At 63.7% G+C, this 115,343-nt stretch carries 101 protein-coding genes, 1 pseudogene and 1 riboswitch (2 of these 103 running past the window's edge); of the genes and pseudogenes, 49 read left to right on the top strand and 53 right to left on the bottom strand.

Annotated features, from left to right (window positions below; all coding sequences use genetic code 11):
- Positions 1–884, top strand: the final stretch of a protein-coding gene (locus tag O7B34_RS12200; protein WP_337146296.1) for an ABC transporter permease. The gene continues 1,099 nt to the left of window position 1, outside the view; 884 of the gene's 1,983 nt are visible here — the last part of the coding sequence; the start codon falls outside the window, past its left edge; its stop codon occupies positions 882–884.
- Positions 885–903: 19 nt separating this feature from the next.
- On the opposite strand, the gene O7B34_RS12195 is transcribed toward O7B34_RS12200, so the two are convergent.
- On the bottom strand, positions 904–2,262 hold the full coding sequence (locus O7B34_RS12195; RefSeq protein ID WP_337146295.1) for an NAD(P)/FAD-dependent oxidoreductase: 1,359 nt from the start codon (positions 2,260–2,262) through the stop codon (positions 904–906).
- 258 nt (positions 2,263–2,520) lie between these two features.
- Here O7B34_RS12195 and O7B34_RS12190 point away from each other — a divergent pair, with 258 nt between their 5' ends.
- On the top strand, positions 2,521–3,237 hold the full coding sequence (locus O7B34_RS12190; protein ID WP_140507935.1) for a helix-turn-helix domain-containing protein: 717 nt from the start codon (positions 2,521–2,523) through the stop codon (positions 3,235–3,237).
- A gap of 203 nt (positions 3,238–3,440) precedes the next feature.
- A pseudogene (locus tag O7B34_RS12185) lies at positions 3,441–3,749 on the top strand (endonuclease domain-containing protein); the annotation flags it as partial.
- Positions 3,750–3,897: 148 nt separating this feature from the next.
- Here O7B34_RS12185 and O7B34_RS12180 read toward each other — a convergent pair.
- The 4 genes from O7B34_RS12180 to O7B34_RS12165 form a co-directional block, all read right to left on the bottom strand.
- Positions 3,898–4,938 (bottom strand): heme-dependent oxidative N-demethylase family protein, encoded by a 1,041-nt coding sequence (locus O7B34_RS12180; RefSeq protein WP_337146294.1) that lies wholly within the window; start codon positions 4,936–4,938, stop codon positions 3,898–3,900.
- Positions 4,939–5,029: 91 nt separating this feature from the next.
- The gene (locus O7B34_RS12175) at positions 5,030–5,995 is read right to left on the bottom strand and encodes a PDR/VanB family oxidoreductase (RefSeq protein WP_337146293.1); all 966 of its coding nucleotides are present in this window, start codon (positions 5,993–5,995) and stop codon (positions 5,030–5,032) included.
- The gene (locus tag O7B34_RS12170; protein ID WP_337146292.1) at positions 5,992–6,588 is read right to left on the bottom strand and encodes a dimethylamine monooxygenase subunit DmmA family protein; all 597 of its coding nucleotides are present in this window, start codon (positions 6,586–6,588) and stop codon (positions 5,992–5,994) included. Before O7B34_RS12170 ends, O7B34_RS12175 begins: the two co-directional genes overlap by 4 nt.
- A gap of 38 nt (positions 6,589–6,626) precedes the next feature.
- Complete coding sequence (locus tag O7B34_RS12165; protein WP_337146291.1) at positions 6,627–7,760, bottom strand: aminomethyltransferase family protein; 1,134 nt, start codon at positions 7,758–7,760, stop codon at positions 6,627–6,629.
- A gap of 287 nt (positions 7,761–8,047) precedes the next feature.
- Between O7B34_RS12165 and O7B34_RS12160 the strand changes: the two genes are divergently transcribed.
- From O7B34_RS12160 to O7B34_RS12085, 16 genes are all read left to right on the top strand, one after another.
- Complete coding sequence (locus tag O7B34_RS12160) at positions 8,048–8,335, top strand: hypothetical protein (protein WP_027142262.1); 288 nt, start codon at positions 8,048–8,050, stop codon at positions 8,333–8,335.
- Between the two features lie 12 nt (positions 8,336–8,347).
- Positions 8,348–8,725 carry a hypothetical protein gene (locus O7B34_RS12155; RefSeq protein WP_337146290.1) on the top strand — a complete coding sequence of 126 codons (378 nt, stop codon included), beginning with the start codon at positions 8,348–8,350 and terminating at the stop codon, positions 8,723–8,725.
- Between the two features lie 33 nt (positions 8,726–8,758).
- Positions 8,759–8,920: a hypothetical protein gene (locus tag O7B34_RS12150; protein ID WP_027142261.1), complete on the top strand. Its 162-nt coding sequence runs from the start codon at positions 8,759–8,761 to the stop codon at positions 8,918–8,920.
- Between the two features lie 14 nt (positions 8,921–8,934).
- A complete protein-coding gene (locus O7B34_RS12145) occupies positions 8,935–10,341 on the top strand; it encodes an APC family permease (protein WP_140507951.1) in 1,407 nt (468 codons plus the stop codon).
- Positions 10,342–10,386: 45 nt separating this feature from the next.
- Positions 10,387–11,076 carry a hypothetical protein gene (locus O7B34_RS12140; protein ID WP_337146418.1) on the top strand — a complete coding sequence of 230 codons (690 nt, stop codon included), beginning with the start codon at positions 10,387–10,389 and terminating at the stop codon, positions 11,074–11,076.
- Complete coding sequence (locus tag O7B34_RS12135) at positions 11,073–11,402, top strand: hypothetical protein (protein ID WP_337107839.1); 330 nt, start codon at positions 11,073–11,075, stop codon at positions 11,400–11,402. Before O7B34_RS12140 ends, O7B34_RS12135 begins: the two co-directional genes overlap by 4 nt.
- Positions 11,403–11,486: 84 nt before the next feature.
- A complete protein-coding gene (locus O7B34_RS12130) occupies positions 11,487–12,383 on the top strand; it encodes a class II glutamine amidotransferase (RefSeq protein ID WP_337146289.1) in 897 nt (298 codons plus the stop codon).
- A 4-nt stretch (positions 12,384–12,387) separates the two neighbouring features.
- Positions 12,388–13,110 (top strand): GXGXG domain-containing protein, encoded by a 723-nt coding sequence (locus O7B34_RS12125; protein ID WP_027142256.1) that lies wholly within the window; start codon positions 12,388–12,390, stop codon positions 13,108–13,110.
- Positions 13,111–13,116: 6 nt separating this feature from the next.
- Positions 13,117–14,445 (top strand): FMN-binding glutamate synthase family protein, encoded by a 1,329-nt coding sequence (locus O7B34_RS12120; RefSeq protein ID WP_337146288.1) that lies wholly within the window; start codon positions 13,117–13,119, stop codon positions 14,443–14,445.
- A gap of 32 nt (positions 14,446–14,477) precedes the next feature.
- A complete protein-coding gene (gene glnT, locus O7B34_RS12115) occupies positions 14,478–15,785 on the top strand; it encodes a type III glutamate--ammonia ligase (RefSeq protein ID WP_337146287.1) in 1,308 nt (435 codons plus the stop codon).
- 38 nt (positions 15,786–15,823) lie between these two features.
- Entirely contained in the window at positions 15,824–17,077 is a 1,254-nt protein-coding gene (locus O7B34_RS12110; protein ID WP_337141475.1) for a sarcosine oxidase subunit beta family protein, read from the top strand.
- Positions 17,078–17,091: 14 nt separating this feature from the next.
- Positions 17,092–17,367, top strand: coding sequence for a sarcosine oxidase subunit delta (locus tag O7B34_RS12105; protein WP_027142253.1), 276 nt, complete (start codon positions 17,092–17,094; stop codon positions 17,365–17,367).
- A 226-nt stretch (positions 17,368–17,593) separates the two neighbouring features.
- Positions 17,594–20,575: a sarcosine oxidase subunit alpha gene (locus O7B34_RS12100; protein WP_337146286.1), complete on the top strand. Its 2,982-nt coding sequence runs from the start codon at positions 17,594–17,596 to the stop codon at positions 20,573–20,575.
- A complete protein-coding gene (locus tag O7B34_RS12095) occupies positions 20,568–21,194 on the top strand; it encodes a sarcosine oxidase subunit gamma (protein WP_337146285.1) in 627 nt (208 codons plus the stop codon). The genes O7B34_RS12100 and O7B34_RS12095 overlap by 8 nt, the downstream gene beginning before the upstream one ends.
- 142 nt (positions 21,195–21,336) lie before the next feature.
- Positions 21,337–23,706, top strand: a complete 2,370-nt coding sequence (locus O7B34_RS12090; protein ID WP_337146284.1) for a DUF1989 domain-containing protein — start codon at positions 21,337–21,339, stop codon at positions 23,704–23,706.
- 255 nt (positions 23,707–23,961) lie between these two features.
- On the top strand, positions 23,962–25,671 hold the full coding sequence (locus O7B34_RS12085) for an APC family permease (protein WP_337146283.1): 1,710 nt from the start codon (positions 23,962–23,964) through the stop codon (positions 25,669–25,671).
- A gap of 82 nt (positions 25,672–25,753) precedes the next feature.
- Here O7B34_RS12085 and O7B34_RS12080 read toward each other — a convergent pair whose 3' ends face one another.
- From O7B34_RS12080 to O7B34_RS12065, 4 genes are all read right to left on the bottom strand, one after another.
- Positions 25,754–28,894, bottom strand: coding sequence for an efflux RND transporter permease subunit (locus O7B34_RS12080; protein WP_337146282.1), 3,141 nt, complete (start codon positions 28,892–28,894; stop codon positions 25,754–25,756).
- Positions 28,895–29,152: 258 nt separating this feature from the next.
- A complete protein-coding gene (locus O7B34_RS12075; RefSeq protein WP_027142247.1) occupies positions 29,153–30,295 on the bottom strand; it encodes an efflux RND transporter periplasmic adaptor subunit in 1,143 nt (380 codons plus the stop codon).
- Between the two features lie 54 nt (positions 30,296–30,349).
- Positions 30,350–30,955, bottom strand: coding sequence for a TetR family transcriptional regulator (locus O7B34_RS12070; RefSeq protein ID WP_337146281.1), 606 nt, complete (start codon positions 30,953–30,955; stop codon positions 30,350–30,352).
- A gap of 190 nt (positions 30,956–31,145) precedes the next feature.
- Complete coding sequence (locus O7B34_RS12065; RefSeq protein ID WP_337146280.1) at positions 31,146–32,786, bottom strand: acyl-CoA synthetase; 1,641 nt, start codon at positions 32,784–32,786, stop codon at positions 31,146–31,148.
- 202 nt (positions 32,787–32,988) lie between these two features.
- Here O7B34_RS12065 and O7B34_RS12060 point away from each other — a divergent pair, with 202 nt between their 5' ends.
- The 4 genes from O7B34_RS12060 to O7B34_RS12045 all read left to right on the top strand — a co-directional run bounded on the left by O7B34_RS12060 (position 32,989) and on the right by O7B34_RS12045 (position 36,726).
- Positions 32,989–33,954: a sugar-binding transcriptional regulator gene (locus tag O7B34_RS12060; RefSeq protein WP_140714682.1), complete on the top strand. Its 966-nt coding sequence runs from the start codon at positions 32,989–32,991 to the stop codon at positions 33,952–33,954.
- A gap of 86 nt (positions 33,955–34,040) precedes the next feature.
- Positions 34,041–36,095, top strand: a complete 2,055-nt coding sequence (locus O7B34_RS12055; protein WP_337146279.1) for a bifunctional aldolase/short-chain dehydrogenase — start codon at positions 34,041–34,043, stop codon at positions 36,093–36,095.
- 108 nt (positions 36,096–36,203) lie between these two features.
- Positions 36,204–36,464 carry a ribbon-helix-helix domain-containing protein gene (locus O7B34_RS12050; RefSeq protein WP_337146278.1) on the top strand — a complete coding sequence of 87 codons (261 nt, stop codon included), beginning with the start codon at positions 36,204–36,206 and terminating at the stop codon, positions 36,462–36,464.
- Positions 36,457–36,726, top strand: a complete 270-nt coding sequence (locus O7B34_RS12045) for a type II toxin-antitoxin system RelE/ParE family toxin (protein WP_337146277.1) — start codon at positions 36,457–36,459, stop codon at positions 36,724–36,726. Before O7B34_RS12050 ends, O7B34_RS12045 begins: the two co-directional genes overlap by 8 nt.
- 578 nt (positions 36,727–37,304) lie before the next feature.
- On the opposite strand, the gene O7B34_RS12040 is transcribed toward O7B34_RS12045, so the two are convergent.
- The 4 genes from O7B34_RS12040 to O7B34_RS12025 all read right to left on the bottom strand — a co-directional run bounded on the left by O7B34_RS12040 (position 37,305) and on the right by O7B34_RS12025 (position 41,993).
- Positions 37,305–38,132, bottom strand: a complete 828-nt coding sequence (locus tag O7B34_RS12040) for a toll/interleukin-1 receptor domain-containing protein (protein WP_337146276.1) — start codon at positions 38,130–38,132, stop codon at positions 37,305–37,307.
- 170 nt (positions 38,133–38,302) lie between these two features.
- Positions 38,303–39,355 carry a substrate-binding domain-containing protein gene (locus tag O7B34_RS12035; protein ID WP_140714686.1) on the bottom strand — a complete coding sequence of 351 codons (1,053 nt, stop codon included), beginning with the start codon at positions 39,353–39,355 and terminating at the stop codon, positions 38,303–38,305.
- 49 nt (positions 39,356–39,404) lie between these two features.
- Positions 39,405–40,400: an ABC transporter permease gene (locus O7B34_RS12030; protein ID WP_337146417.1), complete on the bottom strand. Its 996-nt coding sequence runs from the start codon at positions 40,398–40,400 to the stop codon at positions 39,405–39,407.
- Positions 40,401–40,481: 81 nt separating this feature from the next.
- Positions 40,482–41,993, bottom strand: a complete 1,512-nt coding sequence (locus O7B34_RS12025; protein WP_337146416.1) for a sugar ABC transporter ATP-binding protein — start codon at positions 41,991–41,993, stop codon at positions 40,482–40,484.
- A gap of 135 nt (positions 41,994–42,128) precedes the next feature.
- Between O7B34_RS12025 and mtnK the strand changes: the two genes are divergently transcribed.
- Together mtnK and mtnA are read left to right on the top strand one after the other, a co-directional pair.
- Positions 42,129–43,400, top strand: a complete 1,272-nt coding sequence (gene mtnK / locus O7B34_RS12020) for an S-methyl-5-thioribose kinase (RefSeq protein ID WP_337146275.1) — start codon at positions 42,129–42,131, stop codon at positions 43,398–43,400.
- Positions 43,397–44,491 carry an S-methyl-5-thioribose-1-phosphate isomerase gene (gene mtnA / locus O7B34_RS12015; protein WP_337146274.1) on the top strand — a complete coding sequence of 365 codons (1,095 nt, stop codon included), beginning with the start codon at positions 43,397–43,399 and terminating at the stop codon, positions 44,489–44,491. Before mtnK ends, mtnA begins: the two co-directional genes overlap by 4 nt.
- A gap of 117 nt (positions 44,492–44,608) precedes the next feature.
- Here mtnA and O7B34_RS12010 read toward each other — a convergent pair whose 3' ends face one another.
- Entirely contained in the window at positions 44,609–45,148 is a 540-nt protein-coding gene (locus tag O7B34_RS12010; RefSeq protein WP_140714696.1) for an Lrp/AsnC family transcriptional regulator, read from the bottom strand.
- A 48-nt stretch (positions 45,149–45,196) separates the two neighbouring features.
- On the opposite strand from O7B34_RS12010, the gene O7B34_RS12005 reads away from it, so the two are divergent.
- From O7B34_RS12005 to dhaL, 4 genes are all read left to right on the top strand, one after another.
- Positions 45,197–46,372 (top strand): MFS transporter, encoded by a 1,176-nt coding sequence (locus O7B34_RS12005; RefSeq protein WP_337146273.1) that lies wholly within the window; start codon positions 45,197–45,199, stop codon positions 46,370–46,372.
- Between the two features lie 96 nt (positions 46,373–46,468).
- Positions 46,469–46,613: riboswitch (FMN riboswitch) on the top strand.
- Positions 46,614–46,690: 77 nt separating this feature from the next.
- Complete coding sequence (locus O7B34_RS12000; RefSeq protein WP_337146272.1) at positions 46,691–47,164, top strand: 6,7-dimethyl-8-ribityllumazine synthase; 474 nt, start codon at positions 46,691–46,693, stop codon at positions 47,162–47,164.
- A gap of 168 nt (positions 47,165–47,332) precedes the next feature.
- On the top strand, positions 47,333–48,346 hold the full coding sequence (locus tag O7B34_RS11995; protein WP_337146271.1) for a dihydroxyacetone kinase subunit DhaK: 1,014 nt from the start codon (positions 47,333–47,335) through the stop codon (positions 48,344–48,346).
- Positions 48,347–48,355: 9 nt separating this feature from the next.
- Complete coding sequence (gene dhaL / locus O7B34_RS11990) at positions 48,356–48,991, top strand: dihydroxyacetone kinase subunit DhaL (RefSeq protein WP_337146270.1); 636 nt, start codon at positions 48,356–48,358, stop codon at positions 48,989–48,991.
- Here dhaL and derI read toward each other — a convergent pair.
- From derI to O7B34_RS11975, 3 genes are read right to left on the bottom strand one after another with little or no spacing between them, the layout of a single operon-like run.
- The gene (gene derI / locus O7B34_RS11985) at positions 48,988–49,428 is read right to left on the bottom strand and encodes a D-erythrulose-4-phosphate isomerase (protein WP_337146269.1); all 441 of its coding nucleotides are present in this window, start codon (positions 49,426–49,428) and stop codon (positions 48,988–48,990) included. The two genes, dhaL and derI, sit on opposite strands and share 4 nt — an antisense overlap.
- Positions 49,429–49,454: 26 nt before the next feature.
- Entirely contained in the window at positions 49,455–50,213 is a 759-nt protein-coding gene (locus tag O7B34_RS11980) for a triose-phosphate isomerase (RefSeq protein WP_337146268.1), read from the bottom strand.
- Positions 50,214–50,231: 18 nt separating this feature from the next.
- The gene (locus O7B34_RS11975; protein WP_337146267.1) at positions 50,232–51,002 is read right to left on the bottom strand and encodes a DeoR/GlpR family DNA-binding transcription regulator; all 771 of its coding nucleotides are present in this window, start codon (positions 51,000–51,002) and stop codon (positions 50,232–50,234) included.
- A gap of 273 nt (positions 51,003–51,275) precedes the next feature.
- Between O7B34_RS11975 and fba the strand changes: the two genes are divergently transcribed.
- A complete protein-coding gene (gene fba / locus O7B34_RS11970) occupies positions 51,276–52,340 on the top strand; it encodes a class II fructose-bisphosphate aldolase (RefSeq protein WP_027142227.1) in 1,065 nt (354 codons plus the stop codon).
- 54 nt (positions 52,341–52,394) lie between these two features.
- On the opposite strand, the gene O7B34_RS11965 is transcribed toward fba, so the two are convergent.
- The 10 genes from O7B34_RS11965 to O7B34_RS11920 form a co-directional block, all read right to left on the bottom strand.
- Positions 52,395–53,336 carry a sugar phosphate isomerase/epimerase family protein gene (locus O7B34_RS11965; RefSeq protein ID WP_337146266.1) on the bottom strand — a complete coding sequence of 314 codons (942 nt, stop codon included), beginning with the start codon at positions 53,334–53,336 and terminating at the stop codon, positions 52,395–52,397.
- A gap of 48 nt (positions 53,337–53,384) precedes the next feature.
- Positions 53,385–54,902 (bottom strand): glycerol-3-phosphate dehydrogenase, encoded by a 1,518-nt coding sequence (locus O7B34_RS11960; protein ID WP_337146265.1) that lies wholly within the window; start codon positions 54,900–54,902, stop codon positions 53,385–53,387.
- 46 nt (positions 54,903–54,948) lie between these two features.
- Positions 54,949–55,989 carry a 2-hydroxyacid dehydrogenase gene (locus O7B34_RS11955; protein WP_337146264.1) on the bottom strand — a complete coding sequence of 347 codons (1,041 nt, stop codon included), beginning with the start codon at positions 55,987–55,989 and terminating at the stop codon, positions 54,949–54,951.
- Between the two features lie 10 nt (positions 55,990–55,999).
- Entirely contained in the window at positions 56,000–57,553 is a 1,554-nt protein-coding gene (locus tag O7B34_RS11950) for an FGGY-family carbohydrate kinase (protein WP_337146263.1), read from the bottom strand.
- Positions 57,553–58,677, bottom strand: a complete 1,125-nt coding sequence (locus tag O7B34_RS11945) for an ABC transporter ATP-binding protein (protein WP_027142222.1) — start codon at positions 58,675–58,677, stop codon at positions 57,553–57,555. Before O7B34_RS11945 ends, O7B34_RS11950 begins: the two co-directional genes overlap by 1 nt.
- Positions 58,674–59,792 carry an ABC transporter ATP-binding protein gene (locus O7B34_RS11940; protein ID WP_337146262.1) on the bottom strand — a complete coding sequence of 373 codons (1,119 nt, stop codon included), beginning with the start codon at positions 59,790–59,792 and terminating at the stop codon, positions 58,674–58,676. The genes O7B34_RS11945 and O7B34_RS11940 overlap by 4 nt, the downstream gene beginning before the upstream one ends.
- A 2-nt stretch (positions 59,793–59,794) precedes the next feature.
- On the bottom strand, positions 59,795–60,652 hold the full coding sequence (locus O7B34_RS11935) for a carbohydrate ABC transporter permease (RefSeq protein ID WP_027142220.1): 858 nt from the start codon (positions 60,650–60,652) through the stop codon (positions 59,795–59,797).
- A 9-nt stretch (positions 60,653–60,661) separates the two neighbouring features.
- Complete coding sequence (locus tag O7B34_RS11930; RefSeq protein ID WP_140505586.1) at positions 60,662–61,585, bottom strand: carbohydrate ABC transporter permease; 924 nt, start codon at positions 61,583–61,585, stop codon at positions 60,662–60,664.
- Between the two features lie 160 nt (positions 61,586–61,745).
- Entirely contained in the window at positions 61,746–63,191 is a 1,446-nt protein-coding gene (locus tag O7B34_RS11925; RefSeq protein ID WP_027142218.1) for an ABC transporter substrate-binding protein, read from the bottom strand.
- 45 nt (positions 63,192–63,236) lie between these two features.
- Positions 63,237–64,211, bottom strand: a complete 975-nt coding sequence (locus O7B34_RS11920) for a sugar-binding transcriptional regulator (protein ID WP_337146261.1) — start codon at positions 64,209–64,211, stop codon at positions 63,237–63,239.
- Positions 64,212–64,457: 246 nt separating this feature from the next.
- Here O7B34_RS11920 and O7B34_RS11915 point away from each other — a divergent pair, with 246 nt between their 5' ends.
- A complete protein-coding gene (locus O7B34_RS11915) occupies positions 64,458–65,183 on the top strand; it encodes an MgtC/SapB family protein (protein ID WP_337146260.1) in 726 nt (241 codons plus the stop codon).
- A gap of 29 nt (positions 65,184–65,212) precedes the next feature.
- Here the strand turns inward: O7B34_RS11915 and O7B34_RS11910 are convergent, their stop codons facing one another.
- The 8 genes from O7B34_RS11910 to ftsZ form a co-directional block, all read right to left on the bottom strand.
- A complete protein-coding gene (locus tag O7B34_RS11910) occupies positions 65,213–66,505 on the bottom strand; it encodes an amylo-alpha-1,6-glucosidase (protein WP_337146259.1) in 1,293 nt (430 codons plus the stop codon).
- Positions 66,506–66,521: 16 nt separating this feature from the next.
- The gene (locus O7B34_RS11905) at positions 66,522–67,562 is read right to left on the bottom strand and encodes an ABC transporter ATP-binding protein (RefSeq protein WP_337146258.1); all 1,041 of its coding nucleotides are present in this window, start codon (positions 67,560–67,562) and stop codon (positions 66,522–66,524) included.
- Between the two features lie 21 nt (positions 67,563–67,583).
- Positions 67,584–68,429: a carbohydrate ABC transporter permease gene (locus O7B34_RS11900; RefSeq protein WP_337146257.1), complete on the bottom strand. Its 846-nt coding sequence runs from the start codon at positions 68,427–68,429 to the stop codon at positions 67,584–67,586.
- Positions 68,430–68,459: 30 nt separating this feature from the next.
- Positions 68,460–69,305 carry a carbohydrate ABC transporter permease gene (locus tag O7B34_RS11895; RefSeq protein WP_337146256.1) on the bottom strand — a complete coding sequence of 282 codons (846 nt, stop codon included), beginning with the start codon at positions 69,303–69,305 and terminating at the stop codon, positions 68,460–68,462.
- A 136-nt stretch (positions 69,306–69,441) separates the two neighbouring features.
- Positions 69,442–70,710, bottom strand: coding sequence for an ABC transporter substrate-binding protein (locus O7B34_RS11890; RefSeq protein ID WP_337146255.1), 1,269 nt, complete (start codon positions 70,708–70,710; stop codon positions 69,442–69,444).
- Positions 70,711–70,749: 39 nt separating this feature from the next.
- A complete protein-coding gene (locus O7B34_RS11885; protein WP_337146254.1) occupies positions 70,750–71,793 on the bottom strand; it encodes a substrate-binding domain-containing protein in 1,044 nt (347 codons plus the stop codon).
- 160 nt (positions 71,794–71,953) lie between these two features.
- Positions 71,954–72,880, bottom strand: coding sequence for a class I SAM-dependent methyltransferase (locus tag O7B34_RS11880; RefSeq protein ID WP_337146253.1), 927 nt, complete (start codon positions 72,878–72,880; stop codon positions 71,954–71,956).
- 114 nt (positions 72,881–72,994) lie between these two features.
- Positions 72,995–74,032: a cell division protein FtsZ gene (ftsZ, locus tag O7B34_RS11875; RefSeq protein WP_337141431.1), complete on the bottom strand. Its 1,038-nt coding sequence runs from the start codon at positions 74,030–74,032 to the stop codon at positions 72,995–72,997.
- A gap of 440 nt (positions 74,033–74,472) precedes the next feature.
- On the opposite strand from ftsZ, the gene O7B34_RS11870 reads away from it, so the two are divergent.
- The 3 genes from O7B34_RS11870 (at position 74,473) to O7B34_RS11860 (ending at position 79,023) form a co-directional block, all read left to right on the top strand.
- Entirely contained in the window at positions 74,473–76,518 is a 2,046-nt protein-coding gene (locus tag O7B34_RS11870) for a N,N-dimethylformamidase beta subunit family domain-containing protein (RefSeq protein ID WP_337146252.1), read from the top strand.
- A gap of 202 nt (positions 76,519–76,720) precedes the next feature.
- Positions 76,721–77,419 carry a GntR family transcriptional regulator gene (locus O7B34_RS11865; protein WP_337146251.1) on the top strand — a complete coding sequence of 233 codons (699 nt, stop codon included), beginning with the start codon at positions 76,721–76,723 and terminating at the stop codon, positions 77,417–77,419.
- Positions 77,420–77,667: 248 nt separating this feature from the next.
- Positions 77,668–79,023, top strand: coding sequence for a glutamine synthetase family protein (locus tag O7B34_RS11860; protein ID WP_337146250.1), 1,356 nt, complete (start codon positions 77,668–77,670; stop codon positions 79,021–79,023).
- A 6-nt stretch (positions 79,024–79,029) separates the two neighbouring features.
- Here the strand turns inward: O7B34_RS11860 and O7B34_RS11855 are convergent, their stop codons facing one another.
- Positions 79,030–79,890 carry a MurR/RpiR family transcriptional regulator gene (locus tag O7B34_RS11855; protein WP_337146249.1) on the bottom strand — a complete coding sequence of 287 codons (861 nt, stop codon included), beginning with the start codon at positions 79,888–79,890 and terminating at the stop codon, positions 79,030–79,032.
- Positions 79,891–80,044: 154 nt separating this feature from the next.
- Between O7B34_RS11855 and murA the strand changes: the two genes are divergently transcribed.
- The 9 genes from murA to O7B34_RS11810 all read left to right on the top strand — a co-directional run bounded on the left by murA (position 80,045) and on the right by O7B34_RS11810 (position 90,887).
- On the top strand, positions 80,045–81,301 hold the full coding sequence (gene murA, locus O7B34_RS11850) for a UDP-N-acetylglucosamine 1-carboxyvinyltransferase (protein ID WP_337146248.1): 1,257 nt from the start codon (positions 80,045–80,047) through the stop codon (positions 81,299–81,301).
- Positions 81,298–82,179: an N-acetylglucosamine kinase gene (locus O7B34_RS11845; protein ID WP_337146247.1), complete on the top strand. Its 882-nt coding sequence runs from the start codon at positions 81,298–81,300 to the stop codon at positions 82,177–82,179. Before murA ends, O7B34_RS11845 begins: the two co-directional genes overlap by 4 nt.
- A gap of 161 nt (positions 82,180–82,340) precedes the next feature.
- Positions 82,341–83,264: an N-acetylmuramic acid 6-phosphate etherase gene (murQ, locus tag O7B34_RS11840; protein ID WP_337146246.1), complete on the top strand. Its 924-nt coding sequence runs from the start codon at positions 82,341–82,343 to the stop codon at positions 83,262–83,264.
- A 192-nt stretch (positions 83,265–83,456) separates the two neighbouring features.
- The gene (locus O7B34_RS11835) at positions 83,457–84,968 is read left to right on the top strand and encodes an ABC transporter substrate-binding protein (RefSeq protein WP_337146245.1); all 1,512 of its coding nucleotides are present in this window, start codon (positions 83,457–83,459) and stop codon (positions 84,966–84,968) included.
- Positions 84,969–85,005: 37 nt separating this feature from the next.
- Positions 85,006–85,965 (top strand): ABC transporter permease, encoded by a 960-nt coding sequence (locus O7B34_RS11830; protein ID WP_337146244.1) that lies wholly within the window; start codon positions 85,006–85,008, stop codon positions 85,963–85,965.
- Complete coding sequence (locus tag O7B34_RS11825; protein WP_337146243.1) at positions 85,965–86,804, top strand: ABC transporter permease; 840 nt, start codon at positions 85,965–85,967, stop codon at positions 86,802–86,804. The genes O7B34_RS11830 and O7B34_RS11825 overlap by 1 nt, the downstream gene beginning before the upstream one ends.
- Complete coding sequence (locus tag O7B34_RS11820; RefSeq protein WP_337146242.1) at positions 86,801–88,549, top strand: ABC transporter ATP-binding protein; 1,749 nt, start codon at positions 86,801–86,803, stop codon at positions 88,547–88,549. The genes O7B34_RS11825 and O7B34_RS11820 overlap by 4 nt, the downstream gene beginning before the upstream one ends.
- Before the next feature lie 208 nt (positions 88,550–88,757).
- Positions 88,758–89,762, top strand: coding sequence for a serine hydrolase domain-containing protein (locus O7B34_RS11815; protein ID WP_337146241.1), 1,005 nt, complete (start codon positions 88,758–88,760; stop codon positions 89,760–89,762).
- Positions 89,763–89,771: 9 nt separating this feature from the next.
- On the top strand, positions 89,772–90,887 hold the full coding sequence (locus tag O7B34_RS11810) for an anhydro-N-acetylmuramic acid kinase (RefSeq protein WP_337146240.1): 1,116 nt from the start codon (positions 89,772–89,774) through the stop codon (positions 90,885–90,887).
- Here O7B34_RS11810 and O7B34_RS11805 read toward each other — a convergent pair whose 3' ends face one another.
- The 3 genes from O7B34_RS11805 to O7B34_RS11795 are packed head-to-tail and all read right to left on the bottom strand — an operon-like array spanning position 90,888 to position 94,518.
- On the bottom strand, positions 90,888–91,316 hold the full coding sequence (locus tag O7B34_RS11805; RefSeq protein WP_337146239.1) for a GNAT family N-acetyltransferase: 429 nt from the start codon (positions 91,314–91,316) through the stop codon (positions 90,888–90,890).
- Positions 91,313–92,701 (bottom strand): sigma-54-dependent transcriptional regulator, encoded by a 1,389-nt coding sequence (locus tag O7B34_RS11800; protein WP_337146238.1) that lies wholly within the window; start codon positions 92,699–92,701, stop codon positions 91,313–91,315. The genes O7B34_RS11805 and O7B34_RS11800 overlap by 4 nt, the downstream gene beginning before the upstream one ends.
- Positions 92,698–94,518, bottom strand: coding sequence for a sensor histidine kinase (locus tag O7B34_RS11795; protein WP_337146415.1), 1,821 nt, complete (start codon positions 94,516–94,518; stop codon positions 92,698–92,700). Before O7B34_RS11795 ends, O7B34_RS11800 begins: the two co-directional genes overlap by 4 nt.
- Before the next feature lie 305 nt (positions 94,519–94,823).
- On the opposite strand from O7B34_RS11795, the gene O7B34_RS11790 reads away from it, so the two are divergent.
- Complete coding sequence (locus tag O7B34_RS11790; RefSeq protein ID WP_337146237.1) at positions 94,824–96,152, top strand: dicarboxylate/amino acid:cation symporter; 1,329 nt, start codon at positions 94,824–94,826, stop codon at positions 96,150–96,152.
- Between the two features lie 166 nt (positions 96,153–96,318).
- On the opposite strand, the gene O7B34_RS11785 is transcribed toward O7B34_RS11790, so the two are convergent.
- The 12 genes from O7B34_RS11785 to O7B34_RS11730 form a co-directional block, all read right to left on the bottom strand.
- Positions 96,319–97,341 carry an ROK family protein gene (locus O7B34_RS11785; protein ID WP_337146236.1) on the bottom strand — a complete coding sequence of 341 codons (1,023 nt, stop codon included), beginning with the start codon at positions 97,339–97,341 and terminating at the stop codon, positions 96,319–96,321.
- Positions 97,338–98,060 (bottom strand): ribulose-phosphate 3-epimerase, encoded by a 723-nt coding sequence (locus O7B34_RS11780; RefSeq protein ID WP_337146235.1) that lies wholly within the window; start codon positions 98,058–98,060, stop codon positions 97,338–97,340. Before O7B34_RS11780 ends, O7B34_RS11785 begins: the two co-directional genes overlap by 4 nt.
- Positions 98,057–98,887, bottom strand: coding sequence for an alpha/beta fold hydrolase (locus O7B34_RS11775; RefSeq protein ID WP_337146234.1), 831 nt, complete (start codon positions 98,885–98,887; stop codon positions 98,057–98,059). Before O7B34_RS11775 ends, O7B34_RS11780 begins: the two co-directional genes overlap by 4 nt.
- On the bottom strand, positions 98,887–99,705 hold the full coding sequence (locus O7B34_RS11770; RefSeq protein WP_337146233.1) for a sugar phosphate isomerase/epimerase family protein: 819 nt from the start codon (positions 99,703–99,705) through the stop codon (positions 98,887–98,889). Before O7B34_RS11770 ends, O7B34_RS11775 begins: the two co-directional genes overlap by 1 nt.
- Positions 99,705–100,781 carry a Gfo/Idh/MocA family protein gene (locus O7B34_RS11765; RefSeq protein ID WP_337146232.1) on the bottom strand — a complete coding sequence of 359 codons (1,077 nt, stop codon included), beginning with the start codon at positions 100,779–100,781 and terminating at the stop codon, positions 99,705–99,707. Before O7B34_RS11765 ends, O7B34_RS11770 begins: the two co-directional genes overlap by 1 nt.
- Before the next feature lie 4 nt (positions 100,782–100,785).
- Entirely contained in the window at positions 100,786–101,607 is an 822-nt protein-coding gene (locus O7B34_RS11760; RefSeq protein ID WP_337146231.1) for a sugar phosphate isomerase/epimerase family protein, read from the bottom strand.
- 207 nt (positions 101,608–101,814) lie between these two features.
- A complete protein-coding gene (locus O7B34_RS11755) occupies positions 101,815–102,657 on the bottom strand; it encodes a carbohydrate ABC transporter permease (RefSeq protein WP_337146230.1) in 843 nt (280 codons plus the stop codon).
- Positions 102,658–102,663: 6 nt separating this feature from the next.
- Complete coding sequence (locus O7B34_RS11750) at positions 102,664–103,560, bottom strand: carbohydrate ABC transporter permease (RefSeq protein ID WP_337146229.1); 897 nt, start codon at positions 103,558–103,560, stop codon at positions 102,664–102,666.
- Between the two features lie 120 nt (positions 103,561–103,680).
- The gene (locus O7B34_RS11745) at positions 103,681–104,928 is read right to left on the bottom strand and encodes an ABC transporter substrate-binding protein (protein WP_140505644.1); all 1,248 of its coding nucleotides are present in this window, start codon (positions 104,926–104,928) and stop codon (positions 103,681–103,683) included.
- Between the two features lie 111 nt (positions 104,929–105,039).
- A complete protein-coding gene (locus O7B34_RS11740) occupies positions 105,040–106,185 on the bottom strand; it encodes an ABC transporter ATP-binding protein (RefSeq protein WP_337146228.1) in 1,146 nt (381 codons plus the stop codon).
- 80 nt (positions 106,186–106,265) lie between these two features.
- A complete protein-coding gene (locus O7B34_RS11735; protein WP_337146227.1) occupies positions 106,266–107,216 on the bottom strand; it encodes a PfkB family carbohydrate kinase in 951 nt (316 codons plus the stop codon).
- A 3-nt stretch (positions 107,217–107,219) separates the two neighbouring features.
- Positions 107,220–108,020, bottom strand: coding sequence for a class I fructose-bisphosphate aldolase (locus tag O7B34_RS11730; RefSeq protein WP_023756676.1), 801 nt, complete (start codon positions 108,018–108,020; stop codon positions 107,220–107,222).
- 162 nt (positions 108,021–108,182) lie between these two features.
- Between O7B34_RS11730 and O7B34_RS11725 the strand changes: the two genes are divergently transcribed.
- From O7B34_RS11725 to O7B34_RS11715, 3 genes are all read left to right on the top strand, one after another.
- A complete protein-coding gene (locus tag O7B34_RS11725; RefSeq protein ID WP_337141404.1) occupies positions 108,183–108,944 on the top strand; it encodes a DeoR/GlpR family DNA-binding transcription regulator in 762 nt (253 codons plus the stop codon).
- Positions 108,945–109,199: 255 nt separating this feature from the next.
- Complete coding sequence (locus O7B34_RS11720) at positions 109,200–110,348, top strand: Gfo/Idh/MocA family protein (RefSeq protein ID WP_337141403.1); 1,149 nt, start codon at positions 109,200–109,202, stop codon at positions 110,346–110,348.
- A gap of 18 nt (positions 110,349–110,366) precedes the next feature.
- A complete protein-coding gene (locus O7B34_RS11715; protein WP_337146226.1) occupies positions 110,367–111,317 on the top strand; it encodes an alpha/beta hydrolase in 951 nt (316 codons plus the stop codon).
- On the opposite strand, the gene O7B34_RS11710 is transcribed toward O7B34_RS11715, so the two are convergent.
- Positions 111,305–112,339, bottom strand: a complete 1,035-nt coding sequence (locus O7B34_RS11710) for a LacI family DNA-binding transcriptional regulator (protein WP_337146225.1) — start codon at positions 112,337–112,339, stop codon at positions 111,305–111,307. The two genes, O7B34_RS11715 and O7B34_RS11710, sit on opposite strands and share 13 nt — an antisense overlap.
- A 254-nt stretch (positions 112,340–112,593) precedes the next feature.
- Here O7B34_RS11710 and O7B34_RS11705 point away from each other — a divergent pair, with 254 nt between their 5' ends.
- Both O7B34_RS11705 and O7B34_RS11700 read left to right on the top strand, forming a co-directional pair.
- The gene (locus O7B34_RS11705) at positions 112,594–113,547 is read left to right on the top strand and encodes a tagatose kinase (protein ID WP_337146224.1); all 954 of its coding nucleotides are present in this window, start codon (positions 112,594–112,596) and stop codon (positions 113,545–113,547) included.
- Complete coding sequence (locus O7B34_RS11700; protein ID WP_337146223.1) at positions 113,544–114,827, top strand: D-tagatose-bisphosphate aldolase, class II, non-catalytic subunit; 1,284 nt, start codon at positions 113,544–113,546, stop codon at positions 114,825–114,827. The genes O7B34_RS11705 and O7B34_RS11700 overlap by 4 nt, the downstream gene beginning before the upstream one ends.
- Positions 114,828–115,027: 200 nt before the next feature.
- On the opposite strand, the gene O7B34_RS11695 is transcribed toward O7B34_RS11700, so the two are convergent.
- A protein-coding gene (locus O7B34_RS11695) for a sugar isomerase domain-containing protein (RefSeq protein ID WP_140714781.1) crosses the window boundary here: on the bottom strand, positions 115,028–115,343 show its 3' end. The gene runs 476 nt beyond the window's last position; 316 of the gene's 792 nt are visible here — the last part of the coding sequence; its start codon lies beyond the right edge, outside the window; it ends in the stop codon at positions 115,028–115,030.

Here is a 115,343-nt window from a genome sequence, read left to right as displayed (position 1 = left end):
CGCTGCTCGGCCTGTTCGTGCCGGCCTTCGCGGTCGTGCCGAAGGCGATCACCTTCACCACCGCGCCATTGTGGAAAGCCGCTGTGAACTGGGTGACGATCAACTTCTTCGACGTCATCGAAGCGTTTCGGGTGGCGCTGATCCTCAATGTGCTCAATCCAGTGCGCGCCTTCTGCGAAGGGTTTCCGTGGCTGGGCGCGGTGTTCCTGCTCGGCCTTGCCGGCTACCAGCTCTCAGGTTTGCGGCTGGCCGCACTTGTCGCGGCACTCACCGCCTTCTGCGCCATCACAGGCCTTTGGGAAAAGACCATGGCGACGGTCTATCTCTGCGGCATCTCGGCCTTCATCGCCTGCCTGATCGGCATTCCAATCGGGCTGATGGCAGCGCGCAGCGACCGCTTCGAAAAGATCGTCACGCCCGTCATCGACACGCTGCAGGTGCTGCCGTCCTTCTGCTTCATCATTCCGGTGGTGATGCTGTTCCGTGTCGGCGACGTCACCGCGATGATCGCCACGGTTGCCTTCGCCGTGGTGCCGGCAATCCGCTACACCAATCACGGCATCCGGCAGGTGCCGCCGGCGCTGATCGAGGCCGCGAAGGTTTCGGGCTGCACGCCGCGCCAGACTTTCTTTCGGGTGCAACTGCCGCTGGCGCTGCCGGAGATCATGCTCGGCGTCAACCAGACCATCCTGATGGCGCTAGCAATGATCATCATCTGCGCCATGGTCGGCACGCGCGACCTCGGCCAGGAAGTGTTCATCGCATTGTCGAAAGCCGATTCCGGCCGCGGCATCGTCGCGGGCCTGGCCATCGCCTTCATCGGCATCGTCGCCGACCGGCTGTTCAATGCCTGGACGGCGAAGGCGCGGGCAAGGCTCGGATAGTCGGGAAGATGCGCTGCGGCTACTCCGCCGCGACGCCCTTCACCTCGAGGTAGCTCTCCATGGAATCGTCCAGCGCCTGCAGCCAGGGCGTGTGGTGCAGCGGCGCCATGGTGCCGGTCATCAGCGAGCGGTAGGCGTGGTCGCGGAAGCTCATAATGTCTTCGCCCTTGTGGTGCTCCCACTCCATGAACGTCTGGTTGACCGCCTCGACGTCGAAGCCTGGATAGTCGGTCTGGTCCATCAATTCCTTGGTGTAGTCACCCTGGAACCAGATCATCTGCTCGGCGTCCTCAAGCGTTTCCTCGCGGGCGCGCCATTTCGCGCCATGCGCCGCCATCGCCTCCGCCGAGGGCAACTTGATGCGGCCCATGATGACGTCGCGCGCGAACCAGGCCTGCGCGTCGAACATGTTGAAGGTGTAGAACTGGTCCTGCATGCCGATGTACGAAAGCTTCGGGTTCTTCTCCCAGACGACACCCTCATAGAGCGAGTCCGGCCACATGCGGTTGGCGGTCTTGAGCTTGAGATCGTCGGTGAGGAAGGGGAAGGAGTGGAGGTAGCCGGTGCACAGGATGATGGCATCGACATCCTTGGTCGTGCCGTCCTTGAAATGCGCGGTCTTGCCGACGACCTTCTGCAGCAGCGGCACCTCTTTCCAATTCTCGGGCCATTTGAAGCCCATCGGCTTCGACCGGTAGCTGGAGGTGATCGATTTCGCGCCGTATTTGTAGCATTGCGAGCCGATGTCCTCGGCCGAATAGGAACGGCCGATGATCAGGATGTCCTTGCCCTTGAACTCCATCGCGTCGCGGAAATCGTGGCTGTGCAGGATGCGGCCGTTGAAGGTCGAGAAGCCTTCGAAATAGGGCACGTTGGGCACGGAGAAATGCCCCGAAGCGACGACGACATTGTCGAACTCCTCGGAGTAAGTCACGTCATTGGTGCGGTCATGCGCGGTGACCGTGAATTTCTTCGTCTCGTCGGAGAAGGTGACCATGCGCACCGGGCTGTTGAAGCGCACCCATTTGCGCAGGCCCGACTTCTCGACGCGGCCCTTGATGTAATCCCACAGCACGGCGCGCGGCGGATAGGAGCCGATCGGACGGCCGAAATGCTCCTCGAACGTGTAGTCGGCGAATTCCAGGCATTCCTTCGGCCCGTTCGACCAGAGATAACGGTACATCGAGCCGTGGACGGGGTCGCCATGTTCGTCGAGGCCGGTGCGCCACGTGTAGTTCCACAGGCCGCCCCAGTCGGACTGCTTTTCAAAGCAGACGATCTCGGGAATGTCGGCGCCCTTGTCGGCGGCCGACTTGAAGGCCCTGAGCTGGGCCAGACCGGACGGTCCGGCTCCGATAACGGCAACGCGAATGTTCATTCCGGGCCTCCTCTTTTTTGATTTCCCCAGCGAAACAAATTTCACTGGCAGTGACAGTAATTGGCCGCTTGGTGCTGTCAACAGACATCTGCGGGAACGGCATTTGCGCACAGCGGATTCCTGGCGAAAAACCCGCGGCAGCCGCGATGGCTGCACTGCCGTGTGCGACATAAGATGGCTTGCAGTTGCGGTTGCGCTCTGTATCGGCACCTGACATGTTCACCTTGAGTGAAATAAATCCTTACGATTGGGGGCGACATGGCAAAGGCAATTTCGGATACCAAGGCTCCCGCGAGCGCAAAGGCAAAACCGTCACCGAAAGTGTCGGCGGACGGCAGGACCATCCGCGCGCCACTGACGCAAAACCCGCACGCCATTCGCGACACCCGCGAAAAAGTCCTGGAGGTCGCGATCGGCCGCGAGGTGCGGGCCTTCCGCAAGAAGCTCGGCATCACCGTCGCGGATCTCGCGGTCGCCACCGACATTTCGCTGGGCATGCTGTCGAAGATCGAGAATGGCATCACCTCGCCGTCGCTCACCACCTTGCAGGCGCTGTCGCGGGCGCTCGGCGTTCCCGTCACCGCCTTCTTCCGCCGCTTCGAGGAGGAGCGAAGTGCCGTCTTCGTCAAGGCTGGCCAAGGCCTCGATGTCGAGCGCCGGGGCACGCGCGCCGGCCACCAATACAATCTGCTCGGCCATATCGGCTCGAACACCAGCGGCGTCGTCGTCGAACCCTATCTGATCACGCTGACCGAGGATTCCGATGTATTCCCGACGTTCCAGCACGAGGGCATGGAGTTCCTCTACATGCTCGAGGGCGAGGTCGTTTACAGGCACGGCAGCAACCTCTATCCGATGAAGCCCGGCGACAGCCTGTTCTTCGACGCCGACGCACCGCACGGGCCCGAACAATTGACGAAACTGCCGATGCGCTATCTGTCGATTATCTGCTATCCGCAGAATAGTGCGGGTTGAGGTGTGGCCAATCTCCCCTTGGTCTCCTCCTGAGGGAGGTCGGCAGCCTCGCGGCGGCTCCTCTTTGGAGCGTTAGCGATCGGCGAAAGCCGAAGTGACATCCGATCTCCCCCTTTAGGGGGAGATGTCCGGCAGGACAGAGGGGGGCGAACCGCGATGACGCATAATCAGTATCAGCCAACAACCGCGGCAATGCGCGCAGGATGCGCAAGGTGATGACCGATGCCGAACTCAAGCTCTGGAATGAGCTCAGGGCACACAGGCTGATGGGAATGGGGTTTCGGCGCCAGATGCCTATTGCCGGCCATATAGTCGATTTTGCATGCCCGGACAAAAAGCTCATCATCGAGCTTGATGGTTCCCAGCATGGTCAAGCCGAAACGTTGGAATTCGACGCTGCAAGAACCGCCAAGTTCGAAGCGCTGGGCTGGACTGTCCTGCGTTTCTGGAACGACGACGTCATCCGCGATGTCGACAATGTCTGCCAGCATGTCGTGATTGTGGTTGGGTTGGGTTGGGGGGCGCGTCGTGAGTTTCGCGGAAGCGCTGGGGTGGACATGGGGCAAGGCTGGCGCTCGACGGCGCCCCCCTCGCCCTGCCGGGCATCTCCCCCTCTTGGGGGGAGATTGGCTGCGTGGAGAGCAGCGCCATACCAGCAATTCAATCCGGTCCAAACCCTGGGCTCGTCGCACTCCCGTCATCCAGCTTCGACAGCCACTCGACCAGCGTCGACCGATACCGGGTCAGGCCTTTGTAATTGGCCAGTTCCTCGGGCAGATCGCGGATCACGCGGTGCAGGCGCCGTGCCCATTTCGGCTGCGTGACCAGCTCGTCCATCTTGATCAGGTAGCAGCGGATCGGGAAGACGATGCCGTTGGAGCGCGGCAGCCGCCAGAAGCTTTGCAACTCGACCCGCAGATGCACCTTGTCGCCGACATTCTCAGGCGTCACGGTCGTGCGGTCCGGTCCCCATTTGTGATAATTTTCGGGGCTGGTATCGAGGCGCGGATTGATGGTCATCGTCCAGTTCAGGCGCCTGGCCGGTTTGCCCTGCTGGATGTTGGTGAGGAATTTTAGCGCCCTGACGAAAATCCCCTTCTCATGCGCCAGCGGCACCGGCGCGTGCCACTCGAAGAAATTCATGCCGATGTCGAAATCGAGCGACCAGTCGGCCTGAGTGGTGACCATGCCGGCATCCATCCACAGATTGCCATCGCGCTGGTCGAGTATGCAGAAATCGCCCTGGCTCTGGCGGGTGATGTATTCCATCGGCCCGTAAGGCAAGGTCGAGGTGTCGCCGAAGGTGAAGGTGTCATCGATGCCAAGCGGGCGGTTGATCCAGCGCCAGCGGTCGCCATCGCGCGTCAGCGTGAAATGCTCGGGATAGCCCAGCGCCTGCTGCTCCATCAAAAGTTCCAGCAGGTCCCAACCGGCGAGCGTCATGTGCGGCAGCGACTGGCAGCGCAATGGATCCTCGGCCAGCACCAGCGCGCGGTCCTGCATCTCGGCGACATAATGCTCGTCGACGTCGATCAGGTTCTCCAGCACCGAGCCTTTCGGGCCGACGACATGCGGCTCGATGTTGACCGCGTACATGTAGCTGTCTTCGTGGAACGGGAACGGAAACCGCCTGATGTGCTCCGGGCTGTTCTTGAAGGTGAAGTCGTCGCGGAACGTTTCCTTGCGAAAGGTGATGCCCATGTTTTCCTCCTAGAGCGGGATGCCCGCTCTATCTCTTTGTTTTAGCCGCATTTCTGCGACGCCAAGTGTATTAACTTGGCTGCAAAATGCTCTATCGCTCCAGCACCAGCGACCGGCCTTCGAAGCGCGACACGCACGGCATGATCTTCCTGCCCGAACGGTGGTCTTCCTCGCTCAGCCAATGGTCGTTGTGGATGAACTTGCCGTCGCACGAGATGACGTTGGTCTCGCATTGGCCGCAGACGCCGCCACGGCAGAGATAGGGCGGATCGACGCCGGCGGCTTCGATGGCTTCGAGCAGGCTCTGCTGCTCGCCGACGCGGATGGTCTTGCCGCTGACGGCAAGGGTCACGTCGAACGGCAGGCCGGGCTGCGGCGCCGCGAAGTGCTCGTAGTGCACTGTCTCCGGCGGCCAGCCGAGCGCGGCAGCCCGCTCGCGCACCCAGTTGATCATGCCGGCGGGGCCGCAGACATAGAGATGCGTGCCGAGCGGCTGCGAGGACAGCATCCGGTCGAGCTCTATGCGCTCCCCGCGGTCGTCATGATAGAGCCGGGCGCGACGGCCGTAGCGCTCCCGCAGCACGTCGGCATAGGTGCCGAGCGAGGCGGTGCGGCAGGTGTAGTGCAGTTCGAAATTGCCGCCTTCGCCCGCAAGTTGGGCGGTCTGCGCCATGAACGGCGTGATGCCGATGCCGCCGGCCAGCATCAGGTGCTTTTTGGCCCTGAGATCGAGTGAGAACAGATTGACGGGATAGCTGATCACCATCTCCAGGCCCGGCTTGACCGACCTGTGCATGAACAGCGAGCCGCCACGACCGACATCGTCGCGGCGCACCGAGATGGTGTATTCGCGCGTGTCGAGCGGCGAGCCCATCAGCGAATAGGGATTGAGCCTTGTGCGCTCGCCATCGCGCATCTCGACCACGACATGGGCGCCGCCGGAAAAGGTCGGCAACAGCTCACCATCACGCCGGCGAAAATGGAAACGGGTGACCAGGTCATTGACCGGGACGACATCGCTGACGACGACGTCGAGCTTGGTGGTTCCCGTGCTCATCGGAAGATCTCCTCCATGGGAGGAATTTCACTGCGGTCTTCGGCATTGATGCAGACGCCCTGGAATGCGGCGAGGCGCCTTGAATAGTGATCGCGTACCAACAGAAGCAGGCCGCAATGCGAGCAGTTCGCCGGCTGCGTCGTGACATTCTCGGTGATGCCCTTGCAGTGCACGCACTGCATGCGCCGTGCCAGCGAGCCGCGATGCTCGGTCTGCATGGAAGTGTGGTCGATGCCGGCTTCGAGCGCCACCTGCATGGCCTGGCCGATCAGCCCTTCGGTGCCGGCGAGATAGAGGCGCAGACCCATATGCGCGTTGGTCAGCGTCTGCGTCAGACGCGGCAGCAGACTGGCGAAGGACGGCGCGATGTGCAGTTGCGCCGGCTTCAACGCTTCGAGAGCGGCAACGTATTGGCCGTCAGGACCGGGAATGAAGACGATTTCGGCCCCGTCGAAGAACCCGCCCGGAGCCCTGGCGGCCATGTCCGTTATCGCGAGCGCGCCTTCCGCATCCGCTAGGAAAAGATGATGCGTGCCGGGCTGCGGAGACAGGGTCCCGTAAATCGGCCGGCTGATGATGGTCTTGGCTGCCATTCTGTCTTTGTGCCTCGAAACCCCTCGTCGATTATGCCTCAGCCTTTCGCCGTGCGCTTGGTCTTCTTGGGATCGTCGAACGGCAAGGGCTGCGCCGTCGCCTTGATGGAACCGCTCTTGTTACGAATTTCGAGCTTGGTGTCCTTGACCGCGCAGTCGACGTCGAGCCGGGCGATGCCCATCGATTTCTCGACCAGCGGCGAATACATGGCGCAGGTGACCACGCCGACCTTTTTGCCGTCGCGATAGACCGGAGCGCCTTCATCGGCCGGCTCCTTGCCGTCGAGCAGGACGCCGTAGATCTTGAAGCGCTCCTTGCCTTTCAAGCGATAGTGCTCTTCGGCGCCGCGGAACCCGGTCTTGCCGGGGCTGACGGTGAAGTCGAGGCCGAGTTCCCAAAGCGTGTCGCCGGGGCCTTCGTTCTCGAACGGGTATTTCTGCGAATTGTCATAGGGGTAGAACAAGAGGTAGCTCTCGACGCGCAGCATATCGAGGGTGGTGAAGCGGCACGGAATGATGCCGGCGCCCTTGCCCTCGTCGAGGATCCTGTCCCAGATCGTGCCGGCATCCTGGCCACGGCAGAAGATCTCGTAGCCGCGCTCGCCGGTATAGCCGGTGCGCGAGATCATGACGGGGAAGCCGAACACCTGCGTCTGCATGTGATGGAAATAGTTGAGGTCGCGGATGCCGGGCACGTGCTTGGCCAGATAGTCGACCGCCGCCGGCCCCTGCAGCGACAAATCGTGCAGATTGTCGTCGAAGCGCAGCGACACGTCGCGGCCCATCGCCGCCCGCTGCAGTTCCTCGTGGCCGGTGCCCGAGCCGTGCACGACCATCCAGGAATTCGGTCCCGTGCGGTAGAGGATGCAGTCGTCGGTGAACTTTCCCGCCTCGTTCAGCATGCAGGCATAGGCCGACTTGCCGGGATAGATTTTTTCGACGTCACGCGTTGTGGCGAGGTCGATGAGATGCGAGGCGTGCGGCCCTGTGATGTGCACCTTCTTCAGGCCGGAAACATCCATGAGCCCGGCCTTGGTGCGAATGGCGATATATTCCTCATCGGCATCCTTGTCGTAGGTCCAGGCGGTGCCCATACCGCTCCAGTCTTCGAGTTTCGACCCCAGAGCGCGATGGCGATCCGCCAGGGTTGAAAATCTCCAGGATGCCGTCATCCGCTCGTCCTCCGTTCGAAAATCCTGCTGTTCCCTGCTCCTTTGCCCGAGGCCGGAGCTTTGGATGGAATATTGACCGCAAACGCGGGAAGCCTGCAATCCCCTTGAAGCAAATAATTTCATTGTCAGGCAAAATTGTTCACTCGAAACGAGCGGTTAACGCCACGTAAATTGGTCTTGACAAGTCCGAGATTCGGGCGGAACTTATGAAAAAAATTTCACTCTCTTGAAAGAGAGCGGCGGGCGGTGGATTCGGAACCGGACGTCGGCAAAGAAGGGGAAATCCGATGTCAGACCTGCAGCAGCGCATCGAGGCGCTGTACCGCTCCGACTTGCGCGGATCCGCGCTCCTGATCGTCTGCCTATGGGCGACGATACTCTTCGTCCTCTTCATGACGTGGCCATACATTCCGCAGGGCGGCATCAAGGCCGTCGTCGCCATTGCCGCCGCCGCGGTGCTCATCTTCAACACGGCAGCCATCCTGGCGATGGTCAAACACTACAAGGAAGACAAGGAGTTCATCTACGGGCTCGACATCAAGAACGCCGACGCATCCCGCAACCGCAAGTCCTGAGGGGGAGAAACAATGTCCCGCTATACACCGCCGAAGCAGAGCAAGGCCGGGCAAGTTTTCGATATCGCCGTTGTCGTGGTCGCCATCTTCGTGGCGCTGTGGCTCCCGCTGAAGCTTGGTCTTGCGGGTGCCGCGAAATCCATCGATGCGCTCGATGCCAAGACCTGGGAAGCGCTCGGGCAGAATCCGACCATGGCGTCGATCTGGGAAAAGCTCGGCTATACGCCGGAGACCGCTCACGACGTCATCCAGAACCGGTTCCACTACATCATCGACTGGCCGACGCTGATCATCATGGCGGCCGTGCTGATCGGTTATTTCGTGTTCCTGTTCCGGGCATCCGACCGCGAATATCGCGATGTCATCAACGAAAAGTTCGACGACAAATAGAGTTTGACGACGAAGAATTTTGGAGACACGACCATGTGGGTGGCACTCTCTTACGCATGCTGGGGCATCTCGATCGTGCTCGCGCTTTGGATGCTCTACGACTGGTTCAAGGTCGATACGAACTACTCCGAGGACGTTCTGACCTCGTCGCGCGAAGGCGAGCTTGAAGCCGTTTCCGAAAAACACCGGATCTGAGTGGGGATTGATCGATGACGGTCGCGCTTGAAAACACCACCACCACCACAATTCACGGCGACCGGGTATCGCTGCTTCGGGTGCTTGGCCCGGCCCATGTCTGGGCGCTCGGTGTCGGCATCGTTCTGGTCGGCGAGTTCACCGGCTGGAATTTCTCGGCCGACAAGGGCGGCGCGCTGGCGGCCCTGATCGTGTGTTGGGTCGTCGGGCTGCTCTACACCTCGGTGGCCATGATCGATTCCGAGGTGACATCGACGGTGGCCGCCGCCGGCGGCCAATATGCGCAGGCCAAGCACATCGTCGGCCCGCTGATGGCCTTCAACGTCGCGCTGTTCCTGGTTTTTGCCTACACGATGCTGGAAGTGTCCGATGCCATCCTGCTCGGCGACACCATCGTCGCCAAGGCGGGAGTCGAAGGGCTAACCCACAATTCCTTCATCGCCGCCACCATCGTGGTCCTGGCCTGGCTCAACTATCGCGGCGTGCTGATGACGCTCAACGTCAACTTCGTCATAACGGCCATCGCCTATGTCTCGATCGTCGTCCTGTTCTTCTCGGTCAGCCCTTGGACGCAAGGCGCGGTGCTGAAGCTCAACGAACTGGTCACTCCAGGCAACGCGCTGCCCTATGGCTGGATCGGCGTGATCGCCGCCTTCCAGTTCGGCATCTGGTACTATCTCGGCATCGAAGGCACCACGCAGGCGGCCGAGGAAGTGCGCTCGCCGGCACGTTCCCTGCCCTACGGCACCATGGCCGGCATGATCACGCTTCTGATCGCCGCCGCCATGACCTGGTATGTCTGCGCCTCGCTGATGCCTTGGGAATATCTCGGCATCACCTATTATCCGCTCTGGGATGCCGGCAAACTGACCGGCAGCCCGCTGCTGGAGAACCTTCTGTTCATCGCGACGCTGCTCGCCGCGCTGGCCTCCGCCAATGGCTGCATCAACGACGCGGCGCGCGCCTGGTTCTCGCTTGGCCGCGACCGCTATCTGCCGAGCTGGTTTTCGGCGGTGCATCCGAAATACCGCACGCCCTACCGATCGATCCTGTTCCTGCTGCCGATCGCATTGGCCTTCGCCTTCATCGCCGATCTCAACCAGGCGATCACCTTCTCGATCCTGTCGGGCGTGCTGCAATACACTTTCATGAGCATCAACATCATGATGTTCAGGAAAAAGTGGCCGCTGGGCTCGATCCGCCGCGGCTACACGCACCCCTTCCATCCGCTGCCGGCAATCGTCCTGTTCTGCCTGTGCGTGGTGACCTTCTTCGCCATCTTCCTCGGCTTCGGCTCGCAGTTGATCGCCATGGTCGCCTTCTATTTCCTGATCTCGCTGTGGTTCCATTTCTACCGCTACAAATTCGTGCGGCGGGGCGACCAGTTCACCATGCCGTGGCCGAAGCCGCAGGGCTATTGATGGGAGTAGGCCCGCCCAGGATCTGGACGGGCCTTGCACGATAAAATGTCGGAAGTGACATCAGCACTGCTTGCCGGGGCAATTGTCCTGGCTCTCGTCCTTCATTTTGCGTGGCTGGCACGCCGCAGCCGCGACAAGGCTTCGGCAGCGCTCGCCGCTGACGATGCCAGCATTCGCGCCGTCGTCGCGGACGCGGCCAATGTCTCGGACGGCACCGCCGGCGTCATCACCTGGGAAGGATCGTGGAACGGCCAACGCGTCCAGTTGCGCACCATCATCGACACGCTGGCGACGCGGAAACTGCCGGCGCGCTGGCTTAGTGTTTCGATCACCGAGAAGGTCGCGGTGTCAGCCATTTTCGATATGATGATGCGGCCGGGTTCACCGACGACCTTCTCCAATTTCGATCATCTGGACCATACGCTGCCGAAAGCTCCGGGATTTCCAGCCGAAGCGGTGCTGCGGACGGACCGCAGAGGCACGCGTTTCCCGCAAGGCATCATCGCCGGTCATCTTGAAACCTTTGCGGATGACCGCGCCAAGGAGCTGCTGATCACGCCAAACGGATTGCGCATCGTGTGGCTGCTGGCCGAGGCCGAACGGGCACGCTACGGTGTCTTCCGGCAAGCCGCGTTCGGTGACACGCGGATCGATGCGACGCTGATCGAGCGGCTGCTCGTATCTCTCTCGAAGCTGCGGGACGCCATCAACCAAGGTGAACGGCAGGTGGCATGAGCACTTCAAACACATCGCCGGCACCCGTGAGCCCTTATCTCGTCATGGGCGCCGCGATCGTGCTGCCGGCAAGCGGTCATGTCATTCTTGGCGTACCCGTGCGCGGACTGCAGTTCCTTTTCTTCATGGTCATCCTGGCCTGGGTGACCGCCAAGATTTCGCCGCCGGATGCGAGCTTCGTCGGCCGTCATGCGGGCGGCTTTCTGATCTATGCGCTGTCGATCCTCGACGCCTACAAGATCGCCCGCATCCGTACCGCCAAATGGGCTCATAATGCCCGACCGCAGGGCGATGATACGCAGAGTGGCATTGAGCCGCATACGTAATCAGAGGAAAATTTTTTTCATCCCATTGAATTCCAGGATTTCATTCGGTACATCATCTCTAGTCACAAACGTCGGGAGGCTGACATGTGCGGAATCGTTGGACTTTTCCTGAAGGACAAGGCGCTGGAGCCGAAGCTCGGCGCGATGCTGTCGGAGATGCTGGTATCGCTCAGCGATCGCGGCCCTGACAGCGCCGGCATCGCCATCTATGGCGCGACATCAGGCAACGAGGCCAAGATCACCATCCAGTCGCCGAAGCCGGAACGCGATTTCCGCGGCCTGGACGCCGAACTCGCCAAGGCTCTCGGAGCGCCGGTGAGCATTGCGGTGAAATCGACACACGCGGTGGTCAGGACCACGTCCGACAAGGTCGACGCGGCGCGTGAAGCCCTCCAGTCGCTCAGGCCCGACATCCGCATCATGGGCGCCGGCGAAGCGGTGGAGATCTACAAGGAAGTCGGCCTGCCCGAAGCTGTCGTCGATCGCTTCGATATCCGCAAGATGACCGGCACGCATGGCATCGGGCACACCCGCATGGCGACGGAATCGGCGGTGACGACGATGGGCGCGCATCCATTCTCGACGGGTGCCGACCAGTGCCTGGTGCACAATGGTTCTTTGTCCAACCACAACAATGTCCGCCGCGAGCTGGTGCGCGAAGGCATGAAATTCGAGACCGAGAACGATACCGAGGTGGCGGCCGCCTACCTTTCCTCGCAAATGGCGCATGGCAAGAACCTCGGCGAGGCCCTGGAAGGCACCCTCTCCGACCTCGACGGCTTCTTCACCTTCGTCGTCGGCACCAAGAACGGTTTTGGCGTGGTGCGCGATCCGATCGCCTGCAAGCCCGCCGTGATGGCCGAGACCGACCAGTATGTCGCCTTCGGCTCGGAATATCGCGCGCTGACCAAACTGCCCGGCATAGACAATGCGAGGGTCTGGGAACCGGAGCCCGCAACCGTCTATTTCTGGGAGCATTGAGTTCATGCCGGCAACCTCCAAGGCAATGCGCGACAGCCATGCGCGCGTCTTCGACCTCGACGTCCTGTCGCTGCGCGAACTCAACCAGGCGCTGCACAATCTGGCTCCCGGCTCGAACGAGACGGCGTGGGAAGTGCTCAACCCGAAAGGCAGCCATTCGGTCGCCGTCGGCGTCGACCAGCCCGTCAGCATCGATGTGCGCGGCAGCGTCGGCTATTACTGCGGCGGCATGAATTCGGGCAGCACGATCACCGTGCATGGTTCGGCCGGCCCGGGCGTCGGCGAGAACATGATGTCGGGTTCCATCGTCATCAAGGGCGACGCCAGCCAATATGCCGGCGCCACCGGCAAGGGCGGGCTGCTGGTCATCGAGGGCAACGCCTCGTCGCGCTGCGGCATTTCGATGAAGGGCATCGACATCGTCGTGCACGGCAATATCGGCCATATGTCGGCCTTCATGGCGCAGTCCGGCAATCTCGTGGTGCTGGGCGATGCCGGCGACGCGCTGGGCGATTCCATCTACGAGGCGCGGCTCTTCGTACGCGGCAAGGTCGACAGCCTGGGCGCCGACTGCATTGCCAAGGAGTTGCGGCCCGAGCATCTGGAGTTGCTGCAGGGTCTGCTCGATCGCGCCGGCGTGACCGGCGTCAAGCCGTCGGAGTTCAAGCGCTACGGCTCGGCGCGCACGCTCTACAATTTCAATATCGACAACGCCGATGCGTATTGAGGCAGCATGACCTATCGCAACCCGCCGACGACGCCGCGCAAATCCGCGACCTTCGACGACTACACGCTTTCCGAAATCCGCCGTGCCGCGGCGACCGGCATCTACGATATCAGAGGTGCCGGCGCCAAACGCAAGCTGCCGCATTTCGACGATCTGCTGTTCCTCGGCGCCTCGATCTCGCGCTATCCGCTGGAAGGCTACCGTGAGCGCTGCGACACCTCAGTGGTGCTGGGGTCGCGGCATGCGAAGAAGCCAATCGAGCTGAATATCCCGATCACCATCGCCGGCATGAGCTTCGGCTCGCTGTCCGGCCCGGCCAAGGAAGCGCTCGGGCGCGGCGCGACGCTGTCAGGCACATCGACCACGACAGGCGATGGCGGCATGACCGAGGAAGAGCGCGGTCATTCCAAGCAACTGGTCTATCAATACCTGCCGTCGCGCTATGGCATGAACCTGCGCGACCTGCGCCGCGCCGATGCCATCGAAGTCGTCGTCGGCCAGGGCGCCAAGCCCGGCGGCGGCGGCATGCTGCTTGGCCAGAAAATTTCCGATCGTGTCGCCGAGATGCGGACGCTGCCGAAAGGCATCGACCAGCGCTCGGCCTCGCGCCATCCCGACTGGACCGGACCGGACGACCTCGAGATCAAGATCCTCGAACTGCGTGAAATCACCGACTGGGAAAAGCCGATCTACGTCAAGGTCGGTGGCGCCCGCCCCTATTACGACACCGCTCTTGCGGTGAAAGCCGGCGCCGATGTCGTCGTCGTCGACGGCATGCAGGGCGGCACGGCGGCGACGCAGGAGGTGTTCATCGAAAATGTCGGCCAGCCGACGCTTGCCTGTATCAGGCCGGCGGTGCAGGCGCTGCAGGATCTCGGCATGCACCGCAAGGTTCAGCTGATCGTCTCCGGCGGCATCCGCAACGGAGCCGATGTCGCCAAGGCGCTGGCGCTCGGCGTCGACGCGGTGTCGATCGGCACAGCGGCACTCGTGGCGCTCGGCGACAATGATCCCCGCTGGGAGGCGGAGTACAACGAACTCGGCACCACATCAGGCGCCTATGACGACTGGCATGAGGGCAAAGACCCCGCCGGCATCACCACGCAGGACCCGGAACTGATGAAGCGGGTCGACCCCGTGGCCGCCGGGCGCCGGCTGGCGAACTATTTGAAGGTGATGACGCTGGAGGCGCAGACCATCGCCCGCGCCTGCGGCAAGAACAGCCTGCACAATCTCGAACCCGAGGACCTCGTCGCATTGACGATCGAGGCTGCCGCCATGGCCGGCGTGCCGCTGGCCGGCACCAGCTGGATACCGGGAAAGAACGGCTTCTAGAACACATCCAAAGACATAAGCGAGGAACTATAATGGGGAACGATCTCGCCGCATTCGCCAAAGAGAACGGCGTCAAATATTTCATGATTTCCTACACTGACCTGTTCAGTGGCCAGCGTGCCAAGCTGGTGCCGGCGCAGGCGATCGCCGACATGCAGAAGGATGGTGCCGGCTTTGCCGGGTTTGCCACCTGGCTCGATCTGACGCCGGCGCATCCCGACATGCTGGCGGTGCCGGATCCGGACTCGGTGATCCAATTGCCATGGAAACCGGAAGTCGCCTGGGTCGCCGCCAACTGCATCATGGACAACAAGGAGGTCGGCCAGGCGCCGCGCAACACGCTGAAGCGGCTGATCGCCGAGGCAGCCGCCGACGGCATGCATGTCAAGACCGGTGTCGAGGCCGAGTTCTTCCTGATCTCGCCGGACGGCAAGGCGATCTCCGACGAATACGACACGGCTTCGAAGCCTTGCTACGACCAGCAGGCGGTGATGCGCCGTTACGATGTCATCGCCGAGATCTGCGACCACATGCTGGCGCTCGGCTGGGGCGCCTACCAGAACGACCATGAGGACGCCAACGGCCAGTTCGAGATGAACTGGGCCTTCGACGACGCGCTGCCGACCGCCGACAAGCACTCCTTCTTCAAGTTCATGGTCAAGTCGATCGCGGAAAAGCATGGGCTGCGCGCCACCTTCATGCCCAAACCCTTCCAGGGCCTGACCGGCAATGGCTGCCATGCCCATATCTCGGTGTGGGACGAGACCGGCAAGACCAATGTGTTTGCCGACAACTCGATGGAACTCGGTCTTTCCGCCAAGGGCAAGAACTTCCTCGGCGGCATCATGAAGCACGCTTCGGCGCTGGCCGCGATCACCAATCCGACGGTCAATTCCTATAAGCGCATCAACGCGCCGCGCACCATTTCGGGCGCGACCTGGGCGCCGAACACGGTGACCTGGACCGGCAACAACCGCACCCACATGGTGCGCGTGCCGGGGCCGGGCCGCTTCGAGTTGCGCCTGCCCGATGGTGCCGCCAACCCCTATCTTCTGCAGGCGGTCATCATCGCCGCCGGGCTCGACGGCATCCGCTCGAAGGCCGATCCCGGCAAGCGCTACGACATCGACATGTACCAGCTCGGCCATACCGTCACGGATGCGCCGAAACTGCCGCTCAACCTGCTCGACGCGCTGCGCGAGTTCGACCACGACAAATCACTCAAGGCGGCGCTGGGTGAGGAATTTTCGTCGGCATACCTAAAGCTCAAGCACCAGGAATGGAATTCCTATGCTTCGCACTTCACGCAGTGGGAGCGCGACCACACGCTGGATATCTGACCTCCAACGCGTAGGGCGAGCGGCCTTGGAATGATTTTATGAAATACTCGATCTTCTCGCTCGCCCGCGCCGCTCTTTCCGGCCACAAGAACTGGCAACGCACCTGGCGCGACGCTTCGCCGAAGGACCGCTATGACGTGGTGATCATCGGCGGTGGCGGCCATGGGCTGGCCACCGCCTGGTTCCTGGCCAGCGAGTTCGGCATCAAAAATGTCGCGGTGCTGGAAAAGGGCTGGATCGGCTCCGGCAATGCCGGCCGCAACACCACCATCATTCGCTCCAATTACGGCCTGCCCGGCAATACCGGCTTCTACGAATTGTCGATGAAGCTGTGGGAGCGGATGGAGCAGGACCTCAATTACAACGCGATGGTCAGCCAGCGCGGCGTCATCAACCTCTACCATTCCGACGCGCAGCGCGACGCCTATGCGCGGCGCGGCAACACCATGCGCATCAACGGCATCGACGCCGAACTGCTCGACCTGGCGGCGGTCAGGAAGATGATCCCGTTCCTGAATTTCGACAATGCGCGCTTTCCCGTGCAGGGCGGACTGCTGCAACGGCGCGGCGGCACGGCGCGGCACGACGCCGTGGCCTGGGGCTACGCCCATGCTGCCAGCGAACTTGGCGTCGACATCATCCAGAATTGCGAAGTCACCGGCTTTGTCAGGGACGCCAACGGCAAGGTGACCGGCGTCGAGACGTCGCGCGGCAGGATCGGCGCCGGCAAGGTCGGCATGGCGGTAGCCGGCTCTTCGTCGCGGGTCGCTGCAATGGCCGGCCTGCGGCTGCCGATCGAAAGCCATGTGCTGCAGGCCTTCGTCTCGGAGGCGATCAAGCCTCTCATTCCAGGTGTCATGACCTTCGGCGCCGGCCATTTCTATGTCAGCCAGTCCGACAAGGGTGGGCTGGTCTTCGGCGGCGACATCGACGGCTACAACTCCTACGCCCAGCGCGGCAACATGCCTGTCATGGAAGATGTCTGCGAGGGCGGCATGGCGCTGATGCCGATGATCGGCCGCGTGCGCCTGCTGCGCCAATGGGGCGGCATCATGGACATGTCGATGGATGGTTCGCCGATCATCGACAAGACACCGGTCGACGGGCTCTACCTCAACGCCGGCTGGTGCTATGGCGGCTTCAAGGCGACACCTGGCTCAGGCTTTGTCTTCGCCCATCTGCTTGCCCGCGATGAGTCGCATGAGGAGGCCGCCCGCTTCCGTCTCGACCGGTTCCGGTCTGGCGCTGTCATCGACGAAAAGGGCCAGGGCGCCCAACCGAACCTGCACTGAAGGCAGCTGGAACCATGCGCATCACCTGTCCCTTCTGCGGCGAACGCGAACTCGGCGAATTCACCTATCTCGGCGACGCCAAGCCGATGCGGCCGGCACCTGGAGCATCGGAAGATGAGGTCTACGATTACGTCTATCTGCGCGACAACATCGCCGGCGTGATGGACGAGAACTGGTATCACGGCGGCGGTTGCCGGGCCTGGCTGAAAGTCACCCGCAACACGCTGACGCACGAGATTTCGGCGGTCGAACCAGCGGCGGGTGCCGGCGCTAGGCAGGTCGCGAAATGAGGTTTCCTGTCGAACTCGGCGCTGCCCCTCACCTGCCTGCCGGCATCCTCTCCCGGTATAGGGACGGGGAGAGGGGAGCTGCCGTCGCCGGTTTCGCCAATCGCCAGCGTTGCAGGAAGAGAGCCAGCATCGCGGCCAGCCCCCTTCTCCCCGTCACTATACGGGGCGAAGTGCCCGGCAGGGCGATGAGGGGCGGCGTCGACCTTCCGATTGTGAGGCGTGCATCGTGACTTCCTTTCAATCCAATCGCCTCGCCGACGGCGGTCTCGTCGACCGCTCGGCGCCGCTGAATTTCAGTTTCGACGGCAAGAGCTTCTCCGGTTTCAAAGGCGACACGCTTGCCTCGGCATTGGTTGCCAACGGCGTCAAGCTGGTTGGCCGCTCGTTCAAGTATCACCGCCCGCGCGGCATCCTGACCGCTGGGTCGGAAGAGCCCAATGCGCTGGTCGAATTGCGCAGCGGTGCACGGCGCGAGCCGAACACCAAGGCGACGACAGCGGAGCTCTATGAAGGGCTCGACGCCGCCAGCCAGAACCGCTGGCCGTCGCTCGACTTTGACGTGATGTCGGTCAACCAGCTGTTCGCGCCGATCTTCGTTGCCGGCTTCTACTACAAGACCTTCATGTGGCCGGCGAAGTTCTGGGAAGCGATCTACGAACCGGCGATCCGCCGCGCCGCCGGCCTCGGCCGCGCCGCGGGCGCCGCCGATCCCGACCATTACGACAAGGCCTGGGCGCATTGCGACGTGCTGATCGCCGGCTCTGGCCCGACTGGCCTTGCGGCCGCTCTCGCAGCAGGCCGCAGCGGTGCCCGCGTCATCCTGTGCGAAGAGGATTTTGTCCTCGGCGGCCGCCTGCTTGCCGATGGCGGCATGATCGACGGATTACCTGCCGCCGAATGGATTGCGCGCACGCTCAGTGAGCTTGCCGCCATGCCCGATGTCCGCATCATGACGCGCACGACGCTGTTCGGCGTCTATGATGGCGGCACCTACGGCGCGATCGAGCGCGTCAACGACCACCTGCCCTCGCCGCCGGAGCACCAGGTGCGCCAGCGGCTATGGCGGATCGTGGCCAAGCGCTGCGTCGTCGCGGCGGGCGCGCTCGAACGGCCAATCGTCTTTGCCGGCAACGACACGCCGGGCGTGATGATGGCGTCCGCCATGCGCAGCTATATCGCACGTTACGCTGCGGCGCCGGCCAAGCGCATCGCGCTGTTCACCAACAATGAGGATGGTTGGCGCACGGTCGAGACGGCACTCGGCGCCGGGCTGCAAGTAGCCGCCGTGATCGACGCGCGTGCGGAAATCGCGCCCGAGCACCGCTCGCTTGCCAGCAACGGCGGCTTTCCCATCCTGCATGGCACCGTCAGCGGCATCGACGGCGGCAAGAATGGCGTGCGCAAAATTTCCGTCGCGCTCACCGGCGGCGCGCGTGCCGAAGTGGAAGCCGACGGGCTCGCCGTTTCCGGCGGCTGGAACCCGGCGGTCGGGCTCACCTCCTACCATCGCGGCCGGCCGAAATGGCGCGACGACATCGCCGCCTTCGTGCCCGACGGCGCGCCTCCGGGAATGGTCGCGGCTGGTGCCGCCAACGGCGCCTTCGGACTTGGCGCCTGCCTGCGCGAAGGATTCGCGGCGGGCGCGGCGGCGGCACGTGATGCCGGACACGGCAATGGTCCAGGCTCCACGCCGGTGGCCGACGACCAAGCCTTTTCGCTCACGCCGCTGTGGCATGTCGCGGGCAAGGGCAAAGCCTTCGTCGACCAGCAGCATGATGTCACCGCATCGGATATCGAGCTGGCACAGCGCGAAGGTTTTGAATCGGTCGAACACCTGAAGCGCTACACCACACTCGGCATGGCGACCGACCAGGGCAAGACCTCGAACGTCGCCGGCCTCGCCATCATGGCGGCGGTCACTGGCAAATCCATTCCCGAGACCGGCACGACGATCTACCGGCCGCCCTATGTGCCGGTCGCCATCGGCGCCTTCGCCGGCCATCATCGCGACGAGAATTTTCACGCGACGCGGCTGACGCCATCGCATCACTGGGCCGCCGAACAGGGTGCAATCTTCGTCGACACCGGCCTGTGGAAGCGCGCGCAATGGTATCCGCGCGCCGGCGAGAAGGACTGGCTGGAATCGGTGACCCGCGAGGTCAAGGCAGTGCGCTCCGGCGTCGGCTTCTGCGATGTCTCGACGCTTGGCAAGATCGACGTGCATGGCGCCGACGCCGGCGCCTTCCTCGACCGCGTCTACATCAACACCTTCTCCAATCTTGCGGTGGGAAAAGCGCGCTACGGACTGATGCTGCGCGAGGACGGCATCGTCTACGATGACGGCACCACGTCGCGCCTGGCCGAGGACCACTATTTCCTGACCACCACAACCGCCAAGGCCGGACCGGTGATGCAGCATCTCGAATTCTGCCGGCAGGTGCTGTTCCCTGAACTCGATGTCCAGCTGACTTCGGTCTCCGATCAGTGGGCACAATTTTCGATCGCCGGACCCAAAACCCGCGACCTGTTGAAAGAGATCGTCGATCCTTCGGAAGACCTTTCCAACGAAGGCTTCCCCTTCATGGGCGCACGCGAAGTCGCGTTGCGCGGCGGCGTCAGGGCGCGGCTGTTCCGCATCTCCTTCTCCGGCGAAATGGCGTTCGAGATTTCGGTTCCGGCGCGCTACGGCGAGGCGATGGCCCGCAATCTGATGATCGCGGGCAAGCCGTTCGGCGTGACGCCTTACGGCACCGAGGCGCTCGGCGTCATGCGCATCGAAAAAGGTCATGTCGCGGGACCGGAGCTCAGCGGCACGACCACCGCGGCCGATCTCGGCCTTGGCAAGATGATGTCAACCAAGAAGGATTTCATCGGCCGCGTCATGGCCGGCCGCGAGGCGCTGGTTGCGGCGGATCGGCAGGTCGTCGTTGGCATCAAGCCGACCGACAAGACGCGACGGCTACGCTCCGGCGCGCACATCATTCCGAAGGGGCAGACACCCGGTCCTGATAGTGACCAGGGCTACATCACCTCGGTCTGCTACTCGCCGACGGCAGACCAATGGATCGGGCTTGCGCTTGTCGAGCGCGGTCGCGAGCGCATCGGCGAGATCGTGCATGCGCACGATCCGCTGCGCGGCGAAAACTATGAAGTCGAGATTTGCAACCCCGTCTTCTACGATCCGGATGGAGGGCGCCAGCGTGGCTGAGTTTTCCTGGGAAACCCGCAGCCCGCTCCATCGCGCGCTGGTTTCGGGACCATATGGCGCGCATGGCGAGGCCGGCGTCACCCTGACCGAAATTCGCAATTTCGATCTCGTCCAGGTGATGGCGCGACGCGGCAAGGCGGCCGAGATGGCGAGCGCCGCTAACGCGCATTTCGGCGTAGCGGTCCCGGAAACACCGAAGACGGCTGGAGCAGCCGAAGCCACGCTCATCTGGTCGGGACCGGATCAGTTCTTCGTGCTGTCGAAAGGCGGCAGACATCAGGTGGGGTCGCTGGCTCCAGGTTTCGCGGCCTCGGCTTCGCTGTCGGACCAGTCGCATGCGCGGGTGTTGATCCGCATTTCCGGCGACAAGGCGCGCGCCCTGCTCGCCAAACTGTCGTCGATCGATCTATATCCGGCGGCGTTCCCGGTCGGAACCGCGGCAGCCACCTCGATGGACCACACCAGCGTCACGCTGTGGCGCGGCAATGATGCGCGGGACGGACAGGCGGTGTTCAACGTCCTGGTGTTCGCGACGTTCGCCGAGAGCTTGTGGCATACTATGCTGGACTCCGGTGCCGAGTATGGTGTCGAGATCGGGCATTCGGAGGACTTGGCGTAGCATGGCGCACCTGTCCTTCTCCCCTTGCGGGAGAAGGAAGAAGCGCCACCCTCCGCCTTGCCAAACTCCGCTCCGCTGCTATTCTTGCTGCTAAAATAATTTCACGCACAGGCAAACTTGTTTCTCGAACCGCAAGGCTGAGATGAGCCAGTCGCCCTACCCCGCCGTGACAGCCGGACCGCCCAGGCCAAGCCTCATCCTGAGGCCGGGCCAGATCGCGCTGCCGGCCGGCATGGAGCGCTATACAGTACAGGGCAATGGCGCGGTGCTGATCGAGGTCGAGGCCGGCGATACGATCACGGTACGCAATGTCGAGGGTGGCCAGGCCTGCGAGTTGCTGGCCTGGGACAAGTCGGGCGTCACCGACCCCGGCATTCTCGGCGAAAAATCGAACAGCAATGCCGCCGGCATCAAGGCGCTGCTCTCCGAGGGCGACGACAGTCTCGGCACCCTGCGCCGCGGCCTCGAGCGTCGCCGGGTTCAGCTCGACAAGGCCAAGGCTGTGCGCGTGTTTGGCGGCACCACTCCGGCCGGTGCCGAGCAGGCATTCGCGATAGCGCGCGATGGCTCGATGGTCATTGCCGCGCCCGGCGGGCCGATGCTGGTCGACGGCCACGACACGGCGACGCCGCTCAGCGTCATCGTGCGGCGCAACACAATCCGCCTGAAAACAGAATCCCGGCTTGCCGATCCACTGGCCGATCCGGTGCTCGATCTGCGCGTCCATTCGGCGACGGCGGAGTCCTATTTCGTCAAGGCGGGCGACTATCTGCAGATCATCGATGTCGACGGGCGCCAGTGCACCGACTTCCAGTGTTTTTCGGCGCGCAAGCTGGACAAGGGGCTCGACCATCCGCTCGACGTCACGACGACGCGCACGCTGATGGGCGCGAGCTATCCGATGCCCGGCCTGCATTCGAAATACTACGACCAGGACATGGAGCCGCTGGTCGAGGTGGTGCAGGACACGTGCGGCCGGCACGACGCCTTCGCGCTCGCCTGTGCGGCGAAGTATTACGACGACATCGGCTATCCCGGCCACATCAACTGCTCGGAGAATTTCAACCGCGCGCTCACGGGCAAGGGCGTCAATTCCCGCGCCGGCTGGATGGCGATCAACTTTTTCTTCAACACGGCGATCGACGCTCATGGCGTCATGGTGTCGGACGAGCCATGGTCGCGAGCCGGCGACTATGTTCTGCTCAGGGCGCTCACCGACATCGTCTGCGTCTCCTCCGCCTGTCCTGACGACACGACGCCGGCCAATGGCTGGGACCTGACCGACATCCATGTGCGGACCTATTCCGGTCAGCACAAATTCTCGCGAGCGATCGCCAGACGCATGACGCCCGATTCGGAACCCAAAATGACCCGCGAGACAGCTTTTCATTCGAGCTTTGCCAAACACACGCGCGACTTCGTCGAGTACAGGGGCTATTGGCTGGCCAACTCGTTCGCCAAAGAAGGGCCTATCGCCGAATACTGGGCCTGCCGGCAGGATGCGGTGATCATGGACCTGTCGCCGCTTCGCAAATTCGAGGTCACCGGTCCGGATGCCGAAGCGCTGCTGCAATACACGCTGACGCGTGACGTCAAGAAGCTCGGCGTCGGCCAGGTCGTCTACTCCGCCATGTGCTACGAGCATGGCGGCATGATCGACGACGGCACGCTGCTCAGGCTCGGCAAGGACAATTTCCGCTGGGTCGGCGGCGACGATCTCTCCGGCGAATGGCTGCGCGAGACGGCGACAAAGCTCGGCCTCAACGTGTTGGTGCGCTCGTCCACCGACCAGATGCACAACATCGCCGTGCAAGGGCCAAAGAGCCGCGACATCCTGAAACAGGTGATCTGGACCTCCCCGCTGCAGCCCTCGATCGAGGAACTCGAATGGTTCCGCTTCGCGATCGCCAGGATCGGCGGCGGCAATGGCATTCCCATCGTCGTCTCGCGCACCGGCTATACCGGCGAACTCGGCTACGAGATCTGGTGCCATCCGCGCGACGCCGAAAAGGTGTTCGACGCCATCTGGGAAGCCGGCCAGCCGCATGGGCTGAAGCCGATGGGACTGCAGGCGCTCGACATGGTGCGCATCGAGGCCGGGCTGATCTTCGCCGGTTACGAGTTTTCCGACCAGACCGACCCGTTCGAGGCGGGCATCGGCTTTACCGTGCCGCTGAAGACCAAGACCGACAATTTCATCGGCCGCGAGGCGCTGATCCGGCGCAAGGACCATCCTCAGACGAAGCTGGTCGGCCTCGACATAGACAGCAATGTCGACGTCGGCCATGGCGACTGCATCCATATCGGCCGCGCCCAGATCGGCGTCGTCACGTCGGGCATGCGCTCGCCGGTGCTGAACAAAAACATCGCGCTGGCGCGGCTCGACGTCACCCACGCGGCAATCGGCACGGAGGTCGAGATCGGCAAGCTCGATGGTCATGCCAAGCGGCTGCCGGCCCGGGTCGTCGCCTTTGCCCACTACGATCCGCAAAAGACCAAACCACGTTCCTGACGATTGCCCTTTTTGGGCTCTCAAAGCGCCCGCCGGCCGCCCCGCCGGATGCTTTTTCATCCGCGCGCGCAAGCGTGATGTGCATGGTTTCACAAATCGCTTGACGTGAAAGCGCGCCGGATCAATCTTCACTGTTAAGAAAAAAATACGACTGAGTGGAAACACTGCGGCCGGAACGATCATTTGCCGGGGAGCAAGCTTCGCGTAGCCGAGGCATCGCTGGCGGGGAACATCGAAAAAGGGGAACTCATCGACATGAGCACGATAAGTACGGTCCTGGACCAGCCTGCCGAAAGCAAGCTGCTCAGGCATATCGACTGGCGCGGCGCCTTCTGGGTGGCGAGTGGCGTTCCGGCGCTGGTCCTGTTCTCGATCGGCGGCATTGCCGGCACGACGGGAAAGCTGGCTTTCCTGATCTGGACGGTGTCCATGATCATGGGCTTCCTGCAGTCCTTCACCTATGCCGAGATCGCCGGCCTGTTCCCGAACAAATCCGGCGGCGCCTCGATCTATGGCGCCACCGCCTGGCTGCGCTATTCCAAGTTCATCGCGCCGCTGTCGGTGTGGTGCAATTGGTTCGCCTGGTCGCCGGTGCTGTCGCTCGGCTGCTCGATCGCCGCCGCCTATATCCTCAACGCGCTGGCGCCGGTGCCGCTGTTCACCGAAACTTCGCCCGATGTCGTCGCCTACATCGCCGCGCATGCCGGAACGGTTCCCGCCGATGCCATCACCGCGGTGACGGCCGCCGCGACACCAGCTATCCGTAACTGGACGCTGTGGAGCCATACGCTCGGACCGGTCTCGTTCACGCTCAACGCCACCTTCTTCATTGGCGCGGTGCTGATGCTGATCATCTTCTCGATCCAGCATCGCGGCATCCTGGGCACCGCCAGCGTGCAGAAATATATCGGCCTGCTGGTCATCATCCCGATGCTGATCGTCGGCGTGGTGCCGATCTTCACCGGCCAGATCGACTGGTCGAACTTTTCGCCGCTGGTGCCGCTGGCCTCCGCCTACGCACCCGAACCCGGCTCCTGGAACATCGCCGGCTGGACATTGGCGCTCGGCGGCATGTTCATCGCCGCGTGGTCGACCTATGGCTTCGAAACGGCCGTCTGCTACACGTCGGAGTTCAAGAACCCCGGCACCGATACGTTCAAGGCCATCTTCTATTCCGGCCTGCTCTGCATGCTTTTGTTCATCCTGGTGCCCTTCACTTTCCAGGGGGTGCTGGGCCTGAACGGCATGCTGGCAACGCCGATCGTCGACGGCTCCGGCGTGGCCGATGCTCTGGCCGGCATGGTCGGCGGCGGCAAGATCATTCACAGCCTCCTGGTGATGCTGATGATCCTGGCGCTGGTGCTGTGCATCATGACGGCGATGGCCGGCTCCTCGCGCACGCTCTACCAAGGCTCGGTCGACGGCTGGCTGCCGCGTTATCTCAGCCACGTCAACGAGCACGGTGCGCCGACGCGGGCCATGTGGACCGACCTCTGTTTCAACCTGATCGTGCTGGCTATCGCCTCGGCCGACGCGACGAGCTTCTTCTTCATCCTCGCCGTGTCAAACTGCGGCTACATCATCTTCAACTTCCTCAACCTTAATGCCGGCTGGATCCACCGCATCGATAACGGCCATATCGCACGGCCATGGAAAGCGCCTAGCTGGCTGTTGGGGATTGGGGCGATCTTCGCCTATGTCAACGCCATCTTCATGGGCGCAGGCGCCAAGGTTTGGAACCCGATGGCTCTGTGGGCCGGCTTGATCACCGCCGCGCTGATCATCCCGGTGTTCTGCTTCCGCCACTACATCCAGGACAAGGGCAAATTCCCCGACCACATGCTGGCCGATCTCGGCATGAGCTCGGCCGATCTAAAGGTCAGGAAGGCGGGTATGCTGCCCTATCTGACGCTGGTCGCCGGTGTGGCGGTCATGCTCATCGCCAATTGGGTATTCGTCATCTGATGGCCTGACCGCCAAGCGGCTCAAACCACTGTTGCATTAAGGGAAAACCGGCCAGTCGCAAATTCGACCGGCCGGTTTTGTATTATTCCGCCGCCAACGCCAATTGCGGCCGTTCGACGCCTTCGATCTCCACTGGCGCCTGCTCGTCGGTCTTGGCTTTCTTGGGCTCGCGACCGAAGAAGAGCGCATACCCCGCCGGCAGCACCAGGATGGTCAGCACAGTGGCGACGAGAATGCCGCCCATCATGGCGTAGGCGAGCGGGCCCCAGAACACGGCGCGCGAGATCGGAATCAGGGCCAGCACAGCCGTCATCGCCGTCAGCACGATCGGCCTGAAGCGGCGCACCGCCGAGCCGATGATCGCTTCGGAACGGTCCATGCCCCTGGCGATGTCCTGGTCGATCTGGTCGACCAGGATGATCGAGTTGCGCATGATAATGCCGAGCAGCGCGATGACGCCGAGGATGGCGACGAAGCCGAACGGCGCACCGCTGATCAGCAGAGCGGCGGCGGCACCGATGATACCGAGCGGGCCGGTCGCCAGCACCAGCATCGCCTTGCCGAAGTTCTGCAACTGGATCATCAGGAGCACGACGATGATGGCCAGCATGATCGGCGCCTTGGCGGCGATCGAAGCCTGGCTTTCGGCCGAATCCTCGGCCCCGCCCTGGATCTCGATCTTGTAGCCGGGCGCCAGGCCGTCACGCAGACCCTGCAAGTCCTTGTACATCTTGGTGACGACGTCGTTGGACTGCACGCCGTCGGGCAGTGTGGCGCGCACGCTGATCGTCGGCAGGCGGTCGCGGCGCCACTCTATGCCTTGCTCCAGCACAGGCACCACCTTGGCGACCTGCGACAGCGGCACGAAACCGCCGAAATCGGTCGGGATATAGACCGAGTCGACCGAGGACAGCAGGCTGCGGCTGGCATCCGGCTCGCGGGCGACGATGGATACCGTCTCCTCGCCGTCGCGGAAATCGTCGAGCGGCGCGCCGGACATCGCGGCCTGCAGCATTTGGCGGATGCGCTGCGAGGTGACGCCGAGCGCACGGGCGCGATCCTGATCGATGACCAGTTTCATCGCCGGAACGGGCTCCAGCCAGTCGTCATGGACGGCGCCGAGCAGCGGATCCTGCCGGAACTTCGCCTTCACCTGGTCGGCGATGCGGCGCACCTCCTGGCGGTCCGGACCCATGACACGCATCTGCACCGGCCAGCCGGTTGGCGGTCCGAGGAACAGGCGGTCGACCTTGGCACGGATCGATGGGAAATCCTGCGCCAGAACCGTGCGCAGCTTGACGATCAGCCGCTCGCGCGCCGGCTCGTCATTGGCCATGACAAGCAACTGGGCGAAGTTCGGGTTGCGCAGTTGCTGGTCGAGCGGCAGGAAGAAGCGCGGGGCGCCCTCGCCGATATAGGTGGCGATGAAACGCTTGTCCTTGTCGTCCATCATCTTGGCTTCCAGGGCCTTGGCCTGCGTCTCGACCTCCTTGATGCTGGTGCCTTCCGGCAGCCAGAGGTCGACGAGGATTTCCGGCCGCGACGATTGCGGGAAGAAATTCTGCGGGATGAACTGGAACGCCCACAGGCTGGTGCCGAAAGTCACCAGCGTCATCACCAGGACGATGATGCGATGGCGCACGGCCCAGCCGACCGTGGCACGCAGCCGACGATAGAAGCTCGTGTCGAAGGCGTCGTGATGGCTGCCGGCATGCTTGCGCTGCTTGAGGATCATATGGCCGAGCCACGGCGTGAAATAGACCGCCACGAACCACGACACGATCAGCGCGATGCCGACGACATAGAACAGGGTACGCACATATTCGCCAGCCGTCGAAGCGGCGAAGCCGACAGGGATGAAGCCGGCGGTGGTGATCAGCGTGCCGGTCAGCATCGGGAAGGCGGTCGAGGAATAGGCGAAGCTCGCCGCCTCGATCTTGACCAGCCCCTCCTCGAGCTTGCGCTCCATCATCTCGACGACGATCATGGCATCGTCGACGAGCAGGCCGAGCGCGATGATCAGCGCGCCCAGCGAAATGCGCTGCAGGTCGATGCCGATCTCGTACATGATGGCGAAGGTGGCGGCGAGCACCAGCGGTATGGCGATGGCGATCACCAGGCCCGAGCGCCAGCCGATCGACAGGAACGAGACGACCAGCACGATCAGCAGCGCTTCGCCGAGCGCATGCATGAATTCGGCTACCGCGTCCGTGACGACGCCCGGCTGGTCGGAAATCTGGTCGACCGAAACGCCATAGGGCAGCGCTTCCTCGAAGTGCTTGTAGGTCGCCTCGACATCCTTGCCGACGTCGGTGACTTTAAAACCCTTGGCCATGACGACGCCAAGCTGCACGCTGTCGTGACCATTGAAGCGGTATTTGCGCTGGAAGGGGTCTTCCAGCCCCGAAGTGACGGTGGCGATGTCGCCAAGCCGGGTGACCTGGCCGCCGGCGCGCAGGCGCAGCTCGCGGATGTCGGCGGCCTTGGCGACGTCGCCTTCGACCGAAATGCGCACCGAATTGACGCCGGTGTCGACGGAACCAGCCGGGTCGACATTGTTCTGGCCCTTGATCGCGTTCTGCACGTCGGTCAGCGTCAGGCCGCGTTCGGCCAGCGCCTTGGACGAGACATCGATGTAGAGCTTTTCCGGCTGGTCGCCGATGATGACCGCCTTTTCGACGCCAGGCGTCGTCAACAGCATATCGCGCGCCTGGATGGCGAACTTCTTCAGCTCGGGATAGGAGAAGCCGTCGCCGCTGATCGAATGCAGCGTGATGAAGGTGTCACCGAATTCGTCGTTGAAATAGGGACCGAGCAGACCCTGCGGCAGGTCGCCCGATATGTCGCCGACCTTCTTGCGCACCTGATAGAAAGCATCCGTCACTTCGGCAGCGTTGGTGTCGCCCTTGATCTGGACGGTGATGATGGCGCTGCCGGCGCGGGTGAAGGAACGCACGAAGTCGAGATGCGGCGTCTCCTGCAGCTTGCGCTCGATCTTGTTGACGACCTGGTCTTCCATCTCCTGGATCGAGGAGCCCGGCCAGATCGCCTGCACGACCATGACGCGGAAGGTGAAGTCGGGATCCTCCTTCTGGCCCATGCGCATCAGGCCGAGCGCGCCGGCGATGATGATCAGCCCGAACAGGAAGCGGGCGATGGAGGGATGGCCGATTGCCCAACGAGAGAGATTGAAGGGCCGCTTTTCTTCAGTGGAGGTCGTCATCGGTGGTGGTCCACTTTGCTTGGTTGCCGGCGCCCTGGTGCTTCGGGGAAGGTGCTACAAAGAAGCGCGGCGCGCGAAACGAAATCATCTGCGTTCGATACTGGTTTCCGGGCGGCGTCGCTCTTCGAGCGGAGAGACACTCATCGCGGTGGGACGCGAGGGTCGATGCGGGGGTACATCGGCCTTGACGTCTCGACCTTTCGGGCACGCCGCCCGGAAACCTGCGGCCGCGGGAACGCGCGGCCGACCTGTCTGTCGTCAGCGCAGCTGGCTGGCGTCCCCGCCCTCGGCCGAGGCGGACTGCTGTGTGATGCCGCCGGCGAGTTTCACCTTCAGGTCCTCGGTCATGAACTGCGTACCGGCGGCGACCACGATATCGCCCGGTTTCAATCCCTCCGCGACACGCACGCCATCGGCGGCGAACTTGGCGACCTTGACCGGACGGGCATGAACCGTGTCGGCTCCGCGATCGACCGTCCAGACGATCGACTGGCTGTCTTTCTCGGCGAGCGCGCTCAGCGGGATGGACACGAGTTGCTTTTCATTAGCCGCCGACGCCTCGATATTGGCGGTCATGCCGAGCAGCACGCGCGGGTCGTTGGGCAGGCTGACGCGGACGGCAAAGGTGCGCGACTGCGGATCGGCGCTGCCGGCGACCTCGCGAACCTTGCCGTCGAGCGCCAGAGCGGCATCGGACCAGAAGCCCGCCTTGACGTCCTTGCCCGGCTTGAACTGCGCGATCTCCATTTCCGGAACCGCGATCAGCACTTCCTTTTCGCCATCGACCGCGACGGTGACCACCGGCGTGCCCGACCCGACCACCTGGCCGACATCGGCGTTGACCGCCGTGACGATGCCGTCCCTGTCGGCCTTGAGGTCGGTATAGCCGACCTGGTTCCTGGCCTGGGCAAGCGTCGAGCGGGCAGAGTCGCGCGTGGCGACGGCCTGGTCATAGGTCAGCGTTGCCTGTTCGAGCTGCGATTTCGGCGCGAAGTTCTTGGCGAAAAGCTGCTCGGCGCGCTTGCGGGCGAGTTCGACGGTCTCGACCTGCCGTTCGGAGGCATCCAGCGCGGCCTGCGCGCTCTTGACCGACAGGTCATAGTCGGAGGGATCGATACGGGCCAGCACATCGCCAGGCGCCACGCGCTGGCCGATGTCGACGAGACGCTCGGTGATCTTGCCGTTGACCCGGAAACCCAGTGTGCTCTCGGTGCGAGCGCGCACCGATCCGGAATAGGACAGCGTGCGCGTGTCATGGGCCTGGGCGATCTCGACGACCTTGACCGGGCGAATGATGTCCTTCACCTCCGCTTTTTCCTGCGAGCAGCCGGCGAGCCCAAGCGATGCGACGATCAGGCCGGCAGCTGGCAGCTTGCGAAGGATGGAACTGGGCAAAAACATATTGATACTCCCGACTGGAGACGGACTGTCGAAACCGGCGCCGGCTGGCGGCGGCTATTTCAAGGCTCTGATTGCGTAATCGATGAGTTCGTCGGGCATCGCCCGATTGGTCTTGGCGAGGCACTGCGCCACCATCTGCGGATGGCACAGGATGACGGTGGCGGCACCGAAACAGCGCGACGCGGTCACCGGATCCTGTTTCCTGAACTCGCCGGCCTCGATGCCCTCGCGGATCACCTCGGCGAAGAGATCGTGGATGCTGTCGACATGCTTGTCGATGACGCCCCAGTCGCGCTCGAGGGCGACGATGACCATCTCGTGGACCTTCTGGTCGTCGAGCATGACCTCCATCGTCATCTTGTACTGCGCATGCACGTAACGCCGCAGCCGCTCCTCGGCGCTGACCGGCAGGTGCATGATCTCGTAGGCCATCTTGTAGCTGGCGCCGAGCATCCGGCCACAGACGGCCTGGTGGATTTCGACTTTGGAGGCAAAGAAACGGTAGATGTTGGCCGGCGACATGCCGAGTTCGCGGGCAATGTCGGCGACATTGGTCTTGCCGTAGCCATAGTGGCGGAACAGGCGCTCGGCGCAATCGAGAATGCGCGTCACATTTTCCTGTCGGGCGACGTCGGCGACGATGTTGGCGGCTTCGGACATAGCTCTCTGTCAAATAACGAGTGACGAATTTCGATTTTCATCACTCGTAAATCGAAAAGAGCACTGTGTCAACGCGGATTCGATGTACGCGTACGATAGGTGACAGATGGTGACATCCCATAGACGTCACAAGGCGCCCTCAGGATGCGGGGCACTGAAAATAATTCTCTCGAAAAGGCGCGGGACGGCTTCAGGCGACCTTGGCCATTTCCCGCAGCCGGAATTTCTGGATCTTGCCGGTCGAGGTCTTCGGTATCTCGGCGAAGATCACCGCTTTCGGCACCTTGAAGCGGGCAAGCAGCGTCCGGCAGTGCTCGATGATCTCTGCCTCGCTCGCCACCTTGCCCGGTTTCAGCTCGATATAGGCAACAGGCACCTCGCCCCATTTGTCGTCATGGCGCGCCACGACGCCGCAGGAGGCGACGGCGGGATGCTTGTAAAGCGCGTCCTCGACCTCGATCGAGGAAATGTTCTCGCCACCGGAGATGATTATGTCCTTGGAGCGGTCCTTGAGCTGGATGTAGCCGTCGGGGTGCATGACGCCGAGATCACCGGAGTGGAACCAGCCGCCGGCGAAAGCCTCGTCGGTCGCCTTGCGGTTCTTCAGATAGCCCTTCATGACGATGTTGCCCCGGAACATGACCTCGCCGATGGTCTCGCCGTCGGCGGGGGTTTCGGCCATGGTCTCGGGGTCCATCACCGTCAGGCCTTCGAGCGCGGCGTAGCGCACGCCCTGCCGTGCCTTCTTGCCCGCCCTCGCCCCTTTGTCGAGCGCGTCCCAGCCATTATGCCATTCGTTGACGACAGCCGGACCATACGTTTCGGTCAATCCGTAGAGGTGGGTGACGGCGAAGCCGGCATCGGACATCCCCGACAGCACGGCTTCGGGCGGCGGCGCGGCCGCCGTGTTGAAGGTGACGGTTTGCGCAAACGCGCGCTTGTCCTCCTCCCTGGCGTTGATCAGCACCGACATGACGACCGGCGCCCCGCACAGATGCGTGACGCCGTGGTCGGCGATGGCGTCATAGATCGGCTTCGGCCGCACCCAGCGCAGGCAGACATGCGTTCCGGCCTGGACCGCGAGCGTCCAGGGAAAACACCAGCCATTGCAATGGAACATCGGTAGCGTCCAGAGATAGACCGCGTGCTTGGCCATGCCGGCATGGATGGTGTTGGTGTAGGCCATCAGCGCGGCACCCCGGTGATGGTAGACGACGCCCTTGGGATTGCCTGTCGTGCCCGACGTGTAGTTGAGCGAGATCGCGTCCCATTCGTCGTCCGGCATCGACCAGGCGAACTCCTCGTCGCCATTGGCGACAAAGGCCTCATAGTCCACCGTGCCGACCCGCTCGCCTTTCGGATAGGGCGCGTCAGCGGCGTAATCGGGATCGTCGTAATCGATGACCAGCGGCTTGACCTTGGCCAGATCGAGCGCTTCCCGCACGACTCCGGAGAACTCGCGATCGACGATCAGCACCTTGGTCTCGGCATGATCGAGCTGGAAGGCGATGACCGCGGCGTCGAGGCGCGTGTTGAGCGAGTGCAGCACCGCCTTGGTCATCGGCACGCCGAAATGCGCCTCCAGCATCGGCGGCGTGTTCGACAGCATGACGGTCACCGTATCGCCCTTGCCGATGCGGTGCTGGTGCAGCGCCGAAGCGAGCTTCAGCGAGCGGCGCCAGAAATCGCGGTAGCTGATGCGCTGGCCGCCATGGATGATGGCGATGTGGTCGGGATAAGTCTTTGCAGCGCGCTCCAGATAGGTGAGCGGCGTCAGCGGCTGGTGGTTGGCGGCGTTCCTGTCGAGATCCTGTTCGTAGGGACTGGCCATCCCGTTCTCCCCAAAGTCTTTTCGAGCTTTCTAACCTTAGGCCCGTCGTCACGCTATCCCCCAGAAGGGCTGAGAATGCTATACTGCGCCGACTTGCTGGAACGGTGATCTCGATTGCGCCGCGCCGGCGGAAGATCCCTTCCTGCTCATCCAAATTTGACTTTTGTCGAGAGCCGTGACTAATGTCAGCCAAGGAGGCGGCATGGCGATCCGACCGGCAGAACAGCTCATCCACAAGGCGGCCTGGCTTTACTATGCCCACGGGCTTCGCCAGGACGAAGTGGCCAATCAGCTCAACATTTCGCGCGCTTCCGTCGCCATGTATCTGCGCAAGGCGCGCGAGACAGGCATCGTCAACATCTCGACCTCGACGCAGCTCTTCACCGACGACATCATGGCGCGCAGGCTGGAAGACGCCCTGAAGCTCGACGCCGTCTGGATCGCGCCGGAAAACGCCTACCTCGCCGATCCCTCGACCGATATCGCGGTGCTGGCGGCAAGCGTCTTCCTGGAACTCGTCAGGAAGGGCGACCGCATCGGCGTCGCCTGGGGCCGCACCGTCTACACCATCGCCGACATCATGTCCTATGCCGACCTGCAGGACGTCACCGTGGTGCAGCTCTGCGGCAATCTCGGCGCGCCCTACTCTTACCGGCCCGACCAGTGCACCATGGAAATCGCGCGGCGGCTCAATGCCAAGGGCCTCAATTTCTACGCGCCTCTGGTGCTGTCGACCGAGGAACTGGCGCAAGGCCTGCGCGCAGAGCCCGTGATCCGCGACCAGCTTGCCGGGATCAGCGACTGCGATCTTGCGCTCTACTCCATCGGCGCGGTCGATGCCGACAGCCACCTGGTGAAGTGTGGTGCGCTGACGGCAGCCGAGATGGCGGCACTGCGCAAGGAAGGTGCCGCCGGTGTCATTGCCGGGCAGATCATCGATGCCGGTGGCGAGTTGCTCGACTGCAGCTACAACCGGCGGGTCATCTCAGCGGGGCTTGCTTCACTGCGCGTCATCGGGAAGCGGCTGATGGTCGTGCAGGAAGACAGCAAGTTCGAGCCGCTGCTCGCGGCAATCGCCGGCGGCCTCTGCACGCATCTGGTGGTCGGCGCGCATATGGCGCAGCGGCTGCTCGATCATGCCGGAGCGTCAGCAGAAAAGGCATCCTGAAAACCAACCCTTTGCCGACGCATTGTCATCAAGGCGTCGCGGCATTCCTGTTTCACCATCAAAAACAGCAACTGGACGAAGCGAACATGAAGAACCTGTGGAACGACGACGCGGCCGAAAAACTCGTTGCCGATTATGCGAAGAAGGGCGTCGGCCGCGACCTGGCCTTGCGTGTCTACACGACGCGGCTTCTGGGCGGCGTGCCACAGCTGGTCCTGCATGGCGGCGGCAACACCTCCTGCAAGATCAAGGCGACCGACCTCGTCGGCGAGGAGTGGGACGTGCTGTGCGTCAAGGGCAGCGGCTGGGACATGGCCGTCATCGAGCCGCAGGGCCTGCCCGCCGTCAAGATGGGCGCCCTGCTCAAGGCGCGCAAGCTGGACAGGCTTTCCGACGAGGACATGGTCGCCCTGCAGCGGGCAAACCTGATCGACCCCGCCTCGCCCAACCCTTCTGTCGAGACCCTGCTGCATGCCTTCCTGCCGCACAAATTCGTCGACCACACCCATTCGACCGCCATCCTGGCCATTGTCGACCAGGAAGACAGCAAGCCGCTGGTGGCAAAGGTGTTCGGAGCAAAGATGGGCTACGTGCCCTACATCATGCCAGGCTTCGACCTCGCCAAGGCGGCGGCCGATGTTTTCGACGGCGACCCTGCGGTGGAAGGCCTGATCCTCGACAAGCATGGCGTCTTCACTTTCGGCGACGACGCCAGGCAAGCCTATGACCGGATGATCCACTATGTGAACGTCGCCGAGGACTATGTGGCCAAGCACGCCAAGCCCAAGGCTGCGAAGGCGGCATTGCCGGCAAGGCTGGCGACGCCGGCTTCCATCGCGCCCATGCTGCGCGGCGCTGTCGCGGCGCCACGCGGCGAAGGCCGCTTCGATCGCATGATCAGCGATTTCCGTACCTCGGACGCGATCGTCGATTTCATCAATTCGGCAGAGATCGCCGACTATGCACAACGTGGCGTGTCGACGCCGGATCTATCGATCCGCATCAAGACCGGGCCGATGGCGATGCCGGCGCCCGACGCCGACAAGGTCGGTGACTACAAGGCGGTGATCAAGAGCCATGTCGACGCCTTCGCCAGCGATTATCGTGCGTATTTCGAAACCAATGACGCGCTCGACGACATCAATCGCACCATGCTCGATCCCATGCCGCGGCTGACGCTGGTGCCGGGGCTCGGCATGTTCGGCCATGGCCGCACATTGAAGGACGCCAAGATCGCATCGGACGTCGGCGAGATGTGGATCGAGGCAGTGCGCGGCGCCGAGGCGGTCGGGCGTTTCCACCCATTGTCCAAGGCCGACCTGTTCCCGCTCGAATACTGGTCGCTGGAACAGGCCAAGCTTGCCTCCAACAAGCCGAAGCCGCTGACTGGACAAGTGGTGCTGATCACTGGCGGCGCCGGTGCGATCGGCGCGGCGACCGCAAAACTGTTCGCCGACAATGGCGCTCATGCTGTCGTTGTCGATCTCGACGCCGAAAAGGCCGTTGATGCCGCCAGGAAGGCCGGCAACAATTCGATCGGCGTTGGCGCCGACATAACCGACCCGGCTCAGATGCGCGCCGCCTTCGACAAGGCGGTTGCCGTGTTCGGCGGCGTCGACATATTGGTGTCCAATGCGGGTGCTGCCTGGGAAGGCCGCATCGGCGAGCTTGACGATGCGCTGCTGCGCAAGAGCTTCGAGCTCAATTTCTTCGCCCACCAGTCGGCGGCGCAGAACGCCGTGCGCATCATGCTCGAACAGGGCACCGGCGGCGCTCTCCTGTTCAACACCTCCAAGCAGGCGGTCAACCCCGGCCCGAAATTCGGCGCCTATGGTGTGCCGAAAGCGGCGACGCTGTTCCTGTCCAGGCAATACGCGCTCGACTACGGCGCCCACGGCATCCGTTCGAATGCCGTCAACGCCGACCGCATCCGCTCGGGTCTTTTGACGGACGCGATGATCGCCAGCCGCTCGGGCGCGCGCGGCGTGTCGGAGAAGGACTACATGTCCGGCAATCTGCTCGGCCAGGAAGTGACGGCGCAGGATGTGGCGCAGGCCTTCCTGCACCATGCCCTGGCCGACCGGACGACCGCCGATGTGACGACGGTCGACGGCGGCAACATTGCCGCGGCGCTGCGGTAGGCAATCTCTGCCATCGTTTAGAGCCAGGCAGGGATCGAGACGAAAGTCCTAACAAATATTGTTAGTTCTTGCGGGGTGCGCTATATAGTCGGCATGAAAGCCGAACCGATGCGCACCCTCACCATCTCGCTCACCGCGCAGCAGATTGCTCGCCTGCAAAGTGCGGTCGAAGGCGGGGCATACGCCTCCAATAGCGAGATTGTCCGCGATGCCTTGCGCCTGTGGGAGCAGCGCGAGGAATTGCGTGCGCTGGAGCTTGAGCACTTGAAACGCGCCTATGCCGATGGCATGGCCAGCGGCAAGCCAGTGGAAGTCGAACCCGCCGAGTTCATTCGAGGCCTGAAGGCAGAACGCCGCGCCCGTGGCTAAATATCGGTTCACACCGCGCGCCTCGCAGGATTTGCGAGATGTCTGGCACACCATCGCAATCGACAACGAAAAGGCAGCGGACAAGCTGCTGATGCGCATCTTCGACAAGCTGGATCTGGCGGCTCAGCACCCCAGGATAGGAGCAGCCCGCCCGGAATTGAGTGCAACAGCCCGAGTGCTGATCGAAGGCCGCTACATCGTCATCTACGAACCACAGCCAGCCTATCATCGCGCGCTGGGAGCGTTTTCAACGTTATGTTGAGCCGCCACAACTATGGATCTCAATAGCACCAGCATTAGAACGTATCGGTCCATAGCGCTTAGTTGATCGAACTTCACTTTAGGCGACCTCGCCATTTTATCGAGGAACGCTGGAATGTTTTGCCGCTCTCTAGACGACAGTAGGCCATGCAGATTCTCGGCATCTTCTGAGGTCAGGTGTCTTTCCGGTTGATGAGCAAGCTTATTTCGCAAATTTCCCACTGCGGTCAGTGCAGGTTTGATCTCTCGGTCCAGCCCGAGAGCGAAAGCCAACGCGCAACGCTTCGCGAAGTCCAAATTCATTGCGTTTAACTCTCCTGGCACTTTCACGCAGAGTCCGAGCAATTTATCGAGCTCAAAGTCGAGGTACGCGACACCACGGATAATCACAGTGAACGCGCCTTGCCCACTCATTGTGTCGTAGTATCTTTGTTCCGACGCGAGATTTATTACTGCCATGACTGTCCCCCAAATGCCTGCCTTTGACAGTGATAGCTTCGTAGCGACGTATCGATCCGACGGTCGGCCTAGGCATCAACGCGTGGCCGCTTAATCCAACTCAGTTTTGGAATGACTTGACTATAGTAGGCTGTAGAGTTCTTCAGCGATCTCTTTCACCGTTTTCAACGATGTGTTGAGGGCCACTTTGTCTGCAAGTACTGGACTGTACCTAGCCACCTCATCCTTGGAGACCTTGTGCCAGATGGGCAGAATCCGGGTCTGCCCTCCCACCTCCAGCGCCGTGAGACCATCAAGCTCCCGGGCAGGCCATTCCTTACTGAAGAATGCGCTTGAAAGAACAACAATGCCGAAACGGGAATTTCGGAGTCCCGCGTCTATGTTTCGTCTCAAACTGTCACCAATTTTAAGCGTAGCCTCATCATAGAAAACTTCTGCCCCAAGTGCGGACAGGTCCGACGCTAATCCGCGGACGAATGCGTCCTTGTCTTCGCTGGCGTGAGAGATGAAGAAATCAAATTTTCGGTCTGCGCTAAGAGCTGCTGACGATACATTCGCAATCTGGCGCATCTGCTCACTGATCAGCCTTGCCCTATTTTCCTGTTGGAGTATTAGCCGCTTCTGTTCATCAGCCACCTTTTTTCGGGACCGCCCATCCTCGGCAGCCTGCTTTGTGATGTAGCCGTTCAAATCCTTCGTCTTCGATGCGATCTTCCCGGATAGCTCAGCTCGCTTCTTGCCGATGGATGCGAGATCGTTTGACGTTCGCTCAATCTCCTTCAGTCTGGATGTGACGGTAGAGACTATCTTCGTGCGGCTGATAGCCTCTCTCGCACTGTTAATTTTCTTTAATGCGGCGGCTTCTTTCGACAGAAGGGCAGCATCTTCCTTCTGAAAACGGGCAATTTCGTTCTGAAGATGATTGATGTTGGAATGATATGACGGCATTTCCCCTCCCGCTCTATGCTGAAAAAAGGAACGGCGATGCTAATTCTTCCCGCAAACGACCTTCCAAGCACGGAGGCATCTTCGACAAAAAAACCGCCTACAACAAGTTGCTGCAGGCGGCTCCGTATATTGGTTAGAGGTTGGTCCGCTCGTTCCTTGTGGCCCGAAAGCTACTTCGCGTTGGGGTTCGGCATCCAGGCAGGCATGGCGACATCGGCGTGGGCGAACTGCGGCAGCTTGGCCGACAGGTCTTCCATGTTCTTGATGTCCTTGTCGATCAGTTCCTTCTGGGTGATCAGTGTCGGCGGCACGATGACGTTGTGGCCGGGATCTTCGCCGGCAAGCAACTGCGCCAGGGCGCGTACAGAGACCTGGCCGACGACGGCCGGGTTGGTCGCGGCGGTCGCGGCCCAGGCACTGTCGGGCTCGCGCATCGCCGCGATGTCGGACGTCGAAATGTCGGCCGAATAGATCTTGATCTTCTTGTTCAGGCTCGCTTCGTCGACGGCGATCTTCACGCCCTTGGCGAATTCGTCATAAGGGGCGAACATCACGTTGATGTCGGGGTGCGCCGACAGCACCGAGCGCGCCTGGTTGGCGACGGAGTTGGCGATCGGATTGTCGAGCGTGCCGAACATGGCGGCTTCCTTGATGCCGGCATATTTCTTCTTCACGTCGACCCAGGTTTCGTTGCGGCGGTCGAGCGGCGCGATGCCGGCGACGTAGACATAGCCGGCGTTCCAGCTTTCGCCATTGTCCTTGACTGCCTGTTCGAGCGCCAGCCGCGCCAGGTCCTTGTCCGACTGTTCGATCTGCGGGATCTTGGGGTTTTCGACATTGACGTCGAAGGCCACCACCTTGATGCCGGCGTCGACGGCACGCTGGGCGGCGTCCTTCATCGATTCCGTCAGGCCGTGCTGGATGATGATGCCCTGCACTCCGAGCGCGATCGCCTGGTCGACCATGTCGGCCTGAAGGGCGGCGTCCTGGCGGCTGTCGAGCACGCGCAGGTCGATGCCGAGCGCCTTCGACTGCGCCTCGACGCCCGACAGATAGGCCTGGAAGAAGTCGCCGGTCGAGAGATAGCGCACCAGCGCGATCTTGACGCCGGGCTTGTCGAATGGCGCCGGCTTATCGGCGGCCAATGCCGGGACCTGCATCAGCATGGTTGCGCCGGCGAGCCCGAGCGCCACTTTCCCCAGAAGTCTTCTTGTGATGTTCACCTTGTTTTCCTCCACTTTTTGTTGAACCCAAAATCCATCCGGCCGAATGCTAGCTTCTGGCCCTGCCCGAAAGGGCAAAGGTGAAGACAAGGGCGACGACCAGAACCACGCCCTTGACGAAATCCTGCGTGTAGTAGGGCGCGTTCATCATCGTCAGGCCCTGCAGCAAGATGCCGACGAACAGCGCGCCGATGGCGGTGCCGAAAGCGTTCGGCTTCGCGGCGCCAAGCACCGCGTAGCCGATCAGCGCCGCGGCAACCGCATCAAGCAGCAGATTATTACCCGAGGCGATGTCGCCGCGTCCAAGCCGGGCAGCGAGCAAAATGCCGCCGATCGAGGCAAAAACTCCTGAAATAACGTAGGCCCAGATCTTGTATGCCTTGACAGGCGCGCCGGCGAGTTCGGCGGCGCGCTCATTGCTGCCGACCGCATACATCATGCGGCCGAAGCGGGTGTATTCGAGGAAGAACCAGATCAGCACGGCCAGCACCAGAAGCACGACCACCGACACCGGAATGAGGTTCGGGATGAAGAAATCGAAGCGGTGGCGGCCAAGCGCCAGGAAGGCATCGGAGAATTTGCCGTTGGCGACCGAGCCATCGGGCATTGTCATGCCGGTGGCGATCGAGCGGCCTTCTGTCGGGATGCGCTGCAGGCCGACCAGCAGGAACATCATGCCGAGTGTCGCCAGCAGGTCCGGCACGCGCATATAGACGATCAGCCAGCCATTGATCAGGCCGACAATGGCGCCGATCAACAGGCAGACGATGACCGCCACGAACACGTTCTGCTCCAGCACCACCATGACATAGGCCGCCGCCATCATGGCCGAGGTCGCGACCGAACCGATCGACAGGTCGAAGCCGCCGACCACCAGGGTGGCGGTAACACCGAGCGCCAGCACGCCGGTGATGGCGACCGACTGGAAGATGAAGACGGCACTTTGCGGCGAGACGAACCCGTCGGCGGCGATCGCGAAATAGGCGACCAATCCGAACAACAGCACGATGAACCCATAGCGGATGGCGTAGTCGCGCAGCGTCATTCCGCGCACCCCGGCGCCGCTGCCGTTTTTACCCAACTCCAACCCATGGTCTCTCCATTCCAATTCCATCGGCCGCCACGCTCAGGCAGCGCTGTGCAGCGGTCCGCCCGCGACCTCGGCCAGCAGGCGATTTAGATCGACATCGGCGTTGCGGTGTTCGCCGACGATTGCGTGCTCCGACATCACCAGGATGCGGTCGGCGGTCTCCAGCGCTTCGTCGAGTTCGGTGACGAACAAAAGCGTGGCGCGGCCATTGGCGCTTGCCCTCAGCTTGGCCGCGATGTCGCGCCGGGCCGAAATGTCGACGCCCTGGAACGGCTCGTCGAGGATGAACAGCGCGGCATTCTGGGCCATCCAGCGGGCGACCATCACCTTCTGCTGGTTGCCGCCGGACAATGCCGACATGTCATCCTTTTCGGAGCGGCAGACGATGCCGAGCTGCTCGATCTGCCGGCGCGCGGTGGCGCGTTCGAGGCGGCGCTTGAGCACGCTGAAATTCGACATACGCTTCAGGAAAGGCAAGCTGACATTGCGCTCGATGTTGAAGCCGCCGACGATGCCGCTGGTGGCGCGATCCTTGGCGACGAGGAACACGCCGGCGGCGATTGCGTCGCCCGCCGAGCGCGGCGCGTAAGGCTTGCCGTTCATCGTCATGGTGCCGGCGAGTGGTCGGCGCACGCCGAACAGCGTCTCGGCAAGAGCGGTCTTGCCGACACCGACGAGACCGGTGATGGCGACCACTTCGCCATCGCCAAGCGACAGCGAAATCGGCTTGGCGCCCTGCGCGATGCGAAGGCCTTCGACGCTCAGGACCGCCCTGGCGGAACTCCTGGCGACGATCCGGTCGAGATGGATCTTGCGGCCGAGCATGGCGTTGACCGCGCCTTCATAGTCGAGCGGCTTGGTGTCGAAGGCGCCGGAGACGACACCGTCGCGCATCGAGACGATGCGGTCCGCAAGCCGCCTGATGTCCGACATGCGGTGCGAGATATAGAGGATCGCCACGCCTTGCTCGCGCAGCCGGTCGACCAGCGCGAACAGCCTGTCGGCTTCGGCGCTGGAGAGCGACGAGGTCGGCTCATCGAGGATCAGCACTTTCGGCTGGTGTGCCAGCGCACGGGCAATCGCCACCATCTGGCGATCGGCGAGCGAAAGGTCGCTGACGCGCGCCTTGAGATCGATGGCCAGCCCCATGCGGTCGGCGACCGCCTTGGCCTCGCGGCGCACCCGGGCGGGATTGAACAGGGTCGGCGCGCCTTTGCCGCTCAGCCTGTCGAGCGTGAGATTGGTGGCGACGTCGAGGTCGGCGACGACGCCGTCATTGATGTTCTGGTGCACGGTGACGACGCCGGCGCGGATCGCTTCCGCCGGCGTGTTCGGCGCAAAATCCTGCCCGGCAAGCGTCATGGTGCCGCCGCCACGCTCGTAGACGCCGCTGACGATCTTGACGAGGGTGGATTTGCCGGCGCCGTTGGCGCCCATCAGCACGGTCACTTCACCGGCATGGAGGTCCAGCGCGATGCCGCCAAGCACCTCGTTGCGGCCAAAGGATTTCCTCAGTCCCTCTACGCGGAACACGGCATTGCCGACCATGCGTTCCTCCCTGACCATGACGCTATGGTCAATATCGGCAATTGTCAACACGATTGACAATTGCCAGACAGCTTCCTAGCTTGGCCTCGCCGTCAAGGCTCCCTTATGATGGGAGCACAGGCGGGAGGGACAAGGATGACTGGGAAATTGCCGTTCGAAGCATTGTCGGTGGAGACGCTCGCAACACGTCTCGGCACGAACGAAGCGCTGTGCGCCAAGATCGGCAAGGATGCGAGCGCCTGGAAGGTCCGCGAGGTCGGGGACGGCAATCTGAACCTGGTGTTCATCGTCGAAGGCGCCAGTGGCGGCGCCATCGTCAAGCAGGCCCTGCCCTATGTCCGGCTGGTCGGCGACAGCTGGCCGCTGCCGCTGAAACGTTCCTTCTTCGAGTACCACGCGCTGACCCGGCAAGAGGCGCGCGCGCCGGGCTCGGTTCCGGCGATCTACTACTTCGACGAAGTCCAGGCGCTGATCATCATGGAATATCTGTCGCCGCACATCATCCTGCGGCGGGCGCTGATCGAAGGCCGGCAGTTGCCGAACATTGCCCGGGATATCGGGCTGTTCATGGCCCGCACGCTGTTCCGCGGTTCCGACCTGTCGATGGTGGCCAAGGAGCGCAAGGCGGACCTGGCGCTGTTCGCGGACAATGTCGAGCTTTGCGACATCACCGAGAACCTGGTGTTTTCCGACCCGTATTTCGACGCCAAGATGAACCGTCACACCAGTCCGCAGCTCGACGGTCTGGTGGCGGAACTGCGGGCCGACCGCGACCTCAAGGTGGAGGCGCAGCGGCTGAAGCATCTCTTCGCCACCAATGCCGAGACACTTCTGCATGGCGACCTGCATTCCGGCTCGATCATGGTCACCGACCAGGAAACGCGGATGATCGATCCGGAGTTCGCCTTCTACGGTCCGATGGCGTTCGACGCCGGCATGCTGCTCGCCAATTTCTGGATGTCGTTCTTCTCGCAAGGCGGGCATGAGCAGAAGGGCAAGCGCGACGCCATGCGCGCCTATCTGCTCGATGTCGTGGTCGAGACATGGGCGGTGTTCCGCGCCGAGTTCTCGCATCTGTGGCGCACCGAGCGCACCGGCATGCTCTACCAGAAGAGCCTGTTCGAGGATCAGGGCGACAGGCTGGGCGCCGAGCAGGCGCTCGACGATGTGCTGCACCAGATCTGGACCGATCTGCTCGGCTTTGCCGGCATCGAGGTGCACAGGCGCATCCTCGGCCTCGCCCACAATGCCGACTTCGAGACCATTGCCGATGAAGATCTGCGCGCCAGTTGTGAGGCGAAGGCACTGAAATTCGGCCGCCACATCGCCGTCAACCGGCGCCAGATTCACAGCATCGACGAGGTCAACAACCTGGCCGCGCTGATCGAACAGGAGAACAGCATTTGAACGTCGGCGACCGCCACTATCGGACCATCTGGCTCAGCGACGACGGCCGCTCGGTGGAGATCATCGACCAGCGCTGGCTGCCGCATGAATTCCGCATCGAGAAGCTTGGCACGGTCGCCGGCATCGCCACCGCGATCCGCGACATGTGGGTGCGCGGCGCACCGTTGATCGGGGTCACGGCGGCCTACGGCGTCGCCATGCAGATGGCGCACGATCCGTCCGACGAAGCGCTCGACAGCGTGTGGGAAACTCTGCACGAGACACGACCGACGGCGATCAACCTGCGCTGGGCGCTGGACGAGATGCGGCGTTTCCTGCGGCCGTTGCCGGCCGAACAACGCGCCGCGGCCGCCTATCGGCGCGCCAGTGAAATCGCCGACGAGGATGTCGGGCTCAACCGCGCCATCGGCGAGAACGGTCTCGCCATCATCAAGGACATCGCGGCGCGCAAGCAGCCGGGCGAGCCGGTCAATATCCTCACCCACTGCAATGCCGGCTGGCTGGCGACTGTCGACTATGGCACAGCCACCTCACCGATCTATCTCGCTGTAGAAGCCGGCATTCCGGTCCATGTCTATGTGGATGAAACACGCCCGCGCAACCAGGGCGCCCAGCTGACCGCCTGGGAAATGGCCGGCCATGGCGTGCCGCACACGTTGATCGTCGACAATGCCGGCGGCCATCTGATGCAGCGCGGCGCAATCGACATGGTCATCGTTGGCACCGACCGCACGACAGCCGACGGCGATGTCTGCAACAAGATCGGCACCTATCTGAAGGCGCTCGCCGCAGCCGACAACGACGTGCCGTTCTACGTCGCGCTGCCCTCTCCCACCATTGACTGGACGGTGGGCGACGGCCTCGCCGAAATCCCGATCGAGGAGCGCTCGGGCGACGAGGTATCGCTGGTCTGGGGCAAGACCGCCACGGGCGAGATCGCCCAGGTGCGTGTCTCGCCCGAAGCGACGCCGGCAAGGAACCCCGCCTTCGACGTGACGCCGGCACGGCTGGTGACCGGACTGATCACCGAGCGCGGCATCGCCAAGGCATCGCGCGAAGGGCTGAAGGCGATGTTCCCCGAGCAGGGATAATCAAAACCGAGCGGCGTCATCCGTTAGAGCGGTCCAGCTGGAATCGCCGACCGCTCCAACTCTCTGTTTTCACGCAATTCCCGACGGAAACCGCAGCACAGTTTTCCTGGAATCGCTTCAGTAGAGCGGCTTGCCCATGTGCTTCGGCGTCGGCCATTGCGCCGTGATGCCGGGCTGCACCGGCCGTTCGAGGTAGGTCGCCAGAACCACGTAGCTGCGCGTCGAGGTGACGCCGGGTGTCTCGTAGAGACGCAACAGCAGTCCTTCGAGCGCCTTGGTGTCCTCGGTGCGCACCTTGAGCAGGACGCATGTGTCGCCGGCGACGGTGTGGATCTCCTCGACCTCGGGATACTCCGAAATCGCCATCAGTTCCGGGGTCTTGCCCCAGCCGCTGGTGTCGATGTGGACGAAGGTGAGCAGAGGCTTTCTCACCGCGTTGGGATCGATGATGGCGGCCGTGTTGCGGATGGCGCCGCTGCGCCGAAGTCGCTTGACGCGCTCATGCGCTGCCGGCGGCGACAGGCCGACACGTTCGCCGAGCTCGGCATAACTGACGGTCGCGTCGTCGACCAGAACGCCTAATATCTTTCGGTCGGTCGCGTCGACATCCCGGGCCGCCGGCCTGTTCCGCTGAATGCCATCTGTTTCTTCATCCATGCCGATATTCCCGATTGTCACGGAATTTAATACGGCCATTATGATGATATGTCGAACAACGATCAAGCTGCAACCTTGAACGCGGACACCAGGCCGCCCATTCCGGCGCTTGCCTATCTCCTGACCGGATGCATCGCCGTGATCGGCTCGAATTCGCTGGTGCTGGGCCCGATCGCTCCGGCGGTGGCCGTATCGTTCGCGACCAGCGTTCCCGTGGTGATGACGGCGGCGGCCGCCTTCGGCCTCGGCACATCGGCGAGCGCCCTGTTCCTGGCACGCCATATCGACCGGGTCGGCGCCCGCCGGATGCTGCAGGCGGCCTTGCTGCTGCTGGCATTGGCCTTGGTCGCCAGCGCGGCCGCGCCCACGGTGGCCGCGCTGGTTGCCGCGCAGCTTGTCGCCGGCATTGCCGCCGGCGTCGCCATGCCGGCAATTTACGCCAGTGCCGCGGCTATCGCTCCGCCCGGCCGCGAAAGCGGCACGATCGGCGTGGTGCTGACCGGATGGACGCTCAGCATGGTGGCCGGCGTTTCGCTGTCGGCGGTGCTTGCCGATCTCGTGCACTGGCGCGCCGTCTTCGCCGCCGTGGCGCTGCTTGCCACCCTGGCGCTCGGCGGTCTCAGCACATCGTCGCTCCCGGATGTCAGGAAGACCGGGCCGGCGCCCTCGCCGTTCGAGGCGTTCGGCATTCCCGGCATCGTGCCGCTGCTGGTCGCCTGCGGCGCCTTCATGACCGCCTTCTACGGTGTTTATGGCTATCTCGGCGATCATCTTCACAGCGGACTGGGACAGGCGGTCAGCGCCAACGGTCTGGCGGCCCTCGCCTATGGCGCGGGGTTTGGCACGGCGGCGCTCTTCGACGGCATCATCGATCGCCTTGGCGCTAGGCGCGTCATGCCTTTCGCCTATCTTCTCGTCGCCATGGTCTACGTGGCGATCGCCGCGACCAGCGACAGCTATGGCCTGACACTCGCCATGGTGACCGCCTGGGGGCTTGCCAATCATTTCGGCCTGAACGTGCTGGTGATGCGCCTGTCGGCGCTCGATCCGTCACGGCGGGGCACGATCATGGGCCTGAACAGCGCGGTGACCTACCTCGCGGTGTTCGTCGGCACCACCGGCTTCGGGCCGCTCTATTCCGGCTTCGGCTTTGCCACATGCGCGATGGTCGCGGCGGTGCTGATGCTGGTTGCGGCTTCGGCGGCAGCGTGGCGCACCCGGTAGAGCCATCATCGCATTGCTCCAGCCGACAGAACGTGATTGGCCAGCGGCCTGTCGCGCGGTTGACACCGGCACCCCTGCTCTTCATACAGAGCGCGTTAATGTTCTCAGGGCGGGGTGAAAGTCCCCACCGGCGGTAACGGCTTCGGCCGAAGCCCGCGAGCGCTTTCCGGCATCGGAAAGGTCAGCAGATCCGGTGTGATTCCGGGGCCGACGGTTAGAGTCCGGATGAAAGAGAACGAAACGGAAAACGGACCGCCCCGGCGGGCCGGATTTCGTATCGTGCGTCCTGATTCTGGTTCGAAACGGAAGGATGGACCCATGAATCAGCATTCCCACAAAGACTATGAAACAACCCGCGTCGCCGTCATCAGGGCGCGCTGGCATGCCGACATTGTCGACCAGTGCGTGCAAGCCTTCGAGACGGAGCTGGCCGAGATCGGCGGCGGACGCTTTGCCGTCGACGTCTTCGACGTGCCCGGTGCCTACGAGATTCCGCTGCATGCCAAGACGCTTGCCGGGACCGGCCGCTATGCCGCGATCCTCGGCACGGCGTTCGTCGTCAATGGCGGCATCTACCGGCACGACTTCGTCGCCGGTGCAGTCATCGACGGCATGATGAACGTGCAGCTGTCGACCGGCGTGCCGGTCCTGTCGGCGGTGCTCACGCCGCACAATTTTCACGACAGCGCCGAGCATCACCGCTTCTTCTTCGAGCACTTCACGGTCAAGGGCAAAGAGGCCGCCAAGGCATGTGTGGAGATTCTCGCCGCGCGGGAAAAGATCGCGGCCTGAAGCACTGAAGCCGGGTGGAAATCCCGGCAACAGCCGGTAGTATCGGACGCATGTCGCCCAAAAGCGCGCAGCGGTTTTGGGATAACGACGTGCATAAACAAGGACCTGGAAACGCGTTTGCGCTAATTCAGCGGGGCGCCTTTCCAGGAAAATGCCGAGTTCGGGAGGATGCCGGTGCAGACCAAGAAGATCATCAATGACGGCAACCGTGCCGTCGACGAAATGCTCGAAGGGATCCTGGCTGCGCATCCTCGCCATCTCACAAGCGTGGACGGCAGCCCGCGCTCGATCATCGCCCGCGACGGATCAAGGCCCGGCAAGGTCGGGCTGGTGATCGGCGGCGGCTCCGGCCACGAGCCGACCTTTCTCGGCTTTGTCGGCAAGGGGCTGGCGGACGCGGCGGCGATCGGCAACGTCTTTGCCTCGCCACCACCGGATCCAATCCTGGAATGTGCCAAGGCGGTCAGCGGCGGTGCCGGCGTCCTGTTCATGTACGGCAACTATGCCGGCGATGTGATGAATTTCGACATGGCGGCCGAGATGGCCGGCATGGACGACATCGAGGTGCGGACGGTGCTCACCACCGACGACGTCGCCTCGGCACCGCTTGACCAGCGGCAGAAGCGCCGTGGTGTCGCCGGCAATTTCTTCATCTTCAAGGCGGCGGGTGCGGCCTGCGACCTCATGCTCTCGCTCGACGAATGCGAACGCATCGCGCGCAAGGCCAACGATCGCACCTTCACCATGGGCGTGGCGCTGTCGCCCTGCTCGCTGCCGCAGACACGGCGGCCGAATTTCGAGATCGGCGCCGACGAGATGGAGATCGGCATGGGCATCCATGGCGAACCCGGCATCGCGCGCGGCAAGCTCGGGACCGCCGATGAGATTGCCGACGAGATGCTCGACAAGATCTTCGCCGAGATGGCGCCGAAGCGGGGCGACAAGGTCGCGGTGCTGGTCAACTCGCTGGGATCGACGCCGCTGATGGAGCTCTACATCATGAACCGTCGGGTCAAGCAGCGGCTCGATGCAATCGGCGTTTCCGTCCACGCGACCTGGGTCGGCAATTATTGCACGTCGCTGGAAATGGCCGGCGCCTCGGTGACGCTTTTCCATCTCGACGAAGAGTTGCAGACGATGCTCGACCATCCCTGCGACTGCGCCATGTTCCGTGCCGGCTGAGAGCGCTCCATGACCATCGCCGCCTCCGACCTGAAAAGAATGTTCGATGCGATCGCGGTGGCGATCGAAGCCGACAGGGACCGGCTTTGCCAGCTCGACGGCGTCATCGGCGACGCCGACCACGGCATTGCGATGGCGCTCGGGTTCAACGCCGTGCGCGATGCGCTGGCATTGGTCGACCTTGCGGCGACCGAGCCGACCGCGCTCCTCAACACGGCGGCGAAATCGTTCCTCAATGCAGTCGGCGCGTCCTGCGGACCGCTCTATGCCACCGCCTTCATGCGCGCCGCCGCCGCCGTCAAGGGCAAGGCGACGCTGGCGGATGCCGAGTTCATCGCGCTGCTGCAGGGCATGGCGCAAGGCATCAAGGATCGCGGCAAGGCCGAGATCGGCGAGAAGACAATGGTCGACGCCTGGCAACCGGCGGCGGAAGCGGCTGGCGCCAGCAATGCAGCAGGAAAAGACCTTGCTGAAAGCCTGCAGGCGGCCCTTGCCGCCGCCGAGCGCGGCGCGGAATCGACCAAGGACATGATCGCCGCCAAGGGCCGCTCGTCGCGGCTCGGCGAGCGGTCGCTCGGACACATGGACCCGGGCGCGGCCTCGGCCGTCACCGTCATCAGGGCCATGCGCGACAGTCTCTCTTAGCTCTTTGCCGCGTCGAGCCTGTTGATCGCCTGGACGTTGCCGGCCGAGGGCCCCTTCTCGTCGAACTCCGAGGCCAGCCACGTGTCGACAATGGCCTTGGCCAGTTCCGGACCGATAACACGGGCGCCCATGGTGATGATCTGGGCGTTGTTGGATTTCGCCGCGCGCTCGGCCGAATAGGTGTCGTGGGTAAGTGCCGCGCGGATCCCCGGCACCTTGTTGGCCGAGATCGAGACGCCGATGCCGGTGCCGCAGAACAGGATGCCGCGATCGTTCTCGCCTTCGACGATCGTCTGGGCAAGTTTCTGCGACAGGTCGGCATAGAAGCCGGCCTGGCTGAGGTCGCTGACGATGAGGCCGGGCTTGGTTGCCAGATGCGCGGCGATGACGTCGAGCAGCGGCTTGCCGGCGCTGTCGGCTCCAATGGCTATTTTCATTTTTTGTCCTTTCCAGTTCGATTGATTCAGATCGCGGCTGACGCGCGGCGCAGGATGTCGATGTAGCCTTCGGCCTGCCAGGCGGAGCGGCCGATGAACAGGCCATCGATGTTGGGCCGGCCGATCAGTTCCGCGGCATTGCCAGGGTTGACACTGCCGCCATAGAGCACCGGCGGCGCGGACGGCAGCAGACCGGCGGCGACCTTCTTGATCAGCCCCTGCTGCTTGTCGGCATAGTCGGAGCTGGCCGGAAAGCCCTTGTCGCCGATCGCCCAGACCGGCTCATAGGCGAACAGGATTTTTGCTCCCCCTGCCCCGCCTTCGAGGAGTTGCAATGCACCCTCGACCTGGTTGGTCAGCACCGCATCGGCCTTGCCGCTTTCGCGCTCGGCCAGCGTCTCGCCGACGCAGATCAGCGGTATCAGTCCATGTGTGAGCGCCGCCGCCGTCTTCAGCCCGACCGTGCGATCGGTCTCGCCGAAATGCTCGCGCCGTTCGCTATGGCCGAGTTCGACCAGGTCGAGGCCGCAATCGTTCAGCATCACCGGCGAGATCTCGCCGGTCCAGGCGCCGGCATCGGCCCAATGCATGTTCTGCGCGCCGACCTTGATGCGCGTTGCCGACAGCGCCTGCCTGACTTCGCGCACCGCCGTGAAGGGCGGAATGACGAAAGGCTGGATGCGATCGTCGAAACCCGGCACGAAGCCGGCCAGCGACCCGGCAAAATCAAGCGCCTCGGCGAGCGTCTTGTTCATCTTCCAGCTTGTACCGACCCAGTAAACCACGCGTACTCTCCTTGATCCTCAATCCTTGTCGCCGACTACCGTCAGCGAAACCCCGGCCGCATCCAGCGTCGCGCGCATCCCGGGCTCCGGCTCGCGTCCGGTGAAGACGGCATCGAATGCCTTGAGATCGGTCAGGAAATGCAGCGCACTGCGGCCAAACTTGCCGTGATCGACCAGCAGGTATTTGCGGGTCGCCGCAGCCATCATCAGCCGCTTGGCCTGCACCACTTCCTGATCCTGATGGAAGGCGGAGGCGCCGTGGATGGCGGATGAGGACAGGAAGGCGACATCGGCGCGCAGCGATCGCAGCGAAGCCTCCGCGAGCAGGCCGAAGAAGCCATGGAATTTCTTCGAGTATTGGCCGCCGAGCGCGATCAGGTTGATGCCTCCGGCACCGGCCAGATCCTGGATGACGGCGAGATTGTTGGTGATCACCGTCAGCGGCCTGAGTTCCGCGAGATGTCGCGCGATACCGCCCGCCGTCGAGCCGTCGTCGATGATGACCGTCTGGCCGGGTTCGATCATGGCAACGGCCGCCGCCGCCAGGCGCTGCTTTTCCCCAGTCGCCTGCTTCTGCCGGTAGCGGAAATCGCTTTCGAAGAGGCTGCTCGGCTGTATCGAGGCGCCGCCGCGCACCTTGCGCAGGAAGCCACTCTCCTCGAGTTCGTCGAGGTCGCGGTGCACGGTCATCCTGGAGACGCCAAAACGCGAGGCCAGGTCGTCGACGCTTGCCGCGCCGGCGTCCACCAGGAAGTCCATGATGCCTTGCCGTCTGTTGTCGCTCTTCATTTCTCGCCGACCCGCCAACGCAGAAGCCTGGCTCCTTGATCGAACTCAGACATAACAGACATTGACGCGCATGTATCATAATTTTTGTGATAATGAGATATTTCACTGGGATATTTCGCCGGCTTTTATCGCGCCGCTGTAACAAGAATTGCTGCCGGGACGGTCTGTCACGGTTGCGGTTGCGCGGAATTCCGGCCAGAAGCATCGGTGGGCTGAACGATGCGCGGACAGCCCGCAACCACAGGTTTGAAACCAGATACGGGAGACTAATCGTTGGCTCGCATCACACTGAGACAATTGCTCGATCACGCCGCCGAATACGGCTATGGCGTGCCGGCCTTCAACATGAACAACATGGAACAGGGCCTGGCCATCATGGAGGCCGCGGAGGAGACCAAGTCGCCGGTCATCCTGCAGGCAAGCCGCGGTGCGCGCGCCTACGCCAATGACGTGGTGCTGGCCAAGCTGATCGACGCCCTGGTGGAAATCCACCCCGACATCCCGGTCTGCATGCATCTCGACCACGGCAACAACGAAGCCACCTGCGTCACCGCGATCCAGTACGGCTTCACCTCGGTGATGATGGACGGTTCGCTGAAGGAGGACGGCAAGTCGCCGGCCGACTATGCCTATAATTCCGGTATCACACGGCGTGTGGTCGACATGGCGCATTGGGGCGGCGTGTCGGTGGAAGGCGAGATCGGCGTGCTGGGCTCGCTCGAGAGCGGCGGCGGCGAACAGGAAGACGGCCACGGCGTCGAAGGCGCGATCAGCCACGATCAGTTGCTCACTGATCCGGTGCAGGCCGAGCAGTTCGTACGCGACACCCATGTCGATGCGCTGGCTGTGGCCATGGGCACCAGCCACGGCGCTTATAAATTCTCGCGCAAGCCCGACGGCGCGGTTCTGGCCATGAATGTCATCGAGGAGATCCACCGCCGGCTGCCCAACATGCATCTGGTCATGCACGGCTCATCCTCGGTGCCGGAGGACCTGCAGGAGATCATCAACAAATATGGCGGCCAGATGAAACCGACCTGGGGCGTGCCGGTGGAAGAGATCCAGCGCGGCATCAAGCATGGCGTGCGCAAGATCAACATCGACACCGACAACCGCATGGCGCTGACCGGCGCGATCCGCAAGGTGCTGACCGAAAACCCCAGCGAGTTCGATCCGCGCAAATACCTGACGCCGGCGATGGCGGCGATGAGGAAGCTCTGCAAGGAGCGCTTCGAGCAATTCGGCACCGCCGGCAATGCGCCGAAGATCAAGCCGCTGCCGGTCTCGGAAATGGCCAAGCGCTACAAGTCGGGCAGCCTCGATCCGAAATTCGCCTGAGTTCGATCCGGTTGCATTTCATGGACAGGAGCCGCATCGGCTCCTGTCCGATTTCTATCCGGCTTTCGGCAGCAGGCCAGGCCTGCCGGTCTCGATGAAGGGTGCCCAATAGTCGACCGACTCGCGGATCATGGCGACCACCTGATGGTCGACCGGCTCGCGCTCGCGGAACGACAGTTCGAGGCAGATCTCGTTGTCGGTGCCGCCGCCGCGGCGCACCGTCTCCAGCAGCTTCTCAGGAGTGATACGGCCGTCCTTGTTGTGGGCTGACGTGAACGGCCAGTGGCCGCCCTTGTTCATCGACGACTGCTTGACGTGGATGATCGGTGACTTCAGAGGAAAGGCCTCGGCCCAGGCATAGGGATCGATGTCGGCCGGGTTGGGGGAGGTCACGTCGCCATGGTCGATGTCGACCATCATCTCCAGTGGAATGGCCATGCCGGCGGCATCGATCGCATCCTGCAGCATCCGGCAATTCTCGATCGTGTGGCCGAACTCGCGGCCAACCGACATCGGCTCCCAGAACAGGTAGGTCAGGCCTGCCGCCCGGGCGTGTTCGGCGACCTCGCGCCAGCAGTCCAGCGCGATGTCGAACAGACGCGCGCGGCGGTCGGGGTCGTCGAAGTCGCGATGCGTGAAAATGGCGAACTGCGTGCCCATGCCGCCAGCGCCAAGCTCGGCCGAGATATCGGCAAAGGTCTTGAACCAGTCGACATAATAGCGGCGCACATCGGCATCGGGATGGCCGAAATGGTTGAGCCGGCCATAAGGGCCGGTCATGCCGGAGGTGACGCGCACGCCGGTGCGGTTCAAGGCGTTGCGGAACATGCGGACGAATTTGACGATCGTCGCCGCCGGCCAGCCCGGATTGACGAATTCGTGCGTGAGTTGAACGTCCCTGATGCCGATGCCATAGGCGATGGTGTCGATCAGATCGTCGGGCTCCGCGAAGCGGTTGACCAGCGGATTGGTGTTGAGGGAGAGCGTGAAGGCCAAGGTCGCGATCCCTTCAACGCTGTCGCCGAATAGGGGCAGTGAGCGCCATCAGCCTGCCCTCGCCTGCCGGGTCGCGCACCAATGCTCGAAGGCCGACTTCTCCTCGGCGGACAGATGCAGGCCATGCTTGGTGCGCCGTTCGAGAATATCGGCCGCGTCCTCCGCCCATTCCTGTTCAAAGAGGTAGTTCGCCTCGCGCTCGAAGAAGTCCTTGCCAAAACACCGCCCCAGTGCGGCGAGCGAACGGGCGCCGCCGACCACGGACCGCGTCCTGGTGCCGTAGAGCCGGCCGTAATGCTTGAGCAGCGATGCCGGCATCCATGGATACTCATTCGCGAGGTCGCCGAGGAACTGTTCGAAATCGGCATTGGCGATATCGCCGCCGGGCAAATGCGCCTTTGCGGTCCACGCTTTGCCCATCTTCGGAAAGAACGGCGCGATCCTGTCCAGCGCGTGCTCGGCCAGTTTGCGGAAGGTGGTGATCTTGCCGCCGAAGACGGAGAGCAGCGGCGCCTGCGCATCCGGCGCGTCGAGTTCGAAAATATAGTCGCGGGTCACCGCACTGGGATTGTCGGCGTTGTCGTCATAGAGCGGCCTGACGCCGGAGAAGGAATAGACCACATCGTTGCGCGCAAGGCCGCGCTTGAAATAGCGGTTGACCACTGTGATGAGGTAGTCGATCTCGCTCTCATCCGCGGTCACATCCTCCGGCCGGCCTTCGTAGGGAATGTCGGTGGTTCCGATCAGCGCGAGATCGTTCTGGTAGGGATTGATGAAGATGACGCGCTTGTCGCTGTTCTGGACGAGATAGGCTTGCCTTCCCTCCCAGAACTTGGGCACGACGATATGGCTGCCCTTGACGAGGCGGACATTACGCCTGGAATTCTGGCCGGCAACGCGATTGACGATGTCGTTGACCCAGGGACCGGCGGCATTGATCAGCGCGCGGGCCCGCACACTGGTCTTGATGCCGGTCCTGACGTCACGCATCTCGACGACCCAGAGGCCGCCCTCTCGGCGGGCGGCGGTGCAGGCGGTGCGGGTGAAGACCTTCGCTCCCCGCTCGGCGGCGTCGAGCGCATTGATGACGACAAGGCGGGCATCGTCCACCCAACAATCGGAATATTCGAAGCCGCGCTTGAAACTGTCCTTGATCGGCGCCCCCTCGGGCGCGGTGCGCAGGTCGAGCGTCCGGGTGGCGGGCAGCCGTTTGCGGCCGCCGAGATGGTCGTAAAGGAACAGGCCGAGCCGCACCAGCCATGCGGGCCGGTCATCGGGGCTGTGCGGCAGCACGAAGCGCATCGGCCAGATGATGTGCGGCGCCGATTCCAGCAGCACCTCGCGCTCGATCAGCGCCTCGCGCACCAGGCGGAACTCATAATATTCGAGGTAGCGCAGACCGCCATGGACGAGCTTGCCCGAGCGCGAACTGGTGCCTTCGGCGAGATCATCCTTCTCGCACAGGATGACTGAAAGCCCTCGGCCGGCGGCATCGCGCGCGATGCCGGCGCCGTTGACGCCGCCGCCGATGACGAAGAGGTCGACGATGTCAGGGCCGACGCTCATCTTGCCGTCACCCCGCTGCCGGATTTTCGCATCATGGCCATCGCTCTCAGCACGGATTGACCGGAGGCAGGCCGGCCAGGTAGCGGCGCACTTCCTCGGCGGCCTGCTCGGCGGCATAGGTCACGGTGCGCACCGAGGCGCCGGCGATATGCGGCGTCAGCGTCACATTGGGAAGCTGCAGCAGCGGCCAGTCCGAGGGCACCGGCTCGATCGCGAAGGTCTCCAGCATGGCGCTGGCGATCTGCCCCGAAACCAGCGCTTCGTAAAGCGCGTCATAGTCGACCAATGGGCCACGCGCCGTGTTGACGAAGATCACCCCAGGCTTCATCCGCGCGATGGTGTCCTTGCCGATCAGGCCGCGTGTTTCCCCGGTCACCCGCGAATGCAGCGTGACCACGTCGGCGCGCGACAGGAGATCGTCGAGCGCAACCAGTTCGACGCCGGCGTTGCGATCCTCCGCGCTCAACTGCACATAGGGATCGCTGACCAGGACATGGCAGCCGAAGGCACGCAGCAGACGCACCACTTTCGTGCCGATATTGCCGTAGCCGACGACGCCGACGGTCATTTCACCGAGTTCGCGGCCGGTGCGGTCGGCGCGGTAGAGATCGCCTCGCCATTCCCCCTTGCGCAGGGCCTCGTGGCCGACCCGGATCAGGCGCGTCTCGGCAAGGATGGCGCCGATGGTGAACTCGGCCACGGCGGTGGCGTTGCGACCGGGCACATTGACCACGGTGATGCCGTGCGTCTTGGCGGCAGCCATGTCGATGTTGATCGGTCCGCCGCGCGACACCGCGACCAGTTTGAGCGACGGCAGGCGCCGCATCATGCCTTCCGACAGGGGCGCAAGCTGGGTGACGAGGATTTCGGCGTCGCCGATGAAGTCGACGACCTCGTCGGGATGGCCGAAATATTCCTTGACCTTGTCGAGGCCGAGCGCCGGATTGCCGAACTCCATCGGCTCGTCGGGCCAGGCCGTCTGCAAGGTCCTGATGTCGAGGTCGCCACTGACAACCTTCTCGATTTTGGCGCGAAACACCTCCGGCAGCATGAAGTTGTCGCCAATGATCGCTATTTTCCTGGGCATACTCGACTTCTCAATTTTCCTGCGATGTCGCCATGGCACGCCAGACCGGCCGCAAGGCCTGATGCGCCAGCATGTAGGAGGGGGCCATCCTGTCGTAGATCGCGGCGAGGTCCGGGTCGCTCGGCTCGGCCTCGCCGAGCAACGGCGTCACCCATTCGCCGACGCATTCGTCCATGGAGGCGTATTGGCCGACGCAGACCGCGGCGATCATCGCCGCACCGGCGGCGCCGGCCTCCTCGCGCGCGCTGGTGCGCGTGTCGGCGCCGATGGCCGCACCCAGTATCTTGCGCAGCGCCGGGCTTCTGGCGGCGCCGCCGGTCAGGCGGATTTCGCGTGGCAGCGGGCCCATGGCGGCGTAGCAGTCGCGCGCCGCGAAGGCCAAGCCTTCGAAGACGGCGCGCACCAGATCGGCGTAGCCGTGGCGCGACGAAATGCCGACGAAGCCCGCCCTGGCATTGGCATCGACGAACGGTCCGCGCTCACCCGCTTCAGACACGTAGGGCTGATAGAGCAGCGAGGCCGGCTGCGAGGCCGCTATCCAGGCATCGACCAGCGCGATCATCTCGCCATTGCTGCGGGTTATGCCCTGCGAGGCGAGAATGCCCGAGGCAAGGCCAAGCACCCAGTCGATGTTGAGCGTCGCCGCCATGTTGGACTGCATCTGCGCGAAGACGCCCGGCGCCGGCATCGCCATCGTATAACCGGTCGCCGCTTCGTTCAGCTGCACATCGTCGGGCGTCTCGGCCAGCCGCATGTGCATGCCGGTGGAGCCGATGATCGAGCAGCCGGGCTTGCGCTCGCGATCGAGGAGGCCGGCGCCGAGCGCGGTGCAGACGACATCGACATAGCCGAGCACGACGGGTGTCCCGGCAAGCATGCCGGTGACGGCGGCAGCCGCCGGCGACAGTCCGGTGCTGTGCCTCGTGCCGTCGACAATCGGCGGCAGCAGGTGCCTGAGATCGGCGACGCCGAGGACGTCGAGCACGTCGCCGCTATAGTCGCGGGTGCGGAAGTCGCCGAATGTGAAGGTCCCTTCGGACGGATCGGTGGCGCGTTCGCCTGTGAGCTTGAAATAGAGCCAATCCTTGCAGTGGAACGCGGTGGCAGCCTTGCCGAGCATTTCGGGCATGGTGCGCTTCATGAAGACGAACTGCGAGCCCTGCTGGCAGGCGGCGAGCCCGCTGCCGGTCTTCTCGAAGCGCAGCCGGTCGTCGGGCCGCGCGCGGATTTCCTCGACGACGCCGGCGGCGCGCGCGTCGAGCCAAAGCCAGCCCTTGGCCACCGGCTCGCCCTTGCCATCTATCAGCCAGGTGCCGTCGCCCTGCCCGGTCACCGCGATGGCGACGGTCCGGCTGGCGAGATCGGGCACCTTGTCGGCGAGCTGGCGCAGGGTCGTGGCGGCATCGGCCCAGGTGCGCGCCAGATCCTGTTCGGCGCCGCCGCCCGGCAGCGTCTCATAATGGTTCGGCGTCGCCGCGGCCGCGATCTGGCGGCCTTTCGTGTCGAAGGCGATGGACTTGATGACGGAAGTGCCGGCATCGATGCCGATCAATATGTCGCGCATCACGCGAGCTCCATGCCGTGCGAGATCGCCATGCCGCTCGCCTGGTCGAAGACGTGCAGGTTTTTGGGATCGATGCTGACATTGATGGGCGCGCCGAGGTCGAGCCGGGTGCGGTCATGCTCGACCAGCACCAGCGAACCGCCGGCGAAATCGGCGGCGATGTGGGTCTGGTCGCCGAGCCATTGGTTGGCCGAGACCCTGGCCGGAACACCCTCTTTCGAGCGCCGGACCGCGTAAGGCCTGATGCCGATGACCACCCGCTCGCGGCTGAGCAACTGGTCGCGCACCGGAGCGCTGAAGGCGTCCTTGTCGTAGTCGAGCGACAGGCCGTCGGGCAGCCGCAGATTGATGCGGCCGGCAGCGGTCCCGACAAAGGCCTCGAAGACGTTCATGGGCGGTTCGCCGACGAAGGTTCCGGTGAACAGGTTGGCCGGACGCTCCTTGAGCCGGTCCGGCGTGTCGAACTGCTGCAGCACGCCGCCTTCCATCACCGCGATGCGGTCGGCAAGCGCGTTGGCCTCGGTCTGATCGTGAGTGACCAGGATCGCGGTCAGGCCGCGCTCCTTGATGAAATGCTTGATGCGGCCGCGCAGCACCGCGCGAAGCTGCGGTTCGAGTTGCCCCATCGGCTCGTCGAGCAGATGCAGGTCGGCTTCCCGGATCAGCGCCCGGCCAAGACTGGCGCGCTGCTGCTGGCCGCCCGAAATGGAGCTGGGGTAGCGCTCCAATATGTCCTCGATCTCCAGCAGTTTGGCGATGCTGGCGACCTTGGCATCGACCTCGCTCCGAGGCAGCCGGGCGGCCTTGAGGGCAAAGGCCATGTTCTCGCGCACGGTGAGCGGCGGATAGAGCGAGTAGCCCTCGAAGGCCATCGCCACATTGCGCCTGACCGGCGGCAAGGTGTGGACCTTGCGACCGGCGACCGCGATCGTACCGCGCGAGACCTCCTCGAAGCCGGCGATCATGCGCAGCGTCGAGGTCTTGCCGCAGCCGGACGAGCCAAGCAGCGCCACGATCTCGCCCTTGCCGATTTCCATCGTCAAGTTCTTGACGGCGTGAACGCCGCGGTCGATCGGGCCATAAAACTTGTCGACGCCGGAAATGGTGAGTGCGCTGGCGCTCATGCCGCTTCTCCACTGCGCAGATTGACAATGTTCTTCGCGCCTATGCGCTCACCGCTCGCCCTGTCGAACAGCAAGGCGCTCTTGCCGTCGACGACGATATGGGCCTTGCCTTCGCTGCGGCCCGGCGTTCCGGCCGGGCGCGAGACCAGGATTTCACGGCCGCGAACGGTGCGCACCAGGGTGACGATCTTTTCGTTGAGCGGCGTCTCGGCCTCGACCGTCACCGGAATGGCGCCGGGCTCGTTTTCGCCAACGAAATGCAGTGCCTCGGGCCTCAGCCCGATGATGCAGTCGCGACCGATGGCGGTCTCGGGAACATCGGCGAGATGGACCTGCACATTGGACAGGCCGACATAGCCGCCCCTGCCATCGCGCGCGGGCTTGACGTCGAGCAGATTGATGGTCGGGTCGCCGAACAGCCGCGCGATCTCGATGTTGGCCGGCTCGCGATAGATCTGCTCGGGCGTGCCGAGCTGCCTGATGACGCCTTGCGACATCACAGCGATACGGTCGCCGAGCGCCATGGCTTCCTTGTAATCCTGGGTGACGTAGACGACGGTGGCGCCGCGATCGGCGAGCAGCCTGGGCAGTTCGAGCCGCATCTCGAAGCGCAGCTTGGCGTCGACATTGCGCAAGGGATCGTCGAGCAGCAGCAGCGGCGGCGAACCGACCAAAGCGCGGGCAAGGGCCGTGCGCTGCTTCTGGCCGTTGGAGAGCGCGCGTGGCTTGTGGCTCAGCACATGGCCGATCTTCAACAGTTTGGCGACGCTCTCGACGCCGGCCTTGATCGCGCTCTGCGACGAGCGCTTGGCCTCGAGCGGCGTCGCGATGTTGTCGAACGCGCTCATATGCGGGAACAGCGCGAAATTCTGGAACGCCATGCCGACGCCACGGAATTCCGCGTCGACATCGGTCATGTCCTCGCCGCCGATGAGGATCTTGCCTTCGTCCGGATCGATGACGCCGGCGACCAGGCGCAGCAGCACAGTCTTGCCGGCGCCCGAGGGTCCGAACAGGACCAGCGTTTCGCCATCCGCGACGGTCAGCGACAAATCGTCGAGGACGGTCTGGCTCTTGTAGCGCTTGACGAGATTTCTGAGTTCGAGGCTGGCCATTTCTATCCTTTCACCGCGCCGAGCGACAGGCCTTCGACCAGATAGCGCTGTGCGTAGAGGGCGAGCGCCAGTGTCGGCGTGATCGACAAGACGATGGCCGCCGAAATCTGGCCGTACTGGATGCCGGATGAGGTGATGAAGGCGAGCGCGCCGACCGTCACCGGCTGCTTGTCGGCCGAAGCCAGCACCAGCGCGAAGACGAAATTGTTCCAGGCGAAGATGAAGGCGAGCAGGCCGGCCGCAGCAATGCCAGGGCCGGCGAGCGGCAGCGCGATCTTGCGGAAGGTGGCGAACCAGGAATGGCCGCCGATACGGTAGGCATATTCGATGTCAGCCGGGATATCCTCGAAATAGCCGCGCACGATCCACAGGATCAGCGGCAGGCAGATCAGCTGGTAGACCCAGATCAGCCCGATATAGGTGTTGGCCAGGCCGAGCTTCTGGAAATAGAGGGTCAGCGGCAGCAGCACCAGAAGTGCCGGCGCGAACCTGAACGACAGCAGCGTGAAGGCGATGTCCTCCGAGCCGCGGAATTTGTGGCGCGCGAAGGCGTAGGCGGCCGGCACGCCGAGCAGCAGCGAAACCGCCACCGAGGTCACCGACAGGAACACCGAATTCCAGAGGTTGCGCATGAAGGCGATGTCGAGCGTGCCGGCGGCGGTCATCAGCTTGCCGGTGATCAGCGCGGTGTAATTGGCGAGCGTCGGTTCGAAGATCAGCTGCGGCGGGATGCGCAGGATGGTCTCGTTGGTCTGGAACGACATCATGAAAATCCAGACGATCGGGAACATGAAGAAGATCACCACCAGCGTCAGTGCCACGCCGCGCAGGATGCGTTCGAGAAGCGAGGTATGTTCCATCGCCGCCTCCTATGCCTGGCCGCGGGCGCGTTCGCGCAGCCTGAGCCAGTTCTTGATGAAGATGTTGGAGAGGAAATAGGTGATCGCCCACAGGATGATCATCAGCGCCGCCGAGCGGCCGACATTGGTCGACTGGAAGAAGTTGAGATAGGCCTCGACCTGGAAGACGGTCAGCGTGTCGCCCGGGCCGCCTTGCGTCATCGCGTAGATGATATCGAACTGCTGGATGGAATCGAGCAGGCGGAACAGCGTCGCCGTCAGGATGTAGGGTGTCAGCATCGGCAGGGTGATGCGGAAGAAGACGAAGCTCCTCGGCACCCCGTCGAGTGCCGCCGCCTCGAAGGGCTGCGTCGGCAGGCTGCGCAGGCCGGCAAGCAGCAGGATCATGATGAAGGGCGTGTAGACCCAGATGTCGACCAACACGACGGTTAACAGCGCCGTCGACGGCGACGAGGCCCAGCGGAAATCCTGCAGCCCGATGAGGCTGGCGAGATAGCTCAGCACGCCGAAGCCGGGATTGGTCATCAGCTTCCACATCAGCGCTGCCAGCGCCGGCGCCGTCATCAGCGGCATCAGGAGCATGATCGAGATGAAGTTGTTCAGCGTCGAGCGCTTCTGCAGCAGCAAGGCGATGGCGAGGCCCAAAAGCAGTTCCAGCACGACGGTGGTGCCGGCATAGAGCAGCGAGACCTTCAGCGTGTTCCAGAATTTCGGATCGGTGAAGAAGGAGATGTAGTTGTCGCCCCAGTTGAACTGCCGCGCCCAGGGCTGGCTCAGCCGGTAGCGCTGGAACGAGTAAACGACCGAGGTCAGGAACGGGATCAGGATGCCGATGCAGACCAGCAAGGCCGGCAGGCTGAGCACATAGGGCAACACCCGCTTGCTGATCCTGAAGCCGGATGGCTTAAGCCTTTGCGATACCACCGCAGTCATCGAGCTGCTCCGTTGTTGCTGTCGCTTCGCCCCTGCCGGCCGCCCAAGGGAGCAAGGCGGCCGGTCGGGCGAAATAGCGGTCACCTTTCGGCACCGCATCGCAAACATGAAAACGTATGACGAGGGCCGACCCGCCAAGCAGGCCGGCCCTCGTTGCGACTTAACCGAGACCGGCTTCCTTGAGCTGGCCGTTGATGCTCTCGGCCAGCTTGTCGAGGCCTTCGTCGACCGGCACTTCCTTGGACACCATCTTCTGCAGCGTCGCCGCCCATTCGGTGGTGAGATCGAAGAAAAGCGGCTGCGCCGTGAACTTGATCGAGGCGCCGGGTGCCGAGGCGTCGAACATCTCGACATAGCCCGGATAGCTCTTGTTCAGCTTCTCGCGGAAAGCTTCATCCTTCCAGACCGACTGCCGGACCGGGTTGACGAAATCCATCTTGGTGGCGCCGAACAGCGCATGCTCGGGTCCGGAGGCCCATTGCATGAAGTACCATGTGGCGTCCTTGTCCTTGGAGAAGTTGGACATCGACAGCGACCAGATCCAGATGTTCGGCGTTGGTGCCTTGGCCTCCGGATTCGCCTTGAAGGCGGCGAAGGCAAGCTTGCCGGCCATCTTGTTGTCGCCGCCATTCATGAAGTAACCGAGGATATCGGCGTCGAAGATCATCGCCGAGGCGCCGGCGCCCAGATCGGTGCCGACCTGATACCAGGTGTAGGTCGACCAGTCCTTCGGGCCGCTCTCCTGGATCATCTGCACCCACTGCTTGTGGAAAGCCTTGGACTGGGCGGTGTTCATGGCGGCCGACAATTTGCCGTCGGCCGACACATTCAGGTCCTTCTGGTCGAAATTGGCGTAAGCCGACAGGAACCCCGGATGGATGGTCGCCCAGGAGCGCGAGCCGCGCACACCAATGCCGTAGACGCCGCCGCCGACATCCTTGGTGAGCTTGGCGGCAGCGGCCACCATCTCGTCCATATTGCCGGGGACCTTGACGCCCGCCTTGTCGAACATCGCCTTGTTGTAGGTGATGTTGTTCTGCTCGAACCCCCACGGAATGCACCATTGCTTGGCATCTTCCGATCCCAGAGCTCCGCCCGGCTTGCCGTTCCAGGCGCAGGAATTCCTGACGCCTGGCAGGAAGTCGTCCCAGGCATAGTTCGGGTTGGTCTTGGCCGGATCCTTGATCCATTCGTTGAGGTCGGTGATCCAGCCGGCTGGGCCGTAGGTCCAGGTCATGTACGCGCCGGTCATGAAGGCATCATATTCGGGCGAGCTCGCCGACAATGCGGCCGTCACCTTGTCGAAATAGACGTCTTCAGGGAATACGTCGTAGACGACGTTCATGCCGGTCAGTTTCTTGAAGTTCTCAAGATTGGCGATCATGGCGTCGGCGTATGGATGCTTGTTGAGCAAGAGCTTGATGGTCTTGCCCTTATGTGCCTGCCAGTCGAAGTCCGCGGCAAGCGCGCGGGTCTGGCCCAGGTTGAGCAGCGTGCCGGCGGTGCCGGCGGCGAGGCCCATCGCCCCAAGGCCCTTGATCAATCCGCGACGGTCGACTTGTCCGCGCAGGAAGGCGTCTATGAGGTCTTTCTCTTTCTCATGCATTTGGTCTTCTCCTCCACAGGGTAGTTTCAACTGAACCGTTGCCGGCTACCCGACCGGCGTCTCTTCCACGAGCGATCGCGCCGTCCGCTCGTCTGTTATCAAGCCTTTCAAATAGCGCCCCTCCAGCACCGACTTGATGGCGCGAACCTTGATCTTGCCACCGGCGACGGCGACGATCCGGCGGCTGGCGATATCCTCGCGCGCCAGCGCCAGCGCGCGGTTGGAAACGGTGGTCGCCACCGCCTTGCCGGCGTCGTCGAAGAAATGGCCGAGCAATTCGCCGACGCCGCCATTGCGGCGGATCTCCTCCATCTCGCCTTTCTCGATCATGCCGGTGGCAACCAGCGAAGCCTCGCGCTCGGCGGTACCGACGCCGGCCAACAGCAGGTCGGCGGATCTGGCGAGATCGAAGACCTCGCTGATGCCCTTCTGGCCCAGCAGCACGATGCGGTCCTCCGCCGTGTTGGCGAACATCGGCACTGGCATCACATAGGCTTCGGCTCCGGTGCGCTCGGCGAGACGGTGGATGACGTCATGCGGATTGGCCGAGAACTTCCGTGTCAGGCCGCCGAGCAGCGACACGAAACGGATCCGGTCGGTGGTGGTGCGCGGCAGGTATTCCACGCAAGCGGCGAGCGTGCGGCCATGGCCGACGCCGATCAGCGACTGCTCGCCGCGTTCGATCTCGCGCTTGAGGAACTGCGCCCCGGCAATGCCGAGCGCCTTGAGCGGCAGATCCTCGGAATCGAAATCCGGGACCACCTCGCAATAATCGAGGCCGTAGCGGCGGGACAATTCGTCCTCGAGCTCGACGCATTCCGACACTTCGCCGTCGATATAGACCTTCACCAGCCCTTCCTGGTTGGCCTTGGTGATCAGGCGGTGGGCCTTGAGGCTGGTCAGCCCCAGCCGCTTGGCGACCTCGGACTGGGTCAGGCCGCCGGCGTAATGAAGCCAGGCGGCGCGCGCCGCCATGCTGGCATCATCGTCCCGAGAAAGGCCGTTTCCAAAACCAACCACGTTTCCATCCCGGTGATATTTTTATCAGTTGCTGCAAAATTTTTCACATGCCGGAACCGAAGTCAAGCGTCACCTTTCAAATCGCGTGCGGTTGGCCAGCGGGAACTTCGCGAGGGCAAAGAGGTTCTTACATCGACAGCCCGAGGTCGCGGCGCACCGGCCAGCCGCAAGGAACATCGGCGCCGAGCCGTGCCGAGAACCCGGGGAAGCAGGAGAGGCGGAGCGCCGGCGCCGCCTGACAGAACGATGTTCGAGCCGCTTTGCTGCGATATGCCGCTTCATCCGACATGGCCCGATCTTGTCGCACGGCTGCTGCTTGTGGTGGTTGCAGGTTTCCTCATTGGCCTCAACAGGCAAGCGCGCGGCCACACCGCCGGGCTTCGGACGACCATCCTGGTCGGCCTTGCGGCCGCTGTTGCGATGATCCAGGCCAACTTGCTGCTTGATACGACGGGCAAGGGAATGGATTTCTTCGCCCGCATGGACGTACTGCGTCTGCCGCTCGGCGTGCTGACCGGCGTCGGCTTCATCGGCGGCGGCGCCATCCTGCGGCGCGGCGACCTCGTGACCGGCGTCACCACCGCGGCCACCATGTGGATCATGACGATGATCGGACTTGCCTTTGGCGGCGGCCAGTTCGGTCTTGCGGCAATTGCAACAGTGCTGACGCTGCTGACGCTTCAGGTGTTGAAATGGGTGGACCTCAAGGTTCCGCGCGACCACCATGCGATGCTGTCGGTTTCCTGGCCGAAAAGTTCACCGCCCGACCTGCAGGAGATGGTGCGGCCGCTCGGCTATGGCGCACGCCTCGCCAGGATGGAGCATGACATCAGCCGCGACCGCTTCGTGTATTCGTTCAATCTCGAATGGAGACAGTCCGATGCGACTGAACCTTCAACGGAAATCCTGACGCTGGTCAGCCGCGAATGCGAGATCGAGCGATTTGATCTAGTCGGCGAAAAGGCGTCCTGAAGAGACGAAGCGTTCCCGCTCCGACAAGCTTAGGCACCACCCACTTGCGCATCACGCAAAAACTCGATCACCATCGCCGCCGTCCAGGTGAAACGGCCGCCGCCGAGCGGCTCACCGGTCAGCGGGTCGTAGTATTCGGCAAATCCGCTCTCCCGGATCAAGTCGAGGCTGGATTGCGTGATGCGCTGTGCGACCTGACCGTGGCCGGCGGCGGCAAGGCCGTCGGCGATCATGTAGTTGACCACCAGCCAGACCGGGCCGCGCCAGTAACGCTTGGCGTCGAAGCGCCGATCACCGGGATCATGTGACGGCACGACGTAACGCGCGCTGCCGGCAAGGCGTTCGACGGTCGCGGCGACTGCAGCGGCGCGGTCTTTCGGGATCGCGGCAAAGGCCGGCAGGATGCCGCCAACGGAAGCGCTGTCGACCAGCGTGCCGGCGACACGGTCGAGACAGAGGTACTGGCCGTGCGCGTCGCTCCAAAGCCGCTCCATGGCCGCCAGGCCCTTTTGCGCGCGGGCGCGGTTGGCCTTGGCGATCGCCGTCTCGCCAAGCGCTTCGGCAAGATCGGCAAGGTCGGTGGCGGCGCGGATCAGGATGGCGTTGAAGCCGGGATCGACAATCTGGAAAGGTGAGGCATCGTGCAGTCTCGCGTTGTCCCAACCGAGCCCGCGAAAACGCTGCACCAGCCAGAGATAACGATCGTACTGCGCCTTGGTCGGGCGATGCGCCGGATCGGCATGCAAGGTATCACGACGAGTGTAGGGCTCGACGCCTTCGGTCGGCACGCGCTCGAAGGCATCGTCCCAATCGATGGAATTGTCCCGGCCGGATTCCCAGGGGTGGATGATGGCGACCAGCCCCTCACCCTTGGGGTCGCGGTCTTCGTAAAACCAGCGATGCCAGGCATCGATCTTCGGCAGCAATGCGCGGGCCCGCTCGGCGGCCAATTTTCTGTCCTTGGCGCGGTCGAACAGGCGCCGCACGGCAAAGCCTGCGACGGCTGGCTGGGTGATGCCCGACGTGGCGGTCGGGCGACCGGTTCGCCAGACCTCGGGACCGGGAAAATAGCTGTCGTTCCAGACATGGAAGACGATATGCGGCACCATGCCGTCCGGCCACTGATGGGCAAACAACGTCTCGATCTCGGTCCAGGCGCGCGCTTCGTCATAATGGGCAAGGCCGAGCGCCGTCAGGCAGGAATCCCAGTTCCACTGGAACGGATAGAGACCTTTTGTCGGGATGGTATAGGTCCCCTGATCGTTCTCCTTCAGCACTTCGACGGCGCGGGCGATGATGTCATTGGCGGCATGAGCGGTCATGGATGGTTCAGGTCTTTCACAAGGCTTGCGTCGTTTCGGGGTCGAACCAGCGGATGCGGTCGGGCCTGGGAGCGAGCCGCAGGCGATCGCCGACGGCAATGGCTGCGCCGGACTCGAGCACGGCGCGGAACAGGGCGCCCTCGACATCGCAGGTGACCAGCGTGTGCGGCCCGAGCGGCTCGATGATGCGCACCGTGGCGGGCAGGCCCTCGCCGCCGGCATCGACATCCTCGGGGCGAATGGCGAACTCGATCTTCTGCCTGTCCGATTTAGGCCCGGACAGCGCCAGCCCGGCAACATTCCAGTTTCCGTTCGCTGCCTTGGTCGCGGGCAGGAAATTCATCGGCGGATTGCCGATGAAGGAGCCGACGAAGCGCGCCGCCGGATTGCGGTAGACCTCGACCGGCGACGCAGCCTGGACGATGCGGCCCTGATGCATGACGGCAATGCGGTCGGCGAGGCTCATCGCCTCGACCTGGTCGTGGGTGACATAGATGGTGGTGGTCTTCGACCCGGCAAGCACGCCTTTGAGTTCGGCCCGCATTTCCAACCGCAGCAGCGCGTCGAGGTTCGACAGCGGCTCGTCCATCAGGATGACATCAGGCTCCATGGCGAGCGCGCGGGCGACGGCGACACGCTGGCGCTGGCCGCCTGACAACTGGCCGGAGTAGCGCTTCAGCAGTTGCTCGATATGCATGAGTTCGGCGGTGCGGTTGACGCGGCGCTCGATTTCCTGCCGCGGCAGTTTCTTCATGCGCAAGCCGAAGGCAATGTTCTCGAACACGGTCAGGTGCGGAAAGACGGCATAATTCTGGAACACCATGGCGATGCCGCGATCGCGCGGCGGCAGATGATCGACGCGGCGGCCGCCGATCCAGACCTCGCCCTGGCTCGGTGTCTCCAGTCCGGCGACGATCCTGAGCAGCGTGGTCTTGCCGCAGCCCGAGGCGCCGAGCAGCACCATGAATTCCTGGTCGGCGATGGTGAGGTCGACATGATGCAGCGCGGTGAAGTCGCCGAAGCGCTTGGCCACGCCCTTGATTGCGATTTCAGCCATCAGCCGTCTCCGTGGCGCGTGTCATCGGTTGGCGATCCCCCACATGGCGAACAGGTATTTCCGGACGGCGAAGATGAAGATCAGCGCCGGCACGACCAAGGCCGCGCCGCCCGCGAATTTGAGATAGAGCGGCGATTCACCAAGGCTTTGCAGCAGGAAGGCTGTCAGCGTGCGGTTCTCGATGGTGAGCACGGCGGCGGCGAAAACCTCATTCCAGGAGATGGTGAAGGCAAATACCGCCGAAGCGGCGATGCCGGGCAAGGCAAGCGGCAGGATGACCTTGCGAAAAGCTTGCCAACGGGTGCAGCCGAGCGTCCAGGCCGCTTCCTCGAGCTCGACCGGGATGCCTGAGAAGAGCGAGAAGGTGATGAGCACGGCGAACGGCAGCGCCAGCGTGGTGTGAACCAGCGCCAGCCCGATGGCGGTGTCGTCGAGGCCGGTGCGGATGAACATCACCGCCAAGGGCAAGGCCAGCAGCGGCAGCGGGAATGCGCGGGTCATCAGCACCAGGAAGCGGAACGTGCCCTTTCCCGGAAAATCGAAGCGCGACAGCGCGTAGCCGGCCGGCGCACCGAAGCCGATTGCCAGGATCATCGTCAGCGTGGCGACGAGCACCGAGTTCCACAGCGCCCTGGCGACGCCGGCGAAATTGATGAAGAACGACAGGCTGCCGAGGTCGAAGGACGGGAGAAAGCGCTTGGGAAACGCGGTGACCTCACTGGGCGACGACAGCGCATTGACGATCAGGAGGTAAATCGGCAGCAGCACCCAGACGCCGAGCACGATCGCGGTGGCGATCAGCAGCCAGTTGCCGGCCTTGCGGGCATCGGCCGGCGTGGTGACCCGCGCATCGGTCACGGCGCTCATATCCGCGCCTCCCTCATATCCTGGCCTCCGTCATATCCTGGCCTCCTTGGGCACCCGCAGCACCCGGAGGAAGAACAGCGTGAAGCCGATCGAGATGGCGAGGATGAGCAGCGCGGAGGCGGCCGCGACATTGCGGTCCTGCAACGTGAACTGCCAGTTGTAGGTCTCACCCATCAGCACCGGCAGGTTGGTGCCGCCAAGTGCCGCGACCACGGCGAAGACCTCGAAGGCGAGAATGACGCGCAGGATGATGGCCGTCTGCAGGCTGGGACGAAGCAGCGGCAGCGTGATACGCACAAAGCGCTGCCACGGGCTGGCGCCAAACACCTCCGCCGCCTCGTAGTATTCCTTGGGGATCAGGCCCATGCCGGCGACCAGGATGACCATCATGATCGCGGTGGCGCGCCAGATCTCGGCCAGCGCCACGGCGATGAAGATGGTCAGCTTGCTCTGGTAGCCGAGGAACATGACCGGCCTGTCGACGATGCCGAGGCTGGAAAGCAGTGTGTTGAGGAAGCCGGACTGGTCGAAGATGGCGAGCCAGATCAGGCCGGCGGCGAGATCGGAAATGCCGAGCGGGATGGCGAAGACGTAGAGGACGGCACTTCGCCCTGTCTCCAGCCGTGAAACCACGCTGGCCATCAAAAGAGCCATGACCAGTTGGATCGGCACGACGATTGCCGCCAGCAGCAGGGTGTTGCGCACGGTGACGGGGAATTTCCAGCTGCCGGCCATGGTGCGGAAATTGTCGAGTGTGAAGGCGCCGTCGCGGGTCAGCGCCTCGAAGGCGACCAACGCGAAGGGATAGAGGAAGAAGATGCAGAGGAACAAGGTCGCCGGCATCAGCAGCAGATAGGGCAGAGCCTTGCCGTGCATGGTGTTTCTCCTTTGCGATGCCGCGGCCCGGGCGCCCGGAGTGCAACAAACTCCGGACGCCCCCTTGGGAGGATTCCTACTTTTGTTTAACCATGATCTGTTCCGAAAACCGGTTTCCACTTTTCGGGATCATGGTCTAATCGACGGGACAAGCGCCGTCGGATGGCTTGTCGGGCGCCCAGCACGGCGCCTTGGACTGGTCGATGATCGCCTTGAGCGCCGTCGCTTCCTCGCCGAGCACGCCGTGCACGTCCTCGCCGCCCAGCACGATGCGCTCGAAGCTGTCGGTGTAGACCTGGTTGAACTTGCCATCGAGATCGCCGAGCCCCATCGGCAGCAACGCCGGCAGAGCATCGGAAGCACCGGTCATGGTTGCGATCGCCGGGCCGAAGGCCTTGACCGAGGCCGGCATATCGTCTGGCAGCTTGACGTCGACGACCGGGAAGAAATTGGTCGCCCTGAGCGTCGCGATCTGGGTTTCCGGCTTGAGCATATAGGCGACCAGCGCCTTGGCCTTGTCCATGTCAGGCGAAGTCTTGGGAATGGCGACACCGGCCACGACAGGCATGAAGCCGCGACCGGCAGGGCCGGCCGGCGCCGGAAAGGCGACGAAGTCGCCGGGCTTCTTGTTGAAGGCGTCGGCAAGGCGCGCGACATGGTCGAACGCCACCCAGACATCGCCGCTCAAGAGCGGTTCCTGCATGAAGGCATAGTTGGTCGAGTTCGGGTTGGTGTACTGCCAGAGTTCCTTGAACTTGTTCCAGGCGATCTCGGCTTCGGCCGAGCGGAACTTGGTCACCATCGAGCCGGTGTAGGACGGATAGAGGAAGCCTTCGAAGAAACGATGCTTCAGCCCTTTGGGACCGGCCGGAAAACCGAATTTCGGCGAACCGGTCTTCTCGGCGATGTTTTTCGACCATTCGATCAGCTGGTCATAGGTGATGGTGTTGAGATCGACGCCTTGCGGCAAATATTGCAGCGCCTGCTTGTTGGCCGCCATCAGGTAGGTGGCCTGCATCCACGGCAGGTATTTCTGCTCGCCGCTGCCGAGCATGCCGAGTTTCCTGTAGGCTTCGTTGACCTTGACGGCACCGACATCGACGCCGGACAGATCGGCAAGGCTCGCGCCGACGCTGGAGAAGTCGCCATGCAGGCCACCGAGCACGCCGATGGTGCCGGTGCCGGCCTGCAATTCGGCCTGCAGGCGGGTGAGCCAGGGGCCGGCCTCGGCGACCTGATAGTCGACCGCGCCGTCGAACCCCTTCAGCACCTCGTCGCGCATCTTCTGCGTTTCCTCGACCGGGCGCGCCTGCGTCGACCAGAACAGCACCTGCTGGGCGTGCGCCTCGCCTGAGGCAAGCGACAGTGCCAGCGCAACGCCGGCCAGCGTTTTCAATCCCTTCATCACGGTCTTCCTCCCTGGATATGCGCCGTCATGGCGGCGTCAGCTTCTTGTCCGCGGCGCAGGTCCATGGCTTGCGCGCGCAACCAGCGTCGGCCGGATCAGTCGCGTCAGCGGTGCGGCAGGCCTGCCGGCGATGATGGTGAGCAGCATGTCGGCGATCTCGCGCGCGCATTGGCGGATCGAGGCATCGAACGTGGTGAGGCCCGGCGGCGCGTAGGCCGATGCGGCAATGTTGTCGAAACCGATGACGGAGAGGTCGCGCGGCACATCGAGGCCCGCACGGGCGGCCTCCTCCATTACCGTCAGCGCCAGCTCGTCGAACAGAGCGACGAATGCCGTCGGTCTGTCAGGCCCTTTCAGCATCCGGTTGACGGCCTCGATGCGGGCCTCATGATCGAAGCGCGGCGCCGTCACCACGTCGAGCCGCACCGACGGGTCGCCCCGCCGGGCGATAGCGGTGGCAAGGCCATCCTGTCGCAGATGGCGAAAGGTCATCGGCTCGGAGATCGTCACCAGGCCGAAATGGCGGTGGCCGAGATCGTAGAGCATGTCGAAGGCTTCGCCGAAGGCATGCGCGCCGTCGGTGTCGAGCCAATTGTAGGCAAACTCGCTGTCGAGCAGCCGGCCGTGCGCGACGAACGGAAAGCCGCGCTCGCGCAGATAGGCGAGGCGCTCGTCGACTTCGGCGATACGGGTGACGACGACGCCATCGGCACGTCCGGATTCCACGACATGGCGCAGCACGGACAGCTCCGAATGGCCAAGTGCGGCGGTGGCAAGGATGAGGTCGGCGCCATGCGACACCAGCCCTTCGCCGAGCCCGGTGACGAATTCGCCCAGAAAGGAATCGACAAGGTTCGGCCCGCGGATCGGCAACACCAGGCCAACGAAACCGCTGCGGCCGGAAACGAGCGTGCGCGCCGCGGTGTTGGGCACATAGCCGGCCTGCCGCGCCGCTTGCGCGACACGTTCGCGCGTCTTGAGAGCGATCTGTTCGTGGCCGGCAAGCGCCCGCGACACCGTCGTGATCGACAGGTCGAGGCTTGCCGCGAGCTCCTTCAGCGTGATGACGCGGTTCGTCATCGTTCCTCCCAAGAGCGAAGTTGAAACGTTTGTAATCGGCTTTCGCAAAAATGCAAACGTTTTAAATTCGGCCGAGGGGCGTCCTTTGAAATAGGAATGGGAATTGGGATTCCCTATTTCAGCTGCAGGAGATGACCCTGATTGAAAAACGGACGTGCTCTTAGATTGCCGCGTTCCTGCAAACCGTCAGAACGAAGAATTCGCGGTAGCAGAAATCAGGCTGATCAAGCAGGCTCCCTGGATTTGCTGCCAGTTCCTTCCAATAATGCTGATCGCTCTCAGGGAGGCCGTAATCCGGCGCTGCAGTCGTGAAATAGGAGATTAAGTCGCGTACATAATTGCGCGTGTGCTCCCCAGCAGGGGCCCACCGTTCAACGAGCCAGCCTTTGCGCCAGACGATCTCCATCCCTGCGTCCCGCAAAAGCCTGGGAAGCGAGGAGCCACAATCGGTGCCAAGCACTCCCTTGTCGCGGAACGTCTGCAATCGCGCCGTCATGAAGCGGGTAAATACCCCGTGATCCATAGGCAGCATCTGCAGAAGCGTCGAATCGAAGTCCTTTACGGCGAGGATGCCGCCGGGCTTCAATACGCGTCTTACCTCATCCGTGGCCTGCTGAAATTCCGCCGGCGTGAGATATTGCATGACATTGGCGGACCACACGCAATCGAAGGAAGCATGGTTGAAAGGAAGCGACAGAATGCTGCCGACGCGGGTGCGCACCTTCGGCCGATCCGGGACATCCTTAGTCAAGTTCTCGGCGCGTTGAATATTCTCAGGCGCGAGATCAAGAGCTGTCACGGACCCGTTGGGGCCAATCAGCTCGCAGATGAGCGGAAGGAAGCTTCCGCCCCCGCATCCCGCGTCGAGCACGTCCCAGCCACGTTGCATTCCAACTTGGGTAAGCGCGTCTTCGTATTCCGGCCGTGATGACTCGAAATGAAGATCGAGCCAGCTTGCGTAACTCGCTTCATGGCCGGTCGATGTTGAATTTTTGCGGGTACTGATATTCCCCTCCGCGAATCGCCGGCAATATCGGACCTCGAGAGCTGGCTCAGGTAAACAGACGCGATATCTAATGGCAACCAATCCGTTGTCGTCGCCATGAGGCTGTCGCCATGCGGCAAGCCTGACAATGGCCGCGCGAAGCAGCGGGGCCGACTAAATTAGTCCAGGGCCCAATCAATCCTGATCAAGCAAGCCCTACTGCAGCGTCCGCTGTGGCGGTTGGCCGGCGTGGTCGCGCGCGATGCCCGCATCGGCATCACCCTCGCCGAGCGAACGATCGAGGCCGGTCGCCACGACCGAGACCCTGAAGCGGCCTTCCATGCTCTTGTCGAAGATCGCGCCGACGATGATGTCGGCATCCTCGTAGACTTCCTCGCGGATGCGGGTGGCCGCCTCGTCGACCTCGAACAGTGTCATGTCCCTGCCGCCCGAGATCGAGACCAGCACGCCCTTGGCGCCCTTCATGGACATTTCGTCGAGCAGCGGGTTGGCGATCGCGGCTTCCGCCGCCTTCATCGCCCGGCCGTCGCCGGACGCCTCGCCGGTTCCCATCATGGCGCGGCCCATGCCGCGCATCACCGATTTGACGTCGGCGAAGTCAAGATTGATCAGGCCTTCCTTGACGATGAGGTCGGTGATGCAGCTGACGCCGGCATAGAGCACCCGGTCGGCGATCACGAAGGCATCGGCGAAGGTGGTCTTGGCATCGGCGATGCGGAACAGGTTCTGGTTGGGGATCACGATCACGGTGTCGGCGGCCTCGCGCAGCCGCTCGATGCCCTCTTCAGCCATCTGCATGCGGCGCCTGCCCTCGAAGGTGAACGGTTTGGTGACGACGCCTACAGTCAGGATGCCGGCCTTGCGCGCCGCCTGGGCGATAATCGGGGCCGCACCGGTTCCGGTGCCGCCGCCCATGCCGGCAGTGACGAAACACATGTGGGTGCCGGCCAGATGATCCATGATCTCGTCGAGCGATTCTTCGGCAGCGGCACGGCCGATCTCGGGCAACGAGCCGGCGCCAAGCCCTTCCGTGACGTGCGCGCCAAGCTGGATCAGCCGCGTCGCCTTCGACATGGTCAGCGCCTGGGCATCGGTGTTGGCGGCAATGAACTCGGTTCCCTGAAGCTGTTCGACGATCATGTTGTTGATCGCGTTGCCGCCACCGCCGCCGACGCCGATAACAGTGATCTTGGGTCTCATCTCGGAGATTTCCGGCTTCTTGAACTCGGCCATGCCTGCTTCTCCTTCGCCAACTGCGTGCGCTTCACGGCCCACAAGCAGACTGCCCGTAGACATTGCAATCGAGCGGCATGACGCGAATCAGTCCGTTCGGATGGATAACCCAAAAAGCCAGAGAGCGGCCGGACGTGCAAGTGCGGGAAGGTCAAGATTTGTGATGAAGAGGCCGAACCCCACGCGACCGACCGTCCGGTCCTGGGTGATCGCGATAGTGTCGTCGCAGATCAGGCACCACGACAGATGCCTGGAGATGGCTGGGCAGAACCCGCCTTTGCCGATCGTCCCAATGGCCAGGAGATCTCTGCGGACTTCGTCACCAATCAAAGCTAGAGGGTATATATCCCCTCCAGAACCCGAAAAGATATGAAGGAATTGTCCAGTTTGCCATCCATGAGATTGCGACCGCCGGGATCGCGGCACGGACCTTTGCGGCGATGAAACGCCCCGTCGATCACGGCGCCTTGGCCGTCTCAGGCTATACCGTTCCCTGGCATACGGCGGCCGGAACACCGGTCGCCCTTCATGTCTCGTCGTCGCGGAAGGTACGCTACATCAGGATCGTGCGGCTCGACACACCCGCGGCCGAGCCGATGAACTGGCGCGTCGAGCCGACAGGAAATGCCGTATCGCATCGTGACTTCGATCATGGATCCTTCCTCCGGGTTGCGGCGACCGAACTGGCCAAGGCCACCGAGATCGAAGGCGTCGCCTTCGAAGTGTACTTGACCCGCAATGATTGCGCCCGCGTGCTGTTCGAGAGCGGCAACCTGCGCCTCGGCTTGCAGGACGGACGGCTGACATCAGGCCACGACGGCAAGTCGCTCGATAGCGGCGTTGCGTTGCCGGCGAACACCTGGCTCAAGGTCGAGATTTCGTCGAAAGATGGCGCGACCGTGCTGCGGATCGACTCGGACGATCTCCTGTCGCCGTTTCACCTGGATCATGGATTCGACCTGCCGTGGCGGCGCCTGCCTGGTGACATGGTCTTCGGCACCAGCGCGGCAAACGATGTCAGGTCGCTCAATGCGAAGTTCTCCGCGATCTCGCTGCAAACCGCGGCTGGTCGTGTCACCTGGACGTTTCCGACCCTGCTGCCGGGCGGCCCGCTCGCCTCGACAGGCACCGATCGCGTCCTCTTCCTGGAAACGATCAACCAGCCCGCCTTCTGCATGACCTCGCGGCGCTGGGACGGGTCGAGTTTCGACCCCCGCCTGGTGCCGTCGCATTATGACGCGGTGCACTGCCACGACGACGACATGGGCGCGTTGCAGTGGCCCGCCTCCTGCCAATTGCAGGTTCCCGCCGAGGCGCCGCCCGGGGTCTATGCCTTCGAGGTCGGTCACGACCAAGGGTCGGAGCGTATCGTCTTCTTCATCACTTCGTCGGCACGCCGCGCGCCACTGGTGTTCCTGGTGCCGACGGCCACCTACCTCGCCTACGCGGATGAATTCCTGCCGGCGCATCTCTACGAATGGAGGTGCGAGGATCGCGGCCACAGCTTCGCGATCGATAACAATTTGAAGTCGCTCTACGACTACCACAGCGACCTCAGCGGCGTGTCGATCTGTTCCACCAGGAAGCCGAAGGCGACGCTGCGCGACGACTACAATTATCCGCTGTGCGGCTGTCCGCACAATCTGCCGGTCGACCTGCATTTTCTGCGCTTCTGCCACAGCCATGGCATCGCCTTCGATCTCATCACCGACCACGACCTGCATGAGCGGGGCCTTGCCGGCCTTAGAGACTACGGGGCGGTCATCACCGGCAGCCACCCCGAATACATGTCGGTCGAAATGGAGCATGCGCTGCGCCAGTTCGCGGCGGCGGGCGGCAGCATCGCCTATCTCGGCGGCAACGGCTTTGCCGGCAAGGTGGCGTTCCACGACGATCTGATGGAACTGCGCCGCTCGCCGCTCGAGGCGGGCCGGACCTGGGACGGCGCCATCGCCGAACAGTCACTGTCGATTACAAACCAGCCGGGCGGCTATCTGCGCGCCAGCGGGCGCGGCGAGTTCTCGCTGACCGGGGTCGCCATCTCGCTGATGGGTTTCGACGGCGCGCGGCCTTTCACGCGCACGCCGGAAAGCCGTCAGCCCTCGGCCGCGTGGTTGTTCGACGGCGTCGCCAGCGAGACATTCGGCGACGATGGCATCGTGCTCGGAGGCGCCGCCGGCTACGAGGTCGACGCCACGGATCCGCATCTGGGCACATCCCCCGAGACCATGGTCATTGCGCGCGCGACCGGTTTCCCGGACAGCTTCGTCCATGACGCCACCCGCTGGTACGAAGGAGGTGACAGCGAGCGCGACGGGCGCCGCTGCGCGGAGATGACGCTGCGCCATCTGCCTTCGGGCGGCCTGATCTTCTGCGCGAGTTCGGTCGCCTGGTGCGGCGCCTTGCCGGCGGGCGATGCCATGAACGACGTCGGCCGGATCACCAAGAATTTGCTGGCGCATTTGGCAGCGAAAACGAGCCGGTAGACCCCGGATCGATAGCCCCGGAAAGGTAGGCGCCCGCGGCACCGCGCCGGCTCCAGCAGTTGGCTTGCCGCGCAACGGTCGAAGCGGCTATCATGCCTGATCAATCGGCGGCCTGGGTGTTCCCGCCGTGCCCGGCTCAAGGTTTGTCCGCGGCGCGTGTCGTCAGGTCATTTTCAGAACGGATGAAGCAGCGCCCCCGCCAATGGCCGACAGAACACATTTCGGTTTGACCGCCGTCGACACCGTGCCTCTGCATGAGAAGGTCTATCTGGAGCTCGTGCGGGCCCTGATGTCGGGCCAATTCCTGCCCGGCCAGAAGCTGACCTCGCGCAAGCTCGCCAGGGAACTGGGCACCAGCGACATGCCGGTGCGCAGTGCCTTCATGCGGCTGCAGGCATTGCGGGCGCTGAGCCCGATGCCGAACGGCAGCGTCGAGGTGCCGGTGATCTCGGCCGAGCGGTTCTCGCAATTGACCGCCGTGCGTACGCTCCTCGAAGGCCCGGCGACCGAGCTTGCGACGAAACTCATCAACGGCAACAATCTGCGTGCGATCCGACGCCATTGCACCGAATTGACCCAGGCGGCCCGCAAGGGCGATATCGGCGACTATCTCAGGAAGAACCACGACTTCAAATTCTCGATCTATCGCCATTGCGGCAACGAGCAGATGATCTTCCTGATCGAGACGGTGTGGATGCAGGTCGGCCCGTTTCTGCGAAACCTCGCCACGGGGTTCGAGGACGACCTGTCCTCCATTCTGGACATCGACTATCACGAGGAAGTCGTCGCGGCGATCGAGGTGCGGGACTGCGCGCGGGCGCGGGCGGCCATCGTTCGCGACATCGATGAGGGCGCCGCGCACATCCTGCGGCAAGCCAGATTTCCGGGAGCGAAGAGCTAGACCAGCGTCTCCTGGACCCGTCACCAGATGCCACTTGGCTTTGCCCTGTCTTGTCGCTATGTTGCGATCGCAGATCGCGCAATTGGTTCCTGAAATGCCTCCCGACATACCAGCTAATGATTTGAAAAACTGAAGGAAACTCTTCCGACTGATGTCGGAGATGCCTTCATGAACTCATCAGCTGTCTTGTCGTGAAATAGGGTGGCCGCCTCAGGCGCGGCACCGCAGGGAACCAGAGGTAACGGAAATTGAGCGATGCAATTGCGGACGTTTTGAATTGGCTTGAAAGCCGAAGCGACATCCAGAGCCTGAGGGCCGCGGTGTGCGACCTCAACGGCATCATGCGGGGAAAGCGCATCCCGGTCGAGCAGGCGCGCAAGGCGCTGGAAGGCAAGCTGCGCATGCCCTATTCGCTGATCGGGCTCGATGTCTGGGGCGAGGACATCGAAGGCAACAGCCTGGTCTTCTCGACCGGCGATGCCGATGGGCTTTGCCAATGGACGGGACGCGGCATTCTGCCGGTGGAATGGACGGCGCATCCGACGGCGCTCGTCCCGCTCTGGCTCGCCGACGAAAGCGGTGCGCCCTATCTCGGCGATCCCCGGCGGGCACTGGCCCGTATCCTCGATCGCTACAAGGCGCTCGGCCTCACTCCCGTCGCGGCGACTGAACTCGAATTCTACCTGGTCGATCCGCAATCGCAGCGGCCTGTCGGACCAGTTTCACCGGTCACCGGGCGGCGTCTCGATTCCGACGCGGCGCTGTCGATCGACGAGATCGACGATTTCGAAGCCTTCATCCATGACATCTACGAAGCCTGCCGCGCGCAAGGCATTCCCGTCGATACGGCGATTGCCGAAAACGGCGTCGGCCAGTTCGAGATCAACCTGAACCATGTCGCCGACGCCTTGCGGGCGGCCGACGATGCGGTGTTGTTCAAGCGCACGGTCAAGGGCATTGCCCGCAAGCACGGCTTTGCCGCCTGCTTCATGGCCAAGCCCTATGGCGACCGCGCCGGCAACGGCTTCCATGTTCATTTCAGCCTGGTTGGCGACGAAGGGCGCAACGTGTTCGACGACGGCACCGACCAGGGCTCCGACATCATGCGCCATGCGGTTGGCGGGCTGCTGGCGGCGATGGCCGAAAGCACGCTGGTGTTCGCGCCGCACTTCAATTCCTACCGGAGGCTGCGCCCGCGATCCTACGCGCCGACCGCGGTCGCCTGGGGGTACGAGAACCGCATGGTCGCGATCCGCATTCCCGGCGGCCCGACCGGCGCGCGCCGCATCGAACATCGCGTCTCGGGAGCCGACGCCAACCCATACCTGGTGCTTGCCGCGATACTGGGCGCGGCCCTGATCGGCATCGAGAAGCAGATGTCGCCGGGCGATCCGGCGGGGAAGGACGGGCAAGGCGTTGTCCCCGCCAAGCTGCCGCCGGACTGGGCGTCGGCGATCGCGACCTTTGAAGGCGGGACGCATGTGGCGGAGATCTTCCCGGCGATCCTGCGCGACTCCTTCATCGCCTGCAAACGCCAGGAATTGAATACGTTTGCCCTGAATGTCAGCGATTTCGAGATCGAGACCTATCTCGAAAGCGTCTGAGGCCCTTTACGTCGACCGCTCGGCCTTCAGTACAGTGACCGCCGCCTCGCTGTTGTGGACATAATCGTTGGCATCCGGCTGCTTCTGTACCAGCAGGATGAACAGAAGGTCGGTCAGCGTCAGCTGCGCGTCGCGCGCGGTGATGGACGAGGAGCGGGCCCGTTCCTCGTCGGCGATGGTGTAGAGGCGGATGTCGGCGACGCGGCTCAGCGGATTGTCATGCAGACCGGTGACGGCGATCACCGTCGTGCCGCGCTTGGCTGCAAGCTCGGCGATGCGCAAGGTTTCGATGCTGGCGCCGGAATACGAGAGCGCGAACAGCACATCGTCAGGCCCCAACGTCGAGGCGTTGGCCATCTGGATGTGGCTGTCGCTGTCATGCAGCACATTGCGGCCGAGCTTCATCAGCTTGTAGGAGAAATCGCGCGCCACCAGCGAGGAAGCGCCGACGCCGACCAGATGGATGCGCCGCGCGCCATCCAGCAGTTCCAGCGTCCTGGAGATGATGCGCTCGCTGTTGGCGGCGACGGTCTGCTGCATCGACAGCAGCTTGCTGCCGATCAGCTTCTTCAGGATGACCGGAAAGCCATCGCCGACCTCAATCGAGCCGTGGATGACGCCGGCCGGCACCTGCCAATCCTGCGCCTTGGCCTCGCTGACGGCGAGCTTGAGTTCCTGATAGCTGGCATAGCCGAGCTTCTGGCTGAACTTGACGACGCTCGACTGGCTGCGGCCGATCTCGGCCGCAAGTTCGGCCGTCGAAAGCCGCAGCATCTGGTTGGGGTTGTCGACGATGTAACGGCCGATCTCGCGATCGCCGGGCGCCATGCCGTCGAGCTTGGCATTGATCCTGCTTAAGACAGACACGGAAATCCCCTCGCTCTTCAGACCTGCAAGACGAGGAATAAATTATTCCAATTTTAATTGACAGCCAAGAACGCAGAATTAATTCTCAGCTCGACCCGGGTCACCGCCCGGGATTCCCAGGCAGTTCGCCGGGGTGACCCTCAAGGTTTCAGCCATGGATAGATTGCGGATCGTCGGCGGACAGAGACTGCAAGGCGCGGTCACCATATCGGGCGCCAAGAATGCCGCTTTGCCGCAGATCGCGGCTGCGCTGCTCAGCCCCTACCCGCTCGAACTGACCAACCTGCCTGACGTGACCGACGTCAAAAACATGCTCGACGTGGTGCGGCTTCACGGCGCCGAAATCACCCGGTCCGCCCACGCCGCGATCATTAACACCAGCGCTGCCATTTCCAAGGAGACGTCCTACGACACGGTTCGGAAGATGCGGGCGACGGTGCTCGTGCTGGCGCCGTTGCTGGCGCGGTTCGGCCATACCCGGGTTTCGCTGCCAGGCGGCTGCGCGATCGGCGCGCGGCCGGTCGACATGCATGTCGCCGCACTCGCCGCGCTGGGCGCCAGGATCGCCATCGAGAACGGCTTGATCGTCGCCTCGGTGCCGAACGGGTTGACCGGCACCCGCATCGTGCTCCCGTCGCCATCGGTCGGAGCCACGGAAACCGCCATGATGGCGGCGACCACGGCCAAGGGCGAAACCGAGATCCTGAACGCGGCGCGCGAACCGGAAGTGGCTGACCTCGCCGCTTGCCTCAGCGCCATGGGCGCGCGCATCGAGGGCGCAGGCACGCACCGCATCCTGATCGCGGGCGACACCAACTGGCACGCCGCCAGTCACGACATCATCCCGGACCGGATCGAGGCGGGCACCTATGCCATCGCCGCCGCCATCACCGGCGGCCAGCTTGAGCTGACGCATGCCCGGCTCGAACAGATGGCCTCGGTGGTGCAATTGCTGGAGGCGACCGGCGTCAGCGTCTGGCCGGGCGACCGGGGACTGATCGTCTCGCGCGACCGGCCTCTCAAGGCAGCCGACCTCACCACGGAACCCTATCCGGGGTTTCCAACCGACCTGCAGGCGCAGTTCATGGCGCTGATGTGCTGCGCGCAGGGCGCCTCGCTGCTGCGCGAAACCATCTTCGAGAACCGCTTCATGCATGTGCCCGAACTGATGCGGCTCGGCGCCAACATCAAGCTGCAAGGCACCATGGCGCTGGTGCGCGGCGGCGAGAAACTGCGCGGGGCGCAAGTGATGGCCACCGACCTGCGCGCTTCGGTGTCGCTGGTGCTGGCGGCGCTGGTCAGTGAAGGCGAGACCATCATCAACCGGGTCTATCACCTCGACCGCGGCTATGAGCAACTGGACCGCAAGCTGCGCCTGTGCGGCGCCGACATCGAGCGGCTGGGCGCATGAGCGGCGGCGCGGATTATTTTCTCGGCGTCGATGGCGGCGGCACCGGTTGCCGCGCCCGCCTCGAGGACGCGCAAGGCACGGTGCTGGGACAAGGCCTGTCCGGCCCGGCGACGACGCGGCTCGGCATCGAGGCAGCGTGGAGCTCCATTGCGAAAGCCTACGGCGCGGCGATCGATGAAGCAGGTTTCACGCCCGCCGAGACCGCCCGCATCCATGCCGGCATCGGCCTTGCCGGCATCGGCCGCAAAGACGCGCTGGAGGCGCTGCGGGCAATCGCGCATCCCTTTGCCAGCATCGACTTCGTCAGCGACGGTGTCGGCGCCTGCCTTGGCGCGCATTCGGGCCAGGACGGCGCCATCGTCATCGCCGGGACCGGCTCGATCGGCCTCGGCTTTGTCGAGGGCCGCGACCTGCGCGCCGGCGGCTATGGATTTCCGATCTCCGACGAGGGCAGCGGCGCCGACCTCGGACTGAAAGCCGTGCAACTGGCGCTGCGCGCCCACGACGGTCGCCACGAAAGAACGGCGCTGCTGGCGGAGCTCATGCAGCGCTTCGCCGGCGACCCGATGGAGGCCGTCGCCTGGATGGACCGCGCCAGCGCCACGGACTATGCCGCGCTTGCACCCATGGTGATGCGCCATGCCGACCAGGGCGATCCCGCCGGACGCCGCATCGTGCAAAGCGCCGCCGAGCAGATCGACACGCTGGTGCGGGTGCTGTTCGAAAAAGGCGCGCCGCGCGTGACCTTGCTGGGTGGCCTCGCCAGCCCGCTCGAGCCCTGGCTTTCCCCCGACGTCCGGCGCCGCCTGAAGCCCGCCGACGGCGACGCCGTGTCCGGCGTGATCATTCTTGCCAAGAGGTCGGTCTGCAAGGGATAGCTGGCAAGTGTAGGAATATAATATTCCAAATCTCTGTTGACGATGTGAATATCAAATTCTACAAAGTTAACAGGAGAAGCTGCGAAGACGGACCACGGTCTGCACCGGTTGCCGGGTCGAGCCATGCCGGACCGCGCAGCAGAATGTTTGAAAGCATTGGGATGACTGAGCAACGGTTGATGTCTGAGCTGGACCGGCTGGTTTCCGAAGGCCGGAATCCGAAGACCGTCGACATCGACCTGATGCCGACCATCGACGTGCTGCGCAGGATCAATGACGAGGACAGGCTTGTCCCCGCGGCCGTCGAAAAGGTGCTGCCGGAAATCGCCGCCGCGGTGGACCGCATCGTGCGTGCCTTCCAGAAAGGAGCGCGCCTTGTCTATATCGGCGCCGGCACCAGCGGCAGGCTCGGGGTTCTCGATGCTTCGGAGTGCCCGCCCACGTTCGGCGTGCCCGAAGGCATGGTGGTCGGCCTGATTGCCGGGGGGTCCGACGCCCTGGTGCGCTCAACGGAAGGCGCCGAGGATGACCCGAAGATGGGCGCCAAGGCCTTGCAGGACATCACGCTCGTACCTGACGACGTGGTGGTCGGCATCGCGGTCAGCGGGCGCACGCCCTATGTGATCGGCGGGCTGACCTATGCCAAGCAGATCGGCGCGACGACCGTCGCGCTGTCCTGCAATCCGGCATCGGCCATTGCCGGCATCGCCGATGTCGCCATCTCGCCGGTCGTCGGTCCCGAAGTGCTCACCGGCTCGACGCGGCTGAAATCGGGAACAGCACAGAAGCTGGTGCTCAACATGCTGACCACGGCTTCGATGATCCGCATCGGCAAGAGCTACCAGAACCTGATGGTCGACCTGAACCCGTCGAACAGGAAGCTGGTCGCCCGGGCGATCAGGATCGTCATGCAGACGACCGGCTGCACCGCGCAGCAGGCGCGGCAGGCGCTCGACCGGACCGGCAATGACGTCAAGCTGGCGATCCTGGTGACCATCACCGGCCTCGACGTCGAAGCGGCGCGGGCTGCTTTGGCCAAGGCCGGAGGGTTCCTGCGAAAGGCGATCAGCGACGAAGCGGCCTGAGGCCGCTTTAGACAAGACGGCTGAGGCCGCTTTGGACAAGACGGCTGAGGCCGCTTTAGACAAGACGGCTGAAGCCGCTTTAGACAAGACGGCGTCAAGCCGCATAGACTGGGCCGATACTCCAAAGCATGTGTGCCTTGGAAGCGGCCCGCGGAAACTGCAAGGCATCGAGTTCAATAATGGGAGACGAGAATGGTTCATCTTACAGGAAGGCTGCTTTCGGGCATCACCCTTGCCGCGATGCTCGGCATCGCCACGGTTTCGGCGCAGGCGGCGACGCTGCACATGGCCTGGTCGCAGGACGCCACCGGGCTTGATCCGCACAAGCAGACGGCGTTCTCGTCGCTTCGGCTTTTGGAGCTCATCTACGAGCCGCTGGTGCGGCTCGACGCCAGCCTGCAGATCATCCCCGCCATCGCCACCTCCTGGGAATTCTCGAAGGACGGCAAGGAACTGACCTTCAAGCTCGATCCCAAGGCGAAATTCCAGGACGGCACGGCGGTGACCTCCGCCGACGTCAAGGCGTCGTTCGAGCGCATCCTCGACGAGAAGACGGGTGCCGCCGCCCGCGCCAACTTCCTGTCGATCGCCAGCATCGACACGCCTGATGCGGCGACCGTTGTGTTCCACCTCTCGCAGCCCGACGCGCCGATCCTGACGGCGATGAGCGACGTCAACGCGGCCATCGTTCCGGCGGCTGAAATCAAGGCCGGTTCGATCGGCACCAAGACGGTCGGTTCCGGCCCGTTCAAGCTCGACAAGTGGGACCCCAACGCCAAGGAAGTCCTGAGCGCCAACAAGGACTGGGCCGGCGGCGCGACCGGCGTCGACGGCATCGAGATCAGCGTGCTGCCGGATGAGGCGGCGATCCTCGCCGCCATGCGCACCAGGCAGATCGATTTCGCGCTGCTCAACGATCCGCTCGTCGCCACGCTGGTGCCGAAAGAAGCCAACCTGCAATTGAACCGTGTACCGGTGCTTGCCTACAACGTGCTGCAGCTCAACCCATCGCGCAAGCCGATGACCGAGCTCAAGGTGCGCCAGGCGATCTCCTGCGCCATCGACCGGCAGGAGGTGCTGGACACCGCCGCGCTGGGCGAAGGCAAGGTCACCGGACCGCTGACCATCCCGGCGCTGGCGACCGATCCGAGCCAGTTGTTCTGCTATAAGCGCGATGTCGAAAAGGCCAAGAAGCTGATGGCCGAGGCCGGCTTTGCCGACGGCTTTTCGGCGACCGTGATCGGCGCCACCGGCGAGCCGCCGACGGCGGCGGCGGAAGCCCAGGTCATCCAGTCGCAGCTCGCCGAAATCGGCGTCAAGCTCGACATCAAGATGATGGAGCTCAACGTCTATGTCGACGCGTGGCTGAAGGGCGATTTCGACATGGCGATCGCGCTCAATGGCGGCCGCGCCGACCCCTACACCATGTACAACCGCTACTGGACCAAGGCCGGCAATCTGCAGAAGGTGGCGAACTACATCGACGATACACTGGACAGCCAGATGCAGCAGGGCCGCGCCGAGACCGACCCGGCCAAACGCAAGGCGATCTTCGCCGCGTTCGAGAAGCACCTCGCCGAGGTATCGCCGTGGATCTGGCTCTACACCTCCTACAGCTACACGGCCCAGCAGAAAAACATCGCCGGCTTCGTGCCGACGCCGACCGGCACGCTGTTCAGCCTGAGCAAGGTGACCATCCAATAGCGCCGAATTCGGCAACGGGACGAGAGGTCTTCCTGGCGTGAACTATCTCTTGCGACGGCTGGCGACGTTTCCTCTCGTCCTGCTTGGCGTATCCATCCTGGTCTTCGTCGCGATCCGGATGGTGCCTGGCGATTCGATCACGGCGATGCTGGGCACCGAGGCCGGCCTGCTGACGCCGGCACAACGGGATTCGCTCGCCGCCTATTTCGGTATCGACCAACCCTGGTTCGTTCAATACTGGCGCTGGATCGGCGGCATCCTGCACGGCAATTTCGGCATCTCCGTCACCTATGGCAGGCCGGTTCTCGAGGTCATCCTCGAGCGTTTTCCGCTGACGCTGGAGCTGGCAGTGCTGTCAATGATCATCGCGCTTCTCGTCGGCATGCCGGCCGGCATCTACGCCGCCACGCACAACGAAAAACCGTCCGACCTTGGGGTGCGCATCGTCGCCATGATCGGCCAGTCGACGCCGAGTTTCGTGCTTGGCCTCTTGATCATCTACACGCTGTCGGCCGGCTTCGGCGTGCTGCCGGCGATGGGCGAATTCGCACCGCTCTGGCGGGATCCCTTGCGCAATCTCAGCCAGCTGATCCTGCCCGCCATCACGCTCGGCTTCGCCTTCGCGGCGTCGGTCACCCGCATCGCGCGCTCGGCGATGCTGGACGTGTTGAGCGACGATTATGTGCGTACGGCGCGCAGCAAGGGCGCTTCGGCGCGCAGTGTCATCTGGCGGCACGCTTTGCCCAATGCGCTGATCCCGGTGGTGACGCTGAGCGGCATAGAGTTCGGCTACCTCCTGGGCGGCGCCGTCATCGTCGAGCAAATCTATGCCCTGCCCGGCCTCGGACGCATGGTGCTCGATGCCATCCTGCAGCGCGACTACGCGCTGGTGCAGGGCAGCGTGCTGTTCATCGCCTTCAACTTCATGATCGTCAATCTCCTGGTCGACCTCGCCTATGTCGCGCTCGATCCGCGCATCCGGCTGGGGGAACAGTGATGCGGATCCTGCGTGCCATCTTCGGTCATGGCAGCGGCCGCATCGGCGGCGTCATCGTGTCCGTCTATCTGCTGCTCGCCATCCTTGGCCTGCTGGGGCTGACGCCGCACAATCCGATCACGCAGTACCGCATCGACCGACTGCATGCACCCAGCGCCGCCTACTGGATGGGCACCGACCTGTTCGGCCGCGACGTCGCCAGCCGCCTGATGGCGGGCATCGGCCAGTCCTTTACGGTCGCCTTCTTCTCGGTGGCGTTCGCGTCCCTTGCCGGAACGGTCCTGGGGCTGGCCGCCGCCTGGCTCGGGCGCCGCTGGGACGGCGTGGTGATGCGGATCATGGACGTGCTGCTGGCCTTCCCGGCGATCCTTCTGGCGCTGCTCATCGTCACCGTCGCCGGGCCGGGCACATGGACCAGCGTTGTCGCCATCGGCATCGTCTACACGCCGATCTTCACGCGGGTGGTGCGCGGCCCTGCCCTATCGCTCAAGACACGCGAATTCGTCGACGCCGCGCGCACCTTCGGCAGCAGTTCGAGCTATATCGTCACGCGCCACCTGCTGCTCAACCTCGTGGCGCCGCTGACCGTGCAGGTGACGCTGGCGCTGGCCTGGGCGCTGCTCACCGAAGCCGGCTTGAGCTTTCTCGGCCTTGGCACGCAGCCGCCCGCCGCGTCCCTCGGCCTGATGCTGAGCGACAGCCGCAATTTGATGGAGACGGCACCCTGGCTGCTGATCTTCCCAGGCCTGGCGATCATGATCAGCATTCTGGGCTTCAACCTTTTGGGCGACGCCTTGCGCGACATCCTCGACCCGAGGATGCGGAGTGCGTTGGCATGACCCCGCTGCTGTCGGTCTCGGACCTGCGCGTCGGCTTCGGCCGCAATCCGAAAGCCAATGAGGTCGTGCGCGGCGTCGGTTTCGATATCGCCGACGGCGAGACGCTGGCCATTGTCGGCGAAAGCGGCTCGGGCAAGTCGGTGACGGCGCTGTCGATCAACCGGCTTGTCGATTTCGGCGGCGGCCGCATCACCGGCGGTTCCCTGAAGTTGAAGCGGGTCGATGGGACCGTCTTCGAGTTGGCAGCCGCGACTGAACCGCAACTGACCGGCATTCGCGGTGCCGAGATCGGCATGATCTTCCAGGAGCCGATGACCTCGCTCAACCCGGTGCTGACCATTGGCACCCAGATCGAGGAATCGTTCCGCCTGCATCGCGGGCTGACAGGCCGGCAAGCCACGGCGGCAGCCAGGGACGCGCTCGACCGCGTGCGCATTCCCGATGCGGCGCGACGGCTGAAATACACACCCAACCAGTTGTCCGGCGGCATGCTGCAGCGGGTGATGATCGCGATTGCCCTCGCCTGCAACCCCCGCCTGCTGATCGCCGACGAGCCGACGACGGCGCTCGACGTCACCGTGCAGGCGCAGATCATGGCGCTGCTGGCCGAGCTGAAGCGCGAAAGCGGCATGTCGATGATCTTCATCACCCACGATATCGGCCTGGTTGCCGGCATCGCCGACAAGGTGATGGTGATGCAGAACGGCCAGGCCGTCGAACAGGGCGAACTGAACCAGATCCTCGACCGCCCGCAGCATCCTTACACGCAGCATCTGCTGCAGGACGTGCCGCATTTCGCCAGCGGCCGGGCGACACGCGCGGACGGGCAGCGCGACAAGGCCGCGAACACGCAACCGGCCTTGAAGGTCGATGGGCTCGTGGTTCGGTTTCCGCTCAAGAGCAGCTTCTTCAGCCGCGCGACCGGCGCGGTGCATGCCGTCGACGGTGTCGATTTCGATCTGATGCAAGGCGAGACGCTGGCCATCGTTGGCGAGAGCGGCTCGGGTAAATCCACCACCGCGAAGGCGGTGCTGGGACTGGTGCGGTCGACGCGCGGCAGCTTCTCGGTCGGCACGCAAACGGCCACGGCGGAGCGCAGCGCCAAACCCGTTCAGATGGTGTTCCAGAACCCTTACGCCTCGCTCAACCCGAGGCTGGCCATCGAAAGCATCCTGGGCGAACCGGTGATCGCCACCGGTGGGCGGGTGGATGCCCAAACCCGGGCCAGAATGGCCGGCCTGCTCGAACGCGTCGGCCTGCCCAAGAACAGCCTTGAGCGCTATCCGCACGAATTCTCCGGCGGCCAGCGGCAAAGACTGTGCATCGCCCGCGCGCTGATGCTCAACCCGTCCGTCGTGGTTCTCGACGAAGCGGTGTCGGCGCTCGATGTCTCGGTGCAGGCCAAAGTGCTGGAGCTGCTGCTCGACCTGCAGCGCGAATATGCGCTGGCCTATCTGTTCATCTCGCACGACATGGCCGTGGTCGAGCGGATCGCGCACCGCATCGCGGTCATCTATGCCGGCCAGATCGTCGAGATCGGCGACGCGCGGTCCGTGCTGTCGAAGCCGAGGCATTCCTATACGAAGAAGCTGATCGCCGCCGTTCCGACCATCGACCGGCGGCACGAGCATTTCGAGATCGACACGCGCCAGGTGCCGTCGCTGGTCAGGCCGCAGGGGTTTGAGCCGGCTCCGGCGAAATGGGAGCGGTTTGGAGGAGATCATATGGCGAGGGTGGAGGCTTAGAGATGTTTGCGGGACAGCGCCCCCCTCTGCCCTACCGGGCATCTCCCCCTCTAGGGGGGAGATTGGCAGCTCGTGCGCGGCGCCAGCCATCGGACGTTGGAGATTGGCGAAGGCCGATGCAACATCCGATCTCCCCCCTAGAGGGGGAGATGTCCGGCAGGACAGAGGGGGGCGCCGTAGGGCGCTACCTCTCCGAAGGAGGCCAGCATTGACCGACCTCACCCAGGTCTTCGATCGTGCATTCCAGCCACTCGCAACGGCAGTCACCGCCAGACGTATCCCTGGCGGCGTGCTCGGCATTGTCAGCCGCGATGGCGACCGTATCGTCCGCGCAATCGGCTCGGCGCAGCTCGTGCCTAAGCCGCGGGCGATGCGGGAAGACACCTGGTTCGACCTGGCGTCGCTGACCAAGGTGATCTTCACCACGCCGCGCATCCTGGCGCTGGCGCAGGACGGCATCATCGATCTCGACGCGCCGCTGATCTCGGTGCTTCCCGACCTTCGCCAGTATGACGCGAACGCCTGGGAGCGGAAGGTGACCTTCCGCCAGTGCCTCGGCCACCAGACGCCCTTCCCCGCAGTCGAGCCGATCTACACCTATGGACGCGATCCCGAGCTGCTGCGCGCCTTCATCCTGCAGCGGGAATGGCGGGCGCGCGACCCGGTTTATTCCGACATCAACTTCATCCTGCTCGGCTTTGCGCTGGAGCGGCTGTCGGGCAAGAGCATTCGCGCCATGGAGCCCGGCCCGGGCTTTGCCTGGTCCACGGAACCCGATGCCGCCGCGGCGACCGAGGATTGCACCTGGCGCCACCGCGTGCTGTCCGGCGAGGTGCACGACGACAATTGCTCGGCGTTGCAGGGCGCTGGTCACGCCGGCCTGTTCGGTACGGCCGCTTCGGTGCTCGATTTCGCCCAGGGACTGCTGGACGGAACGGGCGCATCCGAACAATCGATCGCGCTGATGCGCGAGCCCTTGTCGGCCACCCGCACCCATGGTTGGGAACGACCTCACGAAGGCTGGTCCGGGGGTGCGTTATGCAGTCCGGGAACGATCGGCCATACCGGCTTTACCGGCACGGGACTGTGGATAGACTTCGACAAGGGCAAGGCGTGGACCTTGCTCACCAACCGCATCCATCCGACACGCCATTTCGACAGCGGCATCGTCTCGCTGCGGCAAGCGGTCGGCGATCTCATCAACAGGGGCTAGGGATAGACCATGGAACCAATCTGGGCCGTCGGCCTGATGACCGGCACCGTGCTTGACGGCAACATCGATGTCGCCCTGATCAAGACCGATGGCGAGCGGATCGAGGATTTCGGCACCTACCGTCTGATGCCCTATTCCCCGTCGATCCGCTCCTTGCTGGAGGAGACGCTGACGGCGGCCAGGGCCTGGAATTTTGTCGGGCCGGAACCGGCGATCTTCAGCAAGGCGGAAGAGGCGCTGACGCGTGCGCAGTCGGCGGCGGTGAAGGAACTCGTCGAAGGGTACGGCATGACGATGGCCGATATCGGCGTCGTCGGCTTTCACGGCCAGACCGTGCTGCATCGCGCGCCGCAGGTCGGACGGCTCGGCCAGACCCGCCAGCTTGGCGACGGCGAGTTGATGCATGAGATCCTCGGCACCAAGGTCGCCTATGATTTCCGTTCGGCCGACATGCGCGCCGGCGGGCAAGGCGCGCCGCTGGCAGCCGCCTATCACACTGCGCTGATGCGCAGCGCCGGCGCCAGTGGCGAGGTGGCCGTGCTCAATCTCGGCGGCGTCGCCAACATCACCTGGTGGGACGGCGCCGACAATGTCATCGCCTTCGACACTGGCCCCGCCAATGCGCCGCTCAACGATTTCATCAAGTCGAAAGGGCTAGGCGAAATGGACCGCGACGGCGCGCTGGGCCGCGCGGGCAAGGTGGACGAAGCCCGGCTCGCCAAGCTGCTGCAGCATCCTTATCTGACCAAGGCCTATCCAAAATCGCTCGACCGTTTCGACTTCGGCGCGGCCATGGCCGACGGCCTGAGCGCCGAGGATGGCGCGGCGCTGCTCACCGCGTTTACCGCCGCCGCCGTCGGCAAGGCGCTCGACCTTCTGCCAAGCCGGCCGAAGAAGCTGGTGGTCAGCGGCGGCGGCCGCCACAACCCGACGATGATGGCCATGCTCGCCAGCCGCGCCGGCGTCGAGGTGGTGCTGGCCGAAAGCCTCGGCTGGAGCGGCGACGCGGTGGAGGCGGAGTGCTTTGCCTTCCTCGCGGTGCGCGTGCTGCGCGGCCTGCCGATCAGTTTCCCGAGCACGACCGGCGCACCGCAACCGATGCGCGGCGGAAAGCTGGCTGGCTGATCACGCGGGCGACAGATTCTTCCGCAGGAAAATTCGGCTGCGGCCGACCGGGAAATCGGCCAGCGTCCCAAAAGGTTGATAACCTTGCCGCTGATAGACCTTGGCGGCGTTGGGATTGAAAGTGTCGATCCAGGCATTTTGGCAGCCGCGCGCCACGGCTTCGCGTTCGGCTGCGTCCAGCATCTGGCCTGCCATATGCTGGCCGCGCAGCCTTTCGTCGACCCACAGCCACTGCACGTAGAGCCAGCCCCAGGCGGTGTAGCCCGAGATGCCGGCGACGACAGCACCATCCTCGTCGCGCACGAACACGGCCAGCGCCTTCCTTTCGGACACGCCGACATCGCCGTCGTTGAACGCCGTCAGCCGTTCACTGAGAAAGGCGAGTTCTTCCGGCAGGGGATTTGCCGTCGTTTCAAGTGTCGTGTTCATGGCTCTTTCCGGATTGCGCGGTTGGGAGCGTCGAGAGGGCGGAAGTCGGATGCGGCAATGCCGTAACGCTTGAGCTTGTCGTAGAACGTCTTGCGCGGCACGCCGAGCGCGTCGATGGCGCCGCGCACGTCGCCGCCATGATCGCGCAGCGCGTCGCGGATGAGCTGCGCCTCGTACTGCCCGACCCGCTCGGGCAGTGCGGCGGCCGGCTCCGGCAATCGTGCGGGCAAGGACTCCGCTTCGTCCTCAGGCCCAAGTCCGAGCGCGACGCGATCGGCGAAATGGGCGAGCTCGCGCACGTTGCCCGGCCAGTCGTGCGACTGGAGATGATGGCTCACGGCGGCGTTCACCCTGGCGACAGGGCGGCCAAACCGCTCCGCCGCCTTGCCGAGGAAATGGCCGAACAGCATCGCGATATCGCCGCGCCGCTCGCGCAGCGGTGGTATGCGCAGCGTCACCACGTTGAGGCGGAAATAGAGGTCCTCGCGGAAATCACCGCGCTGGTCGGGCCGGCCGAGGTCGACCTTGGTCGCGGCGACGACCCTGAGATCGAGGCGCCGCGTCTCGTTCGAGCCGAGCGGGGTGAGGCTGCGCGTCTCCAGCACCCGCAAGAGCTTGACCTGCAACGCCGGCGCCATGGATTCGATCTCGTCGAGGAACAGCGTGCCGCCGCTGGAGTGCTCTATCCGGCCGATCCGCCGCCGCTGCGCGCCGGTGAATGCGCCGGCCTCATGGCCGAAGAGCTCGCTTTCGATGACGGTTTCGGGCAGAGCGCCGCAGTTCAGCGCCACGAAGGGCTTTGCGCGGCGCCGGCCCCACCGGTGCAGGAGGTCGGCCACGACTTCCTTGCCGGTTCCCGTCTCACCTTCCACCAGCACGTCGACATCCATGTCGGCGATCTGGCGCAAGGTTTCACGCAGTCGGCGGATGGCGGGCGCCTCGCCGATCAGCGGCATGCCGTCGGCGGCAAGTGCCGCGGCTTCGCGCAGCCGCCGGTTTTCCATCACCAGCCGCCGCTTCTCCGATGCCCGCTTCAGGGCCTCGACCAAGCGCTCCCCCGCATAGGGTTTCGGGATGAAATCATAGACGCCGTCCTTGAGCGCGGCGACGGCAAGATCGACATCGCCATGCCCGGTGACCAGGATCACCGGCAAGTCGGGGTCAACAGCCTTGACGCGGTCGAAGAGCTGCAGACCGTTCATGCCGGGCATACGGATATCGCTGACGACCACACCATCGAAATCCGTGTCGACGACACCAAGCGCTGCCTCGGCGGCGTCGAGCGCGATCACCGTGAAGCCGGCAAGTTCGAGCAGTTGCGTGGTGGCGTGAAGCAGGTCCGCATCGTCGTCGACGAGCGCCACCAGCCCTGATCCCTGCGTCATTCGATCCGCCTCAAGTCGATGGTGAAGGATGCGCCGCTGACCGTGTCGGGGTCGAGCCGCAGCGTGCCGCCCAATTCCTGGGCGATCTCCTGCGAGATCACCAGGCCGAGGCCAAGCCCCTTTTCCTTGGTGGTCTGGAACGGCATGAACAGATTGCCGGCGGCTTCCGGCCCGAGGCCGGGACCATTGTCGCGCACCGAAATCAGCACCCTGTCGCCACGTTCGGCGAGGTCGATCTCGATGCGGGGATCGGGCCGGTCCTTCACGGCGTCCAGCGCATTCTGCAACAGGTTGACGAGGATCTGCTCCAGCCGGATGCGGCTTGCCATCACCAATGGCGATGCGGTACCGCGCGGCCTGACGATGGTGACGCCGGAATCGCGGATGCGGCCGGACAGAAGCGACAGCGCACCCTCGATCGCCTCGCGCACCGGCAAAGGCGATGCAGCAGTGCCGGGCCGGCGGGCAAAAGTGCGTAGCGTGCCGGTGATGGCGCCGATGCGTTCGGTCATCGACACGATCGAGGTCAGATTGCCGCTCGCCGGTTCGGTCTTGCCGACCTCGAGAAAGCGGCCGGCATTCTCCGCATAGGTGCGGATTGCGGCGACAGGCTGGTTGATCTCATGCGCCACGCCGGCGGCGATCTGGCCGAGGATGGAGAGCCGGTTGGCCTGGGCGAGATCGTCGCGCAGCCGGCGGACCTTGGCCTCGGCGTTTTCGCGCTCGGCGATTTCGCCGGCAAGGGCGGTGTTCGATCGCGTCAATTCGGCGGTCCGGGTGCTGACGCGGCTCTCGAGTTCGGCATTCATGCGCGCCAGCGCCTCCTGCCGCAGCCGGCGTGTGCGACGGCGCCGGGTGAACACATAGGCAAGCAGCCCCATCAGCAGCAGCCCGAGCAGTGTCGTCAGGCGCGCCGTGTTGGCGGCGGAGGCCAGGGCGGCATCGGCGGGCGTCAGCAGCCACAGGCGCCAGCCGGGGACGGCACCGGGCAAGTCCTGCACCACCTCGACGAACCGGCGCGATTTTCCGGCTTCGTCGATTGTCGCCAGACCGTCACCGGCGCCACGCCGTATCGGCAGCGGCTCGAAGGCGGCGTCGACCAGTTGAAGTTGGTCATGCGCCGCGGCGGCGTCCGCGGCGGAGAGCGGCGCCAGCGCATGGAAGCGCCAATCGGGCTGGCTGGTGGCCAGAACGACGCCGCGCTCGTCGGTGACGAAAACGCGAAAGCCGCTCGCCCGCCAATTGGCTTCGACACCGCCGAGTTCGACCTTCAGAACCGCGACGCCAAGCGGTTTGCCAGCATCGTCGACACGGCCGGCGAGGTAGAGACCCGGCTTGCCGCTGATCGTGCCGAGGCCATACTGGCTGGCCGCGCCGTTGGCCATCGCATCGGTGAAATAGTGACGAAAATTATAGTCGATGCCGACAAAGCTGTCCGGCTGGCCGGCATTGCTGGCTGATATCGCCATGCCCGCCGTGTCGATGACATAGATGGCCGAGGCCGATGCATCGCCGGCTATGGCCTTCAGCTTGGCGTCGAGAGCTGTTTCCTCGACCTTTCCGGCGCGGCGCAGCGCATCGCGCACCGCATCGTCGCGCGCCAGCACCAGCGGCACGAGACGCTGCTTTTCGATTTCGCCGGTCAGGGTTCCGGCCGCCAGCGGCAAGGCGGCCAGTGCCCCGTCGCGCAAGTTGCCGGCGGCCTGATCCTCGGCGATGCGCCCGGCAACGGCGACTGCTCCCACCAGCACCGCGAGCGCGATCGCCGCAAGCAGCCAACGGCCGCCGCGCAGGCGCACTACCGCTTCGCGCAACAGGTCGCGGGCGGCAAAGCCTGGGGCTTCGCTATCGATGCGCTGTCGCGGCGTCGGCCCTCTCCCTTCCCTGCACGGCTACGGCCCCAGTCTAATGCGAAATTCCGCCAGGGCAAACAAGACCTGTGCGGAAATCCGCACAGGTCTCCGTCGACAGCGGGGCAGGAACGGCTGAAACCCGGGGATTTCGGCCTATCCGCCATCTGGCACAGCGCTTGCAAAAGTCCTTGCAGCGGCGGGCGACCGGAACGCCGCGATGGGAGAAGTCACGCAGGGCGGGTTCCGTCCATCCGGCCAGGGAGAGTTCGATGCATATCGCAGACCAATCCGCCGCGCGCCCCGCGCAGCGCAAGCCCCTCTATGCCCAGCTCTACGTGCAGGTGCTCGTAGCGATCACCGTCGGGATCCTGCTCGGCCATTACTATCCGTCGATCGGCGAGAGCATGAAGCCGCTCGGCGATGCCTTCATCAAGCTGGTCAAGATGATCATCGCCCCGGTCATCTTCCTGACGGTCGCAACCGGCATCGCCGGCATGAGCGACCTGCAGAAGGTCGGCCGCGTCGCCGGCAAGGCGATGCTCTACTTCCTCACCTTCTCGACGCTTGCGCTCATAATCGGCCTTGTCGTGGCCAATGTCGTGCAGCCGGGCGCCGGCTTCAACATCGACCCGGCAACGCTCGACGCCTCGACCGTGAACACTTACGCCGCCAAGGCACATGACCAGTCGGTCACCGGCTTCCTGATGAACATCATCCCCGGCACGATCGTCGGCGCCTTCGCCGACGGCGACATCCTGCAGGTGCTGTTCTTCTCGGTTCTGTTCGGCATCGCGCTGGCGCTGGTCGGCGACAAGGGCACACCGGTGCTCAACTTCCTGCAGGCGCTGATGGCGCCGATGTTCAAGCTGGTCGGCGTGCTGATGAAGGCAGCGCCGATCGGCGCGTTCGGCGCGATGGCCTTCACCATCGGCAAATACGGCATCGGCTCGGTCATCAACCTCGCCATGCTGGTCGGAACCTTCTACGCGACCTCGTTCCTGTTCGTCTTCGTCGTGCTCGGTGCGGTCTGCCGCTACAACGGCTTCTCGATCCTGTCCCTGATCCGCTACATCAAGGAAGAGCTCCTCCTGGTGCTGGGCACATCGTCGTCGGAAGCCGCACTGCCCTCGCTGATGGAGAAGATGGAAAAAGCCGGCGCCAAGCGCTCGGTGGTCGGGCTGGTCATCCCGACCGGCTATTCCTTCAATCTCGATGGCACCAACATCTACATGACGCTTGCCGCCCTGTTCATCGCCCAGGCGACGAACATCCATCTGTCGATATCAGACCAGATCCTGCTTCTGCTGGTCGCCATGCTCTCCTCGAAAGGTGCCGCCGGCATCACCGGGGCGGGCTTCATCACCTTGGCCGCGACGCTTTCGGTGGTTCCCTCGGTGCCGGTCGCCGGCATGGCGCTGATCCTTGGCGTCGACCGCTTCATGTCGGAATGCCGGGCGCTGACCAACTTCGTCGGCAATGCGGTGGCGACGCTGGTCGTCGCGCGCTGGGAGGGCGAACTCGATGAAGCCAAGCTGGCCAGGGCATTGGCTGGTACGGCCGACGACAGCCTGCCGGCGGACATCGTTCCCGCCGAGTAATTCGCCATTCCGTGAAAGGACGATGGCCGCAAGCACTCGGCTTGCGGCCATCGGCTTATGTCCGTGATGTCAGACGGCTCTGCCCAGTGGCGAGCCGCCATTGGCGCCGAAGAAATGGCAGCGCGACGGATCGATCTGCATCGCGATCAGGCCGCGCAGCTTGAGCTCAGCCATTGAAGTCCCTCCTCGTGTCCGGATATGTGCTTGGGCCGACCGGCATGGGAGCCGCCAACGTGCCCAAATCGTCGAACAGGACAAGGCTGGCGGCACCAACCAGCCCGGCGTGGCGGCCGAGCTGGGCCTGGACGACCGGCACGTCGCGATAAGCGCGCATGGCGCGCTGCCGGATGGTCGCCCCGATGACGGGCGCCATCAGGTCGAGGCCATTGGCGATGCCGCCGCCGACGACCAGCACGTCGGGCGAATAGAGATGCAAGAGATTGGTGAAGCCGACGCCAAGCCAGCGGGCCTCCTCCTCGAGCAGGGCCAGAGCGAGATCGTCCTGCAGCCTGGCTGCCTCGACCACATGGCGGCCGGTGACCTCGGCGTTGGCCGACAGGCGGCGCAGTGTCGAGCCGTCCAGGGGCGACGTCGCGGCATCGGCGCGGCGGCCGAGCGCGGTGCCCGAGGCAATGGCCTCGAAGCAGCCGACGACGCCGCAGACGCAGCGCTCGCCCTCGTTGGTGATGGTCATATGGCCGATCTCGGCGGCAAGACCGCGGCGACCGTGCAGGATACGCCCGTCGGCAACGACGCCGCCGCCGATTCCGGTCGAGACGGTGACGAAGACCAGCGAGCGAGCGCCGTGGCCGGCGCCGAAACGCCATTCGCCAAGTGCGGCCGCATTGGCGTCGTTCTCCAGCCGCACCGGCAGGCCGAGCCGCCGCTCGAGGATGTCGGCCAGCGGCACGTCCTGCCAGCCGGCCAGCGTCGGCGGTCCGACGGCGATGCCGGCCAGCGGGTCGAGCGGGCCCGGCGCGCCGACGCCGACGCCGAGGATCGACAGCCCCGGCGCCTCGGCATGGACGGTCGCGGCCAGCGCCTCGATCTGGCCGATCACTGCATCGGGGCCCGCCTGCGCCTGCGTCGGCACCACCGCGAAGGCCAGTATCTTGCCGTCACGGTCAACCAGGGCGGCACGAAGCTCGCTGCCGCCAAGGTCGATCGCGAGAGCGGCTTCGATGCTCATGCCGCGACCTTCAAACCGTGCAGCCAGCCGATGCGGCCGGCGAGATCCTTGTCGCCGAAAGCGAGCGAACCGAGCACCACGGTCTCGGCGCCTGCCGCGCGAAGCCGCGGCACGGTTTCGTGGCGGATGCCGCCATCGGCGGCGAGCACCACAGCCGCCTCGCGGCCGGCGTTCCGCAGGATAGCGCGGGCCTCGCCCAGCCTGTCGCAGGCTTTCTCCGACAGGCCCTGGCCCTTGACCCCGATCGCGGTGCCGAGAAGCGTGACGAAAGCCACCTCGGAAACGAAAGGCGTCACCGCCTCGACCGGCGTTTCCAGCCTCAACACGACGCCGGCTTCGGCGCCGAGTGCACGCGCCAGCCGCACCGCGCGCAGACCTGCTTCGCCATTCTCGGCATGGACGCTGATCATGTCCGCGCCGGCCTCGATGAACTGACGCGTCTGTTCTTCGACGATTGCCCCATCGACCATCAGATGGACGTGAATGGGCCTGGCCGTCAGTTTGGCAATGCGGGCGACGAGATCGGGGAAGAACAGGAAGGACGGCGCGAAATGGCCGTCCGCGACATCGATGTGGTGCAGATCGACATAGGGTTCGATGCGCTTCAAGTCGCTCTCGAAATTGGCGAGATTGGCAGACCACGATGAGAATTCGGCGATCAGACGGTCGCGCGGCAATGCGGCGATGGCGGCCGGGCCTGACAAGAGTTTCGAGATCATGACTGGTCCTGGTTGTTGAAATTTCTGTCGAGAAACCCATCGATGGCGGCACGGATTTCGGCGAAATGGCTGTTCTTGTCGAGAGCCTTCGGCGTTACCTCGACAAACGCGGCGCCGGGAATGGTCTCAGCCAGTTCGCGGGCGGTCGCCAAGGGATGGACGAGATCGATGCCGCAACCGATGACGAGCGTCGGGATTGCGAGGCCGGCGGCTTCGGCCCGCGCCACACCAGGCCCATCATTGGCGATCGACTGCATTACCTCGGCGAAGACGGTTGCATTCTCGCGCTCGAAGAAGCCGAGCAACGAAGCGAGATTGTCCGGGGCCTCGCTGCGAAAGCGGGTCGCCGTCGCGGAGGACGCGAAGGCATCGCGCGCCTCGTCCAGCGGAAGCCGGTCGATGAGTTCCGCCACTTCGACGTAAGGCTGCATGTTTTGAGGCGCCGCGTCGAAAGCCCAGGCCGGACGCACCAGCACGAGGCCAGAGACGCGCTCGGGATGCCGAGCCGCCAGGTGCAGTGCAACGGCGGCGCCCATCGAGATGCCGCCGGCGACAAAGCGCTCCATTCCCGCCGCATCGGCGGCAGCCAGCACATCTTCGGCGAACATCGCGATCGAGAACGGACGCTCGCTGCCGGCACTGGCGCCGCCTTGCGCACGGCATTCGACGGTCAGCCGCCGGCGCGACGGGCCGTCGGGAAAGTTCTGCGCCACCTGGGCGGCATCGCCGCCGAGGCCATGCTGGAAGACGATGGGAAGGCCCTGCCCCGTGTCGAAGACACGGAGCACTGCATCGCCGCGCAGCATGATCGTCGGCGCGACACCCATCAGAGCAGCCTTCGCAGGAAGATTGCGACGCCAGGAGCTTCGTCGGCGGACAAGCCGTGCGTGACGAGCGCGCCATCGAAACCCACGCCCTTCAAGCGCGCGACGAAGTCCGGGAAGTCGACGACGCCCTGGCCTGACGTGGCGAAGCGGCCGTCGGCGAAACGGTCCTTGGCGTGCGCCATGGCGATGTGGCCGGCGGCCTCATCGATCGCTGCGGCGACGATGACGCGCGCTTCGTCCGGTGTCGCATGCTCGAACAGGTTGGCGGGGTCCAGCACGATCTTCAGGTGCTTCGAACCCATGTCGGCGATCAGGCGCATCGCATCCCCGGCCGAGGTGACGATGTTGGCCTGCTCGGGCTCGATGCCGAGATCGACGCCGGCGTTCTCGGCCAGCGCCAGCGCCTTTTCCATTTCGGCGGCCATGTCGGACCAGGCGGACGGATCAGCATTGCCGGAGTGATAAGCCCACTGGTCGGCGGCATTGCGCGAGCCGGTGCAGAGCGTCACCAGCGGGATATCCAAAGCAGCGGCCGTCTGGATGACGACGCCAAGCCGCCTCAGCCCATCGTCGCGCACAGCCTTGTCGGGATGCGCCATGTTGTAGGTGCCCGACAGCGCGGCCAGCGAAACGCCTGACGATCGCGCGGCGGCGCGGATGGCGGCGACGGCATCCGCCGGCACGACGTCCGGCATCGACGGCAGGCCGGCGCAGGCGAGATTGAACTGCGTCGCCTCGTATCCGGCCTGCTTGACCGTGGCCAAGACGGCGGCCGGATCGGTGCCCGGAAAAGTCTTGGCGAAGATGCCGAGGCGCATCAGACGGCACCCGAAACCGAGGCAAGTTCAACCCGTTCGCCAATCTCGACAGAACGGGCAATCGCCACCATGGCGCGGATCGAGGCGATGCCGTCCTCGACATTGGCGCCGCGCATCGGCGCGCCGTTCAGAACCGTGTCGGCAAGGCCCTCGAGCTGGCGACGGAAGAAATGGCCGTCGGCGCCGAGCGGTTTTCGCGAGGTCGCGTCCTTCTCGTGGAAGATGTCGACCTCGCTGGCGCGGAAATACCAGGGGTTGAACGTCTTGGCGATGACCGAGCCATTCTCGCCATAGAGCTGAAACCCTTCGTGCCAGTCCATGCGCACGGCGACGGTCAGATCGAGATGGCCGAGCGTACCGCTGGCGAATTCGGTTTCGACAAACCAGCAATAGGCGCCGAAGCGCTCGTTGAGGCGGGCGCGCACGGCAACGATCTCGCCGCAGAGGAAGCGCGCCGTGTCGACGAGATGCGAGCCGTGGGCCAGCATGAAATACTGCCTGAGATCAGCCTTCGGATTGCCCGCAGGCTTCTTCGCCAGCTTGCTGGTGACGGGCAGCGGCTGCACCGCATCGGTGTTGGTGTAGCGATGGGTGGAATCGCAATACCAGGCCTTCAGCGCCAGCACCTCGCCGATCTCGTCGCGGACGAAGTCGCGCACGGCCTCCAGCGCCGGGTCGAAACGCTTCATGTGCCCGACCTGCAGCACCTTGCCGGCGCGCTTGACCGCCTCCGCCAGGGCCTCGCCTTCCTCGATCGAAGTGCCGATCGGCTTTTCGCAGAGAACATGCTTGCCGGCATCGAGCGCCTTGATCGACATCGGCACGTGATAGGCATCCGACGTGGCGACGATGACCGCTTCCAGTTCGGGATCGGCGAGCATGGCGTCATAATCGGCATACATTTTCTGCGGTTCATAGGTGGCACCCATGCGGGCGAGCAGATCGGGTGCCGCGTCGCAGATGGCGTAGAGGTCGGCATTGCCGGCCTTGACGCAGGATTCCAGATGCGCGAACTGCGCGATCGGGCCGCAGCCGAGCACGCCGACCCTGAGGCGTCTGTCCTGTTTCTTGATCATCGTCTCAGGCCCCGTAGCCGCGCATCGTCTGGCGGTTGGTCTTGACCGCACCGGCCGGATCGGCGGCCGCGGTGTCGGATTCTTCCTCCAGCACCAGCCAGCCGTTGAAGTTCGGCGCGGTACCGGCGATCTCGATGACTTGTGGCGTGTCGCAAACACCTTTGCCCAGCATCGCCCACGTGCCCTTGGCGTCGACGTCCTTGAGGTGGATGTAGCGAATGCGGTCGCGGTAGGTGGTGAGCGTGTCGGCCATGTCCTTGTGGCCGCGCAGGATGTGACCGGTATCCGGCACCCAGCCGACCAGATCGGCGTCGAGCAAGGCAAAGATCGCGTCGTAATCGGCGCGGTCGAACAGCAGCGTGTTGTGATGCGAACTCGGATGCACCGCCACCTGGACACAGGCCTTGCGGCCGAGCTCGCCGGCCTTGTTGTACAGCTCGGCCGCGATGGCGAATTTGCCGTCGCGCGGCCCGTCGGAGACGATGGTCGCCGAGCCCATCGACACCAGCGCATCGGGAAAGTTTGCCACGAAATCGATCCAGCGCCTGGCAGTTTCGAGGTCGGCGCCGATCTCATCCTTCAGCGTGAAGCCGCTCCTGGAGCCAAAGGCGAAGGAAACCAGCACCAGGCCGGACGACTTCAGCGCGGCGGCGAACTCGGCTGGCTTGCCGGCGTAGCGGCCGATCATGGTGTCGGTGATCTCGATGCCGGCGTAGCCACCATCCGCGATCGCCTTCAACAGATCGTCGGGGCCACCGGTGAACCGGTCTCCCAGCATTTCCCAGGTGAAGGTCTGGCAGCCGACTTTGAGGTCTTTCACGTTCATCCTTTCATTCCTTGATTCCGCCTATTCCTTGAGGCCGCCCTGCGTCAGGCTTTCGATGATGTGGCGCTGGAAGAACAGCACGAGCATGATCAGCGGAACGGGACGACGGCCGAGGCCGCGGGGATATCGCCCGCCAGCAGATAGGGTCCAATGATCTATTGCAATACACGGGGGCCTGCTCCGTCAGTTCTCCTTGGGATGGACATCCTACTTGACCGAGCCCGCGGTCATGCCGGCGAGGAAAAATCTCTGGGCAACGAGGTAGATGAGCAAGAGCGGTAGCGAGCCGAGCACGCTCATCGCCATCATCTGGTTCCATTCGAAGGCGTGCTGTCCCATCAACAGCTGTATGCCGATCGGGACGGTGCGCATGGACGTTGACTTCGTCAGCGTCAGCGCAAAGAGAAATTCGTTCCAGCACAACAGGAAGGTGTAGACCGACGTCGCCACGATACCGGGCAGAGAAATCGGGACGATCACTCGCCAGAGCGCTGTCCAACTCGTGCCGCCATCAACGGCGACGGCTTCATCGAGATCGCGTGGCAAGGTGTTCAGGTACCCTGTCATCAGCAGGATCGCATAGGGCAACGTAAACACCAGGTAGGTCAGGATCAGCGCGACATAGGTGTCGAAGATGCCGTACGAGACGACAAGCCCGAAGAAGGGGATCAAAAGTGTGATCGGCGGGATCGTCTGCGTGCTGATGATGATTGTATTCAGGCTGCCCTTGCCGCGGAAGTTGAAGCGGCTGAAACCGTAGGCCGCCAGCAAGGCGATCAGCACTGTCAGCACGGTCACCGCTCCCGCCACGAAGTAGCTGTTGAAGAAGAAGCGCAGCTTTACCGGGTCGCCAAGGATGGCTGCATATGCTTCCAGCGTGAAGGCCTTTGGCAGGATGGTTGGTGGCAGGGCAAAGATTTCGGTATTCGACTTGAACGAGCTGCTGAGCATCCAGTAGATTGGGAAGGCTGCGAAGAACAGCCCTGCCGCAAGGGCAACATGCAGCGCGACGGTGATCAGTTTGTCTTTGCCAGAGTTCCGTTTCCTCATGGCGTCCTACCTGGCCCGCTGATAGCGAATATAGAACAGCGTCAGGCCGAGCGAGATCAGCAGGATGACCACAGCGCTCGCCGACGCCTGGGACAGGTTGTAGCTCGAAAACGCCAGCTTGTAGGTGTAAGTGCTGAGGACCTCGGTCGCGTAGATCGGCCCGCCGCCCGTAGTTATCCAGATCAACGGGAAGACCTGCATGGTCCAGATGAAGTCGAGCAGCGAGATGCTGATGATGATCGGCATCAGCTGCGGGATGGTGATGAAGATCAGCTTCTGGTAGGCCTTCGCCCCGTCGATATCGGCGGCCTCGTAGAAATCCTTGGGAATGCCTTGCAGACCCGCGAGCAGGCTGACCATGAAAAGCGGGTAGCCCGCCCAGATATTGGCGAAAGTGACGGCGTGCAGAGCGGTCTCGGGCGAGGAAAACCACTCGATCTTGGAACCGATGATGCCCATCTGCATGAGAATGCTGTTCACGACACCGTTCGGCTCAAGCAAGAGGCGCCAGATCACGGCGATGATCACCGCAGTGAACAGCCAAGGCAGTATATAGAGCACGCGCAGCACATTGCGCAGCGTCGGATTGATGCGGTCGCTGTTCAGCATGAGTGCGAAGACCATGCCGATGGTCATATGGAAAACGACACTCATGCCTGTGAAATAGAGCGTATGCCACAGCGAAGCCCAGAACACGGGATCGTCAAAGATCGCCTGGTAGTGCTTTAGCCCGGCAAAGGATGGATCACGACGCAGTACCGCGCTGTTCTGAAAGGAATAGGCAATCACCGTGACCATCGGCAACAGCATCAGGAGCCCGACTATGAGCAGCGAGGGCGACAGATAGAGATAGGGCGCCACAGCTCGTTTGAGCTTGTGATGGGAGCGCTTCTGCCGGGTCATGGTGGCAACCTCGCGACAAGAGAAATGAGCTTCAAATACCATTCAGGTTCGTCATTTGCCGGCTGGCCCGCCTAATGGCAGGCCAACCGATAAGTGGGCCGCGAGAGCGGAGCACGCCGATCAGAATTTCGCCATCCAGCCCTTTTGCGCGGCAGCGGCCGCCTCTTCCGGCTTTTGCTCACCGGCAAGCATCTTTTGAGCCTGCACGTCGAACTGGGTCATCAAGTCTTCAGCCACCGGCAGGCCCGTGAACTCGTTGGCGAGATAGCCGGTCTTGAAGATCTCGAAAGCCTTGCCGAAAGCCTTGTCGGACGTCACGAAGTCAGGCTTGGCGTTGACGTTGCCCGGGAAGGCGTTTGCAAGCGAAACGAGCTTGGCGTTCACCTTTTCGCTCATCAAATACTGGACGAGTTTCCACGCCTCCTCCTGATGTTTCGAGGCCGCGGAGATACCGATGCCCCAGGAGGCATAGGGAAGGCCGCGCTTTCCGGTATAGTTTTCCACGACCGGGACAGGGATGAGGTCGAAGTTCAGCTTGGGATTGCGCTTGCGGATAAGGTTCACATGCGCAAGCGAGTCGATCATCATCCCGACGCGGTCATTGACGAATTCCTCGACCTTTTCCTGCTCGGTCTTGGTGGCGATACCGGGCGAGATGGTGCCGGCGTCGTTGAGAGATTTGACGAAGGTGAGCATATCCACCACCGGTTTGCCCTCGAGGTCGGGCTTGCCGTTCGCCATCATCGATTGACCCGAAGCCCAGACCCACGACATCATGTCGTTCTGGACACCGGACGGCGTTTGCAGCGACAGGGGCAGCACCCAGCCATACTGGTTCTTGTCGGCGTGCGTCATCTTCTTGGCGGCTTCGAGAAATTCCGCGCGGGTCGACGGCAGCTTGGTCACGCCTGCCTGGGCGGCGAGGTCCAAATTCACGAAGACCGGATAGACGAACGAAGCGACCGGGAACATCACCGCCTTGCCGTCCACCTTGATGATATCCGCGACCTGGCTCTTGTCGAAGCCGCTTGCGTCCATCATCGGGTTCATGTCGGCCAGCGCGTTCTGCGCGTTCAGATTGTTTACCCAGGCGCCGTCGAGGCCGACGACGTCGCTGAGCGTTCCGGTTGCCGCACCAACCGAGATCTGGTCTCGCGTGGTCGCGTAGGGGCCGCTGACCAGCGTCACCTTGATTCCGGGGTTCGCGGCCTCGAAGTCATCCATGATCGCCCTGAGCGAGCCAGCCGGCAATTCGGGCTCCCACCATTGGGTGAATTCCAGCGTCGTGTCCGCCATGGCGCCGGTTGCGCCAAGCAACCATGCGGCCGCGGCTATTTTCAGCATCGCGGGTTTTATACGGAACGTCATATTCTCCTCCTTCTCTGGGGACCGACCGCACAATGCTGCCGATCGTCTGGTTATTCAGAAGTCTTCTTACGCAGACGCCTCGCCCTCGCCTGCGGGCCTTGCCACGGATCTTCAGATCGCCAGATGCGTCTCGGGATCGAAGAAATGCAGCTTGACGTCATCCAGGGCCAACTGGATTTCCGAGCCTGAGCGGACTGTGCTGACCGGTTCGAATTTCGCCACCGCGTTCGACGCCCGGCCGAAATCCTCCACCGCGTCAGGGTCGCCGGAGTCCACCCTGACCGCATCGATGTTCAGATGGACGATGTGCTCGGATCCGAGCTCCTCGATCGAGGTCACCTTTGCCGGTATCGTCTGATACTTGCGTCCGGATTCGAGGCTGCTGTCATAGAGATGCTCCGGTCGGATCCCGAACACGACCTTGCGTCCCGCATAGGATCTCAAGGCCGGCCTGCGGATGAAGGCCTCATCCTGCAGCCGGACGGCGAAGGTGCCGGAAATCAGGTCGTCGCCCGTCAGGGTCGCCTCGAAAAGGTTCATCGAAGGAGAACCGATGAAGCCGGCAACGAAGGCGTTCACCGGCGATTCATAGAGTCTCTTGGGGGTGTCGACCTGCTGCAGCACGCCGCCTTTCAACACCGCGACCCTGTCCCCCATCGTCATCGCTTCGGTTTGGTCGTGGGTCACGTATATGGTCGTGACGCCGAGCTGCTTTTGCAGGCTGGTGATTTCGGCGCGCATCTGAACACGCAGTTTCGCGTCCAGATTGGAAAGGGGTTCGTCCATGAGAAAGGCGGCCGGCTCGCGCACCATGGCGCGGCCCATGGCAACCCGTTGACGCTGTCCTCCTGAAAGGTTCGCGGGTTTGCTGTCCAGCAGCGACGTCAATTGCAGGGTTTTGGCGATCTCGTCCACGCGCTTCTTGCGCTCGGCCTTCGGCTTGCCTGCCAGCCGCATCGAAAAGCCGATGTTTTCGAACACGGTCATATGCGGGTAGAGCGCGTAGCTCTGGAAGACCATCGCGATGTCGCGGTCCTTGGGCGGCATGTCGACGACGTCCACCCCGCCGATCCGAAGGCTGCCGCTGGTGATGTCCTCCAATCCCGCGATCATCCGCAACGCGGTGGACTTGCCGCAGCCGGACGGCCCGACGAGAATCAAAAATTCACCGTCCTCGACCGATAGGTTCAAGTGGTCGATCGCGTTGAAATTGTTCCCGTAGGTTTTGCAGATATTCTCAAGAATGACTTCTGCCATCTTCCTCCCTCCACAAGTCTAATCCACCGCTTTTTATAGTTCTCCTCGGCTTATGTTCACCTGCGAAATACTGCGATAGTTCAGGCTCCAGTATCTAGCTGCGCATATTTCAGTTCGACTGCCGACGGTGCGTTCGTCGATGCCAGGAATTCCATGACCTGGCCGTCGGTCGGAAGCGCCTCGCGCCCGCCCCGCCCCGTTATCGAAAGGGCCGCCGCCGCGGCCGCGAATGCGACCCGGCGCGCGGTGTCGGCCCCGCGCTCCAATGCAAGGGCATAGGCGCCATGAAAGCAGTCACCGGCGCCGGTCGAATCGACGACAGCGACCCGATGCGGAGGCAGGTGCCAGAGCCCTGTCTCGTCGCGTCCGCGATAATAGACGCCCCTGCCGCCATCCGTCAGAACCACGGCGGATCGCGACGGCAACCACAAGGCATCGAGAATCTCGGCGGGCGATCGGCACTCCGTGAAAGCCCGCGCAAAGCCGAGGGGAAGAATGAGATGGTCGCACAGCGCGATCAGCCTCTCGGTGGCTGGGCCGCTGCTCCATTCGATATCGCCGAGGATCGCAAGGCCGAGATCGCGAGCCCGAACCACGACATCCAGCGACCGGATCGCGTAACTATCGACGATCAGGACTGTCGCGCGGCTGAGGACCTCGTCCGGAAAGTCCGGCGCGGTGCCCAGCATCGCTTCGTCGTCATAGGCGATGAACCGCTCCCCATCCGAGCCGACGGTGATCCGCGAGCGCACCGGGCGTGCGTGCGGGTGGCGCGGCGCGAATGCAGTTTCAACGCTGCTCGCAACGAGATCGCACAGCACGGCGTCGTCCGCGGCACTGCCCAGCCATCCGATGAACCCGGCGGTTCCGCCGAGCCGCGCGACGGCGGCAAGGGCCGTCGCGACATTTCCTCCGAAAGCTCTGGTGCTTTGCAGAACCTTCCCCTTGCCCGCCGACAACGGCTGATCGACATAGACGATGTCGTCGATCGCAATAGCTCCGAAGCCGAGGATTGAAGGGACGGTGGGCATCGTTCAGGCACCTGCCTTCGCCAGGGCGTCTTGCGCCGAAAGGCCGTCATGGATGACGCCCCGAAAGGCAATCGCTGCCTTCTCCGGATCGCCATGCCCCCAGAGATTGCGGCCCACCACGGCACCGCGCGCGCCGGCACGGATGGCGTCCGCCGTCTGCTGAAGAGCGCCGAGCAGCGTATCGGTCTTCGGGCCACCCGCGATCACAACCGGCACCGGGCATGTCCGAACGGTCTCTCGGAACGACTCGAAATCGCCGGTGTAGCCGATCTTGATCACGTCGACGCCGGACTCGTAGCCGATGCGCGCCGCATAGGCGATCTCGTCGGGGGTGAAGACGATTTTTGCGCCGTCGGTGAAATCGCGAGGGTAGATATGCGCGACTACCGGCATGCCGTAGCGGGCCGCCGCATTCACCGAATCGGTCAGCCAGCGTATGTATTTGCCCTCGGTCGCGCCGCGTACCGGAATGGCCACGGCCAACGCATCGGCGCCAGCGCGCACCGCATCCTCGGGCGTTGCAATCAGCTCACTGATGCGATCGTCCGGGGTGAAGCAGCCGGCCTGGATCACCAGGGAAGCCTTGCCCGCGTATTGCGGCCACAGATGGCGCGCGGTGCCTGGCTGGATGCTGACGTAGTCGGGTTTGCCCACCATGACGCGAGCGAGCGCGCCCGGCAGATCAGCAAGACCTCCTTTGCGCACGTCGCCATAGCCGACAAAGTGGTCGACCGCGCCGCCAAAAAGGTTTCCCGATGGATGCGAGAAGAGGCGCGCAAGGCGCACTTTGGTTCCTAGGCTCATGAGTGCAAAATGTCCCAATCGTTTGGTTTCAAAATCCTGGAACCAGTGTTTGCGAAAGAAACGATAAATGCAATCTTTCGAAAGCTTTCGAATTCGCGTATTTTTGGTAAGGTGAGCCGAGGCCAGGGCGGTTGCTCGGCGCATGGAGGCGAGGACAGGGCAATGTTGTCAGAGCAGAGACGCCAATCGATCCTGAGTGAGGTGCAACGCAGCGGACAGGTTCGCACGAAGGACTTGTCCGACGATTTTGGCGTGTCGGAAGTCACGGTGCGCTCCGACCTCGAGATACTGGACCACAAGGGCCTACTGACCAAGACCCGTGGAGGGGCGGTGACCCGGACCACGGATTCGACCACGGCCGCGTTCGCTCGGCGGATGCAAACGAACCTCGATGCGAAGAAACGCATCGCCCGGGCAGCGGTAGATCTGTTCGAGGACAACCAATCGGTCATCTTCGACGGCGGCTCGACATTGATGCAGGTTGCCATGCAGTTACCGCCGCTCAACAATGTCGTGGTCGCGGCCACGGCGATGAATATCGTGCAGCATCTGATGCATCGGCCCGGGCTCGACGTGCACATGATCGGTGGCCGGGTCTATCCAGACACGGTGAGCACGCTGATTACCGATGCCGACACGGCTCTCGGCGGCTTGGTGGCGCATCAGGTCTTTGTTGGCGCGCATGCGATCGACTCGTCCCTGGATGTGGTCGACGTGAACGAAGACATGGCGCGAACGAAGCGAAACCTGGTGCGCATGGCCCGGCGCGTTGTCCTCCTTGCGGATTCGAGCAAATGGGGCGTCAGCGGGACCTCGAAGGCATTTTCGCTGTCGGGCGTCCATGTGGTGATCACCGACGATGCCCTGCCCGGTCCAATACGCAGCCAGCTGGATAAAATCGGGGCCAAGGTGATCTATGCCTGAACCCGTCGCGGTCCCTTGGCCGCAACCGAAAGACCCGATGACCACGGATTCGCATCGGCGGCCGGCCGTTTTTCCTTCTGACATTTTCTCCTCCCAAGGCTGGCAGCCTCCCGATGCGCGCCAGCCATTTCCGCATGTTCTATAAAAATTTTACGCGCGTCAACATTTAAAATGTTGTATAGCGATTTTGAAAGCGATCCGGCACCATAGCGACGGATCGGGTAGCGTGACCGTATTGGGAGGGTACGACAGAAAATGCAGGCAAAATCACAGGCCAAACTCGGCATCGGCGTCATCGGATGCGGCAACATCTCGATGACTTACCTGCGCAACGCCGCGCTGTTCGGCGGCATCGAATTGCGCGCCTGCGCCGATATTTCGGCCGAGATGGCGGCGTTACGGGCCAAGGAATACGGCATTCGGGCACTCGGCGTCGATGCGCTGCTGGCCGACCCCGAGATCGACCTCGTCCTCAACCTCACCATTCCGGCGGCGCATTTCGACATTTCGTTCTCCGCCCTTTCGGCGGGAAAGCATGTCTTCACCGAAAAGCCGCTGGCAATCTCGGCCAGCGACGGGCGCCGGCTGGTGACCGAGGCGGCCAAGCGTAGCCTGCTGCTCGGCTCGGCTCCCGATACCTTCCTTGGTGCGGCCGGACGCAAAGCGCGCCGCCTGATGGACGAAGGCGCCATCGGCCGCCCGGTCACCGGCACCGCCTTCATGATGGGACGCGGCATGGAACACTGGCATCCCAACCCGCAGTTCTACTATCAGCCTGGCGGCGGCCCCGTATTCGACATGGGACCCTACTATCTGACCATGCTGGTCAACCTGCTCGGTCCGGTCGCCCGCGTCATGGCGATGGCGACGAAGGGCCAGGAGGAACGGCTGATATCGGCCGAAGGGCCGTTCAAGAACACCAAATTCAAGGTCGGCACGCCGACCAATGTGCTGTCGCTGCTCGAATTCCGCTCCGGCGCGACTGTCACCTTCGGCGCATCATGGGACGTCTTCAGGCATTCCAATCATCCGATCGAACTGCACGGCACCGAGGGCTCATTGCGGCTGCCCGACCCGGACACGTTCGGCGGCACCGTCTCGCTGTCGGAACGCGGCGCCGACTGGAAGGATTTCGCCAGCGAAGGCGAACTCTACGGCGCCCGCAACTGGCCTTACGCGGCGCCCGACCGCGCCAATTACCGCATGCTCGGCGTCGCCGACCTGGTGCGTTCGCTGCGGACAGGCGCCACACCCCGAGCTTCCGGCAATCTGGCCCTGCATGTGCTGGAGATCATGGAAGCGATCCTGCATTCGGGCGAGACGAAAAGCTCGGTTGCGATCACAGGTGACGTCGTCCAGCCGGCCCTGCTCAGCGAAGACGAGGCACGCGGCCTGCTCGCCTGACCCGCAGCGGAGATGACGATGACACTCGATCCGGATGCATTGCGTGCCCTCGAAATCGGCCGTGCCGCCGGCGGCGAACCGTTCGAGAATGGCAGCGTGGCGGCGGCACGGGCCGCCTATATCGCTTCGTTCCCGACTCAGCAGGGCGAGCACGAGCCGGTCGCGGCAACCGGGCAGCAGCAGATCGACGGGCCGAACGGCCCGGTCACGATCCGCATCCATCGCGGTATCGGCGCGCCGCGAACCGGGGCGCGCGCCTTGCTGTATCTGCATGGCGGCGGCTGGGTGATCGGCAATCTCGATTCGCATGACGAGATCTGCCGCTGGCTGGCCAATCTCGGCAACGCCGTCGTCGTCTGCCCCGACTACAGGTTGGCGCCGGAGCACACGTTTCCCGCCGGGCTGGAGGATTGCGCGGCGGCGCTCCGCTTCATGGCCGGGAACGCTGGCGAACTCGGCATCGACCCAGCCCGCATTACGGTTGCCGGCGACAGCGCGGGCGGCAACCTTGCCGCCGTTCTGGCGTTGCTTGCCCGCGACGGGCTGGCGCCGCCGCTTGCCGCCCAAATCCTGATCTATCCCAACACCGATGCCCGCCAGACGGCGGACAGCTACCGGCGTTTCGGCGACGGCTTTGGGCTCACCGCCGCCACCATGGCCTGGTTCCGCGACCACTATGTGCGAACGCCTGATGACATCGCGGACTGGCGCGTATCGCCGCTGCTGGCCTCCAGCCTTGCCGGCGCACCACCCGCCTTCGTCGTGATAGCCGGCCACGACATCCTTGCCGACGAAGGCACGGCCTTTGCCGAGCGCCTGCGGGCCGACGGAGTGCCGCTGGTGCTGCGACACTGGCCGGGTCAGATCCACGGCTTCGTCTCAATGGGCCGGCACATCCTGGCCGCGCGGCAAGCGGTGAGCGAGGCGGCGGCCTGGTTCCGCCTGCAGACGTGTGCTCAGGCCGACTGACGCATCACCAGGGTCGCGCCAAGCTTGACGTTGCGCGCCAGATCCTGGCTTGGCGGGTCAGTCTCGTCCAGAAGCGCCAGCAGGATCTCGACGCTGCGGCCGGCCATGGCGGCGAAGTCCTGCGCCATGGTGGTCAGCGCGGGACAGGTGTAGCGGCTCAGCGGATGATCGTCATGAGCAGCGACACGGAAATCACAATCGGCGCGGCGGCCGATCTTCAGCCCGCGCGAAAAGGCAGCCGACATCACGCCGAAGGCGAGACGGTCATTGGCGCAGAGCAGCGTGCGGGCCGGCAGGCCGCCGTTCCCGAGCGTCCTGTCCATCCATTCGTGACCGATGCGCTCGAAGTCCCAGCTATAGTCGCCCGCCGCCTTGAGAACGGTGGGCTCCAGGCCGGCGGCGTGCATCGTGTCGATATAGCTCTGCAGCCGTTCGCTCGAATTGTGGTTGACGTGCGGGATGTCGACATAGACCGGCGGTTCGCCGGACCGGCAGAGATAATCCACGATCGTCGAGGTGCTCTGGTGGTTGTCATTGCCGACGAACGGCGTGTCGCCTTCGATATAGGTGTCGAAATAGACGATCGGGATGTCCTCGCTCATCCGCTCGAAGACGCCGGGCTCGGAGACCAATCCCAAGGGCGCGACGATGGCGCCGGCGACCTTCAGCGACATCAGCGTCCTGACCGATTCGGCCTCCAGCTTCGGCGAACCGTGCGAGGAGATGACGATCGGCCAAAACCCTTCGTCGCGGCAGCGCAGTTCGATGCGGCTGACCATCTCCGCGTAGAACGGATCTGTGATCGCCGGCACGACGATGCCGACATTGCGGGTACGCTTACGATTGAGATTGCGGGCAAAAACATTCGGCTGGTAGTCGGACGAACGAAGCGCCGCCTCGATGCGCGCTCGTGTCGCCGGCTTCACGCTGGCCGGATCGTCAAAGTACTTCGACAGGGTCGGCCGGGACACGCCGGACGCCCTGGCGAAATCATCCATTGTCCGGTGCGTCTTTTCCGCCATCGATATTTCAGGCTCCTTGCCCTTAATGCCAGCCTTCGCGCACCGGCCAGAATCAGTCTTGCGACCATTGCGCTGAGGCAGCATTGCTTGACCGAACTTATTCAGTCAAATTTCCCATGTTTCCACTACAACGCAAAAGCATTGCGCACGTCAAATTATTTATTGACGCTTTAAAAATGGCAACTTAGGTTTTGACCCGCACGGACACGCGGATAGCGCAATCGGACGCCGTCCGTCCGGCAGATGGTGAGGACATGAAGAAACTGGTTTGCGCCGGCGAGATCCTGGTCGAGATCATGGCCGAGCGGATCGGCCAGAGTTTTCGCGCTGCCGGCCCGCTGGTCGGTCCGTTTCCGTCAGGCGCTCCCGCCATCTTTATCGATCAGGCGGCGCGGCTCGGCCAGCCGGCAGGACTGATCGCGGCGGTGGGCGACGACGATTTCGGCCATTTGAACATCGAGCGCCTGCGCGCCGACGGCGTCGACATCTCCGCCATCACCGTCCATCAGGGTGCCGCAACCGGAACCGCCTTCGTCACCTATGAGACCGATGGCAGCCGGCACTTCGTCTACAACATCAAGCAGAGCGCCGCCGGGCTGATCGAGATGGGCGCGGAAGCGCGCGCGCTGCTGGCCGGCGCCGACCATTTTCACGTCATGGGCACATCACTGTTCTCGCCCGAGGTGATCGAGGTTGCCCGCAACGGGATCGAAGCCGTCAAGACGCGCGGCGGCACGGTCTCCTTCGACCCCAACATCCGCAAGGAGATGCTCGATCTGCCAGGCATGCGCGACGCCTTGCATTTCGTGCTGTCGAAGACCGATGTGTTCCTGCCGAGCGGGCCGGAACTCTTCACCTTCGCCGAGGCAACCGACGAGGAGAGCGCGGCGCGCGAAATGCTGGACCGCGGCATCTCCGCCGTGGTCGTCAAGAAGGGCGCGCAAGGCGCGGTCCATTACGACCGGTCAGGGCGCATCGCTTCACCCGGCTTCGTCGTCGACGAAATCGACCCGACCGGCGCCGGAGACTGTTTTGCGGCAGCCTTCGTCTCCTTCTGGCTGCGTGGAGAAGCACCCGAGAGAGCGCTCGAGATCGCCAATGGCTGCGGCGCGCTGGCGGTGACGAAGAAGGGACCGATGGAAGGCATCGCCTCGCTGGCCGAGGTCGAGGCGTTCATCGCAACCGCCAGGACCGCAGCACCGGCATGAGCCAGGCGACCGACAGGCTGGCCGCCATAGCATCGCGCCGTGCGGCCGGCGAACGCTGTGGCATCACCTCGATCTGCTCGGCCCATCCTCTGGTCATCGAAGCGGCGCTGCGCCACGGCAAGGCGCGCAACGCCGACGTCCTGATCGAGGCCACCTGCAACCAGGTCAACCACGAAGGCGGCTATACCGGCATGACACCAGGCGATTTCCGCCGCTTCGTCGAGACGATCGCCGGCAAGGCCGGCTTTCCCCTGGACAGGCTGGTGCTCGGTGGTGATCATCTTGGCCCCAATCCCTGGAAGCACCTGCCGGCACCCGAGGCCATGGAAAAGGCATCGCGCATGGTGGATGCCTATGCCGAGGCCGGCTTCACCAAGATCCATCTGGACGCCAGCATGGGCTGCGCCGGCGAAGGCGCGGCACCGCCCGACGCCACGATCGCCGCGCGCGCCGCCGAACTGGCCGAGGTGGCGGAGGCCGCGATTGAACGAACAGGCGGCGCCAGGCCTGTCTATGTCATCGGCACTGAAGTGCCGGTGCCGGGCGGTGCCCTTGAAGCAATGGACCATCTGGCGGTGACGACACCGGAGGCGGCCCGTGAGACGGTGCGCATCCACCGCGATGCCTTCAGCCAGCGCGGCCTCGACCAAGCCTTCTCGCGGGCGATCGGCGTCGTCGTGCAGCCGGGCGTCGAATTCGGCAATGCCGAGGTGATCGCCTACCGGCCGGAACGCGCCCGGGCGCTCGCCGGCACGCTGCGAGACCTGCCGCAATTCGTCTTCGAGGCCCACTCGACCGACTACCAGCCGGCCGCCGCGCTGAGCGCTTTGGTCGATGACGGTTTTGCCATCCTCAAGGTCGGACCATGGCTGACCTTCGCGTTGCGCGAAGCGCTCTACGGATTGAGCCACATCGCTGACATTCTTGCTCCCGACCCGGCTCGGGAAAGCCTGCCGGCGGCGATGGAGCGCGTCATGCTGGCGGCGCCCGACAACTGGAAGAATTACCATCACGGCTCCGAGGCCGAGCAGCGGATCGAGCGACATTTCTCCTACAGCGACCGTATCCGCTACTACTGGCCGGCGCAGGCGGCGCGACAGGCCGTGAACGCGCTGATGCAGGCGCTGGGCGAGCGCGACATCCCCTCACCCCTGATCAGCCAGTATCTCGGCCGTCTCGACAGCGCGGTGGCGAGCGGACCCGTCGCGCCAAAGGCCAGGGAACTCCTCATCGCAGGCGTGACGGATGTTCTCGACATCTATGCCAGCGCAACTGGCTGATCCGACAGTTATGTCCGTGGCATAGAACCAGGGCACCCGTGGCGCGGCGCTAGCTTTTCCGGCGTGTCGGTGTAGTGGGCCCAGTCGGGCGCGAAACGGTGGTCGATCAGGCCTGCAGGCGCACTGAAAACCGTCGAGCGCAATCTGCTGGGACGGTGGTCCACCGGGAAGGCGCCGGCAGCGCCTCCCCGGCCGCAACATTATTCGCCGCGCATCGTCGCCTGGAAGGTCGGCAGGTGTTTCTTCTGCGCTTCCAGCATGCGTTCGCGGTAGACACCGTAGATGACGTCGGTATCGTGCAACGTCACGCCGGCGATCGTCGGCGAGGCGAAGACCGGCAGTTCGATGCCGCGCTTGGCGAGTTGCTCGGCCGTGCGCGCGATCAACTCATGCGCCAGGATCATGGCGAGCACCGTCGATGAGCCCGACACCGGACGGCTCCAACCTTCGACCGGTACAATGGCGTCCTCGATCGGCGAGCAGGTGTCGATGACGAGATCCGCCGCGTCGGCCAGC

The sequence above is a fragment of the Mesorhizobium sp. Cs1299R1N3 genome, from assembly GCF_037179625.1.
In the GTDB taxonomy this organism is placed as follows: domain Bacteria; phylum Pseudomonadota; class Alphaproteobacteria; order Rhizobiales; family Rhizobiaceae; genus Mesorhizobium; species Mesorhizobium salmacidum.
The sequence above is the reverse complement of the archived record's forward strand: the minus strand, read 5'-3'. Positions and strand labels throughout refer to the sequence as shown.

Excerpts from the sequence above, each read along its gene's own strand:
- O7B34_RS11755 (WP_337146230.1), bottom strand. The coding sequence starts at position 102,657 with ATGAGGAAACGGAACTCTGGCAAAGACAAACTGATCACCGTCGCGCTG.
- O7B34_RS12145 (WP_140507951.1), top strand. The coding sequence starts at position 8,935 with ATGACGGTCGCGCTTGAAAACACCACCACCACCACAATTCACGGCGAC.
- O7B34_RS11865 (WP_337146251.1), top strand. The coding sequence starts at position 76,721 with ATGGCCGACAGAACACATTTCGGTTTGACCGCCGTCGACACCGTGCCT.
- O7B34_RS11735 (WP_337146227.1), bottom strand. The coding sequence starts at position 107,216 with ATGCCCACCGTCCCTTCAATCCTCGGCTTCGGAGCTATTGCGATCGAC.
- O7B34_RS11810 (WP_337146240.1), top strand. The coding sequence starts at position 89,772 with ATGGAACCAATCTGGGCCGTCGGCCTGATGACCGGCACCGTGCTTGAC.
- O7B34_RS11925 (WP_027142218.1), bottom strand. The coding sequence starts at position 63,191 with ATGCATGAGAAAGAGAAAGACCTCATAGACGCCTTCCTGCGCGGACAA.
- O7B34_RS12065 (WP_337146280.1), bottom strand. The coding sequence starts at position 32,786 with ATGGCCAGTCCCTACGAACAGGATCTCGACAGGAACGCCGCCAACCAC.
- O7B34_RS12105 (WP_027142253.1), top strand. The coding sequence starts at position 17,092 with ATGCGCATCACCTGTCCCTTCTGCGGCGAACGCGAACTCGGCGAATTC.
- O7B34_RS11760 (WP_337146231.1), bottom strand. The coding sequence starts at position 101,607 with ATGAACGTGAAAGACCTCAAAGTCGGCTGCCAGACCTTCACCTGGGAA.
- O7B34_RS12150 (WP_027142261.1), top strand. The coding sequence starts at position 8,759 with ATGTGGGTGGCACTCTCTTACGCATGCTGGGGCATCTCGATCGTGCTC.
- O7B34_RS11995 (WP_337146271.1), top strand. The coding sequence starts at position 47,333 with ATGCCGGTGCAGACCAAGAAGATCATCAATGACGGCAACCGTGCCGTC.
- O7B34_RS11950 (WP_337146263.1), bottom strand. The coding sequence starts at position 57,553 with ATGCGCGACATATTGATCGGCATCGATGCCGGCACTTCCGTCATCAAG.
- O7B34_RS11710 (WP_337146225.1), bottom strand. The coding sequence starts at position 112,339 with ATGGCGGAAAAGACGCACCGGACAATGGATGATTTCGCCAGGGCGTCC.
- O7B34_RS11705 (WP_337146224.1), top strand. The coding sequence starts at position 112,594 with ATGAAGAAACTGGTTTGCGCCGGCGAGATCCTGGTCGAGATCATGGCC.
- O7B34_RS11870 (WP_337146252.1), top strand. The coding sequence starts at position 74,473 with ATGAAACGCCCCGTCGATCACGGCGCCTTGGCCGTCTCAGGCTATACC.
- O7B34_RS11915 (WP_337146260.1), top strand. The coding sequence starts at position 64,458 with ATGTTCGAGCCGCTTTGCTGCGATATGCCGCTTCATCCGACATGGCCC.
- O7B34_RS11745 (WP_140505644.1), bottom strand. The coding sequence starts at position 104,928 with ATGACGTTCCGTATAAAACCCGCGATGCTGAAAATAGCCGCGGCCGCA.
- O7B34_RS11890 (WP_337146255.1), bottom strand. The coding sequence starts at position 70,710 with ATGAAGGGATTGAAAACGCTGGCCGGCGTTGCGCTGGCACTGTCGCTT.
- O7B34_RS11700 (WP_337146223.1), top strand. The coding sequence starts at position 113,544 with ATGAGCCAGGCGACCGACAGGCTGGCCGCCATAGCATCGCGCCGTGCG.
- O7B34_RS12075 (WP_027142247.1), bottom strand. The coding sequence starts at position 30,295 with ATGTTTTTGCCCAGTTCCATCCTTCGCAAGCTGCCAGCTGCCGGCCTG.
- O7B34_RS11885 (WP_337146254.1), bottom strand. The coding sequence starts at position 71,793 with ATGACGAACCGCGTCATCACGCTGAAGGAGCTCGCGGCAAGCCTCGAC.
- O7B34_RS11805 (WP_337146239.1), bottom strand. The coding sequence starts at position 91,316 with ATGAACACGACACTTGAAACGACGGCAAATCCCCTGCCGGAAGAACTC.
- glnT (WP_337146287.1), top strand. The coding sequence starts at position 14,478 with ATGGGGAACGATCTCGCCGCATTCGCCAAAGAGAACGGCGTCAAATAT.
- O7B34_RS12160 (WP_027142262.1), top strand. The coding sequence starts at position 8,048 with ATGTCAGACCTGCAGCAGCGCATCGAGGCGCTGTACCGCTCCGACTTG.
- O7B34_RS11930 (WP_140505586.1), bottom strand. The coding sequence starts at position 61,585 with ATGACTGCGGTGGTATCGCAAAGGCTTAAGCCATCCGGCTTCAGGATC.
- O7B34_RS11905 (WP_337146258.1), bottom strand. The coding sequence starts at position 67,562 with ATGGCTGAAATCGCAATCAAGGGCGTGGCCAAGCGCTTCGGCGACTTC.
- O7B34_RS12135 (WP_337107839.1), top strand. The coding sequence starts at position 11,073 with ATGAGCACTTCAAACACATCGCCGGCACCCGTGAGCCCTTATCTCGTC.
- O7B34_RS11775 (WP_337146234.1), bottom strand. The coding sequence starts at position 98,887 with ATGGGTGTCGCGCCGACGATCATGCTGCGCGGCGATGCAGTGCTCCGT.
- O7B34_RS12010 (WP_140714696.1), bottom strand. The coding sequence starts at position 45,148 with ATGGATGAAGAAACAGATGGCATTCAGCGGAACAGGCCGGCGGCCCGG.
- O7B34_RS12155 (WP_337146290.1), top strand. The coding sequence starts at position 8,348 with ATGTCCCGCTATACACCGCCGAAGCAGAGCAAGGCCGGGCAAGTTTTC.
- O7B34_RS11825 (WP_337146243.1), top strand. The coding sequence starts at position 85,965 with ATGCGGATCCTGCGTGCCATCTTCGGTCATGGCAGCGGCCGCATCGGC.
- O7B34_RS12140 (WP_337146418.1), top strand. The coding sequence starts at position 10,387 with ATGTCGGAAGTGACATCAGCACTGCTTGCCGGGGCAATTGTCCTGGCT.
- O7B34_RS11835 (WP_337146245.1), top strand. The coding sequence starts at position 83,457 with ATGGTTCATCTTACAGGAAGGCTGCTTTCGGGCATCACCCTTGCCGCG.
- dhaL (WP_337146270.1), top strand. The coding sequence starts at position 48,356 with ATGACCATCGCCGCCTCCGACCTGAAAAGAATGTTCGATGCGATCGCG.
- O7B34_RS12060 (WP_140714682.1), top strand. The coding sequence starts at position 32,989 with ATGGCGATCCGACCGGCAGAACAGCTCATCCACAAGGCGGCCTGGCTT.
- O7B34_RS12125 (WP_027142256.1), top strand. The coding sequence starts at position 12,388 with ATGCCGGCAACCTCCAAGGCAATGCGCGACAGCCATGCGCGCGTCTTC.
- O7B34_RS11765 (WP_337146232.1), bottom strand. The coding sequence starts at position 100,781 with ATGATCAAGAAACAGGACAGACGCCTCAGGGTCGGCGTGCTCGGCTGC.
- O7B34_RS11740 (WP_337146228.1), bottom strand. The coding sequence starts at position 106,185 with ATGGCAGAAGTCATTCTTGAGAATATCTGCAAAACCTACGGGAACAAT.
- O7B34_RS11845 (WP_337146247.1), top strand. The coding sequence starts at position 81,298 with ATGAGCGGCGGCGCGGATTATTTTCTCGGCGTCGATGGCGGCGGCACC.
- derI (WP_337146269.1), bottom strand. The coding sequence starts at position 49,428 with ATGAAAATAGCCATTGGAGCCGACAGCGCCGGCAAGCCGCTGCTCGAC.
- O7B34_RS11945 (WP_027142222.1), bottom strand. The coding sequence starts at position 58,677 with ATGAGCGCCAGCGCACTCACCATTTCCGGCGTCGACAAGTTTTATGGC.
- O7B34_RS12080 (WP_337146282.1), bottom strand. The coding sequence starts at position 28,894 with ATGACGACCTCCACTGAAGAAAAGCGGCCCTTCAATCTCTCTCGTTGG.
- O7B34_RS12070 (WP_337146281.1), bottom strand. The coding sequence starts at position 30,955 with ATGTCCGAAGCCGCCAACATCGTCGCCGACGTCGCCCGACAGGAAAAT.
- O7B34_RS12085 (WP_337146283.1), top strand. The coding sequence starts at position 23,962 with ATGAGCACGATAAGTACGGTCCTGGACCAGCCTGCCGAAAGCAAGCTG.
- O7B34_RS11820 (WP_337146242.1), top strand. The coding sequence starts at position 86,801 with ATGACCCCGCTGCTGTCGGTCTCGGACCTGCGCGTCGGCTTCGGCCGC.
- O7B34_RS11780 (WP_337146235.1), bottom strand. The coding sequence starts at position 98,060 with ATGATCTCGAAACTCTTGTCAGGCCCGGCCGCCATCGCCGCATTGCCG.
- O7B34_RS11960 (WP_337146265.1), bottom strand. The coding sequence starts at position 54,902 with ATGAGCGTCGGCCCTGACATCGTCGACCTCTTCGTCATCGGCGGCGGC.
- O7B34_RS11935 (WP_027142220.1), bottom strand. The coding sequence starts at position 60,652 with ATGGAACATACCTCGCTTCTCGAACGCATCCTGCGCGGCGTGGCACTG.
- O7B34_RS11895 (WP_337146256.1), bottom strand. The coding sequence starts at position 69,305 with ATGCACGGCAAGGCTCTGCCCTATCTGCTGCTGATGCCGGCGACCTTG.
- O7B34_RS11800 (WP_337146238.1), bottom strand. The coding sequence starts at position 92,701 with ATGACGCAGGGATCAGGGCTGGTGGCGCTCGTCGACGACGATGCGGAC.
- O7B34_RS11790 (WP_337146237.1), top strand. The coding sequence starts at position 94,824 with ATGCATATCGCAGACCAATCCGCCGCGCGCCCCGCGCAGCGCAAGCCC.
- O7B34_RS12170 (WP_337146292.1), bottom strand. The coding sequence starts at position 6,588 with ATGGCAGCCAAGACCATCATCAGCCGGCCGATTTACGGGACCCTGTCT.
- O7B34_RS12005 (WP_337146273.1), top strand. The coding sequence starts at position 45,197 with ATGTCGAACAACGATCAAGCTGCAACCTTGAACGCGGACACCAGGCCG.
- O7B34_RS12165 (WP_337146291.1), bottom strand. The coding sequence starts at position 7,760 with ATGACGGCATCCTGGAGATTTTCAACCCTGGCGGATCGCCATCGCGCT.
- O7B34_RS12025 (WP_337146416.1), bottom strand. The coding sequence starts at position 41,993 with ATGGTCGGCAATGCCGTGTTCCGCGTAGAGGGACTGAGGAAATCCTTT.
- O7B34_RS11720 (WP_337141403.1), top strand. The coding sequence starts at position 109,200 with ATGCAGGCAAAATCACAGGCCAAACTCGGCATCGGCGTCATCGGATGC.
- O7B34_RS12050 (WP_337146278.1), top strand. The coding sequence starts at position 36,204 with ATGCGCACCCTCACCATCTCGCTCACCGCGCAGCAGATTGCTCGCCTG.
- O7B34_RS12030 (WP_337146417.1), bottom strand. The coding sequence starts at position 40,400 with ATGACGCTGCGCGACTACGCCATCCGCTATGGGTTCATCGTGCTGTTG.
- O7B34_RS11725 (WP_337141404.1), top strand. The coding sequence starts at position 108,183 with ATGTTGTCAGAGCAGAGACGCCAATCGATCCTGAGTGAGGTGCAACGC.
- O7B34_RS11785 (WP_337146236.1), bottom strand. The coding sequence starts at position 97,341 with ATGAGCATCGAAGCCGCTCTCGCGATCGACCTTGGCGGCAGCGAGCTT.
- O7B34_RS12195 (WP_337146295.1), bottom strand. The coding sequence starts at position 2,262 with ATGAACATTCGCGTTGCCGTTATCGGAGCCGGACCGTCCGGTCTGGCC.
- O7B34_RS11955 (WP_337146264.1), bottom strand. The coding sequence starts at position 55,989 with ATGCCCAGGAAAATAGCGATCATTGGCGACAACTTCATGCTGCCGGAG.
- O7B34_RS11750 (WP_337146229.1), bottom strand. The coding sequence starts at position 103,560 with ATGACCCGGCAGAAGCGCTCCCATCACAAGCTCAAACGAGCTGTGGCG.
- O7B34_RS11900 (WP_337146257.1), bottom strand. The coding sequence starts at position 68,429 with ATGAGCGCCGTGACCGATGCGCGGGTCACCACGCCGGCCGATGCCCGC.
- O7B34_RS12000 (WP_337146272.1), top strand. The coding sequence starts at position 46,691 with ATGAATCAGCATTCCCACAAAGACTATGAAACAACCCGCGTCGCCGTC.
- O7B34_RS12130 (WP_337146289.1), top strand. The coding sequence starts at position 11,487 with ATGTGCGGAATCGTTGGACTTTTCCTGAAGGACAAGGCGCTGGAGCCG.
- O7B34_RS11730 (WP_023756676.1), bottom strand. The coding sequence starts at position 108,020 with ATGAGCCTAGGAACCAAAGTGCGCCTTGCGCGCCTCTTCTCGCATCCA.
- O7B34_RS11770 (WP_337146233.1), bottom strand. The coding sequence starts at position 99,705 with ATGCGCCTCGGCATCTTCGCCAAGACTTTTCCGGGCACCGATCCGGCC.
- mtnK (WP_337146275.1), top strand. The coding sequence starts at position 42,129 with ATGACTGGGAAATTGCCGTTCGAAGCATTGTCGGTGGAGACGCTCGCA.
- O7B34_RS12055 (WP_337146279.1), top strand. The coding sequence starts at position 34,041 with ATGAAGAACCTGTGGAACGACGACGCGGCCGAAAAACTCGTTGCCGAT.
- murQ (WP_337146246.1), top strand. The coding sequence starts at position 82,341 with ATGACTGAGCAACGGTTGATGTCTGAGCTGGACCGGCTGGTTTCCGAA.
- O7B34_RS12180 (WP_337146294.1), bottom strand. The coding sequence starts at position 4,938 with ATGGGCATCACCTTTCGCAAGGAAACGTTCCGCGACGACTTCACCTTC.
- O7B34_RS11910 (WP_337146259.1), bottom strand. The coding sequence starts at position 66,505 with ATGACCGCTCATGCCGCCAATGACATCATCGCCCGCGCCGTCGAAGTG.
- O7B34_RS11715 (WP_337146226.1), top strand. The coding sequence starts at position 110,367 with ATGACACTCGATCCGGATGCATTGCGTGCCCTCGAAATCGGCCGTGCC.
- O7B34_RS11975 (WP_337146267.1), bottom strand. The coding sequence starts at position 51,002 with ATGAAGAGCGACAACAGACGGCAAGGCATCATGGACTTCCTGGTGGAC.
- O7B34_RS12175 (WP_337146293.1), bottom strand. The coding sequence starts at position 5,995 with ATGAGCACGGGAACCACCAAGCTCGACGTCGTCGTCAGCGATGTCGTC.
- O7B34_RS12090 (WP_337146284.1), top strand. The coding sequence starts at position 21,337 with ATGAGCCAGTCGCCCTACCCCGCCGTGACAGCCGGACCGCCCAGGCCA.
- O7B34_RS12120 (WP_337146288.1), top strand. The coding sequence starts at position 13,117 with ATGACCTATCGCAACCCGCCGACGACGCCGCGCAAATCCGCGACCTTC.
- ftsZ (WP_337141431.1), bottom strand. The coding sequence starts at position 74,032 with ATGGCCGAGTTCAAGAAGCCGGAAATCTCCGAGATGAGACCCAAGATC.
- O7B34_RS12110 (WP_337141475.1), top strand. The coding sequence starts at position 15,824 with ATGAAATACTCGATCTTCTCGCTCGCCCGCGCCGCTCTTTCCGGCCAC.
- murA (WP_337146248.1), top strand. The coding sequence starts at position 80,045 with ATGGATAGATTGCGGATCGTCGGCGGACAGAGACTGCAAGGCGCGGTC.
- O7B34_RS11940 (WP_337146262.1), bottom strand. The coding sequence starts at position 59,792 with ATGGCCAGCCTCGAACTCAGAAATCTCGTCAAGCGCTACAAGAGCCAG.
- O7B34_RS12190 (WP_140507935.1), top strand. The coding sequence starts at position 2,521 with ATGGCAAAGGCAATTTCGGATACCAAGGCTCCCGCGAGCGCAAAGGCA.
- O7B34_RS12040 (WP_337146276.1), bottom strand. The coding sequence starts at position 38,132 with ATGCCGTCATATCATTCCAACATCAATCATCTTCAGAACGAAATTGCC.